This is a genomic window from Saccharothrix algeriensis, from assembly GCF_016907655.1.
In the GTDB taxonomy this organism is placed as follows: domain Bacteria; phylum Actinomycetota; class Actinomycetes; order Mycobacteriales; family Pseudonocardiaceae; genus Actinosynnema; species Actinosynnema algeriense.
Window position 1 is genome coordinate 5866278 of sequence record NZ_JAFBCL010000001.1, and the last position, 115343, is coordinate 5981620.

The window sequence follows — 115343 nt, forward strand, 5'->3', positions numbered from 1 at the left end:
GGCGTACCGGAACATGTCTGCCATCGACACCCGCAGGGAGAGCGTCTTGTGGATGTTCTGGGCGATGCGCAGCGCGGCCAGCGAGTCGACGCCGAGGGCGAAGGAGCTGTCGCGCACGTTCAGCTCGGCCAGGCCCAGCTCGGCCGCCCAGATCCGGGCCAGCGCCCGCTCGGTCGGGCGGTAGCCGCCGTCGGTCCGTCCGAACAGGACCGGCCCGTCCGTGCCGTTCGTGCCGTCCGTGCCGTCCGTGCCGCGCGCGTCCCCGCCGCCGCGCGCGTCGGCCACGGCCCGGCTCAGCGGCTCGGACAGCACGACGGGGGAGCGGCGCAGCACCTCGGCCACGGCGGGGTCGCCGAGCCGGGCCCGGTTGACCTCGCCGACGATCACCCCGGGCCTGCGGGCGGCCAGCACCTCGTCGAGGGCGGCCAGGCCGTCGGCGGTCGACACCGACCGGAAGAACCCCTGGTCGGGCCGGACGCCGTGGTCGGCGGCCATGCCGGTCCCCAGCCAGTCGGTCCAGGCGATCGAGACCGCGTCGCGCCCGCGCGCGGTCAGCTCCTCGGCGTAGGCGTCCAGGAAGGCGTTGGCTGCGGCGTAGTCGCCCTGCCCGGCCGGGCCGAAGACGGCCGCGGTCGAGCCGAAGAACACGGTGGTGGGCCGGTCGTCGGCGGTGGCCTCGGCGATCGCGACCGCGCCGAGCACCTTCGGGTCCAGCGTGCGCCGGAAGGTCGCGGTGTCCTTGCGGAACAGGAAACCGTCGCCCGCGACGCCCGCCGCGTGCAGCACGCAGCCGATCGGGCCCAGCTCGGCCCGGACCCGGCGGACCGCGCCGGCGACCGCGTCCGCGTCGGTGACGTCGACGGCGTAGGTCCTCACCTCCGCGCCCATTCCGGTCAGCTCGCGCACCGCCGCCGCCCGCGCGGCCGAGCGCGGGTCGGTGTCGCCCGGCCGCGGGACCGCCCGGCCGAACAGGGCCAGCCGGACGCCGGTGGCGGCCAGGTGCCCGGCGCAGGCCAGGCCCAGCCCGCCGAGGCCGCCGGTGATCAGGTGCACCCGGTCGGCGGGGATCGGCTCCGGCCGGGGGTGCTCGCGCAGGTCGACGGCCGCCAACTCGCGGACGTACCGCTCGCGGTCGCGCAGCGCCACGGTGACCGGGGCGCGCTCGCCGACCAGTTCGGCCCGCACGGCGGCCGGGTCCGTGCCCTCCTCGACGTCCACGCAGCGCACCTCGGTGCCCTGGCTCTCCGCGCCGATCACCGCCGCGAGCCCGAACAGGGACGCGTGCACCGCGGCCGGGACGCCCTCGCGCCCGGTCACCGCGGACACCACGGGGGCGACGACGCCCAGGCGCCGGGGCGCCACGCCGCGCTCGGCCAGCGCGCGGGCGAGGTGGAACAGGCTGAGCACACCGGTGTCGAGCCGGGCGGCGACCCCGGCGCCCGCGTGCGGCGCGGCGACGTGGACCACGAGATCGGGACGTCCGCCCAGCGCGTCCAGCAGGTCGCCGAACCCGGCGACGGTGGGCGCGACGGTGCAGCCGCGGTCGCCGTCGCGGGCCGGGGCGTCGCCGAGCACCGCGAGGTCGACCGCGGACCCCGCTGCCCGGAACTCCTCGGCCAGGGCCGGGCCCGTGCCGCCGGGTTCGGCGACGACGAGGACGCGGGCCGGGGTGTCGGCGGGGCCGGGTCCCCCGGTGGCGCGGGTCCAGCGCAGCGCGTGGTGGTGGGCGCGCGGGCGCAGCCCGGCCACCGCGCGGTCGGGGTCGGCGACCCGCTTGGTGGTGAACCCGGTGATGGTCGCCGCCGGGGCGCCCGACTCGTCGTAGACGTGCACGTCGACGCTGCGGACCTCGCCGTCGAGGCGGGTGCCGGGGTGCGCGGTGATCAGGCTGAGCGCGCGGGCCGGCAACGGCCCGTGCAGCACCAGCCGGTCGTAGCCGACGGGCAGGAAGAACCCGCGCTCCGCGTCGGCGGCTTCGCGCTCGTCGGCGGACCCGGCGACGGCGAAGCCGGTGAACCCGGTCGCCAGGTCCAGCAGCGCCGGGTGCAGGCCGAAGGCGTCGCACTCGGCCCGGTGGCGCTCGGGCAGGGTCAGCTCGCCCAGCGCGCACCGGTTCCCGACGTGGACGGTGCGCAGGCTGCGCACCCACCGCTCGCCGAACGCCATCACCCGGTGGTCGGACTGCCGCGCGGACATGTCCAGGGTCTGCTCGGCGCAGCGGGCGCGCAGCGCGGCGGGGTCGACGCGGTCCGGGGCGGGTGCGGCGGCGGTGCCCGCGACGCCCTGCGCGTGCCTGGTCCAGCGGTCCGTCGCCGGGTCGTGGGAGTCCACCGTGAACACCGCGGTCCCGTCCTCGCCGTCGCGGACGGTGGTGTGCACCGTGCGGGGGACGCCGTCCCGGACGAGGAGCGGCACCAGGAAGGCGACGTCGCGGAGCTCGGTGACCGGCCGGCCCAGGTGGTGGGCCGCGGCGGCGCGGGCCATCTCCAGGTAGGTCGTGCCGGGCACGATCGCCTCGCCGAGCAGCCGGTGTTCGGCGAGCACCCAGTGCCGCCCGGTGTCGAAGTCGGTGCGGAACACGCTCTGCCCGGCCGACCGCAGCGCGACGGCGTCCAGCAGCGGGTGCGGGCCGCGCCCCGGCGCCGGGGCGGTGGGTTCGCCGTCGGGGATGTCGAGCCAGTGCCGGGTGCGCCGGAACGGGTAGCCGGGCAGCGGCACGCGCCTGCGCTCCCCGTCGGACAGGGCTTCCCACCGCGGTTGCGCGCCCGCGGCCCACAGCCGCGCCAGCGCGTGGCGCGTCGTCTCGACCGCGCCGCGGCGATCCCTGCGGTGCGGGAGCGAGGCGATCGTGGGCGTGGCCGACCCGGTGTCGGCGAGCACCCGCTTGGCCAGCGTCGTGAGCGTGTTGCCGGGGCCGATTTCGAGGTAGGTGGTGGTGGGCGTGGTGGTGTTGGCGACGGCGTCGTTGTACTCGACGGTCGCGGTGAGCTGGTTGCTCCAGTAGCGGGGGTCGGTCGCCTGTGCCGGGGTGAGGGTGGTGGCGGTGGTGGTGCTGGTGATGGGTGTGCTGGGTGGGCGCAGGGTGGTGGTGCGCAGCAGTGCGTGGAGCTGGTCGGCGGCCGGGGCCATGGAGGGGTGGTGGTAGGCGTGCGGAGTGGCGAGGGGTTGGGTGATGACGCCGTTGGCCTGGGCTTGCTGGGCGAAGTGGTGGATGTCGTCGGTGGTGCCGGAGATGACGCAGTCTCGTGGGCTGTTGTGGGCGGCGAGTGTGGTGTGTGGTGGGAGGTGGAGGGTGTGGCGGGTGGTGATGATGTTGAGCATGGCGCCGGGTGGTTGGTGGTGCATGAGGGTGGCGCGGTGGGTGATGAGGGTGAGGGCGTCGTGGAGGGTGAAGATGTCGGCGGTGGTGGCTGCGACCCATTCGCCGAGGCTGTGGCCGATCATGGTGGTGGGGGTGATGCCCCAGTGTTGCCAGAGTCGGGTGAGTGCGTATTCGGTGGTGAACAGGGCGGGTTGGGCGTAGAGGGTGGTGTGCAGGTGTTGGTTGGGCTTGTACATGACATCGCGGATGTCGTGTTGCAGGAGTGGCTTGAGCAGGTCCGCGCAGTGGTCGACGGTGTCGCGGTAGACCGGTTCGGTTCGGTACAGCTCCTCGCCCATGCCGACGTGCTGGGAACCCTGACCCGTGAACAGGAACACCACGTCGGGGGTAGCCGACGCGCCGGTCACCGAGGTCGCGGGGTCGCGCGTGCGGAGGCTGTCGGCGGCGGTCGCCGGCTCGGTGACCACGACGGCGCGGCGGTGGGGGAAGGCGCGCCTGCCCAGGGCCAGGGTGTGGGCGGCGTCGGCCGGGTCGGGGGAGTGCCGGTCCCAGTGGTCGGCCAGCCGGTCGGTGGCCGCGTCCAGCTCCTCCGCCGTGCGGGCGGAAACGGTCAGCACCACCGGGGCCGAGGAGTCCGAAGTGGAGCGTGGCCCGCCCGCCGGGGCCTCTTCGAGGATGACGTGGGCGTTGGTGCCGCCGAACCCGAACGCGCTCACCCCGGCGCGGCGCGGGCGGCCCGGGACGCGGGGCCACGGGGCCCGCTCGGCCTGGACGCGGAAGCCGCCGGCGGCGAAGTCGATCTCCGGGTTCGGGGTGTCGTGGTTCAGCGTCGCGGGCAGGGTCTCGTGCTTGAGCGCCAGGACCGTCTTGATCAGCCCCGCCATGCCCGCGGCGGCGTCCAGGTGCCCGACGTTGCCCTTGACCGAACCCAGGGCGCACCGGCCGCGCCCCCCGAACGCGCGGTTGAGCGCCTCGACCTCGATGGCGTCGCCGACGATGGTCCCGGTGCCGTGCGCCTCCACGTAGTCGATGTCCTCGGGGTCGACCTCGGCGGCGGCCATGGCCTCGGCGACGACGGCGGCCTGCCCGGAGACCGCGGGGGCGGTGAAGCTGGCCTTGCCCGCGCCGTCGTTGTTCACCGCCGAACCGAGGATCACCGCGTGCACGGTGTCGCCGTCGGCCAGCGCGTCCTCTAGCCGCTTGAGGACCACCACGCCCGCGCCGTTGCCGAACACGGTGCCCCGGGCCGCGGCGTCGAACGGCCGCACGTGCCCGTCGGGGGACAGGAACGAACCCTCCTGGTAGCGGTAGCCGACGCCGTCGGGGACCTTGTAGGCCACCGCGCCGCAGACCGCCAAGTCGCACTCGTAGTTGAGCAGGCTCTGGCCCGCCGCGTGCACCGCGACCAGCGCGGTCGAGCAGGCCGTCTGCACCGGCAGGCTGGGCCCGCGCAGGTCGAGCTTGTACGACACCCGGCTCGCCAGGAACGCCAACTCGAACCCCAGCCCGACGTTCTCGCCGCGGATCGCGGCGCCCCGGTCCAGGTTGGCCGTGATGTTGTCCAGGTAGGCGGTCGTGCTCGCCCCGCCGAACACCCCGACCGAGCCGTCGACGCGCCCCGGCTCGCCGTACCCGGCGTCCTCCAGCGCCGCCCACGCCAGCTCCAGGAAGATCCGGTGCTGCGGGTCCATGGCCGCCGCCTCGCGCGGCGAGCAGCCGAAGAACTCCGCGTCGAACTCGGCGATCCCGGCGAACTTCGGGGCCATCCGGACGTAGTCCGGGTCGGCGAGCCGGTCGGCGCCCACCCCGGCCGCGCGCAGCTCGTCGTCGCCGATCGGCTCGATGGACTCGACGCCGTCGCGCAGGTTGGCCCAGTACCGGTCCAGGTCGACCGCGCCGGGGAAGCGGCCGGCCAGGCCGATGACGGCGATCCCGGACGGCGCCGGGCCCTCGCCCGGGGTCTGCTCGGTCATGCCTGCCCCCGTGCGGTCCGCCGGCGCTGCTGGTGGGCGCGCCGCTTGCGCGCCGACTCGGCCCGGCGCCGGGCGTCGGCCGCCGCGTCCGGGGTGTCCTCGGCGGGTGGTGGCGCGGCGACCCGGGCCAGGTGCGCCGGGGTCAGCCCCTCGTACAGGTCGCCGAGGGTGACCCGGCCGCCCAGCGCCTCGTTCACCGCGCCGACGAGCTGGATCGCCACCAGCGAGTTGCCGCCCAGCTCGAAGAAGCCGTCCTGCGGGCCGACCCGCTCCACCCCCAGCAGCTCCTGCCAGATCGCGCACACCACCTGCTCGGCCCGCGCGGGTTCGGCGGCGCGCGGCCGGGCCGCCGCCGGCCGCTCCTGCGCGCGGGCGCGCGGCGCGGCGGCCTCGGCGAGCAGGTCCGCGAGCGGCACCGGGGTGACGATCACCTGCGGCTCGGTGGCCCTGGCGAGCACGGTGTCCAGCGCGCGCAGCCCCTCGGCCACCGACATGCCGCGCTCCGCCACGTCCCGGCGCCTGGCCTGCTCCACGCCCGAGGGCAGCGCGGTGGTCACCGCCATGCCGACTCCCTTCCACGACCCCCAGTCGACGGTGATCACCCGGCCGCGCCTGCCCCGGTCCTGGGCGAAGGCGTCCAGGAAGCAGTTCGCCGCGCAGTAGTCGGCCTGGCCCGCGTTGGCGACGTTGGCCCCGTTGGACCCGAACAGCACCAGGAAGTCCAGCTCCCGGTCGGCCAGCACCCGGTCGAGAACGAGCGTGCCGCGCACCTTGGGCCGCAGCACCGCCGCCGCGTCGGCGAGGTCCTTCAGCGCGATCACCCCGCCCCCGGCGACCCCGGCGACGTGGAACGCGCCGTGCGGCCCGCCCCACCGCCGCGCGGCGGCGTCGACGGCGGCGCGCATCGCCACCGGGTCGGCGGCGTCGGCGGTCGCGAACATGACCTCCGCGCCGCCTGCCCGCAGCCGGCCCAGCTCCCGGGCCGCCGGGTTGTCCGACCCGGCCCACTCCGGCTCGGGCGGCAGCGGGGTGCGGGCGGTGACCAGGACCTTGGCCCCGGCCCCGGCCAGGTGCGCGGTCAGCGCGAGCCCGAGCCCGCCGGTGCCGCCGGTGACCAGGTAGACCCCGCCGGGGCGGATCGGCGGCGGCCCGTCGTGCGGCGCCAGCGGGTGCGGGATGTGGTGCAGCGCCCAGCGGCGCGTGCCGCGCAGCGCGACTTCCCGCGTGCCGCTGTCGGGTTCGGCGCCCAGCTCGGTGAACACGCGGTCGGCTCGCGCGGGGTCGCCCGGTTCGACGTCGACCACGCGACAGGCCAGGCCCGGCACCTCCCGGGGCAGCACCCGGGCCGGGCCGAGCACGGTGGCGGTCAGCGGGCGCATCCGCTCGGCGCCGGTCACCGCGTGCGCGCCGCTGGTCAGCACCCACAGCCGCCGCGCGCCGCCGGCGGCGCGGCTCCACGCCTGGGCGAACAGCACGAGCCCGCCGAAGCCCCGCCGGAGGGCGGTCTCCTCGGCGTCCGGGCCGTCGCCGGGGTCGTCGGCGGACCACGCGTGCACGACGTGGGTGGGCGCCTCGCCCGCGCCGTCGCGCAGCGCGGTCAGCAGCCGGTCGTAGTCGCCCGCCAGCCCGGGGTCGACGGTGCACCGCCCGCCGGGGACGACCGGCCCCGTCCCGCCCGCCGCGACCGTGGTCACCGTCGCTCCGGCCGCGCGCAGCCGCCCGGCCAGCGCGTCGCCGAGGCCGCCGCCGTCGGTGAACACCAGCCAGTGCTTCGCGGTGTCCGGCCCGGGGTTCGCCGGCAGCGGGTCCTGCCGCCAGGACGGCACCGCGAACCACTCGGCCATGTCCTCGCGCCGCTTGCCCCGCGTGTCGCCGTCGGCGACCGGCGCGCGCCGGTCGAGCCAGAAGACCTTGCGCTGGAAGGCGTAGCCGGGAAGCGCGATCCGCCGCCCCGGGCCGGTGACCCGCTCCCAACCCGGTCGAGCGCCGGTCGTCCACAGCGCGCCCAGCGCCCGCCGCGTCGTCTCGGTCGCGCCGCGCGGGTCGTCGTGGCGGGGCAGGGAGGCGATGGTCGCGTTGCCCGCGCCGCCGAGGATTCGCTTGGTGAGGGTGGCGAGCGTGTTGCCGGGGCCGATTTCGAGGTAGGCGGTGGTGGGCGTGGTGGTGTTGGCGACGGCGTCGTTGTACTCGACGGTGGTCGTGAGCTGGGTGGCCCAGTAGTCGGGGTCGGTGGCTTGTGCCGGGGTGAGGGTGGTGGCGGTGGTGGTGCTGGTGATGGGTGTGCTGGGTGGGCGCAGGGTGGTGGTGCGCAACTGCGCGCGGAGCTGGTAGGCGGCGGAGGCCATCGTGGGGTGGTGGTAGGCGTGCGGCGTGGCGAGGGGCTGGGTGGTGATCCCTTGCCGGCGGGCGGTTCGCGCGTAGGCGTCGATGTCGTCGGTGGTGCCGGAGATGACGCAGTCTCGTGGGCTGTTGTGGGCGGCGAGTGTGGTGTGTGGTGGGAGGTGGAGGGTGTGGCGGGTGGTGATGATGTTGAGCATGGCGCCGGGTGGTTGGTGGTGCATGAGGGTGGCGCGGTGGGTGATGAGGGTGAGGGCGTCGTGGAGGGTGAAGATGTCGGCGGTGGTGGCTGCGACCCATTCGCCGAGGCTGTGGCCGATCATGGTGGTGGGGGTGATGCCCCAGTGTTGCCAGAGTCGGGTGAGTGCGTATTCGGTGGTGAACAGGGCGGGTTGGGCGTAGAGGGTGGTGTGCAGGTGCTCGTTGGGCTTGTACATGACGTCGCGGATGTCGTGTTCGAGCAGTGGTCGCAGTAGGTCTGCGCAGTGGTCGACGGTGTCGCGGTAGACCGGTTCGGTGCGGTACAGCTCTTCACCCATGCCGACGTGCTGGGAACCCTGACCGGTGAACAGGAACACCACTTCCGGTGAGTCCGTCGTGGTGTGCCGCGTGGTGGTCCGGGCGGAGGAGCGTTCGCGCAGGGCGGTCGCGGCGTCGGCCGGGTCGGCGGTGGTGATCGTCAGGGCTCGGCGGTGCGGGAACTCGCGGCGGCCGGTGGCCAGGGTGTGGGCGGTGTCGGCCAGGTCCGGCGAGTGCCGGTCCAGATGGTCGGCCAGCCGGTCGGTGGCCGCTTCCAGCGCTTCCGGCGTCCTCGCCGAGAGGACCAGGGTGTGGGTCTCCTGTCCACTTCGGACAGTGGTGCGCAGGGGGGCCTCTTCGAGGATGACGTGGGCGTTGGTGCCGCCGAACCCGAACGCGCTCACCCCGGCGCGGCGCGGGCGGCCCGGGACGCGGGGCCACGGGACCCGCTCGACCTGGACGCGGAACGGCCCGCCCGCGAGGTCGACGTCGGGGTTCGGGGTGCGGTGGTTCAGGGTGGCGGGCAGGGTCTCGTGGTGCAGGGCCAGCACCGTCTTGATCAGCCCCGCCATGCCCGCGGCGGCGTCCAGGTGCCCGATGTTGCCCTTGACCGACCCCAGGGCGCACGAGCCGCGCCCCCGGTAGGCCAGGTTCAGCGCCCGCACCTCGACCGGGTCACCGAGCGCGGTGCCGGTGCCGTGCGCCTCCACGTAGTCGATGTCCTCGGGGGACAGGCCGGCGTCGTCCAGCGCCGCGCCGATCACCGCGGCCTGCCCGGTGGCGCTCGGCGCGGTGAACCCGGCCTTGACCGCGCCGTCGTTGTTGACCGCCGAACCGCGCACCACCGCGTACACCGCGTCGCCGTCGGCCAGCGCGTCCTCCAGCCGCTTGAGCGCCACCACCCCGACGCCCGAGCCGAACACCGTGCCCCTGGCGTCGGCGTCGAACGGCCGCACGTGCCCGTCCGGGGACACGAACGAGCCCTCCGGGCTCCGGTAGCCGTCCTGCTGCCCCCGGTCCAGGTACACCCCGCCGCTGAGCGCCATCTCGCACTCGCCGTCGCGCAGGCTCCGGCACGCCAGGTGCAGCGCCACCAGCGCCGTCGAGCACGCCGTCCGCAGCGACAGGCTCGGCCCGGTGAGGCCGAGCTTGTAGGACACCCGCGTGGCCAGGAACCCCAGCTCGTTGCCGAGCAGCACCTGGGTGGGGCCGACGGTCTCCACCAGGCGCGGGTGCGAGTGGACGTGGTGGGCGTAGTGGTTGGTGCCGCTGCCGCCGAACACCCCGACACGGCCGGGGAACCGGGCCGGGTCGCACCCGGCGTGCTCCAGCGCGGACCACGCCGCCTCCAGGAACAGCCGCTGCTGCGGGTCGGTGATCTCGGCCTCGCGCGCGGTGTAGCCGAAGAACTCCGCGTCGAACAGCTCGATGCCGTCGAACTCCGGCGCCCACGCGACGAGGCCCGGCCCGGCGCCGGGCACCGGCCGGATCGACTCGACGCCCGCGCTCAGGTTCGCCCAGTACCGGTCCGCGTCGGGCGCGCCGGGGAACCGGCACGCCAGCCCGACGACCGCCACCGCCGCGCTCATCGGCCGTCCCCCAGCCCGGCCACCACGGCGGCCAGGGTCCGCACGGTGGGGCCTTCGTAGACGACGGTCAGCGGCACCGCCGCGCCCAGCTCGCCGCGCAGCCGGTGCACCACCTTCAGGCCCAGCAGCGAGCTGCCGCCCAGGTCGAAGAAGTTGTCGTGCGCGCCGACCTCCGCCACACCCAGCACGTCCTGCCAGATGTCGGCGATCCGCCGCTCCACCGGCCCGCTCGGCTCGACGTACGGGTTGTGCAGCGCGGGCCGGTCGTGCCGGGCGGGAGCGGGCGAGGCCGCGGCGGGCGCTGCCCACAGCCGCTCCCGCGCCGCCAGGTCACCGGTCGAGACGGCCAGCTGCGGCCGGGGCGCGATCGCCAGCAGCCGGTCGACCACCGCCCGGCCCTCGGCGGCGGTCAGCGCCAGCTCGCCGACCGCCGAGCCCGCCCCGTGCGCGGCCCGCTCCTCGTCGGTGAACAGCCACGCCTCCCAGTTGACGCTCATCCACGGCTGCCCGGGGCGGTGGTGGGCGTGGGCGAAGGCGTCGAGCGCCGCGTTGGCGGCGGCGTAGGCGGCGAACCCCAGCCCGCCGAGCAGGGCCGCCACCGACGAGCACAGCACGGCGACCTTCAGGTCCTGGTCGGCCAGCGCCTCGCGCAGCACGTGCGGGCCGCGGACCTTGGGGTCGAAGTGCCAGGCCACCTCGGCGGCCCCGGTCCGGTCCACCGCCCGGTGCGCGTCGCGGCCGGTCGTGCCCGCGCAGTGGAACAGCCCGTCGACGCGCCCGAACCGGTCGAGCACCTCGGCCTTGAGCCGGCGGACCGCGTCGGCGTCGGCGACGTCCACGGCCGGCACCAGCACCTCCGCGCCCAGCTCGCGCAGCTCCCGCACGGCCTCGGCGACCTCGGGCGGCCCGTCCGGGCGCAGCCCGGAACGACCGACGAGCACCAGCCGCACCCGCTCGCGCTCGGCCAGCGCGCGGGCGATGACCAGGCCGATCCGGCCCAGCCCGCCGGTGATCAGGTACACCCCGCCCGGCACGACCACGGGCTCGGTGGCGGCCGGGGGCTCCTCGGCGACGAACGCGGGCGCCCAGCGGCTGCGCCCGCGCAGGGCCACGGTCCGCTCGTCCCCGTCGTGGTCGAGCCCGTCGAGCAGGGCGCCGAGCACGTGCCCGGCCGCACCCCCGGCGGGCAGGTCGTGGTGCACGCAGGTCAACGACGGGTACTCCTGACCGAGGACCCGCGCCAGGCCGCGCACCGCCGCCCTCGGCGGCGACAGCGGCTCATCGCCCAGCACCGCGCAGGCGCCGGTCGTGACGACGTCCCAGCGCCGCGGCGCGGTCATCAGCTCCGGGTGCACGGCCTTGGCCCAGTGCAGCAGCGCCCCGAAGCCCCGGGCCACCTCCGCGTCCACGTCGTTCGGGTCGCCGGTCGACCAGCAGTGCACGACCCGGTCCGGCAGCGCGCCGGCGGCCCGCAGTTCGCCGGCGAGGGCGGCCGCGGCCCGCTCGTCGCCGGGGGCGAGCACGTGGTCGCCCGCGCCGGCGGGCACCACCGTCCCGACCTCGGCGCCGAGGCCGCGCAGCGCGGCGGCCACGTCGTGGCCGATCCCGGCGCCGTCGGCGAACACCAGCCAGCGCGACCCGGCCAGCCGCGCCCGGTCGGCGGGCGGCGCCGGGGCCAGCCGGGTCCACGACGGGCCGTGCAGCCAGCCGCCCGCCGTGCGGTGGTGGGCGGCCGGCCCGGCGGCCGGCGCGGCGCCCGGCTCCAACCAGAACCGCTTGCGCTCGAAGGGGTAGGTGGGCAGCGGGACGCGGCGCACCGGCCCCGAGTCGAACGGCGCCCGCTTGCCCGCCAGCCACAGCCTGCCCGCGGCGTGCAGCAGCGCCGCCCGGTCGGTGCGGCCCGGCGCGGCGCCCGCCAGCGACGGCACCACGACCCGGTCGGTCGCGGCGGCGGCCGGGTGCTGGAGCACCGCGGAGGTCAGCGTCGGGGCCGGGCCGATCTCGACGACCACGACGCCGGGCACCGACCACAGCGCGGCCACGCCGTCGGCGAAGCGCACCGGGCACCGCAGGTGGCGCGCCCAGTAGCCGGGGTCGGTGGCCTGCTCGTCGGTGATCCAGGTCCCGGTGACGTTGGAGATGAACCGCGTGGTCGGCGGTTTCGGCCCCACCTCGGCCACCAGCCGCTCGTAGGGCTCGACGACCGGGTCCATCATCGGCGAGTGGAAGGCGTGCCGGGAGGCGAGCACCCGGTGCTGGACCCCGTCGGCGGCCAGCCGCGCGACCACCCGTTCGACGCCCGCGACGGTCCCGGACAGCACGCACGTGCCGGGCCCGTTCACCGCGGCCAGCGACACCTCGTCGCCCAGGTGCTCCGCGACCGCGTCCTCGGCCAGCGCGACGGCCACCATCGCGCCCTCGCCGCCCGCCTCGATCAGCCTCGCCCGCGCCACCACCAGCCGCAGCGCGTCGGGCAGGGTGAACACCCCGGCCAGGCAGGCGGCCACGGTCTCGCCGAGGCTGTGGCCGATCATCACCTCCGGCCGCACGCCCCACGACCGCCACAGCGCGGCCAGCGCGTACGCCACGGCGAACGTCGCCGGGTAGCCGAGCAGCGGCCGGTCCAGCGGGTGGTCGCCGCGGGCGGGACCGCCCAGCGGTGTGCTCGGGGCAGCGGCGGGCGGGGTGAGCACCAGCGGCCGGATGTCCTGGTCGAGCAGCGGCGCCAGCAGGTCGGCGCACTCGTCGAACGCGGCCCGGAAGACGGGCTCGTCGGCGTGCGGGGATCGCGCCATGCCGGGGAACTGGGAGCCGAACCCGGTGAACACGAACGCGACCGGCCGGTCGTCGGCCTCGCCCGCGTGCCCGGTCAGCAGCCTGCCGTCGTCGCGGGCGGCCAGGGCGTCGATCGCCGCGCCCCGGTCGGCGGCGACCAGCACCCTGCGGTGGGGCAGCGCCCGGCGACCCACCCGCAGCGTGGCGGCGACGTCGGCGAGCGGCAGGTCCGGGTGGGCGCGCAGGTGCGCGTGCAGGTCGTCGGTCAGCGCGTCCAGGGCCGCGGGCGTCTTCGCCGAGAGGACCAGCAGCTCCTCCCGCCCCGCGTCCCGCCGGGGCCGCCGGGGCCGGGCCTGCTCCAGGACGACGTGGGCGTTGGTGCCGCCGAGGCCGAACGAGCTGACCCCCGCCCGCCGCGGCCCGGGAACGGGCCACGGCCGGGTCTCGGTGGCCATCGCGAACGGGCTGCCCGCCAGCGCGATGCGCGGGTTGGGCTCGGTGAAGTGCAGGCTCGCGGGCACGACCCCGTGCTCGACGGCGAGCACCGCCTTGATCAGCCCCGCGACGCCCGCGGCCGAGTCCAGGTGGCCGATGTTGGTCTTGACCGACCCCAGCAGGCAGCGGCCCGGCTCGACACCGGCGAACGCCGAGCTGAGCGCGGCGAACTCGATCGGGTCGCCCAGCGGGGTCGCCGTGCCGTGCAGCTCGACGTAGCCGATGGCGCCCGGGTCCACCTCGGCCGCGGCCAGCGCCGCGGCGATCACCGCGGCCTGGGTGGCGGCGGCGGGCGCGGTGAACCCGGCCCGGCGCGACCCGTCGTTGTTGACCGCGGTGCCCTTGATCACCGCGTGCACGTGGTCGCCGTCGGCCTCGGCGTCGCGCAGCCGCTTGAGCACCACCACGCCGACTCCGTCCCCGCCGACGGTGCCCCCGGCGCGCGCGTCGAAGGTGCGGGTGAGGCCGTCGGGGGACAGGATGCCGCCGGGCTGGTGCCGGTAGCCGCGCAGCCTGCCGCGGTCCACCGCCACGCCGCCCGCCAGCGCCATGTCGCACTGGAAGGCCAGCAGCGCCTGGCACGCCTCCACGACGGCGACCAACGACGTCGAGCACGCCGACTGGACGTTGATGCTGGGGCCCTCCAGCCCGAGCTTGTAGGACACGCGCCCGCTGAGGAAGTCCGACCGGTTGCCCACCACGGTCTGCTTGTCCGCCACCAGTTCGGCGGCCCCCGGCCGGGTGGCGAGGTTCTCCAGCAGGTAGGTGTTGTGCCCGGCGCCGGCGTACACGCCGACCAGGCCGGGGTAGGCGCCCGGGGCGTGCCCCGCGCTCTCCATCGCCGACCAGGCGCACTCCAGCAGCACGCGGTGCTGCGGGTCCATCAGCTCGGCCTCGCGCGGGGAGATCCCGAAGAACGCCGCGTCGAACCCGTCGGAGTCGGCCATCGGGTAGCCGACCGGCACGAACCCCGGCTCCGCCGACCGCGCGGGGTCGACGCCGCGCGCGGCCAGCTCCTCGTCGGTGAACGTGGTCATCGCGCACGTGCCCGCGAGCAGGTTCGCCCACAGCTGCGACACCGACCCGGCGCCGGGGAAGCGGCCCGCCATCCCGATGACCGCGACGTCCAGGCCGTCGTCCTCGCGCTCGTCGCCCGGCAGTTCGCCGGTGGGCTCATGCATCGTGGTCCCGCCTCGCTCGCCGTTGCCCGGCCCGCCGCCGCAGCAGGGCCGCCTGTTGCGGGGTGCGCGGTCGCCGCACCTCGGGCTCGTCCGCCGCGGGGGCGGCGGAGAGCAGCCGCGCCTGCGCGCGCACCGTGGTGTGCGCCAGCAGGTCCAGCAGCCCCACCTCGCGGCCGGTCGCCGACAGCAGCCGCTGCCGGAGGTCGACCAACATCAGCGAGTGCCCGCCGACGTCGAAGAAGTTGGCCTCCACCCCGACCTCGTCGACCCCCAGCACCCGCCGCCACGCCTCGGCGACCACGCGCTCCAGGCCGGTCGCGGGAACGGCCACCGGCGCGTCGGCCGACGGGGCGGGCAGCGCGGCGCGGTCGACCTTCCCGTGCGCGGACAGCGGCAGCCGGTCGAGCACCACCACCGCCCTGGGCACCATGTGCGGGGCGACGCGGTCGCGCAGGTGCGCCAGCAGCTCCTCGGGGCGCGCCGGGCCGGACGCCTCGGCGTAGGACACGACCGCGCGGTCGCCGGGCCGGTCCTCGCGCACCACGGTCACCGCGGCCCGCACCGCCGGGTGCTCGCGCAGCGCCGCGGTGATCTCACCGGGCTCGACCCGGAACCCGCGCACCTTGACCTGGTCGTCGCGCCGCCCGACGAAGGCCACCGCGCCGTCGGCCAGCCGCCGCACGTGGTCGCCGGTGCGGTAGTGGTCGCGGTCGGGGCCGAACGCCGCTTCGGTCAGGTCGGGCCGGCCGTGGTAGCCGCGGGCGACCGTCGCGCCGCGCACGACCAGCTCGCCCGTCACCCCGACCGGCACCGGCAGGCCGGCGGCGTCCACCACCTCGACCCGCACGCCCGGCAGCGGTGTGCCGATCGCGGCGACGTCCCACCGGGCGTCCGGGTAGTCGGCGACGGCCAGGGTCAGCACGCCGACCGTGGTCTCGGTGGGGCCGTAGTGGTTGTGCACCCGGCACGGCGCGGTCGCCTGCAGCGCGCGCATCCAGCGCCAGTCGGCGGCCTCCCCGCCGATCACCAGCAGCTCGCGCGGCAGCAGCTCGGCGAAGCACGGCGCGGCCTGCAACGCCTGCAGGTGCGACGGGGCGATCTTGAGGACGTCCACCCGGTGCTCGGTGTTCCACTCGGCCAGCCCGCGCGCGTCCAGCGCCCGCTCGCGCGAGATCAGGTGCACCTCGCCGCCGGTGCGCAGCGGCAGGAAGAACGCGGTCACGCTGGAGTCGACCGCCAGCGGCTGCACCATGGCGTAGCGCAGCGGCCGGTCGATGCCGAACCGGGCGATGGCCCCGTCCACGTACGCCATCAGGTTGCGGTGCTCGACCACCACGCCCTTGGGCTTGCCGGTGGAGCCGGAGGTGTAGAGGACGTAGGCGGCGTGCGAGGGCAGCGGTCGCCCGGCGGGCGGCCGGTCGGCGGGCTGCGCGGCCAGCTCGGCCCGGACGGCGCCCAGGTCGAGCACCGCGGTGCCGGGCAGGTCCACCGGCCGCTCGGCGACGACGACCACCGCGCCGGAGTCGGCCACCACGGCGGCGCGGCGGTGCGGCGGGTCCCGCGGGTCGAGCGGGACGTACGCGCCGCCCGCCTTGAGCACGGCCAGCACCGCGACGGCCAGGCCGAGGCCGCGGTCCAGGCACAGGCCCACGGCGACCTCGGGGCCGACCCCCGCCGCGCGCAGCAGGTGGGCCAACCGGTTGGCGGCGCGGTCCAGCTCGGCGTAGGTGAGCGCCCCGTCCTCCGCGCGCACCGCGACCGCGTCCGGGGTGCGCCGGGCCACGTCCTGGAAGTGCACGGGGAACGGCTCGGCCGCGGGGAGGTCCTCGCCGTCGGCGGCGGCGAACACCGCTTCCTCGTGCGCGGTCGGCAGGGGCAGCTCGGCGACCGGGCGGTCCGGGTCCTCCGCCGCGCCGGCGAGCAGGCGGCGCAGGTGGCCCGCGACGCGCTCCGCCGTGTCCGCGCCCGCCACGTCGGCGGCCAGGACCACCACGCCCACCGCGTCGCCGGCGGCGGGGTCGCCGTCCAGGCGCAGCGCCAGGTCGGTCGCGGCGCCGGTGATCGCGGTCGGCAACGGCGTGACGCCGACGCCCGGCCAGGCGAGCGTCGCCTGCGTGCGCCAGGTGAGCGCCGGGAGGTCGGCCGGCTCGGCGGTGCGGTGCCGCACCGCCTCCCCGACGCGGCGGACCGCCTCGGTGAACGTCGTGCCCCGGTCGAAGGAGGCGGTGACCGCGGCAGCGGCTTCGGGTGAGTCGCCCGCCGGCGCCGGTGCGACGAACGAGACGGCTTCGCCGCCGTCGTACCGGTGGAGCAGCACGGCGAACAGCGCGAGCGCCACCGCGCGGTGGTCCGCCGACGCCCGTCGCGCGATGGCGCTCAACTGATCGGCGGGCAGGGTGATCGGCGCGGTGACCGCCGTGCGGTCGCGGTCCCCGGTGCGGGGCCGGTCCAGCGGCAGCGCGGGCTTGACGGTCGCGGCGCGCTCGTGCGGGGCGTGCCGGTCGGGCGAACCCCCGTACTGCAAGGCCACCGAGCGCACGATGGCGTCGGCCCTGTCCACAGTGGTCACGGCGAACGCGAACACCAGCACGTGCTCGTGCGGGTTCGCGCTCAGCAGGAGGACCCGCAGCGGCGCGCCGAGGCCGGGGTCGAAGTCGTTGCGGGCCAAGCGGTCGGCGACCGGGTCGAGGTCGACGGCGGTGTCGTGGCCGAACAGCTCGGCGTCGGCGCGTGCGGGCACGCCGTGCGCGAGGGCGGCGGCGAGCACCGCCGAGCGCAACCGGTCGACGTCGATCCCGCCCGTCAGGCGGAAGGCGATCACGGGGCGGCCTTCGCGCACGGGCGCACGTGGTCCGCCGGGCGGCGGTCGAGCGAGGCGCGACCGCGCCCCGTTCGCCGGTGCGGCGGCACTCCCGGCGACCCGGCCGCCCGGGACAGGCCCGCCGCCGCGTGTTCGCGCGCCGCGTACCCGACCTCCGCGTACCCGACCTCCGCGGTCCGCGCCCACAGGGACTGGACGTTCATCGACGTGGTCCCCCAGGAGCTCGGAAAGCCTTCACCAGAGCGTCTTCGTCGGACATGGTGCTCCCTGTCGGCAGGCGCGTCATGGCGAATCCGGTGGCCCCGGCGCCCTTTCCAGCACGGCGCCCGTCCACGAGGTGTAGGAACCCCACATCGCCAGGGGGCGGGCGGGCCGGTCCCCCGGGGGGTCGGCGAGCATCCGCTGGAGGGCGATGAAGATGTCCGCCGCGAAGCAGTGGCCCAGTTCCGGGGCGAACTCCGCGCGCAGCCTCGCCCGGGGCAGGGCGCATGTCCGGTGCTGCAACTCCATCACGGACGGGGCCAGGTTGTTGGTCAGGAAGTCCGTGATGTCGTCGGCCCCCGCGCCCGCGGCGGCCCGCGCGGCGCGCGCCGTGGCGCCGATGGCGCGCAGTTGCGCGCGCAGGCGGTAACCCTTGCGCTCCGGGGGTTCGGGCAGCGACAGGGCCAGCCGGTTGGTCTGGGCGCAGCCGAGCAGCCGGTAGCCGTCCCCGGCGGGGTGCCGGCTGACCAGGCAGCTGGCGGCGGCGTCGCTCGACACGGCCCGGCCGTTGCGGTGCACCCGCTCCCGGTCCGACTCCACGAGGTCCGCGGTCACCACCAGGACGCTGCCGCCGGGGAACAGGTTCAGCAGCGCGGAGGCGACGGTGACGGCGCTGCCCCCGCCCGCGCAGGCGTTGAGGCTGACACCGAACAGCGGCAGGTCGACCAGGCGCGGGTCCGCCATGAGCACTCCCTCGAACCCCTGGGAGATGTGCCAGTCGAACCGCCCGCCGGCGATGACGACCGCCTGCGGCCCGCTGCCGTCCGGCGCCGCCCGCAAGGTCTCCTCGATGGCCGCGGCAGCCAGTGACCAGACCGGTCCGGTGGCCTTGTGGACGGTGCGCAGGCCCTCGGCGAGCAGCCGGTCCCGCTCCCCGTCCGCCAACCACGGCGCCTCCGCGACGGCGACCGGCTCGCCCAGGGCGTGGCCGAAGGACGTGAGGTGGACCGGTGGGTCGGACCGGTTGTGCAGGGTGACGGTCATCGGGGCGGATCACCTCTCCACCGGGGTGCGCGTGCTGCCGAGGTGGACGGCGCCCGCCGCGCCGTCCACGGTGACGATCTGGCCGTCCTTGAGCAGCTCGGTGCCCTGGCCGGTGCTGACGACGGCGGGTATCCCGTGCTCGCGGGCGATGATGGCCGGGTGCGAGAGCAACCCGCCCTTGTCGGTCACCAGGGCCCCGATCACCGGGAAGAGGACCGACCAGACCGGTGAGGTGACCGAGCAGACGAGCACGTCACCGGGCAGCAACCGGCCGAAGTCCTTCTCGTCCAGGACGATCCTGGCCGGTCCGGTGTAGGTGCCGCGGGAGGCGGCCACACCGGTGAGCGTGTCGCCGTCGCCGTCGCCGCCGCCCGTCGGGTCGCCGAACTGCCTGCTGTTGGCCCACAGGAACGCGTTGGTGACCGTCCGGGTGTGCCACGGGGCCGCGTCCACCCGCGGCGGCGGCTCCCCGCCCAGGACCGGCGGGCCGGGGTGGGCCAGCACCCAGGCGCGCTCCCCCTTGGCGCGCAACACCTCCGCCTGCCGCTTCTCCCGCCCGGTCAACGCCGCGCAGGCCAGGGCCGGTTCGAGGAAGAACACGTCGTCGCGCTCGTCGATCAGCCCCTGCGCGGCCAGCCGCAGGCCCAGTTCGAGCGCCGCCCGCCGCGCGACGCCCAGCGGTGCGTGGATGGTGGGGAGCACGTTGTCCTCGCGCAGCGGGTACGCGCGGGCGGCCCGCTCGAAGTCCTTGTCGAACCGGGCCCGGTCCTTCGGGTCGCGCAGCAGGGAACGCGCCTCCTCCAGCGTCCGCTCGCGCAGCGCGGTCAGCTCCTCGGCGGTGGACACCGGTTCGTAGACCATCTCCACCTGCCGGGCGACCAGGGCGTCCAGCAGGTGCGGCAGCTCCTCCAGGTTGGGCTTGGCCACCTCGTGGCTCAGGCTCCGGCAGCCGTACCCGCGCAGGAACTCCGCGAACGCCGTCGCGTAGGCGGCGTCGTCCGGCGCCGCGGCGAGGGCGGCGAGTTCCCGCACCGGCTCGGTCGACATCGGCGACAGGCCCGACAGCAGCTCGAAGACCTTGCTGTCCGGCCAGCCGAGCAGTTGCTCGCAGGTGCCGGACAGCTCGGCCAGCGAGACCGCGATCGCGCCGTGCAGGTTGAGGTGCCGCCTGATGCCCTCGGCGGTGAGCGCCACCGTGGCGGCGACGTGGGCGGCCAGTTCGGCGTCGGTGAGCCCGGTCAGCTCGACCTCGCGCAGCGCGGCGATCCGCCGCTGCAGGTCGGCGCGCCACTCGCCGTGCCAGCGGTCCAGCAGCCTGCCCGCCAGGTCGGAGCCGACCGCTCGGGCGCTGCTGCGGACCCGGCGGCGCAGCCTCGGCAGCACGCGGAAGGCGATCCGCATCGCCCAGGTGGGCAGGGCCAGGGTCCGCCTGCCGCCGGGCGGCAGCAGGCGCAGGTACTCCCACCCGCCGAACTCGCGGATGTCGATGCCCTCGAAGAACGTGCCGAAGTCGTCGCACACCTGGCGCAGCACCGGCACCCGGCACGTCCACAGCGCGCGGCTGTACGGGGTCCACGGGAACGGGCCCAGGTGGCTGTCCTCCCGGAACCAGGCGCCGGGCGGCGGGTCGGCGGGGGGCGGGGGCACGGGCTCGACCGCGGGCGCGGCCGGGCCGGTGATCCGGCGGGCCTGCAGCAGCGCCACCCCGTCCGCGGACAGCGCCCACTCGATGTCCTGGGGCGCCCCGCTCCACCGGGCGACCCGCCGGGCCAGCTCGGCGACCTGGGCGGCCTGCCCGTCGGTGAGCACCTGCTTGTCGACCGTGCGGCCGGGGGCGCCGTCGGGGCGCGCGCGCCACTCCTCCGGCGAGACCGTCCCGCTGACCAGGCTGTCGGCCAACCCGCGGACCGCCTCGATCACGACGGCGTCCCGTTCCCCGGTCACCGGGTCGGTGGTGAACGCGACGCCCGCGGCGAGCGCCGGGACCATCGGCTGCACCAGCACCGCCATCGGGCTGGCGGCGTCCCCGGCGCCCGCCGAGGCCCAGCACCGCTCGACGGCCTCCAGCACGGACTCCACGTCGGTGACGTTGAGGACGGTGGTGTAGGCCCCGGCCCGGGACTCGGTGTCCAGGTCCTCGTCGACGCTGGAACTCCGCACGGCCAGCGACGCGGCGCCCAGGGCCGCGACGGCCCGGCGCACCGCGTCCGCGACGGCGGAGGTCGGGGTCGGGAGCCCGGTTCCCGCCCGGGACGCGCGGAACGCTTCGGTGGTGATCACGACGCCGTCCGGCACCGGGAACCCCGCCCGCACCAGTTCGGCCAACCGCGCGGCCTTCCGCCCGGCATCGCGCTGTTCGGTCGCGTCGCGCAGCGCACTGACGTATTCGGTCATCCAGCCTCCGCCACCCAGGTGCGCCTGCTCGTGCCCGGCTGCCGACAAGGGCTCTCGATTCCGGGCCCCGGAAGGCGATGGGGGACGATCCTCACCGAGGCCCTGCTTAATGTCAACAGTCGTAGACGCAGCGATCGGTTCGGTTGTCCGAACGGTGTGGACAGTCCTTGGCAACAAATGGACATAGCCGGCCACGTCGTCCTGTTGTACGGTGATCGTCAACCACTGTAGATCCAGCGACGCTCAAGACGCTCTGCGGCAAGGGGTCCGATCGACAACCTTGGCCGACGGGCGGTGGACCACCCGGCTCGTTCGACGTGGCGGTAGCGGATGGCACAGGCGGCGCGGCCGGTGGGGCCTCGCGGATCGCGAACGGGACTCCCCGCGGGAACGGCCGCTCCCGCGGGTCGACCGGGGTGGCCCGCGGCGGGAACCGCCCGTCCCACCCGCACACTGCCCACGCGGGACATGCCCGACACCACTGCTCCGGCCCCGGTGCCAGGACGTCTCAGCGCTCCTCGCGGGGCAGTGCCGCGGAACAGGTCCGTCGTCCGGTGGCGCGCGACTCCACCGCCACGGGCCGGACCCGCCGAACGGGCCCGACCCGAACGCGGTCAGAATCCGCAGCAGACTCCTCGGGACGTGCGCACAGCCGATCTCCCTTCCTCCGGAAGCGACCCCGATCATAGGGCGGGACGACCGGCGGCGCAGGGCTCCGATCCCGTTATGGTGGCGGCAATCCGTCGGAGGGGGTGGACATGGCCGATGACGCGGGCGCGGTTGCCGATGCGGCGCTGGACCTCATCGCGGGCTCGATGGGCCTGCCGGGCGTGCGGCCCGAGCAGCCGGTGGCCGGGTTGCACGTGGACTCGGTGACCCTGCTGCGGGTGGTGGAGGCACTGCAGGAGCGCTTCGACATCACCGTCGACGTGGTCGACGTCTTCTCCGCCGAGGTGGTCGGGGACCTGGTGCGGCTGGTCGAGGAGGCCGTCGCCGCCCGCTGACGGCGGTCGTGGCCGTCAGGCCCGGTAACCCAGCAGCGCCGCCGACATGGTGGTGTCGCTCGACATCAGCGCCAGCACGGTGTCGCCGTCGGCGAGGTCGGGGCGGCGCGCGAGGTGGTCGAGGTTGAGCAGGGCGTCCGCGGCGAAGCAGTGGCCGACCTCTCCGGCGACACCGGGGTCGAGCCGCCGCACCGGGAACGAGGCTGCCATCGCCAACAGGTTCCGGGTGGCGCTGCCGAAGTTCGGGGTGAGCAGGTGGGTCGTGCCGCCCGGGCGGATCAGCTCGGCGACGACGGAGCGGGTGGTGGTCAGGATCGCCCTGGCGTGGGCCATCCCGCCGGCCTCGGCGCCCGCCTGCCAGGAGCGGGTCGCGGTGCCCAGCAGGACGAACGCCGGGCCGCTCGGCTCGGCGGTGACCAAGCAGGACGCCGCGCCGTCGCTGAGGACGGTCGTGCTCAGCGCCGGGACGCGGGTCCCCGACGGCACGCGGTCGGCGGTGACCACGAGCACGGCCTTCGCCGCCCTCGCGCGCACGAGCGCCGAGGCCAGGTCCCAGCCCGCGGCCAGGTTCGCGCACGCCGATCCGCCCGCGAACAACGTCCTGGTGCCGTGCCGGCCGGTCCGCGCCCGGTAGGCCAGCAACCACTCGGTCGGCGTCGGGGCCTCCACGGTGTCGGTGCACACCACGATGGCGTCGAGGTCCAGGTCCGCCGGGGTGACGGCGGCGGCCAGCGCGACGGTGTCCTCTTCCGACACCCGGGCGGTGGTGATGCCCTGCTCGGTCAGCGCCGCCAGGTTCTCGCGCACGCGCGGGTCGTCCAACTCGGTGAGGGGCACCGGCGCGCCCAGGCGCTGTGCCATCGGCACGACGGATACCGGTCGGGGGTCGTCACCCATGTCGCTTCCCGTCCTCCTTCTCGACTTCGTGGGCGCGGGCCCGGTCGACCGGGTCGGGTCCGCCACCACCCGTTCCCGTCCGCAGGGGCCCGCTGAGCGGGGCTACGGCCACCGCGCGGGCTCGACGGCGGCGGGCCCGTAGTGGTCGACCACCCACTGGTCGTCGTAGACGGTGTCCAGGTAGCGGTCGCCCAGGTCCGGGGAGATGGCGATCGACGACAGGGCGCGGTCGGGATCGTTGCGGGCGAGCCAGGTCAGGGCGCCGTGGACGACCGTGCCGGTGGAGCCGCCCAGCAGGAACCCGCGCGCGGCCAAGGCCCGGCAGGTGCGGACGGTGTCGGCCTCGCTGATGTGGACCGCGTCGTGCACCGCGGACAGGTCGAGGGCGGGGGCCTGCTGGTGCGCGCCGAGCCCGGGGATCAGGCGGGGCGCGGGTGGGCCGCCGAAGTTGGCCGAGCCCACGGCGTCCACCGCGACCACGCGGACCGAATCACCGTTGTCGCGGAACCAGCGGGCGCAGCCCATCAAGGTGCCGCCGGTGCCCGCGCCGACGAACAGCACGTCCAGGCCGGGGAAGCGCTTCCCGATGCCGGGTGCGGTGCCCTCGTAGTGGGCGATCCAGTTGGCCGGGTTCTCGTACTGGTTGAGCCACAGGTAGTGCGGGTTGTCCCGGCAGAGCCTGCGCACCCGCTCCTTGCGCGCGCCGAGCAGACCGCCGTCGGGGTGGGGGTCGGCGACGACCTCGACCTCGGCGCCCATGGCCCGCATCGCGCGGATGGTCGCCGGGTTGCAGCGGGTGTCGGTGACGCAGACGAACGGTATGCCGCGGCCGGCCGCCACCGCGCTGAGCGCGACCCCGAGGTTGCCCGACGACGACTCGACGAGCACGGTGCCCTCGCGCAGGTCGCCGCTGCGCTCGGCGGCCGCGACGAGCGCCGCCGCCGTGCGCGTCTTCACCGAGCCGCCGAAGTTGAAGCCCTCGCAGCGCAGCAGCAGCCGCCTGCCGAGCGGGACGGCGAGGTCGATGTACACATCGGTGCCGGGCAACTCGTGCGGCCGGGACACGATGGACATCAGGACTCCTGCGCCTTCCCACCGCCTGCGCGCAGCGCGCGGTGGTCGACCTTGCCGTTGCCGGTCAGCGGGAGTTCGGCGCACTCGTCCCACCGCCTGGGCACCAGCGCCTCCGGGAGGCGGGAGCGCAGGTAGGACTCCAGGTCCGCGGCGGGCACCGCCGCCCGGACGACGTAGTGCGCGGTCAGCCGCCGCCGTCCGCCCTCGTCGAGGGTCACCGCGCACTGGGCGACGTCCGGGTGCCTGCTGAGCACGGACTCGATCTCGTCCAGCTCCATCCGCACGCCGTCGAGCTTGACCTGGCGGTCGGCGCGGCCGTGGTAGTGGACCACGCCGTCGACCACGCGGCCGAGGTCCCCGGTGCGGTACAGGCGCCCGGTGGGCGACGCCGGGTCGAACGGGTCGCGGTGGAACGCCGCCGAAGTCGCCCGGGGATCACCGAGGTAGCCCAGGCCGACGGGCACGCCGCCGACGAAGACCTCGCCGATCGCTCCGGGCTCGGCCTGCGCCCACCCCTCGTCGGTGGGGACGAGGCAGTAGAGCGCGCAGTTCGCGATCGGGCGGCCGACCGGCAGCCGGGGCAGCCGGGTGTCGTCCGCGGTGACCTCGTGGTGGGTCACGTCGTCGGAGCACTCCGTGGGGCCGTACGCGTTGAGCAGCCTGGCCTCGGGCAGCGCGGTGATCGCGCGCTCGGCGAGCACCGGCTTCAGCTCCTCGCCGGTCGAGATCAGCCAGCGCAGCCCCGGCAGGCCGGGACCGCGGCCCAGCTCGTCGAGCAGCAGGCCGATGGCGGTGGGCACCAGTTCGACCACGGTGACACCGGAGTCGGCGAGCACCGCGCGCAGCTTCCGGGGGAAGCGGACCTCCGCGTCGGTGACCACGCGCAGGCTGCCGCCCACGACGAGGGGCGCGAGCATCTGCCAGATCGAGATGTCGAAGACCGGCGGAGCGGTGAACGCCACCCGGTCGCGCTCGGTCAGGCCGAGGTCGGCGACCTTGGCCCACAGGTGGTTCGCCATGCCCGGCCACGCCACGACAGCCCCCTTGGGGCGGCCGGTCGTGCCGGAGGTGAAGATGACGTAGCGCGGATCGGCGTGCGCCACGTCCGCAAGCCCCCCGGTCCCGGCGCCATGGGCGCGCACGACCAGTTCGGTGTCCGTGTAGTCCACCCGCAGCGCGCACCGCCCGTGGTCGAGCACATCCTCGACGCGCGCGTCCGGCCACTTCGGATCGATCGGCAGGTAGACGGCGCCGATCCGCTCGATCGTCAGGAAGAGCACGACGGTGGTGGCCGAGCGCGGACCGCTGCACCCCACCACCGCACCGGGCGCGCAGCCCTGCGCGCGCAGGCGTTCGGCGGTCGTGTCGACGGCTGCCACCAGCGCCGCGTAGCCGAGGGTCGTGTCGCCGGAGAGCACGGCCGGTCGGTCGGGATCGTTCGCGGCGACGAGGTCGACGGCGTCGACCACCCGGTGCAGGGGCGGGAAGTCGACCGGGTTGAGCAGGGCCACGACCGCACCGGGGTCACCCGCCACGGGCAGCTCGGCCAGCGGCGCGCCATCGAGTCGACGGCCCTGTTCACCGGACTCGTCGGTGCGCGCCCCGCCCCCTGTCCGACCCGGAACCGTCGGCGGTGCGTCCAAGGTTCCTCCCACGGGAGTGTCGTTGCCGCGGCACCACTTTCGGCACCTCTCGCGCACACTACTCAAGGAGCCGCCCTCTCCAACACCACTCGGGTTGGAATTTCCCAAGGTGTGGCGTCGCAGGTGGAGGTCGGCGGCAGCAGCCGGGCGCGTGCGGCGAGCTTGTCGCAGCGGGCGACCGCTGCGCGGTGCTGGTCGAGCAGGCCGATGCCGCGCTCGACGGCGCGGTGCTCTTCGCAGTCGGGCAGGTCGCGCGCCGACCTGCGCAGGACCGGTGGTCACTCCGACGGATACGTCCGCCGGTCGAACACGAGGTGGATCGGACCACCGGTGCGGAAGAGGTGGGGGAGGATCTCCGGAGGCTTGAACCCGTGGTCCGGGAGCTCGTCGATCGGCACCCAGTCGAAGCGCTCCCCCTCGTGAGGAACCTGCCGGACCAGTCCCGGAGGCAGGTCGCGAGGCCAGTCGAGCCTGAAGTAGAAGCCGACCTCCTGGTGGAGCACGCCACCGTCCTCGTAGACCGCCTCGGATATCAGCGCGGGGTCCCCCACCGCCAAGGAAACCCCGATCTCCTCGACGAGTTCGCGGTGCACCGCAGCGGCGGCGGACTCCCCGAACCGGACTTTGCCGCCGGGTGGGAAGCACCCGTCGACCACGTCCGCGTAGCAGACCAGCAGTCGCCCGTCGTGGACGACGATGCCCGCCGCGCGCAACTTGTAGCTGTTCCCGGAGCCCCACCAGGCGATGTCCGGCCCGGCGGACGGACTTTCCGCGACGAGCTTCTCGAAGAAGAACTGGTGCTTCGGGAACGGCTCGTCGCGCTCGTGCCCGCCCCGGGGCGGGCACGAGCGCGACACCTGGAACAACCGCCACCCGTCACGCAGCGCCCCGATTCCCGTTCCATAGGGCGGTTCCCCGTCTTCCACGGTGGTGGGAGACGCGGTTCCGGTCCCGTCGTACCGGGACCACGCGATCACCTTCGAGTCGAGCGCGGGCGCGGACAGGTACAACACCAGGACCTGCTGCCGGAGTGTGCTCGCCATGTGCTTCAGACCCGCTCCCGATCGCTTGTGCCGATGTCGGAACACCTGCGTCGATGTTCGTGGCGGCCTCTCGCCGCTCAGGGCCTCCCTCGTGCGGCTCAGGTCGTCGGCGTCGCGACCACGGCGACCGCCAGCGCGCAGAGGATCGCGCCGCCGACGCCCCGGACCCTGCGCAGCCACCGGGTGTCGCCGTCCACCGCGCGCTGGGCGATCCGACCGCTCAGCAGGCCGATCGTGGCGTCGGTCAGGAAGCCCATGAGGGCGAAGAGCGCCCCCAGGAACGCCAGCTGGAACCCGACGTCGCCCGCCGCCTGGTCGGTGAACTGCGGCAGGAAGGTCAGGTAGAAGACGAGGATCTTCGGGTTGGTGACGTTGACCAGCGTCGAGCTGCCGACGATCCTGCCGTAGGAGAACCGCGAGCCCCCGGTGGCCACCGCCAGCCCGGATCGGTCCCGGATCATCTGCACGCCCAGGTAGAGCAGGTACGCCGCCCCCGCGAACCGCAGCACGACCAACGGCCACTCGGCGAGTCGCAGGACGAGCGAGACCCCGACCGCCGCGAGCACCGTGTGGAAGATCATCCCGAGGGCGATGCCGGTGGCCGCCGACAGGCCACCGCGCCATCCCCGGGTGAGGCCGAACGTCACCACGTACATCATGTCGGGACCGGGCGTCACGCAGATGACGAAAGCAGCCAGCAGGAACGCGCCGAACACGTCGGCCGGAATCGACATCCGGTGGTGCCCCTCCCCGTCAGACGGCTTCCCGGACGGCCGCGCTTCCGGTCGATCGCTTCGCGGAGTGGTACTCGGCCAGCCGCCGGACGATGTCGGACAACGCGCTCGGCTGCGCCTGCGGCCCCCTGGTGAACAGCCCGCCGAACGACCGGTCCACCTCGGCGTACCGCGGGTCCGCCAGCCGGATCCGGTGCGCGGCCTCGAGGTTCCAGTACGGAGTGCGGGGGTCGAGGTGGTGGTCGAGGTGGTGGTGGTCGGCGTAGGTGCCCGTCAGGAACCGCTCCAGGCCGCGGCTCTTGCGGTTCCTGGTCATGTAGAGGTCGACGTTGGTGAACTTCACCGCGGGTGTGTGCTCGGAGAGCTCGATGTACCAACCGATGATCTGGAAGGCGGTGAGGTAGGGGACCAGCCAGAACAGCACGAACTCGGCCACCGTGCCGGTGGTGGTCACCACGCCGGCCACCGCCGCCCAGAACACGAGGAACGCCCGCTTGTCCCGGCGCGTCCGGACGCTCCAGTACTCGTTCAGCACCTCCTGCTCCGCGCCGGTGGACCCCAGTCGCCGGATCCGGTCCCGGAACAGGAAGTAGAGGTGGGACACGACCTTCGAGCCGATCGCGGGCAGGATGATCATCCGCAGGACGAGTTGCCGCTTGGTGCCCGGGCGGTAGACGCCCTCCTCGATGAAGTACTTCAGGTCGGGGTCCTGTTCGGGATCGCCGAGCTTCGGGTGGTGCGTGGCGACGTGCGCCCTCTTGTAGCCGTAGTGCGTTTGGAAGATCGGGTACGCCGAGAGCACCGTGCCCAGCACGAGGTTCAGCCTGCGGTTCGCCGCGAGCATTCCGTGCGCGCTCTCGTGGAGGAGGTTGGAGAAGGCTCGCTGGCGCGAGCCGATCAGCACCAGTGCGACCGGGTACGACCACCAGCTCAACCGGACGCACAGGACCACGGCGGCGGCGATGACGGCGACGTCCCGGAGGTACCCGAGCGGCGCGTGCCAGTTGTCCAGCCTGTTCAGCGCTTTGATTTTCTCGTCGATCTCCTTGGCGAAGCGGATCGTCCGGAACTTCCGCCCGTCATGGGCCCAGGAGTCCGAAGTGGTCGAATCCATGAATCCCCCCGCGAAGCCCTGCCCGCTGGGCGCGCGACGCGGACCGCGGTCGCGCGCGGCCGGGTTCCCGGCGAATCCGTGTCGACATCGGCCGGCGAACGGCTGCGGCGGCGCCCTGCCGATCCGAGGCGGTGAACGCCCAGCGAGAGAATGATCGTGCCCCCTTGCCCCCGGAATGGACTTTAACGCCGGGGTGTCTTTCCCACAACGGCCTGTGATCCGGGGCACACGATTTGCCGTCGGGTGGAATATCCATTTCGGGTGGATGTCGCGGCCCGGTCGCCGCTCCGCGATCCGGCGGGGGTCCACGCCGATCACGGCCCGGCGGTCGCCGCGGCGGGACGGCGGCCGTTCCCCTGCGCCGTAGCATGCCACCGGGTGCTCGCGCCAACTGCGGCCGCGTGTCCCACGATGCGGAAAGCCGTCGATTCCCGTGTCCGTGACGACGACGGGAAAAGGGCGGTCGCGTGCACCGGGGCGAGGGCTCTGCGCGGCTCGGACACCGGTGGAGCCCACGGCTTCGCGGACCCGTTGCCGGGGTGGAGTTGGGCTCGGTATAATTTCCCGCTCCTTAATGGGTTGCCCTGTGAAACCCTCGCATTCGGCCGCCGGAAGCCGCCGGCGGGCGCTTCACCGGAGTGGGACCGGGCGGCCTCGTCGCGCGCGTCGGCCTTTCACGCTGGTCCCCTGAGCTGCGATAACGTGGCGAATCTGCATTATCGCTCACCTTTGCCGGCGGCGTTTCCACATTCCCCGGAGGTCTCCGCGCGCTTCGGGGCACGTTGCGAACGCGAAGTGATCAAGATCACAATGAGTGTTCTCCGGGGAAAGCGGTGGTCCACAATTGGAAATGGTGGAAGTGGGGGGAAACGGTTTCACCGCGGTGCCGATCGACGGTGCGCGAGCACGTCGGGGGCCGCGGGTGGCAGCCCGTCCGGATTGACCGGCGTGGTGTCGTGACCACCCCCTCGGCCACACTCGGCACCCGGCGGGTGCCATCGCGCGGACATCGGTTTGCCCTGCACAGTGCAGTGCAAACGGGCGGCCCGGGGCTCGCGCGTGCTTCAGGCGAACGACCATGGGGGGGCTGGTGGTTCAGCGGGTCTTCCGGCTCCATGACCGACGAGGGGCCGGCAATGCGCATTCTTGTGATCGAGAACGACCGGGCCGATGCGGCGTCCTTGGCGAGCGGGATGTCGCGGCACGGGTACGAGGTGTCCGTGGTGAGCACCGGGGCCGCGGCGCTCAAGGCTTTTCACCAAGCGGAGTTCGTCCTGCTGGCCCTGGAACTGCCCGACATCGACGGGCTGGAGGTGTGCCGCTGCATCCGCGCGGCCGGCGACCTGCCGATCATCGCGGTGACCCGGCGCGACACCGAGTTGGACCGGGTGCTCGGCCTGCAGGCGGGCGCTGACGACTACCTGGCCAAGCCGTACGGCTTCCGCGAGCTGTTGGCCAGGATGGACGCGGTGCTGCGCCGGGCGCGGCCCACCCCGTCGGCGCCGAAGCAGGTCTCGCGCGGGCGGCTGCGCATCGACGGCCACACCAGGGAGGTGCGCCTGGGCGACAAGCGGGTGGTGGTGACCCGCAAGGAGTTCGACCTGCTGTTCCTGCTGGCGTCCCAACCGGACACCGTGGTCTCCCGCAAGCAGCTGATGTCGCGGGTCTGGGCGGAGACGTGGATGGAATCCGCGCGCACCATAGACACCCACGTCAGCAGCCTGCGCAGCAAGCTCGGGTCGCGGGACTGGATCATCACCGTGCGCGGCGTCGGGTTCCGGATGGGCTGCGCCGATCACGCGACCGCCGGGTTTGAGGAGTCGTGACGGGAGTTGACACAGCTCTGTACCGCGGTGCCTTGACCGGTCGGAGCCCCGCGGCCGACGATGAGAACAGGTCCACCGGATGCCTTGTGAGCGGGGAACGAGCGGTTGCCCCCGCGTTCCCGGTGGAAGTCGCCGACAGCGTCGTCGACACCGGATTCGTGTGCGATGTAAGGGGGATGCACGGATGCACAGCACCTTGATAGTGGCCAGGATGGACCCGGGGTCCAGCACGGACGTGGCCAGGCTGTTCAGCGATTTCGACGCCACCGACGTGCCGCACCGCATGGGCACCCGCAGGCGCCAGCTGTTCTCCTACCGGGGTTTGTACTTCCACCTGCAGGACTTCGACTCCGACAACGGCGGCGAGCTGATCGAGAGGGCCAAGTCCGACCCGAGGTTCGTCGGCATCAGCGAGGACCTCAAGCCGTTCATCGAAGCCTACGACCCCACCACCTGGCGCTCGCCCAAGGACGCCATGGCGCAGCGCTTCTACGCCTGGGAAGGGGGCAGGTGAGCGGCAGGCGGGTGGCGATCACCGGCATCGGCGTGACCGCGCCGGGCGGGATCGGCGCCAAGGCGTTCTGGGACCTGCTCGCCGCCGGCCGCACCGCCACCCGGCTGATCAGCACCTTCGACGCGGCCGGCTTCCGCTCCCGGGTCGCCGCCGAGATCGACTTCGACGCCGAGCGCAGCGGCCTGTCGCCGCAGCAGGTCCGGCGGATGGACCGGGCCGCCCAACTGGCCGTGGTCTCGGCGCGGGAGGCGGTGTCGGACTCCGGGCTGGGCTTCGCCGACCTCGACCCGCACCGGATCGGGGTCACCATCGGCAGCGCGGTCGGCGCGACCATGGGTCTGGACCAGGAGTACCGGGTGGTCTCCGACGGCGGCAGGTTGGAGCTGGTCGACCACCGGTACGCGGTCAAGCACCTCTACGACCACTTCGTGCCCAGCTCGTTCGCCGTCGAGGTGGCCTGGGAGGTCGGCGCGGAGGGCCCCGCCTCGGTCGTCTCCACCGGCTGCACCTCGGGCATCGACGCGGTGGGGCACGCGGTCGAGCTGATCCGCGAGGGCAGCGCCGACGTGGTGGTGGCCGGCGCGACCGACGCGCCGATCTCGCCGATCACCCTGGCCTGCTTCGACGCGATCAAGGCCACCACCCCGCGCGACGACGACCCGGCCGCCGCGTCGCGGCCGTTCGACCGGTCCCGCAACGGTTTCGTCCTCGGCGAGGGCTCGGCGGTGTTCGTGCTGGAGGAGCTGGGCGCGGCGCGGCGCCGGGGCGCGCACGTCTACGCCGAGGTCGCCGGCTACGCCACGCGCTGCAACGCCTTCCACATGACCGGCCTGCGCCCCGACGGGACGGAGATGGCCGAGGCGATCCGGGTCGCCCTGGACGAGGCCCGGGTGGACCCGACGGAGGTCGACTACATCAACGCGCACGGCTCCGGCACCAAGCAGAACGACCGGCACGAGACCGCCGCGTTCAAGCGCGCCCTCGGCGAGCACGCCCGGCGCACCCCGATCAGCTCCATCAAGTCGATGGTGGGCCACTCCCTGGGCGCCATCGGCTCCATCGAGATCGCCGCCTCGGCGCTGGCGATGGAGCACGGCGTGGTCCCGCCCACGGCCAACCTGCGCACCCCGGACCCGGAGTGCGACCTGGACTACGTCCCGATCACCGCCCGGGAGCACCGCACCGACACCGTGCTGAGCGTCGGCAGCGGCTTCGGCGGCTTCCAGAGCGCCATCGTGCTCGCCCGGCCCGACCGGAGGGCGGCATGACCACCGCCACGACCACCGCGGGGAAGCCGAAGGTCGTCGTCACCGGCATCGGCGCCGCGGCGCCCAACGGCGTCGGCACCCACGAGTACTGGTCGGCCACCAGGGTCGGCCGCAACGCCATCGGCCGGGTCACCCGGTTCGACCCGACGCCCTACCCGGCGCGGCTGGCCGGGGAGATCACCGACTTCACCGCGGCCGACCACCTGCCCGGCAGGCTGCTGCCGCAGACCGACCGGATGACCAGGATCGCCCTGGCCGCCGCCGACTGGGCGCTCACCGACGCCAAGGTCGACCCGTCCTCCTTCGACGCCTACGAGATGGGCGTGATCACCGCCAGCTCCTCGGGCGGGTTCGAGTTCGGCGAGAACGAGCTGCGCAAGCTGTGGAGCATGGGCAGCCAGCACGTCAGCGCCTACCAAGCCTTCGCCTGGTTCTACGCGGTCAACAGCGGGCAGATCTCCATCCGCAACGGCATGAAGGGCCCCAGCGGGGTGGTGGTCAGCGACCAGGCCGGCGGGCTGGACGCCCTGGCCCAGGCGCGCAGGCAGATCCGCAAGGGCACCCCGCTGGTCCTCTCCGGCAGCATCGACGCGCCCATCTGCCCGTGGGGCTGGGTGGCGCAGCTCGCGGGCGGCAGGCTCAGCACCGTCGAGGACCCCGAGCGCGCGTTCGTGCCGTTCGACCGGTCCGCCACCGGGCACGTGCCGGGTGAGGGCGGGGCGATGCTGGTGCTGGAGGACGCCGATCGGGCCGCCGAGCGCGGCGCCCGCGCCTACGGCGAGCTGGCGGGCTACGGGGCCACCTTCGACCCCGCGCCCGGCTCCGGTCGGGAACCGGGGCTGCGCCGCGCGGCGGAGCTGGCGATGGCCGACGCGGGGGTGACCGCCGACGAGGTGGACGCGGTGTTCGCCGACGCGGCCGGGGTGCCCGAGCTCGACCGGGTCGAGGCGGGGGTCATCGTCGACCTGTTCGGTCCGCGCGGGGTGCCGGTCACCGCGCCCAAGACCATGATCGGCAGGCTCTGTTCGGGAGCGGCCCCGCTCGACGTGGCCACCGCGCTGCTGGCCATCGAGGAGGGCATGATCCCGCCCACCACCAACACCAAGCCCGACCTGAGGCTGGGCCTCGACCTGGTGCTGCACCGGCCCAGGCCCGCCTCGGTGCACACCGCCCTGGTGCTGGCCAGGGGCTACGGCGGGTTCAACTCGGCCGTGGTCGTGCGCGCCGCCCGCTGACCCCGCGCCGCGGAACCGCACCGCGGCGGGGTTCGCGACTTCACCATCCTCTGTAGACAGTCCTTGATAGACGCATCGACTTCGAAACGCAAGGGAAGAGCCATGTCCGAGAAGAAGTTCACCGTGGACGACCTGACCCGCATCCTGGCCGCCGGGGCGGGCACGGATGAGACCGTCGACCTCGGCGGCGACATCCTGGACTCCGACTTCGAGGAGCTGGGCTACGAGTCGCTGGCGCTGCTGGAGACCTGCGGCCTGATCGAGCGGGAGTTCGGCATCACCCTCGACGACGACACCGTCACCGAGCACCGGACGCCGCGCGCCATGGTCGACGCGGTCAACGCCAAGCTGGCCGCCGCCGCCTGACGATCGCCGCGGGCAACCGGTGACAACACGAGGAGGACGGGACATGACGCAGGACAAGCCGGTCGCGCTGGTCACCGGCGCCACCAGTGGCATCGGCTTGGCCGTCGCGCGGCAGCTGGGCGCCACCGGGCACGCGGTCTTCATCGGCGCCCGCGGCGCCGACGCCGTGGCGGCCACCGTGGCAGAGTTGCGCGCCGAGGGCCTCGACGTCGACGGGACCACAGTGGACGTGCGGTCGGGGACCGCGGTGAAGGACTTCGTCCGGGCCGCGGTCGACCGCTACGGGCCGGTCGACGTGCTGGTCAACAACGCGGGCCGCAGCGGGGGCGGGGTCACCGCCGAGATCGCCGACGAGCTGTGGGACGACGTGATCGAGACCAACCTCGGCAGCGTCTTCCGGATGACCAGGGAGGTGCTGACCGCGGGCGGCATGAGGCGCAAGGCGCGCGGCCGGATCGTCAACATCGCCTCCACCGCGGGCAAGCAGGGCGTGGTGCTCGGCGCGCCGTACTCGGCGTCCAAGCACGGCGTCGTCGGCTTCACCAAGGCGCTGGGCAACGAGTTGGCGCCCACCGGGATCACCGTCAACGCGGTGTGCCCCGGGTACGTGGAGACCCCGATGGCGGCCAGGGTGCGCGCCGGCTACGCCGAGGCTTACGGCGTCAGCGAGGACGCCATCCTGGAGAAGTTCCAGGCGAAGATCCCGCTGGGCCGCTACTCCACCCCCGACGAGGTGGCGGGCCTGGTCGGCTACCTGGTGTCCGACACCGCCGCCTCCATCACCGCGCAGGCCATGAACGTCTGCGGCGGCCTGGGCAACTTCTGACCGACTCCAAGACAGGAGGGACTCCCATGTCCACCCGGGCCAAGTCGACCGGCCTCACCGAGGTCGAGCACGAGATCACCGTCGCCGCACCCGCCGAGGAGGTCTACCGGCTGCTGGCCGACGTCGAGAACTGGCCGCGGCTGTTCCCGCCGACGATCTTCGTCGAGCGGGAGGGGCTGGACGGGCAGGCCGAGCTCATCCGGATCTGGGCCACCGCCAACGGCGAGCCCAAGCACTGGACCTCGCGGCGCACCCTGGACCCGGCGGCCCTGCGCATCGAATTCCGCCAGCAGGTCTCGACACCGCCGGTGGCCCGGATGGGCGGCGCCTGGATCGTCGAGCGGCACCCCGACGGCGCCCGGGTCCGGCTGCGGCACGACTACCGCGCGGTCGACGACGACCCGGCGGGCCTGGCCTGGATCGACGAGGCGGTCGACCGCAACTCGCGCACCGAACTGGCGGCGCTGAAGTCCACCGTGGAGTCGCTGCACGCGGCCAGGGAGTGGACGTTCTCGTTCGAGGACAGCGTCGAGGTGGACGGTTCGGCCCGCGACGTCTACGACTTCGTCGACCGGGCCGACCTGTGGGCGCTGAGGCTGCCGCACGTGGCCGAGGTGCGGCTGCGGGAACCCGCGCCCGGCCTGCAGAACCTGCGGATGGACACCCGCGCCAAGGACGGGTCGACGCACACCACCGAGTCCTACCGGGTGTGCCTGCCGCACCACCGGATCGCCTACAAGCAGGTGACCCTGCCCGCGCTGATGGACCTGCACACCGGGGTGTGGACGTTCACCGAGCGGGACGGGGTCACCACCGCCACCTCCCAGCACACCGTGGTGCTGCGCACGGAGAACATCGCGGCGGTGCTCGGCCCGGACGCGACCGTGGCGCAGGCCAGGGAGTACGTGACCACGGCGCTGAGCACCAACAGCCTGGCGACCCTGGGCCACGCCAAGGCCCACGCCGAGCAGCTGCGGCGGGGGTGAGCGCCGTGGCGACGACCGGTGGGCACGACACGCAGGTGGTCGTCGTCGGGGCGGGTCCGGTCGGGCTGCTGCTCGCCGGTGAGCTGCGCCTGGGCGGGGCGGAGGTGGTCGTGCTGGAGCGGCTGGCCGAGCCGACCACCGAGTCCCGCGCCTCCACGCTGCACGCCAGGACCGTGGACGTGCTCGACAGCCGGGGCCTGCTCGAGGCGCTGGGCGACCCGCCGAAGGAGCCGAGGGGCCACTTCGGCGGCATCCCGCTCGACCTCACCCTGCCCGGTGCGCACCCCGGTCAGTGGAAGGTGCCGCAGACCACCACCGAGCGGGTGCTGCGGGACTGGGCGGTCGGCCTCGGCGCCGACCTGCGCCGGGGGCACGCGCTGCGCGGGTTGGCCGTCGGCGCCGACCACGTCGAGGTCGACGTCGACGGCCCGCGCGGGCGGGTCCGGCTGCGGGCGCTGTGCGTGGTCGGCTGCGACGGCCAGGACAGCACCGTCCGCGCGCTGGCGGGCATCCCCTTCCCCGGCACCGGGGCGGTGCGGGGGCTGGTGCGCGCGGACATCGCGGGCATCGACATCCCCGACCGGCGGTTCCAGCGGCTGGCGAAGGGGTTCGCCGTCGCCGCCCGGCGCGGTGACGGCGTCACCCGGGTCATGGTCCACGAGTTCGGCCGGGCGCCCGCCCCCGACCGCGGCGAGCCGGCCTTCGCCGAGGTGGTCGACACCTGGCGGCGGGTCACCGGCGAGGACATCGGGCACGGCCGACCGCTGTGGCTCAACAGGTTCGACGACACCAACCGCCAGGCCGAGCGCTACCGCGACGGCCGGGTGCTGCTCGCGGGCGACGCCGCCCACCGGCAGCTCCCGGTGGGCGGGCAGGCGCTCAACCTGGGCCTGCAGGACGCGGTGAACCTCGGCTGGAAGCTGGCCGCCCAGGTCCGCGGGCTCGCCGGACCGGGGCTGCTCGACAGCTACCACGCCGAGCGGCACGCGGTGGGCGCGCGCACCCTGGGCAACATCGCCGCGCAGGCGCTGCTGCTGTTCGGCGGCCCGGAGGTCGAGCCGCTGCGCGACGTCGTCGCCGAACTCGCGGCCCACCGGGAGGCGCGCGAGCACCTGGCCGGGGCGATCAGCGGCCTCGGCACGCGCTACGACGTCGGCCCCGGCGACCACCCGCTGCTCGGCGCGCCGGTCCCGCCCCTCCGGCTCGCGGTCACCGGTCGGCCCGGCGGGAGCACCGTAGCCGAGCTGCTGCGCGGCGGCCACGGGCTGCTGCTGGCGCCGACCGGTGGGGCGGGGGCCGCCGAGCGGCTGCGCGCCGCCGCGCGCCCGTGGGCGGACCGGGTCACCACCGTGGCGGGCCTGGCCCGGGACGCACCGGCCCCCGCGCTGCTGGTGCGACCCGACGGGCACGTCGCGTGGGCGGGTGAGGGCGACCCGGAGCCGGCGCTCCGCCGCTGGTTCGGCGTGCCCGCCGCGGAGCGCGGCGGGCCCGGGACCGAGTGGCCCGGAACCACCCGACCGAGCACCACCCACGGCCGCGCGACCTCCGGGGGCGCGCGGCACACCGATGACAGGGAGCGGCAGACGATGGGCAGGTTCACCGGCAAGACGGCACTGGTCACCGGTTCCAGCCGGGGCATGGGGCGGGCGACCGCCCTCCGGCTGGCCAGGGAGGGCGCGCTGGTCGCCGTCCACTACACCAGGGACGACGTGGCCGCCAAGGACACCGTGGAGACCGTCGAGCGCGAGGGCGGGCGGGCCTTCGCCGTGCGGGCGGAACTGGGCGTGCCCGGCGACGTGCACGAGCTGTTCCTCGGCGTCGAGCGGGGGCTCAAGGAGCGCACCGGGGCGGCCGTGCTCGACATCCTGGTCAACAACGCGGGCACCATGGGCGGGGTGGAACCGGAGGCCACCACCCCCGAGCAGTTCGACCGGATCTTCGCCGTCAACGCCAAGGCGCCGTTCTTCACCATCCAGCGCGCGCTGCGGATCATGCCCGACGGCGGCCGGATCGTGAACATCTCCTCCGGCCTGACCAGGGTCGCCAACCCGCAGGAGATCGCCTACGCGATGAGCAAGGGCGCGGTCGAGCAGCTGGCCAGGCACTTCGCCAAGCACCTCGGCCCGCGCGGCATCACGGTGAACTCGGTGGCCCCGGGCATCACCCGCAACAGCAACCCGGTGTTCGGCATGCCGCAGGTGGTGGAGCAGATGGCGCAGCTGTCGGCGCTGGGCCGGGTCGGCGAGCCCGAGGACGTCGCCGACGTGGTGGCGTTCCTGGTGTCGGAGGAGGCCCGCTGGATCACCGGGGCCTTCGTCGACGCCTCCGGCGGCAGCCTCCTCGGCTGACCGGTCCGACCAGCCACCGACCAGGGGAGGGGACGCAGTGACCACACCGGACCGGGTCGACCGGCGGCCGGGCGTGCCGCCCTCGGCGGGGTGGGGGCTGCTGCTGGTGCTGGCGGCCAACATGCTCATCGACGCGATCGAGGTCTCGGCGCTGGTCGTGGCCGCGCCCCCGGCCGCGGCGGGGGTGGGCCTGGCGCCCGCCGCGGCGCACTGGCCGGTCACCGGCTTCGCCCTCGGCTTCGGCGGCCTGCTGCTGGCGGGCGGCCGGGCGGTGGCGCTGCTGGGCAGGCGCCGGGTCTACCTGGGCGCGCTGGTCGTGTTCGCCGCCGCCTCGGTGGTGGCCGGGCTGGCCGGCGACCCGGTGACCCTGGTCGCGGCCCGGGTGGTCAAGGGGGCTTGCGCCGCGCTCACCGCGCCCACCGGCCTGGCCATCATCGGCGCGGCCTTCCCGGCGGGCCCCGCCCGGGACCGCGCGGTCTCGGTCTACGCGCTCTGCGGCGGCGCGGGCTTCGCCGCGGGGCTGCTGCTCTCCGGCGCCCTGTCCACTGTGGACTGGCGGTGGGCGCTCGCCGCCCCGGCCCCGGTGGTGCTGGTGCTGGCCGTCGCGGGCGCCCGGCTGATCCCGGCGGACGAGCCCGCCGACGGCCGGTCCGACCTGCCGGGGTCGCTGCTGCTGGCCGGCGCGCTGACCGCGCTCGCGGTGGGCGTCGGGTCGGCGCTGCCGCTGCCCTGGTCGCCCGCCGCGGCGGTGCTCGCCGCCGGGTTCGTCGCCGCGTTCGTCGTCGTCGAGCGCCGCGCGGCGCACCCGCTGGTCCCGCTCGCCGTGCTGCGCGATCGGGCCCTGGCCCGGGCAGCGGTGACCGCCGCGGCGATGAACGGCGTCAACGTCGGGCTCCTGCTGCTGCTGTCCCTGCGCTGGCAGGGCGGGGGCTGGTCACCGCTGACCACCGCGCTGGCCCTGCTGCCGGCCAGCCTGCCGCTCGCCGCCGCCGCGCCGTTCTCCGGCGGCCTGGTCCGCCGGGTCGGCGCCCGGCGGCTGATCGCCGTCGGCGCGCTCGCGCCCGCCGCGGGCTGCGCCCTGCTGCTGCGCCCCGGCGCCGCGGCGGACTACCCGTTCGGCGTGCTGCCCGCGCTGCTGCTGGTGGCGGCGGGCTTCGTGCTCGCCTTCGCCCCGCTCAACGCCACCGCCCTGGCCGGGGCCGGCGCCGCCGAGCGGGCCGCGGCCGGGGGGACCTACCAGACCGCGGTGCAGTCCGGGGCGGTCGTCGTCCCCGCCCTGGTCGTCACCGCCGGGGACGCCGCGGTCGCCGTGCTCACCGCCGTCGCGGCGGTGGGCGCCGCGGCCGGCCTGGCCGGGCTGCTCCCGCGGCGATGACCAGCCGCCCCGCTGCTCCCCGGCTGAGGAGCGCACCACGCCGCCGACACCGCGCCGGCCGACCAGGGCCGCGCCGGCGACGTGCGGCCGGTCGTCGTGGAGGCGTCCCGGTGCTCTTCCGCGCACCGGTGGCGCTGCGTGCCGACCCGCGCGGGGGAGGCGACCGCCGCCGCGGCAGCGGCGCGACGCGGCAGCGACCGCGCACAGCTGTGAACAGGCACCACCACCGCACGAGGAGAGGCAGAACCGTGTCCGACCAGCCCACCGTCCTGATCACCGCCGCCACCGGCAACGTCGGCCCGCACGCCGCGGCCGAGCTGCTGGCCAGGGGAGCGCGGGTGCGCGCGCTCGTGCTGCCCGACGACCCGGCCGTCGGGCGGCTGCCCGCCGCGGTCGAGGTGTTCCGCGGCGACCTCGGCGACCCCGACAGCGTCGAGCCCGCCCTGGACGGCGTCGACGGGGTGTTCCTGATGTGGCCGTTCTTCACCCTGGACACCTCCACCGCCCCCGCCGTGGTGGCCAGGATCGCCTCGGCGCCCCGGCGGGTGGCACTGGTGTCCTCCGTAGGCGTCCACATCGGGCTCGAACCGGTGGACAACAACTGCCACGCCTACCTGGAGTCGCTGCTGAGCCCCACCGACCTGGAATGGACCTTCCTGCGCACCACCGGGTTCTTCGCCAACGCGATGGGCTTCGCCGACCAGGTCCGCGGCGGCGACGTCGTCCGCTTCCCCTACGGCGCGGCCACCCGCACCTCCGTGCACGAGCGCGACCTCGCCGCGGTGGGGGCCGAGGCGCTGGTCTCCGGTGGCCTCGGCGGGCGGGCGCTGCTGGTGTCCGGCCCCGAGCGGATGTCGCAGGCCCGCCAGGTGGAGGTCATCGGCGAGGTCCTCGGCAGGCCCGTCGGGTGGGTCGACGTCGAGCACGACGCCGCCCGCCGCGCCATGGTCGACGCGGGGTGGCCGCCCTCCTACGCCGACGGCGCGCTGGAGTACTTCGCCACCCTGACCGAGGAGCCGGAAGTCGGGTCCGACGTCGTGGCCGAGGTGACCGGCCGCCCCGCCGCCACCTTCCGGGAGTGGGTCCACGAGCGGGTGGACGCCTTCCGCTGACCACCGAGAGGACACGACACCGATGGCACCGAGCAGCCCGGACGGGCACACCACCTTCGGCGTCCTGCGCACCGACGGCAGGGCCACCGCCGACCGCCTGGTCCGCACCTGGACCGAGGAGGTCCGCGCGCACCTGCGGCGCGCGCCCGGTTTCCTGGCCGCCCACCTGCACCTCGCCGACGACGGCACCACCCTGGTCGACCAGGGCGAGTGGGCGAGCGAGGCGGACTACCGGAAGTCCTTCCGGGACAACCCCGACTGCGCGCGGCTGCGCGGCATCGGGGACTGGCCGGGGGTGGCGGTCGGCACCGCGTTCGCCGGTCGCGCCGCGCCCGGCATCGAGGGCCCCGCCGCGGGCGCGGACCCCGCGGTGGTGGTCGTGGCCATCCGCCACCTCACCGAGGGCGCGGCGGACCGGGTGCTCGACCTGCTGCGCGAGAGCGCGGGGTGGAAGAGGTCCTTCCCGGGTTTCATCTCGGCCACACCGTTCGTCAACCGCGATGGCACACTGTTCGTGAACCACCCCAAGTGGGACAGCGAGACCGCCTACGCCGCCTGGGTGCGCGACCCGCGGATCACCGAGGGGCAGGGGGCGATAGCCCACTGGGAGACCGCGCCACCGGAATACCTGCGCTGCACCGTCGTCTCCGGCATCACCGCGGAGCCGACCGGGTAGCGGCGGGCCGGATGCGGTCGCGCCCGCGGGCGGCCTCGACCCGAAGGGCCAACGACATGTCAGAGACCACGACGGTGCCGGTCGACTTCACCCTCGACCTCACCTGCGTCCACTCCTACCTGGGCTTCACCAGGTTCGAGCGGGCCGCGGCCACCCTGCGCGAGCGCGGGGTGGTCGTGGCGGTGCGGTTCCACCCGTTCCAGGTCAGCCCGGACGCCCCGGTGGAGGGCGAGCCGCTGCGCGCCGTGCACGAGCGGTTCTTCGGCAGCCGCTGGAAGGTCGCCGAGGCCACCGGCTCCATGGCCGAGGTGGGCGCCAGGGACGGGCTGGAGTTCGACTTCGACCGCGCCGTGCACGCCAACACCTTCCGCGCCCACCGCCTCGTGGCCGCGGCCTCGGCGCAGGGCGCGGGCGAGGCCGCCGTCGAGCGGCTGTTCCGCGCCTACCTCACCGACGGGATCAACATCGGCGACCCCGGCGCGCTCGCCGGGATCGCCGCCGAGATCGGCGTCACCCCGCCGGAGGGCGGTGACGACGACCTGCGCGCGGCGCTGCGGCGGGTCCGCGCGCAGGGCGTGCACGCCGTGCCGCAGGTCCGCGTCGCGGGCGGGCGGGCGATGGTCGGCGCGCAGACCGAGCAGACCTACACCGAAGCACTGGAGCAGCAGGTCGCCGCCTCGCGGTGACCCGAGTCGGACGGGGACACCGTGGCGCACACCGGAACGCGACCCACCACCCGGGAGGTCGAACTGGACGCGGGCGGTGTCCCCGTCTCGGCGCTGCTGGCCGAGCCCGCGGACCACCCGCCGCGCGGGGTGGTGCTCGCCCTGCACGGCACCGGGATGCGCGCCGGGTACTTCGCGGGCGTCGGCGACGGGGCCGACGCGCTGACCACCCTCGGCCCGGCCCTGGGCTGGACGGTGCTGGCCGTGGACCGCCCCGGCTACGGGCGCTCCGCCGAGGCGTTCCCGGCCGGCCTGGGCCTGGACGGGCAGGCCGCCGTGGTCCGCTCCGCCGTCGCCGACTTCGCCGCCCGCCACGACACCGGCGGCGGGATCGGCGTCGTCGCCCACTCCTACGGCGGCAAGCTCGCCCTGGTGCTGGCCGCCGGCGGCCTCGACCCGGTCGGCCTGGACATCTCCGGCTGCGGGCACCGCTACGCCGTCGTGCCGGGCGCGGACGCCGCCGCGCGCGGCGGCTGGCGGCTCAACTGGGGGCTGCTCGGCCTCTACCCGCCGGGCACCCTGCGCCGCAGCGCCGCCCTGGTCGCGCCGCCGCCCGCCGAGGAGCGGGCCGAGGCGCTGCGCTGGCCGCACCGCTTCGCCGAGGTGGCGGCCCGGGTCCGGGCGCCGGTCCGGCTGACCTTCGCCGAGCACGAGCACTGGTGGCGCCACGACGAGGACACCCTGGCCGACCTGACGGCCGGGCTGGGCTCGGCCAGGGTGGTGGTGGACCGGCTGGCCGGCGCGGGCCACAACATCGGCCTCGGGTGGGCCGCGCGCGCCTACCACCTGCGCGCGCTGGCGTTCCTGGAGGAGTGCCTGGCGGGCGTCGCCGGTCAGGGCCGGTAGAGGCGCAGGAAGGTGCGCACGCCCGAGCGGACCAGGCGGTCGAGGTCGGCGGCGGGCAGCGGGATGGCGTGGTGGAACGACTGCTCCAGCACCTCGGTGTTGACCAGCAGCACGAAGTGGCGCACGGTCTCGTCGAGGTCGTCGGTGACGAGCAGGCCCCGGTCGACCAGTTCGCCGATGGCCTTGGTCAGCCCGGCGGTGACCGGGCGCGGACCCGCCTCCAGCCAGCCCTGCAGGACCGCCTCCGGCAGCCTGGCCGCCTCGGCGATGATCACGCGGACGAGGGCGAAGTGGTCCTCGAAGTCGGGCTGGGGCACCACCCAGGCCCGGCCGAAGGCGACGAGGCCCCCTTCCAGGTCTTCGAGGTCGCACAGCCCGTGCTGGATCAGGTCCAGGTGCGCGGCGGCCACGGACACCGCGCTCTCCTGGATCGTGAGCAGGAACAACTGCTCCTTGTCCCGGTAGTGGTTGTAGATCGTGCGCTTGGAGACGCCCGCCTCGGCGGCGATGGCGTCGACGCTGGCGCGGGTGTAGCCCTCCCTGGCGAACACGGCGCGCGCCGCCGCGGCGATGGCCTTGCGCTTCTCCGGCAGGCCGCCGCGCTGCCGCGACGTGCCGGAAGGCTCAGGTGACATGGCTGTTCCCTTCGACTTGCACTAACCGGTTTACCTATTGCCCTACCCCGTGTAGTGTACCTGGCGGGCGGGGGAGAACGGACCCGGCGGCGCAACCGCGGGCCATCCACCCGATCGCCTGGTGCACAAGCACCCATCTTCCCCTGTCGAAAGGACCACACGATGTTCGGGAACCTGACCGTGACGCTCATCGACTGCAAGGACGTCGCGGTGATGACCGAGTTCTACCGCGACCGCCTGGGCCTGAAGGTGCTGGACCAGGGCGAGAACCACACCGTCTTCGACACCGGCAACGGCGGCGAGCTGGTCGTGGAGTCGCACGGTTACAAGGCGCCGCTGAGCATGGCCTTCACGGCCGTCGACATCCCGGCGGCGCACGAGGCCCTGGCGGACGTGGCGACCACGGACCTCATGCCGCACAAGACCGGCGAGCGCTTCGAGATCGTCGACCCCGAGGGCAACCGGATCATCTTCGTCAACGCCTGAGCCGCGCCCCACAGCCCCGCGCGGGGCGGGCCACCCCCTGCCCGCTCCGCGCGGCCCCCCGGGCAAAGCCACCAGCGCAAAGGAAACCACCGTGTCCGACACCTTCGCGGCGCGCCCCGCGGGAGCCCTCCGGGAGAAGCTGCCGCGCTACGCCATCTACCTCCTGGGATGCCTGGTCTTCTCGGCGGGGGCGACCCTGTTCATCCACTCCGGGCTCGGCGTCGACCCGCTCGACGTGCTCTCGCTCGGCCTGCTGGAACACCTGCCCATCACCATCGGCATCGCGCAAGCCTCGATCGCGGTGGTGTGCATCGCGATCTGGTCGCTGTGGAACCGGCGCAGGCCGGTGCTCGCGCCGTTCGTCACCTTCTTCCTGTGCGGCAGCCTGATCGACCTGCTGCGCCTGCTGGACCTGTCCGTGCTGCCCGGCGTCGTGTCGCTGGTGCTGGGCGTGCTGCTGTGCGCCTACGGCTCGTCGCTGATCATCATGAGCGGCACCGGCATCCGGGCGATGGACCTCATCGTGATCAGCATGACCCAGCGCTGGCGGTGGCCGTTCTGGGCGGCCAAGGTCTCGGTGGAGGCCGTGCTGCTCGCCGCGGGCTTCCTGCTGGGCGGCCCGGTCGGCATCGGGACCCTGGCCTTCCTCGTCTTCGTCGACGGGCTGATCCAGCCGTTCATGGCCGCCAACGGCAAGCTCCTGCGCATCCCCAACCGGGGCCTCGGGACGCTCGCGCCGGCGCCGGCCGGGGTGGCGGCGTGAGCGCCACCCCGAAGACCAGCGCCGCGGGCGGGGGCACCCGGCCCGGCGCCGGGCCGGGCGCGCTGTGGGTGCTGCTGCTGGCCTCCACCCTGACTGTCATGGCCGGTTCGATCATCACCCCGGTGCTGGAGGTGATCCGGGGCGACCTGGGGGTCACCGGCACCGCGGCCGGGCTCATCATCACCGCCCACGGGCTGGCCATCGCGCTGTCGAGCCCGGTGGTCGGCTGGATGATCGACCGCTGGGGCGTGCGCGTCCCGCTCGGCGCGGGGCTGGTCCTCTACGGCGCGGCGGGCGGGCTGGGGCTGGTGCTCGACAGCTACCCCGCGCTGATCGCCAGCCGGTTCCTCTTCGGCATCGGGGCCGCCGCGGTGTTCAGCGGCACGACCGTGGCCATGCTGGAGCTGTACCGCCAAGGCGCCGAGCGCGACCGGGTCATGGGCTACCGGGGCACCGCGACCAGCCTCGGCGGGGTCGTGTGGCCGCTGGTCGGCGGCGTGCTCGGCGGGCTGTCGTGGCACGGCCCGTTCGGCGTCTACCTGCTCGGCATCCCGCTGGGCATCGCCACGCTGCTGGTCCTGCCGCGCACCGGCGGCGCGGGCGCGACCCCCGGCCGCCCGCGCAAGGGCGTGCTGCGCCTGCTCCGGGACCACCCGGCCCTGCTGGGCTACTACGCGCTGCAGGCCCTGGGCTCGGTCCTCATGTACGCCCTGGTCGTGTTCCTGCCGCAGCGGCTGGCCCAGCTCGGGGTGGAGCACCCGATCCTGGTCTCGCTCTACACCGTGGTCATGGCCGCGGCGATGAGCCTGGTCGGGGTGTTCTACGCCCGCATCCGCCGGGGCCGCACCTACCAGCGGCTCCTGGTGGTCGCGCTGAGCTGCTGGGTGGCCTCCTTCGTGCTGCTCGCCGGGATCTCCCAGCCGTTCGTGCTGCTGATCGCCCCGTTGCTGCTGGGCCTGGGACAGGGCGTCGCGCTGCCCGCGCTGACGGTCCTGGTGGGGGAAGGGGCGCCCGCCGACCTGCGCGGCCAGGCCACGTCGCTGTCGGGCACCACCACGTTCCTGGGCCAGTTCCTGTCCCCGCTGCTGCTGGGCCCGCTGATCGCGGCCACGTCGATCCCGACCGGCTTCGGGATCTCCGCGGGCCTGGCCGCCCTGGCGGTGGCGGCGCTGCTGTTCTTCCCGCTGTCGGTGGACCGGGTGGGCGCGCCCGGCGCCGAGCCCGGGAAGACCTGACGCGATTTGACACAGGTCTGCAAGTCGGAGCCTTGAATACGCGGTCGGGATCGAACAGGTTGGAGGTGGAGAACCCGGTGGCACAACCGTTCCACGACTCGGTGCCAGGTCCGTCCACTCCGGAGCGACCTGCCCGTTCCCCCGACCACGGCAAGGAGAGGCACATGGACGCCGCAGTGATCGTCGTCGGCGCCGGCCCGGCGGGCTTGGCGCTGGCCGCCGAGCTCCGGCTCGCCGGGGCCGACGTCATCGTCCTGGAGAGGCTGCGGGCCAGGACGGGCGAGTCCCGCGGGCTGGGCTTCACCGCCCGCACCATGGAGGTGTTCGACCAGCGCGGGCTGCTGCCCCGCTTCGGCGACATCACCTTCAGCGACCAGGGCCACTTCGGCGGCCTGCCGGTGGACTTCGGCGTGCTCGACGGCGCCCACCAGGCCGCCAAGACCGTCCCGCAGTCGGTCACCGAGGCGGTGCTGGAGCAGTGGGCGGTGGAGCTGGGGGCGGACCTGCGCCGCGGCCACGCGCTCACCGCCCTCACCGACCACGGCGACCGGGTCGAGGTGCGCGTCGACACCGGGGCGGGCGAGGAGGTGCTGACCTGCTCGTGGCTCGTCGGCTGCGACGGCGGGCGCAGCCTGGTCCGCAAGGCCGCCGGCTTCGACTTCCCCGGCACCGCCGCCACCCTGGAGATGTTCCTGGCCGACGTGCGCGGCCTCGACCTGGCCCCGCGCATGATCGGCGAGACCTTCCCCGGCGGCATGGTGATGGTCGGCCCGCTCGGCGACGGGACCACCCGGCTGATCCTGTGCGAGCGCGGCGTCCCGCCGAGGAGGCGCACCAGCCCGCCGGAGTTCGCCGAGGTCGCCGCGGGGTGGCGGCGGGTCACCGGTGAGGACATCGGGCACGCCGAGCCGGTGTGGGTCAGCTCGTTCGGCGACGCCACCCGCCAGGTCACCGAGTACCGCCGGGGCCGGGTGCTGCTGTCCGGCGACGCCGCCCACACCCACCTGCCCGCGGGCGGGCAGGGCATGAACACCAGCATCCAGGACTCGGTCAACCTCGGCTGGAAGCTCGGCGCGGTGGTCACCGGCCGCGCCCCCGCCGCGCTGCTGGACACCTACCACGACGAGCGCCACCCGGTCGGGCAGCGGCTGCTGATGAACACCCGGGCCCAGGGCCTGCTGTTCCTCAGCGGCGACGAGGTGCAGCCGCTGCGCGACGTGCTCACCGAGCTGATCGGCTACGAGGACGTCGCCAAGCACCTGGCCGGCATGGTCAGCGGCCTGGAGATCCGCTACCCGGTCGACACCGGCTCGCACCCGCTGCTGGGCCGGAGGGCGCCGCACCTGGACCTCGTCGGCGAGCACCGCAAGACCACGGTGACCGAGCTGCTGCACCCGGCCAGGGGAGTGCTGCTCGACCTGACCGACAACGCGGTCCTGCGCTCGCGGGCGACCGGGTGGACCGACCGGGTCGACGTGATCACCGCCGAGCCGCACGCGGTGGCCGCCGACAGCCCGCTCGCGGGCACCTCGGCCCTGCTGGTCCGGCCGGACGGGTACGTGGCCTGGGCCGCCCCCGGCAGCCACGCCGACCTGCCCATGGCGCTCACCCGCTGGTTCGGACCGAGCCGATGAGCGCCCCGCCGCCGCCGGTCGCGCACGGCCGCCCCGACCCCGCGGAGCCGGCGGCGCCCACCGCCGCCCCGGTCCCCGGGACCGCCCCCGCACCCCCGCCCGCCCCTCGCCGCGCCGGACCGGACCGGGTCACCGGTCTCCGCGTCCCCCGGTCGTGGAGGGGCTCGGCAGGCGGCCATCCGCCAGGCTGAGCACCAGGCGGGTGGCCACCGCCCGGACCGGTCCCACCGGCCGCCCGGGCAGCACCACAACCCATCGAAGAAGCACCCGCCAACCCGGAACAGAGAAAAGGGCACACCATGTCGAACACCCCCCTCAAGCTCGCGGTCATCATCGGCAGCGTCCGGACCGGCCGCTTCGGCCCCACCGTGGCGTCCTGGTTCACCAAGCAGGCCATCGCCCACGGAGGCGTCGAGGTCGACGTCATCGACCTGGTCGACTACCCGCTGCCGCTGCAGCTGCCCGCCTACGGCCAGCCGGCCGAGCCCGAGGTCGAGGCGGTCCGCACCGCGCTCGGCAAGCGGATCGGCGACGCCGAGGCGTACGCGGTGATCACCCCGGAGTACAACCACGCCGTCCCGGCGTCGCTGAAGAACGCCATCGACTGGTTCCTCAACGAGTGGAAGGCCAAGCCGGTCGGCCTGATCTCCTACGGCGGCATGGGTGGCGGCCTGCGCGCGGCCGGGCACCTCCGCCAGGTGTTCTCCGAGCTGCACGCCACCACGGTGCGCAACATGATCAGCTTCCACAACGCCTGGAACGACTTCGACGCCGACGGTTCCGAGGCCGGCCCCGCGGGCAGCGACCAGGCCGCCAAGGACCTCATCGACCAGCTCGTCTGGTGGGGCGAGGCGCTGCGCGAGGCGCGGGCGAAGAACCCGTACGCATTCTGACCGGGAAGGGTCATATGTCCACAGTGGAACAAAGCGGCACCGCGCTGCTGACGAGCATCTGGGAGCGCAACTACCTCCCGCACACCGGTGGGATCATCTCCGGTTTCGCCCTCGCCGACGACGCGCGCTGCCTGGACCTGGGCGCGGGCGGCGGTGGCATGTCCCACTGGCTGGCCGAGCGCGTCCCGCGCGGGTCGGTCACCGCCCTGGACACCGACGTGTCGCAGATCGACCCCACCCGGTCGCCGAACCTGACCGTCGTGCAGGGCGACCTCACCGAGGCCGACTTCGCACCCGGCTCGTTCGACCTGGTGCTCGCCAGGGCGGTGCTGTCGTCGGTGCCGGACCCGGACGCCGCGGTCGCCGCGGCGGCGCGCTGGCTGGCCCCGGGCGGCACGCTGCTCGTCGAGGACTTCTACTACCTGCCCGTGGAGGACGCCCCGTCGGAGGCCGCCAGAGCGGTCCTGCGGGCCTACCTCGAGGAATTCCGGACCGGCGGGGTCGACGTGCGGTGGGCGCGTCGGCTCACCGCCACCCTGGCCAGGGTCGGGTTGGCGGACATCGGTGCCCGGGTCACGCCGCTCGGCCCTGGCCAGTCCCCGCAGGAGAACGAACTCATCGCGACCCGGCTGCGGCTCCAGGGCCGACCGCTGGTCGACAACGGCTTGGCAACCGAAGAGGACATCGCCGAGTTCACCGCCAACCTCGACCGGCCGGAGGGCCGTGACGTGGCTGTGCTGATGTTCTCGGCGTGGGGGAGGAAACGATGAAGATCACCGAGAACCCGGCCCGGCTGCTGGTGGGCCTGGCCGTCACGGCCGCGGCGACGTTAGGCGTCGTCGCACCCGCCACCGCGGCGCCTGCCGCGGTGTCCGCCGCGACGTCCGCGGAGGAGGACGTCGCCCACTGGCGCACCGTGCCCGTGCGGTCGATCCCGGGCGACCTGATCGTCCAGCCGTCGGTGCGGGCGGGGGCGGTCACGTTCCAGGTGTCCACCACCGACGCCCGGTCCGGCTGGGTCGGCCTGGTCAAGCTGCACCGCGGGGTGACCTGGGAGTCGTTCCGGGACAACTACCGCAAGCTGGCCTCCACCGACCCGGCCGCCATCCTCGACGGCAGCAGGCGGGTGCAGGACGACGTGACCCTGCTGGGCGGGGTGCAGACCAAGGTGGGTCAGCCGGGCACGTTCGTCCAGTCGCTCGCCCCGGGCGAGTACGTCCTGTTCGACCACATGGACTTCCGCTACGGCGTGGCCCAGCCCCGGCACAAGGTGCTGACGGTCTCGGGCCTGCAGTTCGGGGTCGTCCCGGCCGCGGCGGGCACGCTGACCGCCAAGGACGTCAGCGGCGAGGGCCCGCGCTTCGTGGTGACCGGCACCCCGACGGCGGGGCAACCGCTCAAGTTCGTCAACACCATGGCGGGCCAGGCCAACGAGGCCATCCTGTTCTCGCTGGCCCCCGAGGTCACCGACGCCGACCTGGCCGCCTGGGTCGCCAAGTTCGGCGACCACGGCGAGTGGCCCACCGACCCGCCGCCGTTCGCCGACCCGGAGCCCGCCGGCCTGCTGCCGATCTCCCCGGGCCAGTCGGTCACCGCCACGCCCCCGCTGCACCCCGGCCGCTACATCGTGATCTGCTGGATGAAGGACGCCGACGACGCGATCATGCTGCTGAAGAAGGGCATGTACGCGGTGTTCGAGGTCCACTGAGCACCACGGGCCCGGACCGAGGCCCCGCTCCCCGCGTCGGGAGCGGGGCCTCGGCCGTCTCGTCCGGCCGGGGTGCGCGGGGACGGGTGCGGTCGCGCGCCGCCGCGAGCGCCGGGCGGGGAAGGGCCTCCGCATTTCACGCACGATTTGTGCGGGCAGGTTGCCCGGTGTTCGTCGCATTCCGTTTCACCGCATGGCGGAGCGCCGGTTTCCCGGCGGGCGCGGACCGAACGGCCGTCACTCGGCGAGCGCATTTACAGCGTGATCGGGGGGTGGCTAGCTTGAGTGCTCCGAGAATCCGCTTGAACCCCCCGAAGTCGAGGACGCACATGAGAACACGTGAATGGCAGTCGGGCTCCCGACTGGGCAGGCTCGCCGCCGTCGTGATCGCGGCAGTCGCGCTCGTGGCAGCCGGTCCGAGCGCACATGCCGGCACCGAGGCGCCCGGCATCGACAGACCCGCGCTGTCCGCGCACACCCCGGACACCTCCGTCCGGACCACGGCCACGGTGTCCAAGGGCAGCTGGTCCTGCACGTTGAGCGCCAACCTCCCCAACCGCTGGTACGGAGGCTCGGGCGGCGGTGAGCAGGCGTTCGGCGACCTGAACTGCAGCCACGTCATGCCCGAGATCTACATCGCGGTCGGCCTCTACCGCAACGGCGCCCTGATCGCCTCGACGGACAGCCACAAGTTCTCCGCGGCGTTGGCCAACGCCTTCCCCTCCAAGTCGCCGCACGTGTCGGCGACCTACGAGAGCGGCGCCATTGCCGCCGTCCTCTGGCCCGACAACACCACCGCCGAAATCCCGCAGATCTACAGCCCCGCCATCTCCCTCTGACACAGGCGGTCGAACAGGGGGGCTTGTCCGGTCGACGAGGTCCTGAAACCCATTCCGCGCTTCCGGCCTTGCGGCTGTCGGGCAGAACCGACCGGTCGACGGAAACGACTCCCCGCGACCGGAGCCGCGAACGCACACCGGTCGTCGCCTGCGGAGCAGGACGCCCCGGCCGGACGGGGGTTGCGGTGGCAGGACATCTCCGCGTCCTGCCACCGCACAGCTCGGATGCCTCACCGGTCCGCCCCGGGGGAACCGACCTCCACCGCCCGTCGACGCGGCGTCCGCCGCGCGTTTGTCCGATGTGGACGATGCCGGGCCCTGTCGCGCTGCCGGCCGCGCCGCCCGGGGAACCGGGCCGCGCCGGCCGCGATCCCGCCGGGCACTCCGCCGTGGTCGGGCACTGCGCCACCGAGGTCGCGCAGGCGATCGCCAACGCCGACGTGCAGGTCTCTCGGACCCGCGGGCCCGGTGCAGGGTCGCCCGACGGAGCGGCTCCGCCGCCGGATCCGGGTCCTGCGCGCCCACGAGGGCGCCTCTGCGGTACAAAGGTCGTCATCACCGGCGCGATCACCCCGCAGGGTCGAGTGAGGAGCACCATGACGACGTCGAGCCAGCCGACCCCGGCGACCGCCGCGTCGCACCTCGACCCGTACCCGCACGCCTTCCGGCCGGGCCGGGGCGACCCGGCCGTCCCCACCTTCGGCGGCGCGCACCGTTGCTCCGGCCAGGCGATCAGCGTCGGTGCGGCGTCCGTCGTGCGCGGTTGGGAGCCGCCCGTGCGGCGGGGGTACCGCCCGTCGCCCAACACCCGCACCCCCGTCCTGGAAGGACCGGCACGATGACCCGGTTGTGGATCCGGCACGAGACCCGGTCGACCGAGCGGCGCGCGCCCGTGTCGCCCGCCGACGCCCGGGCGCTGGTCGCCGCCGGGGTCGGGATCACCGTGGAGGACTCGCCCCAGCGGGTGTTCGCCACCTCCGACTACCGGGCCGCGGGTTGTGCCGTCGCCGAGGCGGGCAGCTGGGTCGACGCCCCGGACGACGTGGTCGTCGTCGGTCTCAAGGAGTTGCCCGACGGCGGCCCGCTGCGCCACCGCCACATCTACTTCGGGCACGCCTACAAGGGGCAGGCGGGGGCGGGTGAGCTGCTGGCCCGGTTCGCCGAGGGCGGTGGCGTGCTCATGGACCTGGAGTACCTGACCGACGACGCCGGCCGCAGGCTCGCCGCCTTCGGGTACTGGGCGGGTTACGTCGGCGCCGCGCTGGCCGTGCTGCACCTGCGCGGCGCCCTGACCACCCCGCTCGCCCCGACCAGCCGCGAGGCTTTGGACGCCGCGCTCGCCGAGCCCGGCGCGCCGATGACCGCGCTGGTCGTCGGCGCGCTCGGCCGCTGCGGGCGAGGGGCCCGCGACGCCCTGGTCCGCGCGGGCGTCACCCCCACCGAGTGGGACGTCGCGGAGACGGCCGACCTCGACAGGCCGGCGCTGCTGCGCCACGACGTCCTGGTGAACGCGGTGCTCAGCACCGCCCCGATCCCGCCGTTCGTCACCTCGGCCGACCTGGACAACCCCGACCGCCTGCTGCGGGTGCTCTCCGACGTCACCTGCGACGTCACCTCCGAGTGCAACGTGCTGCCCGTCAACGACGCCCTGACCTCGTGGGAGGCCCCCACCCGCGAACTGCGCGGCGGGGCGCGCCCGGTGGACGTGATCGCCATCGACAACCTGCCGTCGCTGCTGCCGGTCGAGGCCGGCCTGAGCTTCTCGGCGGACCTCGCGCCGCACCTCGTCGACCTCGACAGCGCCCCTTGGCGGCGCGCCACCGCCCTCTTCCGCAGCGCCGTGAAGGAGAACGCCCATGCCTAGGGTCCACTGGGTCGGCACCGGCCTGTCCACCGGCTCGGGCCTGCGCCTGCTCGCCGACGGCGCCGAGGTCGTCCTCTACGGGCGGACCGCGGCGAAGGCCGACGCCTGCGCGGACCGGCTGGGCCTGTCCGGGCGGGTGTCCACGGCGGCGCTGGCCGACCTGGCGCCCGCCGCCGGCGACGTGGTGGCATCGATGCTGCCCGCCACCGAGCACGTCCGGGTCCTGCGGCTGTGCCTGGGGTCCGGGGCGCACTTCGCCGACACCAGCTACGTCTCACCGCAGATCGCGGAGCTGGCCGCGGGCGCCGGGGTCGTCGTGCTCACCGAGGCGGGTCTCGACCCGGGCATCGACCACCTGCTCGCCCACGACCTCGTGGCCAGGGCGCGCGAGGCCGTCGACGGGCCGGCCCGGGTCCGGTTCACCTCCTACTGCGGCGGTGTCCCCGCGGTGCCCAACGACTTCCGCTACCGCTTCAGCTGGGCGCCCCGCGGCGTGCTGACCGCGCTGCTCTCCCCGGCCCGCTACATCGAGGACGGCCGCGAGCGGGTCGCCGAGCGGCCCTGGGAGGCGACCCGCCCGCACACCGCGGCGGGCGAGGAGTTCGAGGCGTACCCCAACCGGGACAGCCTGCCCTTCCTCGAGCAGTACGGGTTCGGCGCGGACTGGGCGCCGGAGACGTTCGTGCGCGGCACCCTGCGGCTCAAGGGGTGGCACGAGGCGTGGCAGCCGGTGTTCGCCGAGCTCCGCGAGCCCGACCCCGACCGCATCACCGAACTGGCCGCCGACCTCGCCCGGCGCCACCCCACGACCGAGACCGACAGGGACCGCGTCGTCCTCGCCGTCGCCCTGCACGTCCAGGGCGCCGCGTCCTGGTCCGGCGAGTACACCCTCGACGTGGTCGGTGACGACGACGACAGCGCGATGGCCCGCCTGGTGTCCGTCCCGCTGGCGGTGGGGATCGGCGACATCCTCGCCGGCCGCCTCGACCCCGGCCTGCACCGCGCCGCCGAAGACCGCGCCACCACCCGCCGCTGGCTGGACGCCCTGCGGCACAACGGCATCACCGCACACCTGACCCAGCGGTGAGAACCCACCCACCCGCAAAACCCCGCCACGCACCCCGCGCGACGGGACCACTTGCCGGGCGACTGCTCCAGCGCCACCCGGCTCATCCGCTCTCACGGCTTGCTCCCGCCTGCCGCCCAGGCCGGCTCGTAACGTGGCTTCAGGCCGTCACGGGCGGGTTGGCCGGTGTCGCACCCATCCGGTCCAGGAGGCCGAGGACGACGTCGACCCGGGCCAGGAGGCGGTCGGGGTCGATCCGTTTGGGCGCCGTGGCGTAGACCAGGTCCGCTTCGAAGGTCAGCACGAGGGGCATCGCGCTCAGGAACGGGTTGGGGCCGGTCTGGTCGAGCAGCCACTCGACGGCCTGGGGGGTGAACGCCCGTGCTGCGGCGGCGGGGTCGGCGGTGAACACGGTGAACTCGCGGTTCACCGGTTCCGGCAGCCCGGCCCGCAGCCACTGCCGTTGTTCGCGCGCCACCGTGAGCGGTGCTTCGCCGGCGGGGCCGGCGGCCCGGGCGTGTTCGGGGGAGAGGGGGCGGCCCCTGAAGTCCACGTGGGTTCGTCGGCTGATCTTCATCGGCGCCGGGACCGAGGCGGCCACCTCGATCCTGTGCTGGTGGATGGTGGTGGCGCCGGCCGTGGCGACGTGCTTCCTGATCGACGCCTCGCTGACGCGGATCGACCACCCACCCCGCCGGAAGTCCAGCGCGGTCTCGACGCGGGCGCGCCGCACCGTGCCCATCCGGTTGACGAAGCCTTCGGTCTCGTCCCGCAGCGGTGGTAGGAGCTCGGCTGACCACGCACGGGCCTCGCCGGGGTCGGCCACCTCTCCGCCGAGCGCGTTCGCCAGCGCGGCCAGCGCGGCGGCGTGCTCCCGCTCCTCCTTTCGCTCGCCGTGCCACTTCCACCAGACCAGGAGGCCGAACAGGCCGAGAAGGACGGCGATGAGCGGTGCGAGGTCGAGGACGTGTTCCATCAGATGTCCAGGTACCCCTCGGTCTGCTGCTTCGACTGGTCGGCGCCGGTGTCGCCGTAGTCGGCGGCCTTCTGGCCGGCGCCGTAGTTCCGGATCGGCTTGTCCACCCCGGCGTTCGCGCCACCGCCGACACCCGGCTGCGAACGCACCGCGTCGACGGCGGCGGTCCTCATGGACTTGCCGAACCCGTCCTGCACCCGCTCGCCGAGCATGCCCTTCTCACCCCAGATCTTCACCATCGGCGAGTTGCTGCCCGGGAGCTTGGCCTCTCTCATGCCGACCGCGGCGGCGTGGCTGATCTGCTTGTCGGCCATGGAGCGCTGGAAGGCGGTCTTCACGTTGCCGACCCGCTTGGCCAGGTTGCGCAGGAAGTCGAGGATCCTGGCCAGGAACTGCTTGAGCCTGGCCACGACCCGGGCGACCCGGCTGCCGGTGGAGGCGACCCGCACGCCGGTCGCGGCGCCCGCGGCGGCGGTCGAGGCGCCGAAGCTGGGCACGGCGGCGGCCGGCGCCGGGATCCAGATCATGACCAGCCAGGTGATCAGCTCGGTGAGGATCGCCTTGATGAAGTCCTCGACGATCGTCATGATCATGCTGGAGATCTGGAGCATCTGCGCCAGCTCACCGGCCTGGCCGGCGACGCCGTCGATGCCGTTGGCGAACTCGCCGAGCTTCGTGCCCGCCGCCTCCGACGCGGGGCCGCCCCAGCTCGTCACCGAGTTCTGCAGGTCCTCGTCGAACTTCTTGCGCAGTTCGGCCACGCCCTTGCCGATGGCGTTGAAGTTCTCCGCCGCCTGGGCCGGCGCCGGGCCGTCGCCGCTGACGAAGTGGATCGCGTCCTCCAGCGGCTGCACCACGCTGATCAGGAAGTTCAGCCCCTGCCCGACCAGCCAGCCGATCGGGTCGGTGGCGATGCCGTACGCCGAGGTGCCGAGCGCGCCGATCAGGCCGGTGGCCTCGGAGGCCAGGCCGGTGACCTCCGCGCCGCCGTCCTTCTGCGCCTTGCCCAGCGCTTCCGCGGTCTTGAGGTAGTTGCCGTAGAAGGGGACCGCCTCGGCCACCTTCCGGCCGGTGTCCTTCTCGCCGACGGTGATCTCGACGCCGCCGGCCGTGGTCTTGACTTCCGCCATCGTGGATGCCCCTACCGGTCGTCCAGTTCGACCCGCAGGCCGTTCAAGAGTTGCTTGACCGCTTCCTCCTGGTCGGCGTAGTCTCGCGCCGCGCCGCGGAACTTGTCCGCACCGGACTGCAGTCCGTCCTGCATGGCGGTGAACAGCTCGTTCAGGTCGTTCAGCATCTGCGTGTAGTCGTCCTTGACGAACAGGCCGACCACGCCCCAGGACTTGTTCGACACGTCCGCCTTGGCCACCAGGCCGGAGATCTCCCCCGCGGTGCCGCGGTGCCCGTCGAGCTTGCCGGCGAAGGTCCGGAGCTCGTCCGGGCTGACGTCGAAGCCGCTCATCGCGGGTTCACCGGTCCTCGTCGTCGTAGAGGTCGAGGAAGCGGCCGTCGTCGCGCGCAGGGCCTGGCCGCGGAGGCGGGGGCGGCTGGTCGCCCCGGAGGAACCGGTGCTGCGAGAAGTCGTCCGGTTCCCCGACCGGCGCGGGCCGGCGGGGCGGGGCCGGCTGGGCGGACGGAATCCGGGGCGAACCCGGGCCCGTCACGGGCGGTCCGTGCGGCGGCGGGCTCACCGGTGGCGGACCGCCGTGGGACGGGCCGCCGTGGGACGGGCCGGCGGGCGTCGGGCCCTGCTCGGTCATGGCGCGCAGTTCCTGCGGTGTGACGCCGAACAGCTGGGCCTGGGTCTCCAGCACCTGGTCGGTGAGGCGCATGTCGTCACCGAGCGCGTTCTCCACGATGCCCGCCTGGCGGCGCGCCGCCTCGGCCACGGCCTGGCGCAGGGTCGCCATCAGCGCTGCGGCCAGCGCCTGCGGCGGGCGGCGCACGGCGTGGTCGGCCAGCCGGATGTCCTTGATCGACCCGGACGGACCGGCCACGACGGTCACCGCGCGGTCCGGTGAAGAGGCCACCACCTCCATCGCGGCCAGCTCCCGCTGCATCCCCCGATGTCGGCGGCCTGCTGGTCGACCCGGTGCAGCCCGGCCTGGAACTGCTCGAACCGGGCGACGAGCTGGTCGAACTCGGCCGACACGACAAGACCTCCAAGGGATTCCGACTCGACGGCACGCGCGGCGTCGACGTGCGGGAACCATAGTGGCAAGTGACGGGCACGCTGTGTGCCCGAACGGGTGAAAAAGGCAGAGGCCGCTCAGAGGTGAACCCGAGGGACGTCCGGAGGGATGCCGATTCCGCGGCGGTGCCACAAGTCGACGCGGTGGCCCTGACCCGTGCGTTGATCCTTTGCGGACGGGCACTTGTCGGCGCACACCTGCTCGATGGCCGCAACGGTCGACATGGGCTCGTTGTGGGAGGGGCAGGGGAATCCGAGGTGGATGAACGGAAGCCGGTGGCTTGTCACGCAAGCCGTGGCCGGGTGGTGGGTCCGGGTGTGAATGGGTGAGCCGGTCCTGGGCCGGGCCTGGATGTTGCGCCAACGGGTGAATGCGGCAGTGGCGGCGTCCTGCTCGGTGCACCGACGCGGCGAGTGCAGCGCGATCGACTCGCTCCGGCCGCGGCCGATCGGGGTGCCGAGCGGGTCGGCGCCGCCCTCGACCTGTTCACCCCGCCCGCCACACCTCGGGCGCGTCGAGGTCGCCGCGGCTGCGATGATCTGTGGTGATCACGCTGTGCAGTGTATTGTGCGCGGTGTGCAGTTTTTACTCGCGTTTCTTTTCACCGCGTTCGCCGCGACCGGCGGGTGGATCGTGTGGGGGGTCCAGCGCGCGCTGAAGACCCGCCTCCAGCGCAAGCACGAGCTGGCCCTGGCGAGGGAACGGGAGATCACCGAGCGGGCGCGGGTCGAGTTGGAGCGGGAAGCGCTGGCCGACCGCGTCTACCGGGACTTCGCCGACCGCAAGCTGCCCGGGAGCCCGCCGATCGCCCCGCGCCCCGCGGAACTCCGCGACGAGTCGTGACGCGTCGCGCGAAGCGGTGGCCGCCTCGCCCGCGGGGCGAGGCGGCGCGGGCCGCCAGGGGACCGCGCGCGGTCCGCGCGTGTCAGGCGGAGACCTTGCGCCGCCGGGCGAACCGGCGCGCGAGCGCGACCAGCACCACGGCTTCGACGACCAGCACCGCCGTCGCCCCGAGCGGGCCGAACCACGGGCGCATGGTCAGGAACCACACCACCGCCAGGGTGCCCGCGACACCGAGCCCGAACAACACCGATGCCGCGCCGTAGACCCCGTACGCCCACCGGTCCCCGGCCGGGTACTCCCGCGCGGCCGACCGGTCGCGCAGCAGCAGGCCCCAGTAGCGGTAGCTCTCACCGCGCAGGTCCAGGGTGCCCAGGGCGTTGTTGAGCATGTGGTAGCCGTCCAGTTCCAGGAACGGCACCAGGTTCACCAGTCCCGACACCGCGCCGAACAGGACGACCGCCGCGGTGAAGCCGCGCCAGAAGCCGCCCGGTTCGGAGAGCTGGTGCACCAGCACGAAAGGCGCCAGCGCCACCAGGTTCGAGTAGATCCCCGCGAACGCCACCGCCACCCCGCGCCCGCGCGGCATCAGCACGACGTCGTCGGTCTTGCAGTACGGGGCGAGGACCGGGAAGCGCCACATCACCCCCAGTTCGCCGACCGTGCCGCCGAACCGGGTGCACGCCAGGCCGTGCGCGCTCTCGTGCAGCACCAGCAGGCCCCAGGTGACCAGCAGCGACGGGCCGAGGTACACCAGCAGGCCGGGGCCGGCGGCGATGTCGGCGCGCAGCGAGCCGAACCCCGCCAGCGCGTACACCACCACCGCCAGCGCGACCAGCAGCCCCGGCACCACCGTCCACGGGCTGAACAGCGGACCCAGCCGGGGCGCCACCCGCTCGAACAGCGGCGCCGGGTGGACCAGCGGCACCCTGCGCCGCAGCAACGACCTGCCCGCCTTCTCCGAGGCGTCCCGCCGCTCGCGCGACGCGGCCAGCGCCGCCGGGTCGGTGGCGCCTGCCAGCAGGTGCCGGTTGCCGAGCATGGTGAAGACCTGCTGCCACTGCGCCGGGCCGAGCAGCCGGCCGAACCGGGCGGCGTACGCGGCGCTGATGTCGGAGACGGTGTGCGCACCGTCCATCAGCGACAGCACGGCGTGCTCCCGCGCCCCGACCCGGTAGAACCAGCCGGTGGCCGGGTCCTTCACGTGGTGCACGACGGTGGTCCCGCGTCGGTGCGCCCGGCCCAGCTCCACCTCCGGGCGCAGCGCGGGGCGGGCCTCGGCCAACGCCCGGGGCAGCTCCGCCGGGTCCTGCGTCGCCGTCACCGCAGGGCTCCCGATCCGGCCAGGTCGAGCACGGCGCGCCGCAGCACGTAGGACAGGTAGATCTCGTCGAGGATGCTGACCCCGAGCCGGTTGTTGGTCATGTGCAGGTAGGAGCTGAGCAGGATCGCCGACGCGCCGTCGACGTCGGCCACCGGCCCGCGCGAGAACTCCAGCGCCCCGGCCCGCGCCAGCTCCGCGACCCGGTCCCGCAGGTCGGCGCAGTGCGAAGCCCAGCCCCGGCGCGCGTCGGAGTCGGCCGCCGACGCGTGGTCCAGGGCCACCTCCGCGGCCGCCGCCACCCGCTCGGCCAGCTTGTCGGCCATGCGGGCGTAGCTCTTGTCGAACGACTCGTGGTACTCGTCGCTGTTCTCCTGGTAGGTGGTCTCCCAGAAGGTCCGGTAGTCGTCGAGGAACTTCGCGACCCGTTCGGCGGTGCCCAGGAACGAGAAGCACATCGTGGCGGAGAGCTGCGCCGCGAGGCCGAGCAGCACCGTCCGCACGTGCACGTTGGTCGTCCGCAGCAGGCCCGCCACCAGGTCGCTGGAGACCTCGAAGTGCCACTCGGCCAGTTCGACGCCGGCCACCCCGCCGTAACGGCCGTACTCGCGCTCGTAGGGCATCTCGTGGCAGGAGTTGTTGGCGCGGAGCGGCATCCCGGACTCGCCGTAGGTCTCGTCCCACCGCTCCTGGCCGTACTCGGCGAGGAACATCCTGTGGTAGAGGTCGGCGAGCCCGTCGGCGTCGGCCTCGTACAGGGCCGGCCTGCGGCGCAGGAAGGCGGTCAGCGCGGCCCGCGTCTCCGACCGCACCAGCTCCGGGTCGACCCCGGCGGCGGGCAGCAGCCGCAGCCGCACGTGCGGGCCCTCCAACCAGTACTTGATGAAGAACCAGCGCTCGACCAACCCGCGCTCCCGCAGGTCGCGGACCAGCGGCGCGATCCCGTGGACGATCATCGGGTCGGCGTTGCCGGCGTAGTGGACGTGCGTCGCCTGCCACCGGGCCGCGGCGGCGGTCGGCCCACCGGCCGGCGCCCCCTGCCCGTCCCGCACGATCGTGGTCATGACCGCCTCCGCACACCGTCGAGTTCCAGGACCAGTTCGGTGACGAACCGGTCGTCGCCGTCGCGCAGCCACAGGTCGTCGGGACCGGGCAGCATCTCCGTCATCGCCAGCCGCCCGCCGGCCGACTTGGCCAGGCCGTCGAGCAGGCCCAGGGAGAACGCGCTCTCGAAGTCGACGAACAGCGGCTTGCGCTCCACACCGGCCGAGCCCGCGCCGTCGGGGGTGGCGAAGACGAACCGGGGCAGCCCGTTGTCGCGCTGCCAGCGCCGCCACCGCAGGAACCAGGCCGCCGCGTCGTCACCGGGCTCGCGGCGCGGCAGGTAGCCCGGGTGCAGCTTCCACATCCGCCGCTGCAGCACGACGTCGCCGAAGCGGACCCGCGGGTACTCCTCGATGGTGCCGTCGGGCAGCGGCACGGACGTCCCGGCCCACAGGTCGAGCTGCGCCATCCCGGTGTAGGAGAAGTTGAGCAGCACCTGCTGCACCTCCGGCAGGGCCATGGGCAGCAGGTACCCCAGGTACACGGGGATCACCTCCACCCCCAGCCGGGCCGAGCGCAGCACCAGCCGGTCCTCGTCGGGGTCGTCGACGATGACCAGGTCGTCCACCGCGATCCGCTCGGCCGCGGGCCGCTGCCCGACCTCGCCGGGGCAGACGATCTCGTAGGCGGTCACCGCGGGGTGCAGGTTGAGGTTGGTCGCGTCGTACCCGCCGCGCAGCTCGGCGAACACCGCGCCGGGCGGGGTGAGGTCGAGCAGCGCCGCCCGCAGCCGCTCCACCACGTCGCTCCCGTCGCCGGTCCCGCCGGCGAACAGGTGCGCGAACCGGGAGAACAGCAGCGTCAGCCCCGAGTACACCCGGTTGACCACGGCCGTGGGCCGCCCGTCCCCGCGGTCGGCGACCTGGAGGAAGAACGACCGCGGGTCGAGCACGCCCAGCGTGTCGGGCACGTGGGCGGCCACCGCGTCGACGAACGACCGGTCGAGCACCAGTTCGGTCGCCCCGGCGGTCAGCGCGGCGTTCATCCGGTCCGCGGCGGCGCACCGGGCGTCGTCGAGGGCGTCGACCTCGGGGAGCTTGAACCAGTTCTCCTGGCGGACGTAGCCGTTGTCGTCGTCGAACGGGCGCCGGCGCAGCTGCCGCATCGCGTACTGCTCGAAGAAGTCCTGCTGGAACTCGTGGGCGAACGACAGCACGTCCCGGCAGGTCCCGCCCGCGCCGAAGCGGGCGCGGAAGAACCCCTTGGTCACCAGCCGCCGGCCGACGTTGAGGTCGAACGCGGGCAGGACCCGGCACAGCTCGCGCAGCTGCGGCAGCAGCCGCCGCTCCCACACGTCCAGGTCGCCGACCACGGAGGCCGCGGGCAGCGCGGTGTCCTCGTAGACCAGCGTCCGCGGCACCGGGACGTCGGCGCGGCCGAGGTCGGCGTGCGCGGCGTCCAGCTCCTCGCGCACGCCGGCCAGCAGCGCCCTGCGCCCGTCCACCGCGGCGGCCGGGTACGCGGCCACCGCGGCCCGCACCCGGTCCAGCCGGTCGGCCAGCGCGACCGCCCACGCGGCGCCCAGGCGGCGCAGGCCGTCCAGGTAGGTGGCCAGCGGGTCGGGGTCGTGGATGTCGAGGCGCAGGTCGGGCACCACCAGCAGGCCCAGCCGCAGCAGGTGCGCCAAGTACCCCTCGACGTCGCCCGGGTCGCGGTCGACCCTGGCCAGCCGTGCCGCCAGCGCGCGCATCGTCAACGCGGAACCGGGCGGCAGCGCGGCGAGCACGTCGGTCAGCACGTCCCCCGCGGGCAGGTAGAACAGCGACTCGCTGACCGGTTCGACGGTGACCGCGGCCTCGCCGTCGTCCTCGCCCAGCGCGGTGTCGCGGCGCAGGTAGCGGATCCGGTCGCCCTCCACCCGCCACCCGGCGGCGGCCTCCACCGGCAGGTCGCCGCGCACCCCGGCGTCGGCGCACAGGATCGCCGACAGCCTGGCCAGCACCGCCACGTTCAGCCGGGCCGCCGAGCGGGGCGCGCCGCCGGCCGGCTCGACGCGCACCGCGCCGCCCCCGCCGCCCGCGGGGGCGAACGTGCCGAGGCCGACGCTGGTCAGCGTGCTGAAGGGGCTGGTCTTGCACGCCGTGCGGTACAGGTACTCCAGGACCGACCGCTCGATCCGCCGGGCGCGCTTGCCCAGCGGCGCGCCGGCGGCCGACGCCAGGTAGGGGTCGAGGTGGCGGTCGAGCGAGGGCGAGGACAGCAGCACCCCGGCGCGCAGCACCGGCGAGTCGGCCAGGGCGCGCAGCCGGTCGCGGCGGGCGGCGATCTCGGCCGCCAGCACGGACGGGCCCCCGGCCGCGGCGGCGTCGCGCCGGTCGAGGGCGTCGAGCCACCGGCGCAGCATCCCGGCGGTGGTCCCGTCGAGCAGGTCGAGGGCCGCCCGCGCGCCGCGCGGGCGCCTGCCGTTGAACACGGCGCGGCGGACGTTGATCAGCAGTTGCCGGTGCGCCGGCTCCTCGCGGTGCGCGCCCATCGCCTCGGCGAGCGCGTCGGCCAGCGGGACGGCGCCCGCGGCGATCACGGCCTCGGCGTCGAGCACCGCGTCGGCCCAGCCCACCGCTTCGGCGCAGCGCAGGTGCTCGACCACGTCGAAGGGCAGTCCGCCGACGCGCAGCAGGAACAGCGGCGGCAGGACGAAGTCCAGGGCCGGTGGTGCGGGGCGTGCGGTGGTGGTCATCGGGTGGTTCTCCCTGGGGCGGTCACGCGGAGTCCAGCGTCAGCACGATGTCGGCGGGGTCGGTGCGCTCGGGGCCCACCAGCAGGAACAGCAGGGTGCGCTCGTCGCTGCCGTGCTCCGGGCCCACCCCCAGCAGGTCGTCGAGCGCGATGTTGTCCAGGCCCAGCACGGCGCCGCAGCCGACGCCGAGCGCGGCGGCGGCCAGGTAGCAGGTCTGGGAGACCGCGCCGACCTCGCTGTTGAGCACCCGGTAGCCCCGGTTGCCGAACGCGGCGAGCATCGGCGCGAGCCGCCCGGTGATCGCCACCACCGCGGCGGCCTGCTCGGTGTTGTAGTTGGTCAGCAGGTAGTGCCGCTGCAGCAGTTCGCCCAGCGGCTCCGCGGGGGTGGGCCGCCGGCGCAGGGCGTGGCCGTCGGGGTCGTAGGCGTAGCCGCCCGGCTCCAGCCCGTCGACGCGGTTGGCCAGGACGAAGAGCCGGGTCAGCCGCTCGCCGGCGGGTTTGACGTCGCTGCCGGTGGCGCCGCCGGTCGAGGCCGCGGCCAGCAGGGTGGCGAGGCGGTCCAGCGCCAGCGGGGTGGCGGTGAAGCCGCCGAAGCTCGACCGGCGGGAGGCCAGCACCCCGGCCAGGTCGCCGGCGAACGGCCCGGTCGACGGCGCGGGCAGGGCGACCTCCGCGCCCAGTTCCGCGGCCGGCCGCGGGCGGGCCGCGCGGTGCGTCCCCGCCGGCGGGCGCGGGGTGTCGCCGACGAGCGCGGCGGCGTGCACGAGGTCGACGGTGGGGAAGCGGAGCAGCCGCTCGGAGCGCTCGTGCGCCACGGCCACCGGGCGCGGGCCGGGGTCCGCCGCCGCGGCCGGGGCCGGCGCGGAGCAGGTCAGCGGCAGGACCGCCAGGACGCTCTCGGTCATCCCGTCGAGGCCCAGCAGGTCGTCCAGCGCTCGTTCGTCGAACCACAGCGCGCGGGAGGTCCGCTCACCCAGCGACCGCGTCAGCACGTCCCACGAACCGGCCAGCGCACCCGCGTCCTGGGTGACCACGTGGTAGCAGAAGCTGTTGTACTTGAAGGAGTTCTTCCAGAACCGGACCGCCGCGAGCACGTAGAGCCCGGTGTCGTCCGCGCCCAGCGCCGACGCGACCCGGCCGGTCACGTCACCGGTGAGCAGCCGCTCCAGCTCGTGGTGGGCGGTCGCGTAGTGGTAGACCCCGGGCAGCAGGGGACCGCCCGCGCCGCTGACCACGTACAGCTCCAGCGGGTACATCCCGCCGCCGGAGGCCGTGCCCCGGCTCCAGGCCGCCGCCGGGTAGTGCGCCCGCTTCTCGGCGTCCTGGTTCCAGTTCACCGCCATCCGCCTGCCCAGCACCCCGTACGACAGGCGCAGCAGCGACGCGAGCCGCCCCCGGTCCCAGCCGCCGCCGGGCCCGGTCGCGCCCGCGTCGAGCAGGACCGCCGCCGGCCCCGCGGCCAGGCCGCGGGGCAGCGGCAGGCGGGTCGCGCCCGGGTAGGTCTTGTGCCGGGACGGCTGGTCGTCCCAGTCGACCTCGAACCCGAGGGGCGGCATGGGTTCCCGGCTGCGCCGGAACACCGCCTCGGTGTAGTCGGCGACCACGGCGGTGTCGCCGTTGCCGACCGTGCCGCGCGGGTCGGGGGCCTCGGCCGCGGGCAGGACGCCGTCGGGGAGGCGGGGGGAGGGGTGCATCGCCGGTGTCCGCTCAGGGGAAGGGGTGCGGGTGGGTGTTGAGGCCGGTGGCGCCGAAGCCCTCGCCCCGCGGCCAGACCTGCGGCAGCTCGCCGGCCAGGAACGCCCGCAGCCGGTCGCTGGTGAGCACCCGCTGCCGGCGCCGGCCGAAGTCGATCGGCACCAGCCCGGGAGCCACCACGGCCACCGTGGTCAGACCGACCTCGCGCTGCTCCGGGCAGGTCTGGTCGACCACGACGACGTCGCCGCCGGGCCCGGCCGCGACCAGGTCCACCAGCCCGCGCACGTCCTCGGCCAGGTCGTGCACCTCGCCGCGGAGGGCCGACCAGCCCGCGTACAACTCGTCCATCGACCGCGGCGGCGCGCCCCCGAACAGGAAGTCCGCCCGGTGCGCCACCTCGGGCAGCCCGTAGAGCAGGGCGTGGTGCGACAGCTCGGTGACCCGGTCGGGGTCCTCGACCATGTGCCGCAGCTCCGGCAGCTTCGCCTCGACCCGCTCCGCGAACCCGGGCACGTACGAGGCGGCCTCGCACAGCGCGGCGTGCACCGCGCCCTCCGGCTCCAGCCCCGCCCCGGCCGAGAAGCACAGCGTGCCCGGCGCGCCGTCACGCCTCTCCGCCACCGCCATCACCAGCGGCACCGGCAGGTCGACGCGCATGTCGAACAGCCGCACCCGGTAGCCCAGGGCCGCCACCCGGTCGGCCATGAACCGGGTCGCCGGGTCGCGCACGGTGGCGAGGTCGATCTCCGGGATGCGCGCGGAGCCGAACCAGCACAGCAGGAAGGCGTCGCGCTCCAGCAGTTCCAGCAGCCCGTGGAGCACCGCCTCCTCCGGGCAGCTGCCGCTGGCGCAACCGTTGGAGCACTCCTGCACGAACTTCCGCTCCGCGCGCCAGTCCAGGTAGAAGACCAGCTGCTCGGGCACGAGCACCGGCCGGTCGTCGCGCACCGAGGCGCCCCACACCCAGCTCAGCACCCGGTCCTCGGTGAAGGGTTCGTAGAACACCGAGTGGTGCCGGTAGAAGTCCGGCGTGTAGGCGCCGCACAGCCTGGGGTCGAGGGCGGGCAGCCCCCGGTCGCGCAGCTGGGCCAGCGAGGCGAGTTCGGTGCGCCGCCGCGCGCGCGGGAACTGGCCCGCGTAGCGCTCCAGCCCCTCCAACACCCCCAGCAGCTCGGAACGCGCGTAGGAGTCGCCGTGGCCGCTCCACCACATGTCGTGCAGGTCGTACTTGCTGCGCACCCGGAAGTAGCCGCTCACCGGGGCGGTCGCGGTGCAGTGGTAGGCGCGCAGCCCGGCAGGGCCCAGCGCGCCGCACACCGGGTTGACGTAGCCGGACACCGGCAGCCCGATGTCCTCCGGCTCGCGCAACCGGTACGTCGTCGGGGTCGGCTTGGGCGTCGGGGTCAGCCGCACCACCGCGTCGGGGCCGTCGTCGAGCGGGACCGAGCAGTCCGGGCAGGCCGAGTCGGCGATCAGCCGGTGCTTCGTGACGCCCAGGTCGGTGGTGCGCACCTCGTACACGTGATCGGCGCGATCCGGGCGCCCGACCGCCGCCACCGCCACCGCCACCGCGGTCGCCACGGCGAACGGCGTGAGGCCGGGATCGCGGCCCGCGACGAACGCCGCGGCGTCGTCGTGCTCCAGCGCGCGCCGCTCCTCCAGGGTGCGCAGAGCCAGCCACCGCCGGTCCAGGCAGGTCCCGCAGGGCGCCGACCCGGCCCGCACCGGGCCGACCAGCACCGCCCCCGGCGCCCACCGCACGGTCAGGCCGTGCGCGGGCGCCGCGTCGTCCGGGCCGGGCTCGCCCGCGGCCACCGGCAACCCCAGCGGCCGCACGTCCAGCACCGTGCCCGGCAGCGCCTCGGCGAGCGCCGACCGCAGCGTGCCCAACGCCCACTCGACCGGTCGCGGCCACCCGCCGGCGGGCACCGCGGGGAGCAGCGGCCCGCCCCGCACCGCGACCCGGTGCGGGTCGGCAGCGCCCGCGGTCGCCCCCGGCGTCGTCAGCTCGACGCTCATTCGCCCTCCCTCGCCCGCGGCCGGGCCTCGCACCCGGCCGCCATCCGTCGCCCCGCTCGACCCACACCCGCCCGGCCCGGCCCGTGCCGCGCCGGGCGGGCTGGGCTCCGGCTCAGCCGCCGCCGCAACCGGTGCTCGTGCTCGTGCTGCAGCAGCTCGACGTCGAGCAGGAGCAGCAGCTCGAGCAGGAGCAGCTGGAGCTGCACCAGTCGAACGCGACGCTGTCCACGTCGCCGATGTCCTGGATCTCGAAGGTCTCGGTCTCCAGGGCGTGCAGTTCGTCCCTGAGGTTCGCCATGTCTGTCACCTCCACCCGGCGCTCGTCGGTGATCCGCCCGGGACCGTGTTCAGCAGGTTCCGCGTGCCGGTGCTGCTGCGGGGGTCCGCGGCGGTGGTGTCGGGTCCGCGGTCCCGCAGGTACCGCACGCCGGTGTGCCCGCCCCCCTCGCGGGGGCCGTGCACGCCCGGCTCAGCCGCAGCTGGAGGTGGAGGTGGAGGTGGAGCAGCAGCTCGACGTCGAGCAGGAGCAGCAGCTGGAGCAGGAGCAGCTGGAGCTGGTCGCCGCCAGGTCGACGCCGGTGTCCGCCAGCTCCTCCAGTTCGAAGGTCTCGATCTCCAAGCGGTGCAGCTCGTCCTTGAGCAGGGTCATTCGGGTCTCCTCGTGTCAGTCCGCGTGCAGGGTGCCCACGGCCACCGTGGCCGGTGGTCTCTCGGAGTCGCCGGGGCGGGACAGCAGCACCACGCCGGAGACCAGCGGGCCCGCGGCCCGGAGGTCGGCGGTCGTCGTCCGCACCAGCAGCGCGTCGCCCACCGGGTCGGCCAGGGCCGCGGCGGGGTCGGCGTCCGGTCGTCGCGCGCCCGCGGGCCCCACGACCAGCGCCCGCGGGTCCAGGTCGGGCGCGAGGCCGTCGCCGAGGTCGGCGGCGCGGCCGTCGCCGTGCAGCTGGAGGGTCCCCAGGAGGTCCCGCAGCGCGTGCTCCAGCGCCGCCGCCCGCCCCCAGCCGTACCCGATCGTCCACAGTGGACGCTCTTCGACCGGCCCGGCCAGGTGGGCGACGACCGCGTGGGCGGGCGCGGCGGCGGGCAGGTCGAGCACGCGCACCGCGCGCCCCAGGTGCCGGAAACCCTTGAGCAGCGCGGTCACCGCGTCGCCCGCCGGTTCGGCCTCGGGGTCGAGCAGCCCCGCCGCCCGGCCGCGCAGGGTCGCGACGAGCCCGCGGTGGGCGAGCGCGCCGGCCAGCCCCCTGGCGACCACCGCGTCCGCGTCCGGCCCGGCGGCCGCGCCGACCGGCACGGCCTCGACCACGCGCGCGGCGTTGGCGGCCGACATCGGGTACACCGCCGCCAGCGGCACCAGCGCGGTCCCGCCGGACTTCAGCGACGTCGCCCGGACCCACCGGTCGATGTCGTCGGACACCCCGGTGGCGGTGTCCAGGCAGGACGGCCGGAGCACCCGGTGCCCGGCCGCGGCGAGCGCGTCGGCCGTCCCGGTGAGCACGTCCGGGCGGTCGGGCAGGGCGCCTGCGTAGTGGACGGCCGCCGCCTCCAGCACCGCGATCCGCGCCAGCAGCACCGACGTGCCGTCCACGGCCACCAGCTCCCGCGTCCCGGCCGTCAACCCGTTCGGCGACGGCGCCCGGAGGCCCGCGACCTTCAGCGGCACCTGGGTGAGGTCGTCGTCGGTGAACCACTCGAACACCCCGAAGCGGTTGCCCACCAGCGCGGACAGGCTCTCATAGCGCGCCTCGTCGTCCACGGCCGCGGCGGGCTCGGCGGCGTCGACGGTCCGGACCGCGTCGCCGCAGCGCGGGCAACCGGGGTGCGGGAACACCCGCTGCCGGGTCGACTCCAGGGTCTCCAGGTCCTGCACCACCGCGCCCGCGGTGTCCGCGGGCAGGCCCGCCAGCAGGCGGAACGCCTCGAACGCCGCCGCGGTGCCGAGCATGTCGGCCACCACCGCCGAGGTCGGCGCACCGGGCCGCACCGGCACGCCCAGGGCCAGCTCCCGCCACAGGTCGGCCGCCTCCGCCGGGTGGCTGGTCGACGCCAGCCGCAGCTGCGCGCAGACCCAGCAGGGGCCCTCCGCGCCCGCCGCGACCGGGCCGAGCACCGCCGTCCCGGCCCGCACCACGACCGGCACCAGCGGCGTCGGGTCCGCGGCGGACACCGGCAGGCCCGTCAGGGAACCCGGCTCCGCGAAGTGGACCACGACGTCCGCGCGGGCGGGCGCGGCGCCGGGGGGCAGCACCCGCGCGGTCGCCTCGACACCGCCCGCCGCGACGGCGGCGACCTCGGCCGCCAGCGCCCGCTCGTCCACGCCCGAACCGGCGACCTCCACCGCGCCGACCCCGTTGCGCAGCAGGGCGACCGCGGCCGCGGTCGCCCAGGTCCCCGAGCCGACGACGCGCACCCGGGCGGCGCGCACCGCGGCGAAGCCGGTGGCGTCGCCCGAGGTGGCGTGCTGGAGGTAGGCGACCTGGCGGGCGAACCGGGCGAGGACGGCCTGGTCGAGGCCCGCTTCCCCGGCCGGCCGGGCGTCCACGGCGAAACCCCTGTCCAGCAGCGCCCCGATCACGTCGACGACCGCCGCGCGGTGCGCCTCGCCGAGGCCGTCGCACAGCTCGGCGACGGTGTGGCCGCCGTCGAGGTACGGGCACAGGGTCGAGACCCAGCGGTAGGCCGTGCGGCCGCGCAGGAAGAACGCGGTCTCGCCGCCGCGCAGGTAGACCCCGCCGTCGGAGCGCAGGAACACCGCGTCCTGGCGCAGCCTCGGCCGGACCGCACGGATTTCTTCGGGCACCGCCACCTGAGACCTCCGGCTCGTGGGAACACCCGCGATGAGCAGGTTTGAACGCGCTGCCTGAATTATCCGGCCAGCATCGACAAATACGTGGAAAACCGATGGTGAAGAGGGGGGAAAATTGTGTGCGGCGGGGTCCGGCCTGGTCGAGCAGGGTATATCAGGGGGTTTGTCCGGCGGGCAACACGGCGACCGCGCCTGTCACCCGTTCGGCGGCATCGTCACCTGCGGAAGCGCGCATACGCAGGTAGCGGCGTCGCCGAGGGTGCGCGCTTCCGCGGGTGGCAGGCCGTCCCCCTGGTCCGACCGGGCCGGGCAGGGCGGCGTTCGGCGGAGCGCGGTGACCGTTCGGACCGGTGGCCGAAGAACTCGCTTCGGTCGCCGGCGGACCCGTACTTGGCAATCCCGACCCCCTGTGGGAAAGTGCTCCGGAATTCGGTGCATTCGATCGGTGGATCCCGAGTCGTGCTCAGCTTCAACGGAGGATGGTGCGCCGAATGCCGGACGCGGGCGCAGTGCGCGCCAGGGGCCTGGGCAAGCGCTACCCCGGCGGGGTGGTCGCCGTGGACGGGCTCGACCTCGACATCGCCGACGGCGAGGTCTACGGCCTGCTCGGCCGCAACGGCGCGGGCAAGACCACCGCCATGCGCATGGTGACCGGGCTCGTGCGCCCCACCGCGGGCACGGCGACCGTGTTCGGCGCCCCGGCGGGCCACCCGGAGGCCATCGCCGCCACCGGCGCGCTGATCGAGTCGCCCACCCTCTACCCGCACCTGTCCGGCCGCGACAACCTGCGCCTGCTCGCCCGCTACGCGGGAACCGGCGACGGGGCGGTCGAGGAGGTGCTCGCGGAGGTCGGCCTCGGCGACCGCGCCCGGCACCGGTTCCGCAGCTACTCCCTGGGCATGAAGCAGCGCCTCGGCGTCGCCGCGGCGCTGCTCAAGCGGCCCCGCCTGCTGGTCCTCGACGAGCCCGCCAACGGCCTCGACCCCGCGGGCATGGCCGAGCTGCGCGACCTCGTCCGCGCCATCGCGGCGGCGGGGCGCACGGTCCTGCTCTCCAGCCACCTGCTCGGGGAGGTGGAGCAGGTCTGCGACCGCGTCGGGATCATCCACCGCGGTCGCCTGGTGGCCGAGGGCGAGGTCGAGGCGCTGCGCTCGGCCGCCGCCCCGACCGTCGCGGTCGTCGCCACCCCGCTCGGCCTCGCCCGCCGGACCGCCGAGGCCCTGCCCTGGGTCGAGTCGGTCACCGAGGACCCGCCCGCCCTCCGCGTCACCGCCCCGGTCGACCGCGTGGGCGAGCTGAACGCGGCCCTGGTCCGCGCGGGGGTGTCGGTGACCGGGCTGCGGATCACCGAGTCGACGCTGGAGCAGGTGTTCCTGACCCTGACCGACGAACCGACCGGGGCCACCGCCCCGGAACCCGCCCCCGCGTCATGACCCGGTGTCGTGGCCCCGTACCGCCAGGAGCTGCATGTACCCGACCCCGCTGGTGATCGCCCCGTGAGCGCGGTGCGCGCGGAGCTGTTCGCCGCCAAGCGCCGCCCGGCCCTGTGGGTCGTCGGCGGGGTGTGGCTCGCGCTGGCCGCCGGCTTCGGCATCGCCGTGCCCTACATCGTCTACCTCGCGGTCTCCGGCAGCGGGCCGACCGGGGGCGGCGACCCCGAGGCGCTGCTGGCGAGCCTGCTGCCCGACCGGCTGGTGCCGACCACGCTGTCGCTGTTCCCGCTGTTCGGCTCCGCGATCATGCTCATCCTCGGCGCCGTGCTCGCGGGCGGCGAGTTCCGCTGGGGCGTGTGGGGGACGCTGTTCACCCAGGGGCCCGGCCGGCCGGCGGTGGTGCTGGCCAAGATCACCGCGATGGCCGTCGCCCTCGTCGGCGTCATCGTCGCGACGTTCGCGCTGGTGGCACTGGCCGGCGCGGGGATCGCGGCCGTGGAGGGCCGGTCCACGGGCTGGCCCGGTCCCGGGGCGGTCGCGGCCGGGCTCGGCGCGGCCTGGCTGGTCGCCCTCGCGGCGGCGAGCCTGGGCTTCTTCCTCGCCATCGCCTTCCGCGGGACCGGCACCGCCCTGGGCGTCGGCCTGGTCTGGTTGCTGGCGCTGGAGAGCGCCGTCAACGGCCTCTCCTCCCTGCTCGACGTCCGACCGGTGCAGCTCGTCCTGCTGGGCCCCAACGCGGGTTCGCTCGCCGCGGCCCTCGGCGCGCAAACCCAGCAGCAGGGCGGGACCCCCGGCGTCGTCGCCACCGCCTCACCGCTCGTCGCCTGCCTCGTCCTCGCCGGCTACACCGCGCTCTTCTCGTACCTCTCCGTGCGCGTCACCGTCCGCCGCGACCAGACCTGACAGCCCGCTGCCCCGACCTCGTCGGCAGGGCTCACCGACCCTCTGCCGAGGCGGAGCAACCGCGCCGGACCGCTCGGACCCACACCCCGAACGCCGTCGCGACGGCGGCGAGAGCGGCGAGCGCCACGGCGCCCGCGCAGCCGACCAGGACGGCGGTCGGGACGGTGCTCCAGCCCATGCGGTCGACGGGCACGGGTCCCAACCAGCCGTGGGGGTCCACGGAGACCTCGATCCGGTCGCCCTCCGCCGTCTCGTCCGACGGGTGGACCGCCAACTGCCCGAGGCTTTCCCGCGTGGTGCTGTCGGCGACGTGGTACCACCTGTCCGCCAGGCTGCCGTACTCGTTGCGGACCTCGTGGATGCCCGAGACGACGGCCTCGACCCGTTCACCGAAGTGCACGTGGTAGACCTGCGCGCCGGAGAAGTGGACGGCGCTGCCCGCGGCGGCCAGGGCGCCGAACGCGATGTAGAAGAACGCGATGAGCACGTTGCCCGTCAGCCCTCCGTCATGCGGTTCCGCCGCCTCCTCGAACGGGATCGCCAGCCCGAACCCGAACAGCAGCAGCACCGCCACGAGCGGAATGCCGAGCAACACCCACAAGGCGCCGCGGGGCTGGAGGATCAGGCCGGCGAGTGTCGCGAACGCCAGCAGCCAGCACACGACCAGCACGACCACGCCCGCGCACAGCAGCCCGAACAGCCTCAGCCCGCGCATACGACCGTTCTAGCGCACCGGCCGGCACCCGTCCCCGGACATCCGGCGACATCCACCGAACAGCCGACGGAAGCGATGACAGGCCGATGCCACCGCGGTTCAGCGGGCAGGGTGGTGGTGATCGGGCATGTCGCCGGGGAGGGGCGGTGGCGGGGGAGGAAGAGCGGCAACTGCGCGCGTGGCTCGGCAACGCGTCGAACGGCGTGGGCCACCACCGGCTCGGCTACGACTCCACCCCGTCGACAACCCCTCCGCACGGCCCTGTTGACCGCTGCCGACGGCGGGCGCCGGCGCCTCCGCGTCCGGGCGCGAGGCGCCCGGTGACGGGCGGACCTGCCCCCACGCCGCCCGCGTGATCACCGACGCGGTGACGAGCACGACGACCAAGACCAGCGCGCCGATGTCGGTGACCAGCGACGGCAGCACCCCGGCGACGCCGAACCGCTCCCGGGCGGCGGTGAACACCTCCGGCGGCACCAGTCGCACCCCGGCCGCCTGGGTGGCGTTGACCACCAGCACGACCCGGAACAGCCACCGGCTCGGCCGACGGCGCAACGCGAGCACGCCCAGCGCGTTGCCCACCAGGTACAGGCACCCGACCACGCGGAACCCGACCAGGAACACCGGCGCCTGCCCGGGATCGGCCCCGGCCAGGACCATCATCCGCGTCAGCGTCCGCTCGTCCACGACGACGAACGCGTGCACGGCCGTCCCGACCGCGAAAACCACCGACGCCCACCCGGTCAGGACGAGCAGCGGCGTGGTCCAGCGGCCCAGGCGCACCGCGGGCCGATCACGTGACGACATCGGTCCTCCCCTTGTCCGGCACAGCCCGATCATCGGCCGTGGGCGACCGGGAGGGAATCCGGGAACGTCCCTGGGATCGAGCCCATTGGCCCGGGGTGGGGACGTCGGGGGCGATGACCACCGATCCCGGGCCGGTGGTCGGCCTACCGGCACACCACCCTCGCGTCCGGCCGTGCGGATCGACGGTCGTAGGACGTGCACTTCCACCACCTGCGCCACGTCCACAAGAACCCGGCTCGTCGAAGACGGGGTCCTCGAAGCCCCGCGGCGCCGGCGCGGCTCCGATCTTCAGCGGCGGGCTCCCGGGCGGGCCGGCCGGCTGGCGGCAGTGCTGTCGAGGGGAGATCCCGGGGAGGGTGCTCCCGGGCTCGGGGGAGTGGCGAGGTGGTGCCGGAGCCGAGCGTGGCGAAACTCGTAGACGGCGCCGCTCTGCTTCAGGACACCCCGTCGACAGGCGTCGTCGAGGAAACCCAGGAGGTTCCGGGGAAGTCGTCCGGCCAACGGCTGCCACCCCCTGGTAAGGACCAGCCACCGCCCCCAGGAGCTGGTGCCGATGCCGACCAGCAGGCCCAGGGCGGCGCCGGCGAAGGAGGGGGCGAGCACCATGAGCACGGCAAGGCCGGCGGAGAGCGAGGCACCCGGCATCATCCACGACGCGATCCCGGAGGCCAGTCCTAGGACGGCGCCGAAGAGCGGCATCTTGGTGAACGTGTTCCTGCGGTCGGTGGACAGCAACTCCGCCGGGCTGGTGACGGTCCGCACGTCCAGGACGTCGTAGGAGGTCTGGTTGAGGATGCGGGGCAGACCACCCGTCAACAGCCAGCCGGCGACCGTGATCGCGAGCCCGTTGCCGCTGAAGCCCGGTCCGGTCGCCGACAGCCGATCCAGGGCGAGGTCGAGCGCGAGGCCGACGGCCACCCAGACACCCAGGTCCCCCAGCACGGTCTTCAGGAAGGCTCGGACGTCCAGGCGCCTGCGTTCGGGCTGGTGCCCGCCGGTCGCGAAGACCAGGCCGCACAGCGCGGCGACCGCCAGGCTGACGAGCAGCGCGATCGGCGCGTCCCACCACAACACGGCTGCGAACCCGCCCGCGGCCATGACCAGCAACCACGAGGAGGCGGCGCCCGCCAGCGCTCGAACAGGACCGGGAACGAGATCGGCCAGCCGCCACCAGGCGATTTCGGGTGCGTCGAGTCGGGCGAGGTGCCCCAGCCACCGCTGGGCCTGTTCGGGGGACACCGGCCGCGGCGACGATCCGACCGAGGGCTGTTCCGGTGGTGGGTGCCGGTACGCCGCCGGCACGAAAGCCGTCAGCAGGTGGTCCTCCACCGCCTGTGGTGCGGGGAACCGGTCCCCGTCCAGCAGTTCCACCGGGTCGCGGCCGGGAACGTCGCTGTAGGCGGTGCGGGCGAGCGCGACCATCAGCGGGGATGACAACACCGCGGCGAGCACGACGACCGCCGGGTCGTCGCGCTTGCCGCGGAGCCGGGCCAGCACCGGGTCCCACGCGGTCCTGGTCTTGTCCGGGTCGCCGGCCGGAAGTCGCCGGGCTGTGCGGAACAGGTAATCCGCCACGTCAGCCGGTGCCAGGCCGACCAGTTCGACACCCGCCGCCGCGCTGAGCACACCGCGTTCCGCGGCGGCGGTGTACTCGGCGGTGCGACTGGTGAGGACCAAGGGGAGCGAAGTGGCGTTCATCGCCTTCAACGCCGTGTCCCGGAGCCCTTCGGCGATCTCGTCGAAGCCGTCCAGCACCGGTAGCACCCTGCCGCCGTCGACCAAGGCCGTCGCCGTCGTCCCGCCGCCCGGCTGCACCGCCGCCAACCCGGGGTGGTCGTGGATCAACTGCTCGACGAGCCAGTCCCGGAGCGAGGTGGCGCCGGCGGCCCAGGAGCCCAGTCGGAAGATCACCGCGACGGGATCGCGGTCGCTGCGGGCGTCGAGCCAGTCGAGGGCGAATCGGATGGCCAGGACCGTCTTGCCCGACCCGGCCTCACCCAGGACCACGAGCCGCCCCGATGGCACGCGCCGATAAACCTCGACCACCTTCTCCACGCCGCCGGCGAGGCGGAGCGGCTTGGACTTCGCACCGGCCGGAGCTTTGCGGATGTTGGCCCAGTGGTCGAGCAGGTGCCCGGGTGCCGCTCGCCACCGCACCGGCAGCGGAACCGGGTCGTGCACCCGTTGCCGGCGCTCTTCCCGCTTCCAGTGCGCGTCGACGGCGGCGGCCAATCGTCGGACCGCCACGTCCGGTTCGAGGGGTCCACCGCCCGGGGCGTCGGTGAACCCGCTGCGGTGACGAAGCTCGAGGACCAGCAAGGCGACGATCAGCAGCGCGACGGCCGTCCACACCACCGACGGCCACCAGGGCTGATGCACTTCCACGGTGTTGGTCGCCATGTTGGCGACCAGTGCGAAGACCGCGCCGACCAGAGCCGGCACGATCGGCCGTCGTCGGCGCACTGGGTCCTCCTCGAGCGATCGCGTCAACGGTACCCAGCCCGGCAACCGGTACGACCGGGACTGCATCATCCAGGGCGACGCCTTCCGGGCGAACCCGATCCGGTTGAACGGTGACCGACCATGACCATGATCGACCGGCGCAGCCGCGTCGTGGAAGCCTCCCGCGGGTGCTTCCTGTTCCAGGCCGACGAGTTGCCGCAACAGGGGGAGCGGGCCGAGTACGGCTTCCTCCTGGTGGACTCGGGTTGGGGGCAGCTCGAACTGCTCACCGACGACGAGGACGGTCTCGTGGACCTCACCGTCGAGGTTCACGATGAGCCTCCGCCCGCCTCGCCGGAGACCTGGCAGGAGTCGGTCACCGCGGTCGTGCGCTGGGAACGCGTGACGACGGCGCGGATCCGGCAGCTCGACGTCGACCTGGCCGAGGAGTGGGAGGTCGTGCTCCCGGCGCCGCACTTCGTCTTCCGCGCCCACCGCCTCCCGGACGGCGAGCGGGAGCGGTGGCTGCTGCGCCTGTGGCCGGCGACCGACTGGACGCAGGCGTATTCGAGCGCTGCGTGGCCGGCGACGTGACCGGCGCGGGCACGACCGCCGGCGCCTGCGGGAACGCCTGACGAGCGCGGAGCGAGACTGCGGCCCACCGCGTTCAGCGGCTCGGGCGCTCCCGCCGGCCGTGATCACCCGATCCGGCGGAGTCCCGGGATCGCAGGCAGCACACCGCGAGCACCGCCGGCCCGGCCACGACGTACCAGCGGTGGTCGATGAGGACTTGTTCGGTCCCGGCCGGCGGGTTGTCGGCGACGCCGATGCGCTCGAACGCCCAACCGGCAGCGGCCACCAGGGGCGCGACCGCACCGCGTGCGGCACCGCCACCCCCGCCGGCGCGGCGATGAGCGCCTCCACGGGCGCGCCCGGCAGGGACACCCACCCGAGCGCCGACGCGGGTCGATTCCGCGAGCACCGAGGAGGACCTGGTCGCACTGGTGCAGGGCGCCACCCCCACCTTCTCCGGGCTCGACACCTGACCACCGACCGGCGCGGGCACCGCGTGGTCGTGAAAGCCCGGGCTGTCGGGGTGAAGCCCGGCTCCACGCGCGCCCCTGCGAAGTGCCCGACACCGGCAGTCCCGCCTACGACGCGGACCGGTCCGGAACACCCCCCGCGTGCGCGGAGGCGGTCACGACGGGTGCACCGGCGAACCTCGGCCATCTCCGGTGGTGGGCCCCGGACGTGCGGGTCAGGGGTGCAGCCCTCGCGCGTACTCGGCGATGAACCCGTCGGGGGCCTCGAAGGGCGTGCCGAGCATCCCGTCCGGGATGCCGAAGGCGTCGATCAGGGCCGGCCAGTGGCCTGCCAGGCGGTCGTGCAGCCGGTCGACCACCGCGGGCAACGGCCGGCGCAGCGCCGGGAACGGCCCGTCCGGCAGCAGTTCGGCGCCGTGGGCCCGGCACTCGCGGACCGCCAGCAGGGTCGCCAGGTCGCGCGTGCGGTCCAGGCCGTGCCCGGCCAGCGTCCGGGCGGCCCGGTGGGGCACCTGCGCCTCGGCCGCGGCCAAGGCGGCCCGCCACGTCCGGTCCCGGTGCTGCTGCGCGTCGCCGGCGTCGCCCGCGCGCAGTTCGAGCGCCCGGTGGCGCAGGAACGACTCGCGCGCGGCCATCCACCGCAGCCAGGCGTCGGGTGTGTCCACGTCGCAGGGGGGCGCGCTGCCCCCCGGCCCGGTCCAGTCGTCCGCCTGCAGGTCCAGCTGCCGGTGGGCGGCCTGCAGCGCGATCACGTGGCTGTCGCCCTCGGCGGTGGCGGCGGCGTCCCGCAGCGCCCGGTACTCGACGATCCTGTTGTGGGTGAACACGCCCTGCGCGCCGAGCCGGTCGCGCACCTCGTGGCAGACCCGCGCCGCCACCGCGGTGGCGTAGTTCTTGGTCAGCGCGACCAGGTCGGTGATCGACGCGCCCTGCTCGTCGGCGGCCCGCCCGAACGCCGCGGTGGCGGTCCGCACGGCCGCGGTGGCGGCGTAGGTCTCCGCCACCGCGTCCAGCAGGCCGCTGCGGTGCTCGGGGAGCGCGGACAGCGCCAGGCGCGCCCCGCCCGCGCCGGCGACGTCGCGCTGGGCGGCGTGGCGGGCGGCGATCCACAGCGCGGCGCGGGAGACCGAGGCGGCCATCGCCGCCAGGCACAGCCGCCCCCACCGGACCCGGCCGATGGCCCGCCAGACGCGGCTGTCGGCGGGCAGCGGGGAGACCAGCCGCCCGCCCTCGTCGACGGCCGTGCCGGCGTGCGACAGCAGGCAACCCCGGCCGACCCGCACGCCGTCGAAGCGGGTCAGCGCGGTTTCCAGGCCGAGGCCGGGTTGCTCGGGCAGCCGGCGGACGGTGACGCCGGGCCGCACGGCCCCGTCGGCGTCGACCAGGCGGACCAGGAACAGGTAGGGGCCGTGGTCGGCGCCGTCCAGCAGCAGTCGCGCCAGCACCAGGCCGACCCGGGCCACCCCCGGCAGGGGCGGCTGCGCGGTCGAGGACATGAACTTGACCGCACCCGCCGTCGGGGTCCGCAGCACGAACCCGTCCGTCGACCGGTCGAACTCCGCGACCGTTTCGAGGTGGGGCAGGTCGCTGCCGTGCCCCAGCTCGGTCAGGGCGTAGGCGCCGGCGGTCCGCCCGGCCAGGATTTCCCGGATCACCTCCTCCACCTCGCCGCCGCGCGGGCGGTGGTCGAGCAGCGTGCCCAGCACCAGGTTGAGCTGCACCGTCAGCAGGGCGCCCAGGTGCGGGTCGACGGTGACCGCCCACTCGTGCAGGTGCACGAGCTGGTCGAGGTCGGTCGCGACCTCGGTGACGGGCAGCTCGCGCAGCAGCAGGGCGTACCGCTCGTGCGCCCGCCGCCGGGGGTCCGGGACGGCCTCGCGCCAGTCCTGCCGGAAGGCCGGGTCCAGGAACAGGTCCCGGTAGCGGCGGGCGGTAGGCCGGTCCCCGAACAGGACCGGGTCGAGCTCACCGGCGTTCGTGGCCATCCACCCACCCAAACAGCCGCCCTGCGCCGCGGGAAGACGCCGGACGAGTGGCGACGCGCCGGCCGGACCCCCGACACCTGGCCGACCCGGGCGGGCACGCACCCACCACCGGGTCGACCCCGTGCCGGTGTGCGACTTGCCCGGGAATCACGGGCGGCACACCTGTGCTCTCGTTTCTCGACCGCGAAAACACGTCCTAGTCTATAGTGGACAGTGAGCGGGTTCGGCGTCGGGAAACACTGTCTATTAAGGACTATGAGGTACCCGGCAACGCGGCCACTTCTCCGTTGGAATGCCGGTACCGGCAGGTGTCGGGGGCTGCTCTCACGCCCATGGGCACGACAGCGCCGAAGCGCCCGTTCGGAGTCTTGCCGGTGGGTGTTCGGTCGGCAACGGTGGGTGTTGACTGCTTCTGGGTCGTGTGGTGTCGGGGCACGCGCTGGCCTTGTTCGGAGGTCGTCGACGATGCGTCGCGCCGTGGTGCTGTTGTCCTGCCTTGCCCTGGCGACGTGGCCGGGGGTGCCGACCGTCGCCGCGGGGAGCGTGGTCCCGCGGGATGTGGCGGTGTCGGGCACCGACCACGTGTTGTTCTGGAACCAGGTCCTCCTCGACGTCTTCCGGAGCCGGACGGGCGGGAGCGCGTCGCCGACCCGGTTGTCCAGGGCGGCGGCGATGGTGCACGGCGCCGGCTACGACGGGGCGAACTCGGCGCGGTGCGCGACTGCGAGTGGCTGCCTGGGGCAGCCGTACCTGACCCGGGTCCCGGTGCCGGCCGGCACGGCCCCGGATCCGAGCAGCGCCGTCGACCACGCCGCCCACCGGGTCCTCACCAGCCTCTACCCGGGCAGTCCGGTCGACTTCGACGCGAAGCTGGCCGAGGCTCAGGCGACCATCCCGGGCAGCGTCACCCGGGAGCAGCGGGACCAGGGCGCCGCGATCGGTGACAGGGCCGCGCAGGTGATGATCGTGACCCGGGCGAACGACCGCTCGGACGACATCACCGCCTACCCGCCGGGCGCCCGGCCGGGTGACTGGCGGCCGACCGGCTCCGGTGACGCGCTCGACCCGAACTGGGGGAGGGTGCGGCCGTTCACCATGGACACGCCGAACCACTTCCGCCCCTCGCACCCGATGGGGGCGCAGGACATCGGCGAGCTCCTCGCGTCCCCGACCTACCAGGCGCACCTGGCGGAGGTGCGCGACGTCGGCCGGATGGGCTCGACCTCGCGCAGCGCCGACAAGACGCAGGCGGCGCACTTCTGGGCCAATGACCTCGACGGCACCTACAAGCCGCCGGGGCAGCTGCTGGAGCACACCGCGATCATCGCGCGGCTCCTGCCGGGGCAGGACCAGTTCGACAACGCCAAGCTGTTCGCGTGGATGTCACTCGCCCTCGCCGACGCCGCGATCGCCGCGTGGGACGCCAAGTACCGGACCGACATCGACCTGTGGCGCCCGGAAACCGCGATCCACCTGGACCCGGTCGCCCCGGACCCGGGCTGGCGGCCCGAGTCGCGCCGTACCGACGGCACGCCCTCCTCACCGCCGTTCCCGGCGTTCATCTCCGGGCACGCGGCCTTCGCCGGGGCCTGGGCCGGGGTCATGAAGCGCTACGTCGGCACCGACGACTTCGCCTGGACCGCGACCACGGAGGACCCGTTCTCCCAGGGGGTCACCCGCTCGTTCGGCACGTTCAGCGACGCGGCCCGGGAGAACCAGCTCTCCCGGGTCTGGCTGGGGGTCCACTACCGGTTCGACGGCGAGTACTCGCTGGTCACCGGGGACAGGATCGCCGAATGGGCGACCGGGAACCTCCTCGGCGCCGACGCGGTGCTCGGCCTCGACTCGTTCGCGCGCTCGGTCACCGACGGGTTCGGCACGGCCGAAGCCGGCGGTGACTGGTGGGTCGGCGACCCGGCCGCCGACTACGCCGTGCGCGGCGGCGCGGGCCGGATCACCCTGCCCGCCGCGGGCGCGGGCCGCAGCGCGCAGCTGAACCGGATCCGCTCGACCGACACCGACCTCACCGTCAAGATCAGCACCGACAAGACCGCCACCGGCAACGGCGTCTACGTCACGGCGGTGGGCCGGAGGGTCGCCGACGCCGGCACTTACCGGGCGACAGCCGTCCTGCGCCCCGACGGGAGCGTCCGGCTCGGGCTCCGCCGCACCGACGCCGCCGGGGCGGAGACGGCGCTCACGACCGACCAGCCGATCAGCGGGCTGACCCACCAGCCGGGTGGCGTGCTGCGGTTCAGGCTCCAGGTCACCGGCACGGCGCCCACCACCCTGCGCGCCAAGGTGTGGGCCGACGGCGCCGCCGAACCCGGCTGGCAGGCCACCGCGACCGACCCGACCGGCGCGCTCCAGGGCGCCGGGAGCGCCGGTCTGCTGGCCTACCTGTCCGCCTCGGTCACCAACGCCCCGGTGACCGTCACCGCCGACGACGTCGCCATCTTCCGCGTGGCCGGGTGAGGGCGGAGACCACGTGGGTGGCCGGGGCCCGCTCCCCGGCGCCCGAGCTGTTGCGCCGGGCGGGGCAGCCCGGCGCCACCGGGCGGTGACACCCACCGCGAAGGCGGTACCCGACTCGACTGCTGGTACGACTGGGACCGCATCGTCCAAGACGACGTTTTCCCGATGAGCCCAACGGACTGAGCGGTGACCACCATGACTCTGATCGACCGGCGCAGCCGCGTCGTGGAAGCCTCCCGCGGGTGCTTCCTCTTCGAAGCCGACGAGTTGCCGCAACAGGGGGAGCGGGCGGAGTACGGCTTCTTCCTCATCGACCCGGGCTCGGGTCAGCTCGAGATGCTCACCCACCGCGAGGTCGGCCCGGTGGACCTCACCGTCGAGGTCCACGGCGCACCGCCGCCCGCACCGTCGGATACCTGGCAGGAGTCGGTCACCACAACCGTGCGCTGGGAGCGCGTGGCGACGGCGCGGATCAGCCAGCTCGACATCGACATGGCCGAGGAGTGGGAGGTCGTGCTCCCGGCACCGCACTTCGTCCTTCAGGCCCACCGCCGCGTGAACGGCGAGCAGGAGGAGCGGTGGCTGCTGCGCCTGTGGCCGGCGACCGGCTGAACGCGGGCCCGGTGTCCACCCGGGGCTCCGCGCCGCGCTCGACCGCCGGGGCACCGGGGGAGGCCGGGGGGTTGTTCGACGGCTCCCGCCCCCGCGGCCCGGCCGCCTCGCTCAGCCGGAGGTCGGGACGCAGGACTGGTCGCAGGTCGCGCGAAGCGCGGGAGGGTCGCCCTGCAGGACGCGGAGGACCGAGATCCGCTTGTCGTGCGGCACCTGCCCGCCCCGGAAGTTGATCTTCCCGCTCTTGCCGTCCAGCACCGGCCGGCTGCTCGGGTCGGGGGCGGCGCCGGGGTTCACCGGGGGGCGGCCGATGTCGCTGATCGTCTTCCACAGGTCCCCGGACGACGGCCTGACGACGGGGAACAGCTCCTTCATGGCGTGCGCGTAGAGGTCGAGGGCGTCGTAGGCCAGCGTCGCCTGGCCGTCGACGAAGGAGCGCGGGTCGGCGTCGCACTCGGCCTCGAAGATCTGCTGCATCTTCCGGTAGATGTCCTCCTTCGCGTCGCAGTACTCGGCCCCGACCGCGAAGGACAGCACGTCGTACGTGACGCTCGGGTGCTTTTCGCGCAGGGCCGCGTCGGCGGCGTGCCGCATGACGTCGTCGCCGGCCAGCAGGGCCGGCTGCCCGGAGCACGTGCCGGCGATGCCGTCCAGGAGGTCGGAGAACTCGCCAGGGCGCCCCGCGTAGACGACCAGCGTGTCCGCCGTGCGCTTGCAGAGCTCCTGCCCGATCGCGCGGGCGTCGGTGTGGTCCTTCGCGGTGGTGGGCCGGTAGACCAGGTCGGGCAGCACCTCTCGCACCCTCCCCGTGCTCCCGTCGGTGAACCGGGTGCGGAGGCTCCGGGCGAGATCGGTGGAGTAGAGGTCGTTGTCGTCGGCTGAACGCACGATCTGGACCTTGTCCCGGTCCGCGTACGCCGTGTCCGCGTACTCGGCGGCGACGAGGGCCTCCCGGTCGTTGTTCGGCGAGATCTGGAAGTACCTCGAGGACGCCTCGGGGAACTCGTTCGCCGACAGCGTGGCGACCACGGTCGGCAGCCCCTGCCTGCCCAGCTTGACGATCGTCTCGCGGGTCGTCCGGCGGCTCTGCGCCAGGCCGAGCACGCCCACGATGGTCGGGTCGCGGCGCATCCAGGTCTTCAGGTGCTCGACCAGTTCGTCGCCGTGCTGCATGGTCCGGCCGGCGTTGCCCAGCAGCACCTTGATCAGCGGGTGCCCGTTGCCGTGGTCGTCCAGCAGCCGGGCCTGCATCGCGGCCACGCCCATGAGCCGGGCGGTGTTCGTGGCCAGCAACTCGGGCTGGCCGCTCATCGCCGACACGTACACGACCGTCGCGTACGGTCGGTTCGGGTTGTCCGCGTTGGCCTGTTCCACCTGCTCGTTCTGCAGGGCGATCCGGTCCTGCACGCGCATGAAGCGGTTCCTGAGCTCGCCGTTCCCGCTGTCGAGCAGGGGGATCGCCCTGCTGCTCACCCCGACGCAGTCGGCGGGGTCGAGCCTGGCCAGCGTCTCGAAGTTCGAATCCCCCGGCGACAGCCCGCAGTGCCGGTCGCGCTCCTCGGCGGCGGCCGTGATCCGCCAGTACCCGCTCGCCGCGACGGCGCCGAGCAGCAGCACGACCACCACCGCGAGGACCGGCGTGCGCGACCAGACCGGGGCCGGCCGCACGGTCAGCGTCGCCAGCGGCGGCACCTCGCCGGGCTCGATCTCGACCGGCGGCACCCGCAGCGGCAGGAACCACGCCGTGGGTCGGCGCGCGCGGCTGTTCGTGGCGAGCTTGCGCGTCCAGGTCTCGTAGGCGCGCCCGGCGTTCTCCACCCACGCCGGGGCCCGCTCGTCGGCCGCCGCCGCGTCGGGCGGCACCTTCTCGCTGCCGCTGATGATGATCAGCGGGTCGAACGAGCCGGTGTCGTTGCGCACGTCGTTGATCAGCTTCAGCAGGGCGTAGCCGCCGTTGTCGCGGCGGATGCCGTCGAGCAGCACCACCGGGTAGACGGTGCGCCGGGCCGAGCGGACCCGCCACGGCGTCCGCCGGTACCCCCGGCGGACGTCCTCCAGGAACGCGTTGACCAGGAGCTTGGCGAGCTGCCCGGCGTCCTCGTGCGGCTCCGAGCCCCGGCCGGGCGCGAGCGTGCCGGTGAGCCGTTCGGCGAAGCCGAGGAACGTGCCGGGGTCGTGCGGCGCGAGGTAGGGCTGGCGCAGCAGCCACCGGTACTCCCGGCCCGGGACCAGACCGCGCAGCTTCGCCCGGAACAGGAAGGAGGGCAACAACTTCAGCGCCACGCGCGCCCACCACGGCACGGCGTCCGCGGCGGTGTCGAACGCTTCCCGGGGGATCAGGTCGTCCTCGCTGCGGCCCCGCAGGTCGCGCTCGCGCAGCCGGGTGAGCAGGCTCGCGGTCGACTCGTGCTCGCTGCCCCCGGCGGGCTGGTTCATCAACCAGTAGACGAGCCGGAAACGCGGGAACGCGTGCCGCCCGTAGCGCCCGTTGGCCGCGCCGGACAGGTCGCGGGCCACCTCCGCCAGCACCGCGCCCACCTCCGCGACCTGGTTCGGCGACGGGTTCTCCTCCTCGGCGTCGGGGAACTGGTGGTAGGCGTGCGGGATCCGGCCCGGGTAGGCGCCGCGCAGGTGCGCGCGCAGGACCTTGAGGAGCCCGGCCGACCCGTGCTCGCGGACCAGGCAGACCAGCGGGATGCCCCGGTCGTCGCCGGCGCGGGCGCCCGGCCGCCCGCCGGGCAGTTCGCCGAACCTGGGGCGCTCGGTCAGGTCCTGCACCAGCTTCAGGAGTTCGTCCATGACCTCGACGGACGACGACGGCTCGGCGGCGTGCATTTCGATCACCGTTCTCCTCCGGCGTGGGATCGACTCCCGAATGGGGGGAATCCGACTGTAACCCGCGCCCCGCACCTGCGTTCGCGAAAGGGAAATGCGACTTCCGAATTCCGCAGAACTGCGGAAATGGCTTTCCCGTGTCGAGCCCGGCGCCCGGCTTCCGCCGGTGTTCCCCGACTCGGGCCGGTGATGGCGGGACGGGTCGGCCCGGCGGGTCACCCGGGCCGTGGGGGAGGCGATACCCGGAGCCGGGGGGACGGGCTCGGGACGCGCCGTGGTCCACCGCGCCGCGATCCGAGCGGTAGCACCCCTTCGGATCAGGGCCGCCTGCCGCCTGCCGCCACCGCCCTCCCGCACCGCAAGGGCCGCGCCGAGGACGTCGACGCCTGCACCAGGAAATCACGGGGCAACTGCGCGGTCGAATGTTACTCCTTGTGGGTGGCGGCGATAGCGATTTGAGGAGTCGCGGGCGGATCTTCTCGTAACATGCTGTAGGCGACACCTGCGACAGGCAAGGTGGACACCACTTATGGCCGAAGACGATCTCGATGACGATGTCGGCGATGTCGCGGACGGAAATGCCGGTAACAGGGTGTCCGGTTCCGCGGTCAGCGGCGGGGTGGTCCAGGTGGGCGGTTCGGTCGGCACCCTCACCATATGCGGCCACCCCTTCCCCGGCACCGGCTCAGGGGACGCCGGAGGAAGCCTCGGCGGCGACGCGCAGGCGGCTCGGTACCCCGTGTCGCGCGGTCGGTCGCGTCGGGCGCACGTGCTTCGCCGGTACGGCGGCACGGCGGACCGGCGGCTGGACGACGCCGCGGCGGCACTGGCCTTCGCGGTGGAATCGTTGTGGCAGCGCGAAGAGGAGCAGAGGGGGTTGCTCGACCCGCTGCCCGTCCGGTGGCGGGTGGTGGACGACGGGGGCGTGGCGCCCCCGGCGCCTGTCGCCGAGTTCGAGGAGTTCGCCGATCTGCACGAGAAGACCCCGGGCGGGCGGCTGGTGGTCCTGGGGTCCGCGGGGACGGGGAAGACCGCGCTGGCGTTGCGCTTCGTGCTCGACGCGGTGAACGGACGGGCCGGCGGTGCGGCCGTTCCCGTGCTGTTCGGCGCGGGGGGCTGGGACCCGTCGCTGCCCCTGCGCGACTGGTTGATCTCCGAACTGCTCCGCGACCACCCGTTCCTGCGGTCGAGCGGCGCGGGCGGAGCCACCACGGCCGCGGGCTTGGTGGACTCCGGCCGGGTCCTGCCCGTGCTGGACGGGTTCGACGAAACCGCCGAGGGACGGCACCGGCAGGTGCTCAAACGGCTTGCCCGGTCCGCTGTGCCGTGGATCCTCACCAGCAGGCCCGAGGAATTCGCCCATGCCCTGACCAGCACCTCCGCCGCCCTGTCCGCAACGGTGATCCGACTGGAGAGGTTGCGGTTCACCGACGTGCGGGCCTACCTGCCCCGGACGGCGGCCGACCCCGGCCCGTGGGAGGACGTCCTCGGCAAAGCGCCCGAGGCGTTGCGGTCCGCCCTGCTCACCCCCCTCATGGTCGGTCTCGCTCGCGATGTCTACAGCGACGACCCGGCACGCGAGCCCGCCCACCTGCTCGACGACACCCGGTTCCCGACCCGGCAGGCGATCGAGGACCACCTCCTCGACGCGTCGATCACCGCGGCCTACGGGGACGGTTCGGACGACCTGCCGGCTCGGCGCCGGCTGGCCGAGCTCGCAAGCCACCTGCGTCGTTCGCGGACCTACAACCTCGCCTGGTGGGAACTGGGCAAGCCGATGGCGCTGGGTGCTCGAGCGCTGTTGGCCGGCTCGGCCGTGGCAGTCGTGGGGTGGGCGCTCGCGGTTGCCGTCCACCTCGCCTTCGGGTTCGACCTCTCGACTTCAGTCCAGGGTGGACTGATGTCGGGCGGACTGGCCGGTGCGGCCTTCGCCGCCGCCCACGCCTGGCTGGCCGTCAAGTTCCCCCAGGTGCTGCGGCCCACCTCGATGCGACTCCGGCTGCGGCCGGGGAAGCGGCGCGAAACGGGCAGGCGCCTCACGGTGGGACTGCTCTGCGGGGCCGCCTTGGGAGCCGCGCTCAACCTGATCAACTCCATCCTGGCGGGTAGTCCGCTGGACAGGGCCTTTTTCTTCTTCGACACCGCCATCCTGGCCATCGGGTACGGTTCCGGTGCCGCCCTGGCGTTTGCCCTCCTGTCCCTGCTGGAAACGCCGTTCGACCTCCAGCGGGCAGGCGCGCCTGCCGAACTCCTGGCCTCGAACAGGCGCACGGTCGCGATCCAGGTACTGGTGTCGACGATCACGGCGTCGATCGGCGCGCCGGTCCTGATGTGGGGCGTGGTGCTGCTGCTGCGCTGGTCGCCCCTGACCGGCTGGTTCGGCCTCAGCCCGAACTTCGATCCGCTCTACGGGCTCTTCGTCTGGGCCAACACGGCGGCGATAGCCGGCGCCGGGTACGCGCTGGCCCTCACCGCCTGGGGCCAGTGGCTCCTCTTCGCCTGGGTCTGGCTCCCGGTGACCGGAGCCCTTCCCTGGAACCTGCCCCGATTCCTCGAAGACGCCTACGCGCGACGGGTGCTGCGCCGGTTCGGCCCGTACTACCAGTTCCGCCACAGTCGGATGCAGGACTACCTGGCAGGGGGCGGTTTGGACCCGGCCGGGACGGGCCCCGACCGCGCGTGAACCCGACGAGTCGGCCGACAGGCGGCCGGCGCCCGCCCCCACCGGCGGGCGAACACCATGGAGGCAGGGCACATGACCCGCATTCCCGCCGCAGCCCGCACGAGCGCCGTCATCACCGCGGCCGGGGTGGTGATCGGCGCGCTGGTGGCGCCGGTCGCGGCTTCGGCCGAGACCGCACCACCGAGCTTCGCCGACGGCTTCGGCCTCACCGTGGTCGACCAGCCCGTGTGGGTGGACGACGACCACCGCACCTTCGTGCTCACCGTGGCCTCGAAGCAGGTCCCGAACCCCACCCTGCTGCCCGGCCAACCCGCCGGGCGGCACGCCGTCATGATCACCCTCCCCGAGGGCTACGACCACGCGTCGACCACCCGCTACCCGGTGCTGTACTCGCTGCACGGCAACCCCGACCGCGCGAACACAGCGGCCAACCAGCAGATCACCGAGAACGCCACCCGGGGCAAGCCGCTGATCACGGTGTGGCCCAACGGCGCCGGCCGGAGCTGGTACTCCAACTGGATCAACCCCGGCGCGGTCGGCCCGCAGAACTGGGAGACCTTCCACCTCGACGAGGTGATCCCGTTCATCGACGCCAACCTGCGCACCGTCCCCGCCCGGGACGGCCGGGCGATCACCGGCCACTCCATGGGCGGCTTCGGGGCGTTCCACTACGCCGAGCACCGGCCCGAGCTGTTCTCCTACGTCGGCAGCTTCTCCGGCGGCCTGGACCTGCTCGACGCCGGGGTGCGCTTCGCCGTGACGGAGACGACCCTGGACCCGGCCGCCGGGGTGCCGACCGTGGCCGCCGACGCGATCTTCGGCGCGCCGGTCTGGCCGTTCGACGAGGTGTGGAACGCGCAGAGCCCCGCCCAGCACGTCGGTTCGCTGCGCGGCATGGGGGTCGCCCTCTACACCGGCAGCGGCGGCGACCTGGCCGTCGACCCGATCCAGGCCATCGCGGAGAACGTGGTCCAGCGGTCCAGCCGGGTCACCTCGGCGAACCTGACCGCCGCCGGCATCCCCCACCGCTTCGTCGACTACGGCGACGGCAGCGGCTGGGCGCCGGGCTGCACCGGCAAGCACGCCCAGCTTCCGTGCCTGCAAGCGGACATGAACGACTTCGTCGCGCTGGCCCTGCAACGGCTCCAGCACCCCTGATCCCCGGACTTCGGAACCACAAGCGCATCGCCAGGAGTTCCACGGCGTCATGGGCGTCTGCCCCCACACCACCCGATCGGTAGCGCAGGCGCTACCACGAGCGGTCGAGCAGGCGTCCCGCCAATGGGCGGGTTGTCCGCATGGCTCCGTCCACGGTGAACGGAAAGGATTGCTCTCGTTCGTCGTTCCCAGTGCGAAGGAAGAGCATGTCAAGACTGAAGTCCGTGCGCCGTGGAGTGGTCCGGGCAGCCGGCGTCCTGCTGATGGGTGCGTTCGCCGCCACGGCGATGACCGGCAGCGCCGGCGCCATCGTCAACGGGGAGGACTCCACCGAGCGCTACGAGTTCATGGCCTCGATCCCGTTGACCGTGCCCAGCATGGACAACTTCAAGGCCGTCTGCGGGGCATCGCTGATCCACCCGCGGTGGGTGGTGACGGCGGGGCACTGCGTCGAACAGGGGGAGGGCGGGGCGGTGATGGACGGGACCGTGCGCATCGGCAGCGACCGGCGGACCTCCGGCGGCACCGTCCGGAAGATCGACCGCGTGGTGCGCCACCCCGGCTACCGGGTGGGGGAGGGGGCGCAGCCCAACCGCAACGACATCGCGCTGATCCGCCTGGACCGCCCGGTCGCCGAGCAGCCGATCCGGATCGCCGGTCGGGCCGGCGCGCCCGGCGCCCCGACCCGGCTGCTGGGGTTCGGCACCACGACCGAGGGCAACGGTCCGGACGGCTGGAAGTTCCCCGAGCGGCTCCAGCAGCTCGACGCCCGGCGCGGCGCGGAGTCCGAGTGCGCGCCCGGCTTCGCGGACCGGACCCGGCTGTGCACGGTCAGCCGGAAGGCCGGCGCCATGGCGTGCTCCGGCGACTCCGGCGGGCCGCAGGTCCAGCGCGGCAAGTGGGGCCGCTGGGAGCTGATCGGCGTCACCCTCGGCCCCGGTGACGAGGACGTGCCCTGCGCGAACGGCCCGGGCCTGTACACCAACGCGACCGCGTACACCGGCTGGATCCACAAGACGGTCAACACCAACCGCTGATCCCACGTCGGGGCGCCCCGACGTGACCGGCTGCACCCCCGGCCGACCCGCCACACCGCGCGGGCGACGCGCATCCGCGTGCGCCCGTCCGGGGCGGGCCGCCGGCGGATGGCCGGGACGGTCCGCACGGGCCAGGTTCCGCGGCGGGGTCCGGCGACCCCGGCGCGGGCCTGGCGGGTGCACGCTGCAGGGGCTGTGCCGTGGTGGCGTGCCGGACCGGTCATCCGCCGATCACCGCACTGCCCGCCGACGGCTCACCGCCGACGGGGGACCACCCCGCTCGCGCGGGGAGGGTCGGCGGCGGCCGGTTCAGAGCCAGTCCGCCTCGATCCCGCGGGCGCGCAGCGCCTCCAGCGCCTCCTCGTTGCCCGTGTAGAACAGCGTCATCGACTTCAGGTTGGGGAAGTGCCGCAGGTCGGCGAACTCGTCGACGTCGAACAGGCCGTCCTCGCCGTCCCAGTTCGGCGCGATCTGGAGGTAGATCTCGTTGCCGCCGTCCATCTCGATCCCGGTGACCTTCTCCGCGAGCTCGACGGGGACCTCGAGCGCCTCGAAGTAGGCCAGGGCCTCGGGCACCGCCTCGACGCTCCCGCCGTCGTAGGTGAAGCCCCGCTCGGCGGCGTGCTCGGCCAACTCGAACTTCGGCAGGAGGCCCTGCTCGTACATCAGCTCCTGGACGACGGCGAGCTTGAAGTTGGTGTCGGCGAACGGAATCGACTGGCTCATACCCGAACCATATAGGCGGCGGCACCGCCATCCGGGTAGTCGTCGCGGATGTCACGCAGGTGGGCGGGTACGGGCAGCGCCCGCCACTCGCGAAGCCTGCGCGGTGGTCGCCGGGTCCGGCTATCGGCAGGCACGGTGTCGGGCGGCCCGGTGAAAGGCGGTACGTCAGGGCAGGATGGAGGCTCCTTCGGGCCGGAGTCGGATGCGACGGGTGTCGACGTTGACACGGTGTACCCCATGAGAAACAGACGTTCCGCGATCCGCTCCCCACTCGCCTCGGTCGGTGTGAGACCCGTGCGACGGCCCGCAGCCGTCGTCGCCGTCGTCGCTGCGCTCCTGGCGGGGTTGCTGGTGGGTCCCGGTGCCGGGGCCGCCGCAGCGGCGGAGGACGCCGGCTGCGCGTCGTTCGGCTCGTCCTTCGCCATGCGCGAGATCCCGCTCCATTCCTCCGGGTTGCGCGTCGGGTGCGCGCGGGACGCCGGGGTGCTGGACGAGCACGCGAGGAGCGGGGATGACCTCGTGGCGGCCATCGACTTCCGGTTCCCGGAGTCGTCGGACCTGCTGCGGCAGGTGATGGAGCAGGCGGTCACGAGCGTCCGCGCCGACATCGCGGAGGGGCACCCCCTGAGCGAGGCCATGATGCTGCGGATCCAGCGGGACAGCGTCGGGTTCTCCACGCCGGGCTCCGACGTCAGGTTCGGCGGCGACATCCACGTCGTCGGCGACAGCGTGGTGCTCACGGTGCCCGCCGGCGACATCGGGACCGCCGGGTTCTGGGACGGGTTCTGGAAGAAGTTCTTGGCCGGCGTGGCCGGCATCGCGGCAGGAGCGGCGTCCACCGCGCTGTGCCTGCTCGCGTTCAACGTCGGGGCGCCGGCGGCCGGGCCGGTCTGCGGTGCCGTGGGCGGTGCCATGATCTCGGGGGTCGCCGAGCTGGTCGGTGTCGCCTTGGACGGCAAACCCATCGACAAGCAGGCGTGGGGACAGGCGGTCGGCGCCGCGGTCGGCGGCGCCGTCGGTGGTGCGTTCCTCGGCGCGGCGGCGAACTTCCTGGCCACCGGCTCCCGCGGGCTGATCACCAGCGCGCAGGAGGCCGTCCGCCGGTACGCGACGATCTTCACCAACTGGGCCCGGCCGCTCGAGTTCATCGCGAACCTGCTCGACGACGGCGTTGCCCGGGTGGTCCTGGAAACGGTGGAGCGCCTCGCGCGCGGTATCGGCGGCCAGTTGAGGGTCATGCCGCTGGGTGATTCGATCACGTACGGTTTCGCGAGTTCGGATGGTTCCGGTTACCTGGCGGACTTCCGCGGCCTCGCCGGCGCCGGCGGGCAGGTCGACCTCGTCGGCTCGCAACGCTCCGGTCCGGAGCGGTTGCCCAACGAGGGGCACAGCGGCTGGACGATCGGGCAGGTCGCCGGCATCACCGGCGCGGCGCTGGCCGTCAACCGGCCCAACGTCGTGCTGCTGCACGTCGGCACCAACGACATGAACAACAACGTCGACCCCGCCGGCGCCCCGGCGCGGCTCGGCAGCCTGATCGACGAGATCCTCCGCGTCGAACCCGGGGTGACGCTGGTCGTCTCGACCATCGTCCCGGCCGCCGACCCGGCGACCCAGCGGCGGATCGAGGCGTACAACCGGGCCGTTCCCGGCGTGGTGGCGGCCCGGCGGCAAGCGGGCGAGCACGTCCTGCTGGTCGAGCCGAACGCGGTGACGACCGCCAACCTGGCCGACGGGCTGCACCCCGACGACCGCGGCTACCGGAAACTGGCCGTCAGCTTCCACCTCGGCGTGGTCAGGGCGGCCGAAGCCGGCTGGATCGGTCAGCCGGGCTCGGGCGACCCGGACTGCACCGACGGCGCCGGTCGCTGGATCGATCGCGGTCAGGTGGCCTCCGGAGTCGGCGCGACCGGCTTCGAGGTCACCTTCGCCGACATCGACGGCGACCGGCGTGACGACTACCTGTGGGTGCACGCGGACGGCGCGGTGGACGCGTGGATCAACACCGGTGGTGACAGCGGTGGGGCGCCGGGCTGGATCTCCCGCGGCCGGATCGCGTCCGGCGTGGGCGCACCGGCCAGCGAGGTCCGCTTCGCCGACATCAACGGCGACCGGCGTGACGACTACCTGTGGGTGCACGCGAGCGGTGCGGTGGACGCGTGGATCAACACCGGTGGTGACAGCGGTGGGGCGCCGGGTTGGATCTCCCGCGGGCGGATCGCCAGTGGCGCCGGCGCCGGCGAGCTGGTGTTCGCCGACGTCAGCGGGGACGACCGGGACGATTACCTGCGGGTGGACGACGACGGCTCGGTGGACGCGTGGATCAACACCGGTGGTGACAGCGGTGGGGCGCCGGGCTGGGTGCCCCGCGGGCAGATCGCCAGTGGCGCCGGCGCCGGCGAGCTGGTGTTCGCCGACATGGACTGCGACCCGCGTGACGACTACCTGAAGGTCGATCGCCGGTCCGGCTCGGTGGACGCCTGGCTCAACACCGGCGGCGACTCCGGCTCGACCCCCGGGTGGGCGCCGCGCGGGCGGGTCGCTTCCGGAGTGCCGGAGGCGATCCTCAACCGCATCGAGTTCGCCGACCTCAACGGCGACGGGCGCGACGACTACCTGCTGGTGAACCCGGACGACGGCGCGGTGCGGGCCTACCTCAACAACGGTGGCGACCCCGCCTGACCCGCCGCTGCGCCGTGAGTGGGGAACCGACCCGTTCCCCACTCACGACCGGCGACCCGGCGAGGTTCGGCGCAACGGTCGACGGCCCGCGGGTCAGCGCCTGGGGCTGATCGCGAAGCGGAACCGCCCGTCGACGTCCATGCGCACGTCGAGCAGCTTGTCGCGCAGGTAGCGGGCGGCGTCCGGGGCCAGGAAGACCCGGCCGCCGCTCGGCACCGCGACCACCTCGTCCCGCTCCACGGGGTGCGCGGCGACGGCCAGGGTGATCGCCCGCGCCCCGTCGCGGTCCGACCAGCCGATCCGCAGGCCACTGCCGCCTCCGCCCGCGTCACGGGCCAGGTCGCCGATCACGGCGCCGGCCGCGTGGGTGATGTCCAGCACCGTCGATCACCTCCGTCGTCCGGGAGTTCGCGTCACCGCCGAGGCTATGTTCCCGCCGGTGTTCCCGGGCCTGGCGGCCCTGCACCGCAAGGTGATCGTCAGGAGCGGTTCGGCGACCGTGATCGCAAGGTTCTCGTCAGGTGCGCCCGGGGCGAGCGGTGGGAGGCTGGGAGGTGTTTCGGCAGAACCCCACCTCCGCACCGCCGTGTCGTCCCGAGGGCGTGGGCGGTGAGCGGTGAGCGGGGGTGACAAGGTCATGCTGGTGCTGCACGACGACGCCTTGTCCCTCGGTGATGTCGCGGTCTGGCTGCGCGGCTGCCTGGACGGCTGGCCGCGCGCGGACGTGGTGCTGGTCGGCGTCGTGGTCGGGGAGTTGTACGACAACGCGCGTCTGCACGGTGCGCCGCCCTATGTCATCGAGTTGGTCCTGGACCGCGCGCACGACGTGGTGACCGCCAGCGTGGGCAACCGGGTCTCGCGCGTGACCTCGGCGTGGCGGCGGCGGTCGGGGCTGCTGCTGGTCGAGGCGCTCAGCGAGCAGTGGGGCGCCCTGGTCCGGGACGGCACCACGACCACGTGGGCCGAGATCCTGCTGGACCAGGACTGAACGGCGGCAGCCGCCCCCGCGGGCATCAGTCGTGCGGCACGTCGCCGAGCGCGTCGAGGTTCCCGGCCGAGTTCTCGGGGATGACGCTGAAGGAGCCGTCGGTCTCCAGGACGACCGCGGCGACCTGGTCGAGGGCGCCCTGCCCCTGGGCGCGGACCGCCTGGAGCACCTCGGCGCGGCTGACGCGCTGGTCGCGCAGCGCCTGCTCGCGCAGCCGCCCCCGCCACACCAGCAGGGTGGGGGTGGACTTCACCGCCCGGCGGACCAGCCCCAGCCGCACCGAGGTCCAGGCGACGGCGAACTGGGCGCCGATCAGCAGCGCCAGCGCCAGCACGCCCTCGACCAGCGCCACGTCGGAGGTGAGCAGCACGGTGGCCAGGGTGGAGCCGAGCGCGACCGTCACCACCAGGTCGAAGGCGTTCATCTTCGCCAGGGTCCGCTTGCCGGACAGGCGCAGCAGCACCACGAGCGCCGCGTAGGCGCACACGCCCACGACCACCACGCGCAGCAACCCGCTCCAAGAGTCGAAGAACATGCCTCACGCCTACCCCGTGCGCTCGGCGGCACACGTCCGGTGCGGCGTCACGGCGTGTCCGCGTGTCCGGGTTCCGGCTCCGGCTCGGTTTCGGGCTCCGGTTCGGGTTCGGGTTCGGTGAGGAACGACTTGGCCACGAGCACCGCCGGCACCGCGAACAGGGCTCCGGTGATACCCGCGAGCACGCCGCCGACGGCCACGGCGAGCACGACGGTGAGCGGGTGCAGGCGCACGGCCTTGCCCAGCAGCAGCGGTTGGAGGACGTTGCCCTCCAGCTGCTGGACCACGATCACCACGGCGGCGATGATCAGCGCGGCGACCGGTCCGTTGGTGAACAGGGCGATCAGGACGGCGGCGGCGCCGGAGACGAACGCGCCGACGAAGGGGATGAACCCGCCGAGGAACACCAGCGAGGTCAGCGGCAGCGCGAACGGCACGCCGACCAGCAGCAGGCCGATGCCGATGCCCACCGCGTCGAGCAGGGCCACCGCGACGGTGGCCCTGGTGTAGCCGGACAGCCGGGCGAAGGCGTGCCGCCCGCTCGCGTCGACCCGTGCGCCCAGGTCGCGCGGTACCCGGCGCACCAGGCCGGACCAGATCCGGTGGCCGTCGTGCAGGAGGAAGATCAGCACGAACAGCGCCAGGACGGATCCGGCGAGGAACCGGCCGGCGGCCGAGGCCGTCGTCCCCGCACCGGAGGCCAGGGACTCCGCGTTCCCCCGGAGCCAGTCGGTGAGGTCGTCCACCCCCTGCTCGAGCTGGCGGCGGCTGAGCTGCAGCGGCCCGTTGACCAGCCAGTCGCGGACGCCCGCGACGCTGGACTCGATGGCGTCCTGCAACGCGGGCAGCTCGCGCAGCAGGGAGTTGACCGCGAAGGTCAGCAGCCCGCCCAGCAGGGCCAGGGCGCCGACCACGACCAGCGCGACGGCGGACCACTGCGGCAGGCCCGCGCGGTGCAGCCGGACCACCAGCGGGTGCAGCAGCGCCGCGAGCAGCAGGGCCACCGCGAGGGGGATCACCACCGCGCTGAGCAGCGCCACCAGCCGGAGCGCCAGCCAGCCGAGCGCCACCAGCACCAGCACCGCCGCCCCGGTCAGGCCGGCCGACCTGAGCCTGCGCGCCACGCGGTCGGAGTCGGGCGGTTTCGGGTCGTCGCTCATCACCGTCCAGGATCGGTCCGGACCCGGGCGGCCAAACCGCCGGAACGGGTGAGCGGCGCGGCCCCCGACCTCGACGCGGGCTTCCGGTCCGCTGCCGACCGACCGGCGCGGTGAGGCCGGTCGACCCGAGCGGGAGGCGCGGCGCAAGGTGATCGTCAGGTTCGGCGGAACGCGCCGGTGGCAGACTCGGGGCGTGCTCCGAGACCCCGTCACCGCGTGCCCCGGCCACCCCGGGGCGAGCCGGAGCCGACGATGAGCGCCGGTGACGACACCGCCGGCTTCGACGCCGGCTGTGACACGGCCCTCCTGGTGATCCGGGACGACAGGGCACTCTCGCGGGAGCGGATCCGGCTGTGGCTGCGTGAGAGCATGGCCGGCCGGCCCGATCACGACGTGCTGCGGGTCGAGCTGGTCGTCGGCGAGCTGCTGGACAACGCGCGGCGCTACGGTCAGCCGCGCTACGTGGTGGAGCTGGTGCTGGACCGCCATACCGGGATCTCCACGATCAGGGTCCGCAACCGCGCCCCGCGCAGCACCGCCGGTTGGGTGCCGGCGGCTGGGCTGTCGATAGTCGAGGCGCTGAGCGAGCAGTGGGGCGTCGTCTCGATGGAGGACCGCACGACCGTGTGGGTCAAGGTGCGATTCGCCGCGGTGTGACTGCGGTCCGCGGATGGGGTCCGCCACGCGCAGCCCTTGGCTGCGGTCGCGCGGTCGGTCGTACCGGTGACCGGGCCGTCGACCCCGCGCTGCCCGACGGTCTGCCGGACACGCGCCCGCCCACGCCGCCTGGGGTGACGGTGCTGGTCGACTCCGGTAGAGACGACGCGGTGGCGGCCACCACGGGGCGTGCCGCGAGCGCCCGGGTCGTCACCGCGCGGGGGAGCGCCCCGCGGGCCGACCCGGTCGCGGCTGGAGGCGGCCCGCCGCGCACGACACGGAGGGAGGGGCCCGCGGACCCTGCGGCCCGCGGGCCCCTCCCGTTGCGCGCAGCGGCTCCGAGCGCTACGGGACGCCAGGCGGTGCCCCGCCTGTTGTCGCCAGGCTGAACTTGTCCTGGTCTACGACGCGTTCCTCGCCGTAGAACTTGCCCAGCAGGCTGCCGCTGTGCGTGTTCTGCTTCGCGTCGATCATGCAGACGCTGTACCCGTCAGGGCCGGTGGTGATTGGCAGATCCTTGACGTTGCAGTTGGCGTGAACGGTGCGGCCCAGGTCGGGATGGGCGGTTGCGCCCTCGTAGCTGGACGCGAACGGGTACTCGTCGCATTGTCGGCCGGACAGGCGTCGGGCGTCGGCGACCGTGCCCTTGCGGGGGCAGGAGTGCTGACGGTTGATGTCCCGCTTGACTTTGTCGGCCTGTCGGTGAAGAGGTCTGCCGGCAGAGCCGGGAAGACCGGATGCGATCGCCTCGGCGACGTGCCAGGTCTGCTCGGAGGTGACGGACGTCAGCTTGAACTCGGGTGTCACACCGGGGAACACGCACCCCTGGCGGAATTTCCCGTTGGACAGCTTCATCGTGGAATCGCACCGCACGTTGGCGACCCGGATGTTGCCCCGCTGCCGGCCGGGGGTGACCCCGGGATCCAGGTTCCCGAAGCTCCACGCGATGTTGACGACCGGGTACTCCAGCGACTGGTCGGCCATCGCCTGTTGCTTCCACTTCACGACGATGACCTTCGACTGGCCCGACTTGATCAGTGACCCGTTGTCGGCCCCGTCGACGCTGTACGACCCGGCAGGCGCGTTGTTGTAGGTCAGCTCGTACCGGAACGTCGGCTTGCCCGTCTTACCCGTCAGGCCGTGGAAGTCGACGCGGAACTCCTGCTGGAACTCGCCCGACTTGTGCGATGTCAGAACGCCGGTCTTCACGGTGAAGGGGATCGACCCGATGTCAACGCCCTTGGGGTCGATCACATCGACGTCCAGGCCCTTCCAGATCATGCACGCGTGCTTGCGCACCGTGCGCCACTGCCCGTCCCACGGCTGGTCGAGGCACAGCGGGGAGATGAACGTCGCCTGCGTGTCGGGGCCGTCGATGATCGGGTCGTCCGACGGGTCGTCGTTGGTGACCGCCGTCGCGCCGTCGTGCATGCAGGACTCGCCCGGGGTGCAGGGCTCCAGCACACCGGGCCCGTCCTGGACCACGGGTCTGCCGGCGCCCTCGGTGCCGGCGTCGGCGGCGAAGTCCGCCCACGTCACCGGGATCCGGTCGTCCACGGTCGGGTCCGCGTCCCCGTCGTCGGGGTCGACGGCCGCGACCGGATCGGTCGGGAACCCCATCGTCCCGAACTGGAAGTCCTGGTCCCAGGACGACCCACGCGGCTGCCGGTCGGCGACCGGGTACCCGTAGGGGCCCTTCTCGTAGCCGGACAGCTCCCACTTGGCCAGCAGCCCGCCACTGACCGGATGCGCCCCGTACGCGGCGGTCCAGTAGATCATTCCGTGCTCGAACCTGGCGCCCCTGCCGATCCCGTCCGGCGTGGCGAACTCGTCGGATGCGGGGTAGCCCAGGTAGCCGGCCTCCCATCCGCCTTCGGCCCACTTGTCGCGGATCGCGCCGCGCACGGCGTACGCCTCGTTCAGCTTCCAGTAGATGTCACCGGATTCGAAGTGCTGGCGGCGGCCGACACCGTCGGGGTTCACGATCTCGTCCGACGTGGGGTAGCCGATCGGTCCGGCCTCCCAGCCGTTGCGGGCCCACGCCGCGAAGAAGTGGTTGACCACCGGGTGCGCGCCGCCCTGCGGGGACCAGTAGATCGGCCCGTTGACGAACTCGGTGCGCTTGCCGACCCCGTCGGGGTTTGTCAGCTCGTGGGAGTTCGGGAACGACAGGAAGCTGGCCGGGCCGCCGAGCTCGTTGTACTTGTCCCGGATCGCACCGCACACCGGGTAGGGCGACGGCCAGTACACCTGGCACTCGGCATCGGCCCGCGCGGGCCGGCCGGGGGCGCGCGATGCCGCCTCCAAGGTCTCCGCCAGGTCCGCCTCCTCGTCGCTGAACCCGGCCGGGACCGCCTCCCGGTCCGAGCGCATCCCGCCCGGCACCACGGTGGCGTTCGGCTGATCGGTCGGTGTCCACGCATACGGCGTCGAGCCCGCTTGCGCGGTCGCGACGCCACAGGTTCCCACCAGAACCGCCACCGCCATGACGAGCGCGGTCCGGGACCGCCGAGCGACCCGCCGTGCCGAGCTTCGCTGATCGGAGATCATGGATCACTCCTGTGGATCCGAATGCGACCGGGTGACGCCGCAAATCCTGATCGTAGTCGTGCGAGCACTCTGCGTCGCAGCAAAAGTGCGGAGGTGACGCGGCGCGAGGAGCACCCCCATTCGGCTTCGGACCTGGACGGGCGATCCATGATTCAGGCCAGTGGTGGGCTTGGGGGAGTCGTCCGTGGCACCACCGAAGAAGTACCCCGACGGGCTGGGGGTGCGCGCGGCCCGGCTGTGCCGAACGCGGTCCGGTGATCACGCACCCGGCCCGCCGGCTCGGCGCCTGCACAGCCGTCGTGGAACTCATCTCGCAGGTGAAAATCGGTGGAATGGTCGACCGCTGATCGCAGAAGGAGCCGGATCGGAACATGACGAGCACGACTTTTTCGGGAATCAACCGACGGACAGGGCACGAATTCGACGTGTGCATGACGCTGACGCCTGGGCTATGGTGGCCGGGCCGTGCTCGGCGGCAAGCGGGCCGAACAGCCCATGTGGCCGCATTTATGCGGAAATGATGCGGTGAAGCAGTCGGAGGGGGAGCGGTGCGCGAGCCGCGGCGGTGGTGGCAGGAGGTCGAGGCGAGCGACTGGACGGCGTTCGCCATGCCCGACGACCTGGTGCGCGAGCGGTACACCGCCCTGTTGGCCGCGCTGGAGGAGTTGTCCACTCGCGGCCCCATGTCCACTCTGGCCGAAATCGCCGATCAGGCCAAGGATGTCGGCTACCACGACCCCCTGCCCGAGGGTGAGTTGCGTTCGGCGCTCGACCAACTCGCCAGATGGGGATTCGCCGAGCCCTTCCGGGACTACGCGGCGCCGGTCCGCAGTTTCCAAGGGGTGGTCGTCCGACAGGAATCGTGGGCGCTCACCCGCAAGGGCAGGGGGATCGTCGCCGCGGTGCGACTCGCGATCGTCGACGCGCGGCGAGCACTGCAACTGCCCAGCAGGCTCCTCGACGGGGTCGAGAGCACGATCCGCGGATTGCTGGCGCACGCGGACAGCGATCCGGGCTTGCTCCCGGTGGACTTGGACGACGCGCGGACACGGGTCGACGAACTGCAGAAGGTGACCGCCGACTTCTACGCGGCACTCGCCCAGATGGTGCAGTCCGACGTCACCGATGACGATGTGTTCGGTGAGAATCGGGACCGGGTCGTCGAGGCGTTGCGGCAGTTCCCTCGCGAGTACGAACGGGCGCTGCAGCGAGTGAAAGCGGCTCTGGGGGATTTGCGGGCAGCGGGCCATCACGCCCTGGTGGAGGCCGCGGTCGGCCACGCCGGTCTGATCGACGCCGCCGATCAGCAGAGCTGGGTGGAGGACAGGGTGCGGCGGCTCGCCGACCTGGAGTCGTGGTTCCACCCCGACGGCACAGTGCACCGGTTGATCGCCTCGGCGACGGGAGCCGTGCACACGCTGCTCGTGGCGATCGACCGCCGCTACACGGCCCGCCGGAGGGGATCCGACCTCGGGCACGACTTCCGGGTCCTGGCACGGAGCCTCCACGGGCAGCCGACCGACGTCGAGGCCCGGCGTGTGCACGCCGCCGCGTTCGGGGACTGGCCCGCGTGGCACGCCGTGGCGCGAGCGACCGAGGAGGACGTGGCGCACGGGACGTTGGCGGCGGGCAGCCGCACCAGGCACCTCGTCGAGGTGACGCTGCGGGAGCACGAGCGCCACGGACCACCCAGTGGATGACCGCGCAAGGTGGCGGACACGAGCAAGGAGCGCGAGGCCGCGCTGAAGGACGCCGCGGAGCAAGCCGTGCGTCGGCAACGGTTGACCGCCTTGTTGGAGACCGGTGGTGAGGTCGGGCTGGACCACTTCGCCGGGCTCGCCGCCGACGCGGTCTCGGTCCTGATGCGCACCATCGAGGTCGCGCTGACCCGGTTGGACCCCGTCACCGGCCTCGGACGAGCCTATGCGGACAGCGCGAACCTGCAGGTTCTGGTGAGGATCGGGGTCCCGGGGAGGGTGGTCCGCGTCCGATTCTCCGACGGGGTGCTGACCACCCCCGATGTTCGCGTGCGCGTCATCCCGTCCGCCGACGTCGGGACCGGTCCCGATACCGAGCGCAAGGGCGGTGCGGCATGAGCAGCGCTCGTGCCCTGGCTCCCGAACTCGGGGAGCCCGCGCGCAAGTTGATCGCCACCGGTCGCATCCTGGCCGAGCGCGACGTGGAGCTCTACCGGGCCGCCGTGCGGGGGCGCCGCGACCTGACCGAATTCTTCCGCACCGAGCTCGGCTGGACCCTGGAGGTCGTCGAGTCCGCTGAACTGGTCCGCCTCCACAAACGTCGCACCGACGTGCCGGCCGACCGGGGACCGTGGTTGCGCCGTGACGGCCGTGATGCGCACCTGGCTTCGAAGGACGTGCTCGTACTGGTCGCGCTCGTGTGCGAACAGCTGTGGCGCAGGCCGCGGATGAGCCTGCGCGAGTTGATGCAGGCCATTGCCCAGGTGTGCGCCGCTGAAGCGCCGACCGGGCAGCTGCCCCACTTCAAGATCGTCGCCTCCGACGGCACGGGGAAGAAGGAGGCGCGGACCAGCCGGATCAACCTCGTCGACGCCCTCAAGCTCCTGGAGAACGAGGGGTCGATCTCCGTGGACGCGGATCTCGACCGCGTGATCGGCGAGGACGAGAGCGATCTGGTGGTCACCGCGTCACGGGAGAGGTTGGCGCAGAAGTTCTCGGCGCTGTCCCCCGCCCTCCTCGGCTTGGAGGAACTGCTGGTGGCCCGGCATGCCGATGCCCTGTCGTCGAGCGTCCTGGTCGACGACTCCGCCCCCGTGGACGAACCGACCGTCGACGACCGGCGATTGCTGGCCATCCGCCGCCTGGTCGACGATCCCGCCACCGACCCGCTCGACGACCGGGCCGCGATGCCGTACCTGCACACACCTGCCGGCCGCGACCGGGCTCTCGAGGTCACCGCGTCCCTGGGGTTCACCACAACGGCTCGGCGCGACTGGTGGGAGGTCACCGATGCCACCGGCATCGGCACGTCGATCGACTTCCCCAACGGGCGGCGGAACGAGCGACAGGCGGCGCTCGCCCTGCTGGAAGCGGTGAACCGGCGTGCCGAACCACAACGCGAGCTGCACATCTCCGAGGTGGTCGAGTTGTTCGAGCGGGTGAGGACGACCTTGCCGCGCTGGGCAGCCGCCTACGACCACCGCCTGCGCGTGCTGGCGAGGGCGGCGGCCGCGGAACTCGTCGCCGTCGGGTTGCTCGTACCGGTGCGGCAGGACACCTGGCAGCCCACACCCGGTGTCCACTTCTGGCGGGTCGTGGTCCGGCGCGCCACTACACCGAACACCGAGGAGCACAGCGATCGATGAGCACCACGGAGTACCCGGCGACGCGGTTGGGAGCTGTGCGCGACCTGCCCTCCGTCGGTGTGCCGGGCGTTGACGGCCGTTGGCAACCGTCCCGTGCCGGTGTGGTCAACTCCTGGGCCTGGTCCAACGAAGTCCTGGTGTTCGCCGACGGCTGGATGACCCTGACCGGCCCGAACGGGTCCGGCAAGTCGCTGACGGCGTCCATGCTGGTCACGCTCCTCCTGGACGCCGACACCTCGCAGACCGCCCTGTCCGTGTCCGGCAAGGCGGCAGGCACGCTGACCAGCAGGCACACCGACCGCAACGAACGTGAGGACCGCACGGGCACGTGGTGGCTCGAATACGGAATGCGGGATGCGGACAGCTCGGAGACGACCTACCTGACCACCGGGCTGTGGCTGCGTTCGGTCGGTGGGAACCTGCAACGGGCCTTCTTCATCGCGCCTGCTCGTGTCGGCCCACAACTCGTGCTGGAGCGGGAGGGGAACCCCGTCCGCATCGAGGACCTGGCTGCCCAACTCGCCACGGCCGGTGGCGAGTTGTTCACGTCGGCCGCCCCGCTGAGGTCGAAGGCTTCGGGACACTTGGCGGCGGTCGGTGACGAACCCGGTTATCGCCACGCGGTGCGCACCCGCCTGTTCGCCCCGCTGGACGAAGTCCGGTTCGAAGCGCTCATGGGCGTCCTGCGCAGCCTGCGGAGCCTGCGCACCGCGGAAGCCATCCCCCCGGCCCAGATGCGCGCCGTCCTCACCGAAGCCTTGCCCGCCTTGGACCCGGACCGCCTGACCGTCATCGGCGAAGCCATGGAACGCATCTCCGAACTGGAGACGCAATTGGTCGACATGCGCGACGAGGCCAAGCAGCTGACCGCCACCGACAGGCGGTACCAGCGGTACGTCTCGGCGCTGGTCGCGGTGGAGGCGGCGCAGCTCGCGGCGGCCAACACGGACTTCGACGCCCAGACGCGCCGGACCCGGGAGGCCACCGCGAAGCTCGACGCGGCCCGCCGCGAGCAGGACGAGGCCGCGGAGCGGCTCAAGGACCTGAACGCCCACATCTCCGCGCTCGAAGGTCGGCGGGATGCGGCGGACACCGCGCTGCGCGATCACGCCGGGGCCGAACTCCCGCACATGGAACGCAGGGCGACGGAACTGGCACAGGAGGCCGTTCGAGCTGAAGGCCGAGCCGACGAAGCCGAGCGCGACGCCCGGAGCGCAGCCGAGCAGTCCAGCGTGGCCGCGTCGAGCGCCGCGGAAGGGGCGGTCCACCTCGCAGAGCTGTCCGACGAAATGCGCTCCGCATCCCGCGAGGTGGGAGCCGGCGCCGCGCTCGACAGGCTCTTCGAGGTCGCTGACCTGCTGACGTCGGCCGGCGAGCACGAACCGTCGGCGGTCGAGCTCCAGCAGACGTGCGCCACTCCACTGGCGTGGGCGGCCGCGCGCACCGAGCAGGTCGCTCGCGCTGACGGAGCGCTCCAAGTGCACGCGGACGCCCAACGTGACGAGCGCTCGGCCGCCCAGGACCTCCGTCGGCTCGAACAGGACGAGACCGAGGCCCGGCACCGCGCGGAGGACTCGACCCTGGTGCGCCAGGCGGCCGAGGAACGCCTGGTCGAGGAGGTCGCCGCCTGGGAAGCACGGGTCACGCACTTCGACGACGTGCCCGCCGACCTGGTCGAGTCACGCGATTCGGTTGGCGAGCGCCTGGCACCGGACCGCGTTGAAGCCTGGCTCTCGTCGACTGCGAGCCTGGTCCGCAGCCGGATCGACGTGGCGGGACGGCACCGCGCCGCCGACACCGCCGCGGCTCTGCGGGATCAGGCCGAGCAGTCGCTCGGCGTCGCGCGCGAGGAGCAGCGGAGGGCCGAGGAAGCAGTCGGGGAGACCACGGCGGCGCTCTTGGCGGTGCACGAGGAAAACCAGGCCGAGGAGGCGGAGGACGGGCGCCGACGCGACTCGGCGGCCGAGAGGTGCACGCAGGAGACGGCCGCCGCACGACACCAGCTGGACATCGCCGAGCAAGCCGCTCGCGAAGCCGACGCAGCCGCCGGGTGGGCCGCAACGAGTTGGGTGGAGGAGATCCACCGGTGGCGCCGTGCCGCGCGCTTCCTGACCACCATCCCCCTCCCCGAACCCGCCGTGGACGTCGACCCGGCCTCCGTCCGGATCGCGGTGGTGCAAGCGCACGCGCAGGTGAAGACAGAGCTGGAGCTCCTCGTCGACGCCGCTCGGCGGGCAGTCACGAGCGCCCGGGACGCGGTTGACGAGGTCGAGGGCGCACTCGCCGATGCCCGGAGGGCGGCTCCGGTTCCGACGGCGCCCCCGTGGCGTGGTCGCCGGACGGACCAAGGCGTACCGCTGTGGGCCCTGGTGGACTTCGCCGAGGATTTGTCACCCGACGAGGCGGACCGGCTGGAGGGTGCACTCCTGGTCTCCGGCCTGCTGGACGCGCTCGTGGCGCAGGACGGTTCGGCACTGGCAGGCGACCTGGTCCTCACCGCCGGCGTACCGGCGTCGGGACGCACGCTGGCCGACCTGTTGCGCCTTGAACCCTCCCCCGGCGTTCCCCCGGACCGGGTCACCGCGCTGCTCCGGTCGATACCGGCTCCCCAGGCGGTCGAGCACGGCATCATCGCCGCAGGTGCCCTGACCGCCGCCGCACCTGCGGGGTACCGCGCGGAATTCATCGGCCGCACGACCCGCGAGCGCAGGCGCCTGAGGCTGGTCGCCGACCTGGAAGCAGAACTGGCCCGCGCCGCGGCGGTGGTTGGCGCGGCCGAGGAGGAGGTGTCGGAGCGGGAGGCGGACGTCCTCGCGGCGACGGTGGAACGCGACGCGTTCCCCGAACCGACCGCGCTCTTGAATGCGCGCCGGGAAGCAGAACGGCTCCGTGCCGAAGCGGACGAGGCACGGCACCGGGCAGCGGAACGCACCACCGAGGCGGAGCGGGAGCGGGACCGGGTGCTCGCCCTGCTGGACGCGGCGGCGACGAAGCGGGTCTCCCGCGTCGCCAGTGCCGAGCAGCAGTTCCGTCATGCCGAGGAGATCGCCGTCCGGGCACGTTCCAAATCCGACGAGGCGGCACGGGTAGCGGAGGAACGCCGAGCGGCAGCAGCCGAGACGGCCACAGCACTGAGCGAGGCGACCGAAGCACAGCGGGAGGCGGATGCCGAACGCGCGTCGTTCCCCGATTCGGAAGACGTCCGGCGTGCGCACACCGATGAGGACCGCCGCGAGGAGGAGTTGCGTCGCGCGACCGCACTGGTCATTCCAGCCGCGGAACGCCACCGAGAAGCCGGGGAGGCGGTGCGGAAGGCCCTGCGTTGGCTGAACCATGCGGCCACGCTGCCTGACGGGACGTTGCTGCCCACTGAACGAACGCTTCTCCGGGAGCACGGCACCACCGTCACCCGCCTGGGGCACCAGGTGGAGCTGTGGCGACAGGCCGCCAAACGCGCCGCCGACCTGTCCCGTCAAGCACGTGCCTTGGCCGACGTGGCTCGTCAACGCGCCGGCATCGCCGCCAGGTCACGGGCCGAGGCGGAGGAGGCCAGGCTCACCGCGATCCGCGAAGCCTCCGCCGTCGCCGAGGCGCGGGAACTGCACGGCGCCGAATACGAGCAATTGCGGTCTGCCAGGGAACAGGTCGTTACCGAGCTGACCGGAGCGAAGGAGGAGCACTCCAGGGTGCTCAAGCACGGCCAGGAGGCCGGGGAAGTCGCCGCTGCAGCACAGGCGACCCTCGATGGCATCGCGCCCCAACGCGAGGCCGCCGAGAGACGACGCGATGGGTGCGTGCGACAACTCGGTCGGCTCGTCGAGGAGCGCTTCGCCTCCGTGCCGGACGACCTCAGGGACGCCTCGGGCAAGCCCGCACACCTCACCGCGGCTCTCACCTGGGCACGACGGCTGCTGACCGACCACACCGGAGGAGCCGACCGGTTGGAGGCGCTTCGCCGGGCACGCGCCCAGGCGCTCTCCCAGCTGGAGACGAGTGCCCGCACGACCAGCAGCGCGTTGGCGCGGTTCGACCGCCAAGTCGTGCTCGAGAGCGTCGAGGGCACCGAGTGGCGCCGTGCCGTGGTGGCCGCCCCCGGAGCTGACCGGGGTGAAGACCTCCACGCTGCCGTCGGGAAACTGGAAGCGACGGCGACGCAGCTGGAGGATGACCTGCGGGACGACGTGAAGCGCACCTTGAAGACGGGTCTGTTCACGCAACTCCGGCGCGACATCCTGGTTCGCCGGGAGGCGGCCCAGGAGCTGGTTCGCCACATCCGCGGCACTCTGGCCGAGGTGCGCACCGGTGTGGCCGAGGTCGGCGTGCAGGTCGACTGGATCGTCCGGGAGGACGAGGACGCCCGGCGCATGGTCGAGTTGATCTCGCAGCCGCAGTCGGATGAGATCTTCGAGGACATGTACACCGTGTTGCGCCAACGGATGAACGAGAAGGCGGGCGACTCGTGGAAGGACCGCGTCGCGCACACCTTCGACTACCGCTCGTGGCACGACTGGAAGATCTTCGTCACGCACTCCTCCTTCAGCGACCAGGACCGAGGGAGGTTCCGCGAGGTGACCGCGCGCTCCAACCCGCTGGAGACCTTGTCCACCGGCGAGCGGCGGTTGGCGACCATGTTGCCCCTCCTCGCGGCGGCGTGGTCCATGTACTCCGGAGCGGACTACCGGGGACCGCGGTGGGTGTCGATCGACGAGATCGACGCCGCGTTCGACGAGCCGAACCTCCGGCAGGTGCTCGCCCTCCTCCGGTCCTGGGGGTTCGACGTGCTGGCGACCGCACCGTTCATCACCCCCATGATCAAGAAGGAAACGGGTCGGGTCGTGGTCCACCAGGTCGTCACCGCGGGCAAGCGCCGCGTCACCGTGCCGTGGCTGTGGGAGGGACAGGGCGAGCCGGAAGTGCTGACCCTCGACTTGGCCCTCGACGGGAGCGACGACTGATGCCCGTACGACTGGACGACCTGGCACGCGACCAGGACCTTGCTCCGCTGTGGGAGGCCGTGCACAGGAGGCTGTGCTCGGGCTCTCAACCCGCAGCCATCGCAGGGGTTCGCGTGGAAAGTCTGTCGACCAACGGGATAGCGCTGCTCAGGGCGTGGTTGGACACCACCACGCGCCGTCGACGCGACAAATCGGCGGTGGAACTCCGGGACGGCGTGGCAGTGGTGCCGTTACGCCAGGTGTTGACCGTTCTCGGGGTGGGGACCGACCAGTTGGTCGCCCTGGTCGAGTTGGCCGTGGGGCGTCCGGTGATCGACTCGGCGGCCCTGCGACGGGAAAACCTCGCCCAACGGCGTGACCTCTGGGCCGAAGTCGAGGCGAAGCTGCCCACCCTGCCCGGTCTGGCCGCGCGGATGCGCGCCGCGGGGACCGACGACGAAGCGTCAGTCCGGCGCTTCGCCGACGCGCTGGCGAAGACCGTCTCCGCACTGCCGTGCGATCCGCCGATCAGCCTGGCCAAGTTGTCCCATGACCATGCGGGTGACCCCCACTACTTCGACCTCGACCGTCTCGCCGGCGCACGGCTCGTGAGCGCGGTCGCGGAGTGGACCGGCAAGCCCGAACCGACACGTCCCGATTCGATCCGAGCTCTGCTGACCGAGGTGGGCATCCTCGCCGACCGGTTGTCCTCAACGGTCCTGTTGCACCAAGTTCGAGTGATCGGCGACGGCCCGGTGGACCGCCGCCTGCGCGACGCGACCACGCCGGTGGCAATCACGCTGCTGGACCTGACCGTGCACCCACCTGCGCTGGCTCCCCAGGTGCTCACCGTTGTGGAGAACCCTTCCGTCCTCGAAGCCGCGATGCGCCACCGAAGCCCGCTCGCCTTCGCATGCACCAGCGGCCACCTCGGCAGCGTTGACCACGCTTTGCTCCAACTCGCCGTCGACCAGGGCGTTGCCTTGCGCTACGCGGGAGACCTGGACGGCCCTGGCCTGCGCATCGCCGGGCAGGTCGCGGCGACGTACGGAGCCGCGCTGGTCGCCATGTCGGCGGACGTCGTCCGGCACGCCGGGGCGAAGCCGTCCGCCGTACCGTTCGGTGAACCTGCCGACTGGCTCGCCCCCGAACTCCGGGATGCCATCGCCGTCTCAGGACGCGTCGTGTACCAGGAACACGACGCCGTGCTGGGAGAGCTGCTTACGGATCAGTCCGATCCACGTGCGCACTCGACTTGAGTGCGCCCGACCCGTTTTGTCGGACATCCGTGATCAGGGGACGCGGACCTCCGGAGGGATGTCCCGTCATGCAGCCCATGGGCAGGAGGAAACGGGGCCTCGGCGGTCGCCCGCCCCGGAGTCAAGGCGAATCGTGGAGCTGGGCGGGCGGGACCGGTCGGTGGGTCGGGCCGGAGGCTGCCGATCGGGCCTGCGGCCCGGTCGGCGGTTCAGCAGCAGTGTTCGCCGCGCCAGGCTTCGCGGCCTTCCTTGACGGCGACGGCGGCGATGAGCAGGGCGACGGCCGGGTCGGCCCAGGACCAGCCGAGCAGGGAGTTGAGCACCAGGCCGATCAGGAGCGCGCCGGACAGGTAGGTGCACAGCAGGGTCTGCTTGGAGTCGGCGACGGCGCTGGCCGAGCCCAGTTCGCGTCCGGCGCGGCGCTGCGCGGCCGACAGGAACGGCATGACCGCCAGCGACACCGCGGCCAGGGCGATGCCGACCGCCGAGTGGTCGGCTTCGGCGGCGCCGAACAGGGCGCGCGCGGACTCGACGGTGACGTAGGCGGCCAGCGCGAAGAACGACACCGCGATGACCTTCAACGCCACTCGCTCGCGCCTTTCGGGGTCGGCGCCGGAGAACTGCCAGGCCACCGCGGCGGCCGAGGCGACCTCGATGACCGAGTCCAGGCCGAAGCCGATCAGCGCGGTGGAGGAGGCGATCGTCCCGGCGGTGATCGCCACGACCGCCTCGACGACGTTGTAGGTGATCGTCGCGGCGACCAGCAGCCGCACCCGCCGGGTGAGCGCCGCCCGTCGCTGCGGTTCCAGCCTCGGGTTCTCGACGGCGGCGGGCGCGCGGCAGTGGTCCGCGCACCCGTCTCCGGTCGCTGTCGGGACGGGGGCGAGCGGTGGCTCGATGCGGCCGTGGTCGGTGCTCATCTGCTCGCCTTCACCGCGCTCGCGGGCCGCTCGTCGTCGTTGAGGCACGGTTCGGCGGTGTCCACGGCCAGCACGACCTTGACCAGCTCGCCCAACGCGCGGGCCAGATGGGCGTCGGCCAAGGCGTAGCGGACCTGGCGGCCCTCGTGGGCGGCGACCACGAGACCGCAGCCGCGCAGGCAGGACAGGTGGTTGGACACGTTCGAGCGGGTCAGGCCCAGGTGGTCGGCGAGCTGGGCGGGGTAGCTGATCCCGTCCAGCAGGCCGACGAGGATGCGGCAGCGGGTCGGGTCGGCCAGTGCCTTGCCCAACCGGGCCAGCGCGTCCTCCCGCGTCTCACACTTCAGCATGACCGAAACCATACAGTCAACGCTGTACTACAGTCACGACTGAACCATCGAGGTTGCTCGGGAGAGGTCGTCGTCGCGTCGGCGCTGTACCTGCTGCCGGCCTTCGGCGTGCGCACCGTGCTGCGTCGCCGGCGTCGATCCACCGCATGTTCCGCGCGCAGTAAGTGATCCGCTGGTTCGGACATGGGTCCGGTGTCCTATCGCGACGGACGTGGCACGTCCGTCCCGGGTGGTCACGCCGTGTGCTCCCACCGGTCGAGGAGCGCGCTGATCACCGTGGTGGTCGCGTCGGGGGCGTCGAGGGTGACGTTGTGCCCGGCGCCGGCGATGACATGTTCGCCCACGGCTTCGGCGGCGGCCCAGCGGGGCATGGCGGTGGCGATGTTGCCGGTGCGGTCGTGTTCGCCGCGGACGAGGCCGAGCGGGATCGGCGTGCGGTAGCCGGGATCGGGGTCGACCAGGGACGCGGTCGCCCGCCACACGTCCAGGAAGACCCGCTTCGGGATGCGCGCGAACGCGGCCTCCGATTCCGCGATGCCCCGGGGCGTGATCGCCGAGGCGCGGGCCATGAGCCGGGGCAGCCGGGACGCCGGCACGAGCGCCAGCGACGGTGCGGCGAGCCTGAGCAGGAACCGCTCGGCCGTGCTCAGCGGGCCGGTGTTCCAGGTCGCGTCCAGGACGATCAGGCCGTGCGCGCGGTCGGGCAGCCGGCGGACCAGCGCCTGGGCGAGGTTGCCGCCCAACGAGTGCCCGACCAGGACCGGGCGCCGCACGGCGAGGTGGTCGAGCAGCGCGACGAGGTCGGCGAAGGCGGCGGTGGCGGTGAACCGCACCCCCGTGCCGAGGTCGGACCCGCTGTGACCGCGCAGGTCCCAGAGGATCACCCGGTGCCCGGCCCGGTGCAGCGCGAGCGCGGGCGCGTCGAACATCCGGTGGTCCATCCCGGCGCCGTGGACGAACACGACCGGACGCCGTGGACCCGGGAGATCGCGGTACCGCAGCACCGCGCCGTCCCTGCGCAGTGCTCTCTCAGTGTTCATAACATTCAGAATATCGTGAACCCTGAGGTGGCGTGCACACGCGGTCGAGCGCATGACCTCGTGGCTTCCCGACCACCGCCGAGTCGCCCGTTGCGAGCGCCACGTCGTCGGCCACTGCGCCTTCGCCGCCCCGGCCCGCGGCGGTGGTCGGGTCCTGAACCGCGGAAGGGCGCGAGCCCGGAGTGGACCGTCCACGATGTGCCGAATCGGTCGCCCGCGAACTTTCCGATGTCCATTTGCGACGATTCCGCTGTGCGGCGGCCCGGCGCGGGAAAGGGGCGGGTTGCAAGCAATCGTCACATTCGCCTGCATCCGGACGTGCATCATGAACGCCTGTTCGCGGGCTGTCCATGCTGCTCAACGGGTGAAATCGCCGGGGGAGTGCGATGACTGTAAGTAAATGTAGACACGCCTGTGCGTCACTACTAGTATTCCAATGATCGTTTGAATATTGGAACATCTTCCCGGGCAAGGCACGGCGTGACGCCGATCCGGTCCCCGGATCCGGTTCCCGATCCCTGACGAGGTGGTGCCCCAGTGTCGTCCGATGCTTTGAGCGCAGTGACTTCCGTGGTGGACGAGGTCGTCGCTCCCGGAGCCGCCCAGGTCGATCGCGCGGGGGAGTTCCCCCGGGAGAGCATCGCCGCGCTGGGCAAAGCGGGCCTGCTGGGCCTGCTGTCCGCCACCGAGGTCGGCGGGGCGGGCGGGTCCCTGGCGGACGCGGCGCAGGTGGTCGAAGCCCTCGCCGGAGCCTGCGGGTCCACCGCCATGATCGTGCTGATGCACTACTCGGCGACCGCCGCCCTGGAGGCCCACGGCGACGAGGCGACCCGCCGGTCCATCGCGGCGGGCGAGCACCTGAGCACGCTGGCGTTCTCGGAAGCCGGGTCGCGCAGCCACTTCTGGGCCCCGCTGAGCACGGCGACCGACGCCGGTGACGGGACCGTCCGGCTGGACGCGCAGAAGAGCTGGGTCACGGCGGCGGGCCACGTCGACAGCTACGTGTGGTCCAGCACGCCGGTGGCCGGGACGGGTCCGATGACGCTGTGGTCCGTCCCCGCGGCTTCGCCCGGGGTGGCGGTGCGGGGCGGTTTCGACGGGCTCGGCCTGCGGGGCAACGCGTCCTGCCCGGTCCGCGGCGAAGCGGTCGCGATCCCGAGGAGCGCCATGCTCGGCGACGACGGAGCCGGCCTGGACATCGCGCTGCAGACGATCCTGCCGCGCTTCCTCGTGCTCAACGCGGCCTTTTCGCTCGGGCTCATGCAGGCGCTGGTGACCGAAGCCGGCGAACACCTCAAGCGCACGGAGCTGCGCCACCTCGGCCAGACCCTGGCCGACCAGCACCACCAGCGCACCGCCTACGCCCGCCTGCTCACCCGGGCCGACGAGGTCCGCGCCTTCCTCGACGACACCCTCCGGGCCCTCGGGGCCGGGCGGCCGGACGCCACCCTCCGGGTGCTCCAGGTCAAGGCCGTCGCCGGTGAAGCCGCCGCCGAGGTCGCCGACGGGGTCCTGAAGCTGTGCGGCGGCGCCGCGTTCCGGAAGGAACTCGGGGTGGAGCGCCACTTCCGCGACGCCTTGGCCGCCCGGGTCATGGCGCCGACCACCGAGGCGCTGCGCGACTTCGTCGGGCGCGCCGCCCTCGGCTTACCGCTGTTCTAGCCGGACGAGGAGACACCAGCGATGACGTTCATTCTCGGCGCAGTGGCCTACGACCCGAAGGTCGTCACCATCTGGGGAGGGTTCCGGTCCTGGCTCCAGGCGCGCGGCCTGCCGTTCGACTTCGTCCTCTACTCCCACTACGAGCGCCAGGTCGAAGACCTCGTCGCCGGCCGGATCCACGGGGCGTGGAACTCGCCGCTGGCCTGGATCCGCGCCGAGCGGCTCGCCAAGGCCGCGGGCCGGAGCCTGCGCCCGCTGGTCATGCGCGACACCGACCGCGACCTGCACTCGCTGATCCTGGTTCGAGCGGACTCCTCCTGGGAGAAGGTCTCCGACCTCGAGGGCGGCACCGTGGCGCTGGGCGCCGTCGACTCCCCGCAGGCCACCCTCGTGCCGCGCTCCTTCGTGCGCGAGGCCGGGTTGACGCCCGGCCGGAACGTCACCGTCCGGCGCTTCGACGTCGGGGTCGGCCTGCACGGCGACCACATCGGCGGCGAGCGCGACGCGGCGCGCGCCCTGCTCGCGGGCGAAGTCGACGCAGCCGCCATCATCGACGTCAACCACCTGCTCTTCAGCCGCGAAGGCACGCTGCCGCCGGGGAGCACCCGCATCCTCGCCCAGACGCCCCCCTACGACCACTGCAACCTCAGCGTCGTCGACACCGCGCCGGCGGAACTCGCCGACAAGCTCGGCGAACTGCTGCTGTCCATGTCCTACACCGAACCCGAGGTGCGGCCGCTGTTCGACCTGGAGGGGTTGACGGCGTGGCACGAAGGGCGCAGCACCGGCTACGCCCTGCTGGACGCCGCCGTCGACGAGGAGGGCTTCTACAGCGCCGAGGGAGAGGTCACCGCGCGGGAGTACAAGCCATGAGCAACGGCATCCTGGACCTGGAGGAGCTCGGCTTCGAACGGGGCGCGCACCTGCTCGTCCAGCAGGCCCTCAAGAACGTGCGCCCCGGCGGGGAACTCGGTGTCACGGGCGCGGACCCGGCGCTCGTGGTGCACCTGGAAGCCTGGTGCCGCCAGAACGGCCACCGCGTGCGCCAAGCGCTCGACACCGACTTCGGCGTCCGCGCCTGGGTCGTCCGCGGCCGAGCGGACCTGGACCGCTGGGCGGACGCCCGGCGCGCCGGTGGGGCGGGCGTCGACGGGATCGTGGCGCAGCCGCCGTCGGACTGGGGCGTGGCCGCGCGCGGCGCCCTGATCGAGAGCGGCGGGCCGCGGACCCCGTTCGACATCACCCACCGCGACGTGGTGTGGGCCGAGATCGCCCCGGCCCTGTACGCCAACGCCACCGCGAGCCAGTGGGACCCCGCCAAGGAAGTGCGGTGGGACGCCGAGTTCACGCTGCCCGACGAGATCGAGAGCGCCGTCGTCCAGGTGATGACCTACCTCATCGAGAACGAGCAGGCCGCCCTCGTCATCCCCGCCCAGCTGCTCGCCCGCGTCCACCCGCACTTCCGCGAGGTGCTGCAGCTGCTCGCCGTGCAGGCGGCCGACGAGGCGCGCCACATGGAGGTCTTCACCCGCAGGGCGCTGCTGCGCCGCGACGAGATGGGGACCTCGGCGGTCAGCGGCCGGGAGTCCCTGGCCACGCTGCTGACCGAGGCCGACTTCTCCATGGCCTCCTTCCTGCTGTCCGTCCTGGGCGAGGGGAGCTTCCTGAACCTGCTGGACTTCCTGGACAAGAACGCGCCCGACCCCGTCACCAGGCAGGTCACCCGCCTGGCCCGCCGGGACGAGGCGCGCCACGTCGCCTTCGGGGTGGCCCACCTGCAGCACCAGGCCGAACTCGACCCCACCGTGCGCCACCGCCTGCGCGCCGCGGTCGAACGCCGCTACAGCGCGCTGGTGGACACCGCCGGCCTCAACCAGGACGTCTTCGACTCCCTGGTCGTCCTGGCGGCGGGCCGCTGGACCCCGGAAGCGGTCGGCAAGGGGTACGACGCCGTCATGAAGCTCCAGTCCGAAATGGACGACGGCAGGCAGCGGCGCCTGGTCCACCTCGGTTTCCCGTCCGACGAAGCCGCCGACCTCTCGGCGCTGCACACCCGCAACTTCATGTGACCGCGGTGGGCGCCGCACCCCACGACGCGCCGCGCCCAGGGAGCCCGCTCCGACCGGGCCCGAGCGGATCGGCCCGGGGTCGGGTGGGGGCGGCCCCGTCGGCCGCCGGGTGACGACGCGGGTCGCCCGTGGCTCAACAGCGCCACGGGCGACCCGCGTCGACGGCGACCGCCACCGCGGCGGACGGGGCCGCGGCCCCGGTCCGCCCGGTGGCGCGGCCCGCCGCCGGGAAATCGGCGTCGGTCGCGAAACCCCCGGCTCGGGAATGCCCGGGGCCGCCTCGCCCCCCGCAGACGAGAGCCGCGCCGGTTCCCGGATCTTGGAGCCGATGTGGCGGGGTGATCCATTTCCACGGCATATCCACGTGCCCGTTGTCGTATGTCGGCGCGCCGCGCGGCATTCCCATTATTCCAGCGTCAATGGCATCCCTTGACACCGCACAGGAGCTTCGCTAGGAAGGTCTGGTGTCCGCGGTGAAATCGGGCACAGGGGACTGGGGTTGATGTGACGGGCGGTTGACGCTCTTTTTCGACGTGCTCGTCGCCGGCCGGCCGAGCGGTGCCCGAGGCCGGCGCCCCGATCGCCGCCCCCTCTCCTGCCGCGCCGTGTTCGCGGTGTGCTCCCGAGCCGGTGGAGGAGGTGAAGACGATGACCATCACCATCAAGAAGGTGGAGAAGCCCGAGGTCAGCAAGGTGCGTGGCGCCGTGCTGTGCGGCTGACCGCTCGCGGTGCTGAGTTGTAGCAGCACGGCCGGCGTCTCCGGGGCGCCGGCCGTGCCCACCCCGCCATTCGGCGCTCCCACCGGCACGGAGAACACCATGACAGTCCGGCAAGAGGATATTTCCTACAAACCGCAGCTGCGGCACTGCACGTTCTTCGTGCCCCACCGCGGCGGCACCACCCTGATGATCGTCGGGGACCAGCACTTCGAGATCGAGCAGCAGGGGTCCGACTTCAAGGCGTTCCTCAACTTCAAGCGCTACCTGGACGGGCGGCACACCATCGCCGAGATCTCGGCCATCACCGGGGTGAGCGTCCAGGACGCCCTCGGGATCGTGAACAGCTTCGCCGAGCAGGGGTTGCTGCGCGACGAGAACCCCGCTCTCGACCGGATTCCGGTGGACGCGTTCATCAAGCAGGTGGACAAGTCCACCGCGATGTGGGCCGAGCAGATCGGCTACCACCGCCTGTGGTCCGGGCTGGAGAACCACGACTACCGCAAAGAGGTCTTCCTGGGGTTGATCCTGGAGACCTACCACTACATCAACTCGGCGAGCCGGCACATCTCCACGGCCATCGCGCACTGCACCGACCCCGGGTG

At 73.8% G+C, this 115343-nt stretch carries 85 protein-coding genes and 1 pseudogene (2 of these 86 cut by a window edge); 46 read left to right on the forward strand and 40 right to left on the reverse strand.

The window, feature by feature from the left end; translation table 11 throughout:
- From JOE68_RS26715 to JOE68_RS26745, 7 genes are all read right to left on the reverse strand, one after another.
- Window positions 1–5295, reverse strand: the 5' portion of a protein-coding gene (locus tag JOE68_RS26715; RefSeq protein WP_204845106.1) for a type I polyketide synthase. It extends 78 nt beyond the left edge of the window; the window shows 5295 of its 5373 coding nt (coding positions 1–5295); the start codon lies at window positions 5293–5295; the stop codon falls past the left edge of the window.
- Window positions 5292–9740: an SDR family NAD(P)-dependent oxidoreductase gene (locus tag JOE68_RS26720; RefSeq protein ID WP_204845107.1), complete on the reverse strand. Its 4449-nt coding sequence runs from the start codon at window positions 9738–9740 to the stop codon at window positions 5292–5294. The genes JOE68_RS26715 and JOE68_RS26720 overlap by 4 nt, the downstream gene beginning before the upstream one ends.
- Window positions 9737–14191 carry a type I polyketide synthase gene (locus JOE68_RS26725; protein WP_204845110.1) on the reverse strand — a complete coding sequence of 1485 codons (4455 nt, stop codon included), beginning with the start codon at window positions 14189–14191 and terminating at the stop codon, window positions 9737–9739. Before JOE68_RS26725 ends, JOE68_RS26720 begins: the two co-directional genes overlap by 4 nt.
- Window positions 14184–17012, reverse strand: coding sequence for a non-ribosomal peptide synthetase (locus tag JOE68_RS26730; RefSeq protein WP_204845112.1), 2829 nt, complete (start codon window positions 17010–17012; stop codon window positions 14184–14186). Before JOE68_RS26730 ends, JOE68_RS26725 begins: the two co-directional genes overlap by 8 nt.
- Window positions 17009–17215, reverse strand: a complete 207-nt coding sequence (locus JOE68_RS26735; RefSeq protein WP_204845113.1) for a hypothetical protein — start codon at window positions 17213–17215, stop codon at window positions 17009–17011. The genes JOE68_RS26730 and JOE68_RS26735 overlap by 4 nt, the downstream gene beginning before the upstream one ends.
- A 79-nt stretch (window positions 17216–17294) precedes the next feature.
- The gene (locus JOE68_RS26740; protein ID WP_204845115.1) at window positions 17295–18257 is read right to left on the reverse strand and encodes a beta-ketoacyl-[acyl-carrier-protein] synthase family protein; all 963 of its coding nucleotides are present in this window, start codon (window positions 18255–18257) and stop codon (window positions 17295–17297) included.
- A gap of 9 nt (window positions 18258–18266) precedes the next feature.
- Entirely contained in the window at window positions 18267–20651 is a 2385-nt protein-coding gene (locus tag JOE68_RS26745) for a PEP/pyruvate-binding domain-containing protein (protein ID WP_204845117.1), read from the reverse strand.
- A 758-nt stretch (window positions 20652–21409) separates the two neighbouring features.
- On the opposite strand from JOE68_RS26745, the gene JOE68_RS26750 reads away from it, so the two are divergent.
- Window positions 21410–21655, forward strand: coding sequence for an acyl carrier protein (locus JOE68_RS26750; protein WP_204845119.1), 246 nt, complete (start codon window positions 21410–21412; stop codon window positions 21653–21655).
- Window positions 21656–21670: 15 nt separating this feature from the next.
- On the opposite strand, the gene JOE68_RS26755 is transcribed toward JOE68_RS26750, so the two are convergent.
- The 6 genes from JOE68_RS26755 to JOE68_RS26780 form a co-directional block, all read right to left on the reverse strand.
- A complete protein-coding gene (locus tag JOE68_RS26755) occupies window positions 21671–22516 on the reverse strand; it encodes a beta-ketoacyl-[acyl-carrier-protein] synthase family protein (protein WP_204845121.1) in 846 nt (281 codons plus the stop codon).
- 138 nt (window positions 22517–22654) lie between these two features.
- On the reverse strand, window positions 22655–23626 hold the full coding sequence (locus tag JOE68_RS26760) for a pyridoxal-phosphate dependent enzyme (RefSeq protein WP_204845123.1): 972 nt from the start codon (window positions 23624–23626) through the stop codon (window positions 22655–22657).
- Entirely contained in the window at window positions 23626–25269 is a 1644-nt protein-coding gene (locus JOE68_RS26765; RefSeq protein ID WP_204845125.1) for an amino acid adenylation domain-containing protein, read from the reverse strand. Before JOE68_RS26765 ends, JOE68_RS26760 begins: the two co-directional genes overlap by 1 nt.
- Before the next feature lie 278 nt (window positions 25270–25547).
- A complete protein-coding gene (locus JOE68_RS26770; RefSeq protein ID WP_204845127.1) occupies window positions 25548–26312 on the reverse strand; it encodes an NUDIX hydrolase in 765 nt (254 codons plus the stop codon).
- A 98-nt stretch (window positions 26313–26410) separates the two neighbouring features.
- Complete coding sequence (locus JOE68_RS26775; protein WP_204845129.1) at window positions 26411–27046, reverse strand: LysE family translocator; 636 nt, start codon at window positions 27044–27046, stop codon at window positions 26411–26413.
- Window positions 27047–27065: 19 nt separating this feature from the next.
- Window positions 27066–28160, reverse strand: coding sequence for a fatty acid desaturase family protein (locus tag JOE68_RS26780; RefSeq protein WP_204845131.1), 1095 nt, complete (start codon window positions 28158–28160; stop codon window positions 27066–27068).
- Window positions 28161–29296: 1136 nt separating this feature from the next.
- Here JOE68_RS26780 and JOE68_RS26785 point away from each other — a divergent pair.
- From JOE68_RS26785 to JOE68_RS26850, 13 genes are all read left to right on the forward strand, one after another.
- On the forward strand, window positions 29297–29986 hold the full coding sequence (locus JOE68_RS26785; protein WP_204845133.1) for a response regulator transcription factor: 690 nt from the start codon (window positions 29297–29299) through the stop codon (window positions 29984–29986).
- A 184-nt stretch (window positions 29987–30170) separates the two neighbouring features.
- Window positions 30171–30500 carry a TcmI family type II polyketide cyclase gene (locus JOE68_RS26790; protein WP_204845134.1) on the forward strand — a complete coding sequence of 110 codons (330 nt, stop codon included), beginning with the start codon at window positions 30171–30173 and terminating at the stop codon, window positions 30498–30500.
- A complete protein-coding gene (locus JOE68_RS26795) occupies window positions 30497–31768 on the forward strand; it encodes a beta-ketoacyl-[acyl-carrier-protein] synthase family protein (protein ID WP_204845136.1) in 1272 nt (423 codons plus the stop codon). Before JOE68_RS26790 ends, JOE68_RS26795 begins: the two co-directional genes overlap by 4 nt.
- Entirely contained in the window at window positions 31765–33003 is a 1239-nt protein-coding gene (locus tag JOE68_RS26800; RefSeq protein ID WP_204845138.1) for a ketosynthase chain-length factor, read from the forward strand. Before JOE68_RS26795 ends, JOE68_RS26800 begins: the two co-directional genes overlap by 4 nt.
- A gap of 102 nt (window positions 33004–33105) precedes the next feature.
- Window positions 33106–33369 (forward strand): acyl carrier protein, encoded by a 264-nt coding sequence (locus tag JOE68_RS26805; RefSeq protein ID WP_204845139.1) that lies wholly within the window; start codon window positions 33106–33108, stop codon window positions 33367–33369.
- Window positions 33370–33412: 43 nt separating this feature from the next.
- Window positions 33413–34195 carry an SDR family NAD(P)-dependent oxidoreductase gene (locus JOE68_RS26810; protein WP_204845141.1) on the forward strand — a complete coding sequence of 261 codons (783 nt, stop codon included), beginning with the start codon at window positions 33413–33415 and terminating at the stop codon, window positions 34193–34195.
- A 26-nt stretch (window positions 34196–34221) separates the two neighbouring features.
- Window positions 34222–35181, forward strand: coding sequence for an aromatase/cyclase (locus JOE68_RS26815; protein WP_204845144.1), 960 nt, complete (start codon window positions 34222–34224; stop codon window positions 35179–35181).
- A gap of 5 nt (window positions 35182–35186) precedes the next feature.
- Window positions 35187–37529 carry an SDR family oxidoreductase gene (locus JOE68_RS32305; RefSeq protein WP_307819917.1) on the forward strand — a complete coding sequence of 781 codons (2343 nt, stop codon included), beginning with the start codon at window positions 35187–35189 and terminating at the stop codon, window positions 37527–37529.
- Window positions 37530–37566: 37 nt separating this feature from the next.
- The gene (locus JOE68_RS26830) at window positions 37567–38904 is read left to right on the forward strand and encodes an MFS transporter (protein WP_204845146.1); all 1338 of its coding nucleotides are present in this window, start codon (window positions 37567–37569) and stop codon (window positions 38902–38904) included.
- Between the two features lie 248 nt (window positions 38905–39152).
- Window positions 39153–40016 carry an NAD(P)H-binding protein gene (locus JOE68_RS26835; RefSeq protein ID WP_204845148.1) on the forward strand — a complete coding sequence of 288 codons (864 nt, stop codon included), beginning with the start codon at window positions 39153–39155 and terminating at the stop codon, window positions 40014–40016.
- Between the two features lie 22 nt (window positions 40017–40038).
- Window positions 40039–40692, forward strand: coding sequence for an antibiotic biosynthesis monooxygenase family protein (locus JOE68_RS26840; RefSeq protein WP_204845149.1), 654 nt, complete (start codon window positions 40039–40041; stop codon window positions 40690–40692).
- 56 nt (window positions 40693–40748) lie between these two features.
- Complete coding sequence (locus JOE68_RS26845; RefSeq protein ID WP_204845151.1) at window positions 40749–41378, forward strand: DsbA family oxidoreductase; 630 nt, start codon at window positions 40749–40751, stop codon at window positions 41376–41378.
- A gap of 21 nt (window positions 41379–41399) precedes the next feature.
- Window positions 41400–42263 carry an alpha/beta fold hydrolase gene (locus JOE68_RS26850; protein ID WP_204845153.1) on the forward strand — a complete coding sequence of 288 codons (864 nt, stop codon included), beginning with the start codon at window positions 41400–41402 and terminating at the stop codon, window positions 42261–42263.
- Here the strand turns inward: JOE68_RS26850 and JOE68_RS26855 are convergent.
- The gene (locus JOE68_RS26855) at window positions 42251–42898 is read right to left on the reverse strand and encodes a TetR/AcrR family transcriptional regulator (protein WP_204845155.1); all 648 of its coding nucleotides are present in this window, start codon (window positions 42896–42898) and stop codon (window positions 42251–42253) included. The two genes, JOE68_RS26850 and JOE68_RS26855, sit on opposite strands and share 13 nt — an antisense overlap.
- Before the next feature lie 162 nt (window positions 42899–43060).
- Here JOE68_RS26855 and JOE68_RS26860 point away from each other — a divergent pair, with 162 nt between their 5' ends.
- The 11 genes from JOE68_RS26860 to JOE68_RS26910 all read left to right on the forward strand — a co-directional run bounded on the left by JOE68_RS26860 (window position 43061) and on the right by JOE68_RS26910 (window position 53407).
- The gene (locus tag JOE68_RS26860; protein ID WP_204845158.1) at window positions 43061–43384 is read left to right on the forward strand and encodes a VOC family protein; all 324 of its coding nucleotides are present in this window, start codon (window positions 43061–43063) and stop codon (window positions 43382–43384) included.
- A gap of 91 nt (window positions 43385–43475) precedes the next feature.
- The gene (locus tag JOE68_RS32310) at window positions 43476–44147 is read left to right on the forward strand and encodes a YczE/YyaS/YitT family protein (RefSeq protein WP_204845159.1); all 672 of its coding nucleotides are present in this window, start codon (window positions 43476–43478) and stop codon (window positions 44145–44147) included.
- A complete protein-coding gene (locus JOE68_RS31980; RefSeq protein WP_204845161.1) occupies window positions 44144–45382 on the forward strand; it encodes an MFS transporter in 1239 nt (412 codons plus the stop codon). The genes JOE68_RS32310 and JOE68_RS31980 overlap by 4 nt, the downstream gene beginning before the upstream one ends.
- A 164-nt stretch (window positions 45383–45546) precedes the next feature.
- On the forward strand, window positions 45547–47016 hold the full coding sequence (locus tag JOE68_RS26875; RefSeq protein WP_204845163.1) for an FAD-dependent monooxygenase: 1470 nt from the start codon (window positions 45547–45549) through the stop codon (window positions 47014–47016).
- 299 nt (window positions 47017–47315) lie between these two features.
- The gene (locus JOE68_RS26880) at window positions 47316–47909 is read left to right on the forward strand and encodes an NADPH-dependent FMN reductase (protein ID WP_204845165.1); all 594 of its coding nucleotides are present in this window, start codon (window positions 47316–47318) and stop codon (window positions 47907–47909) included.
- Between the two features lie 14 nt (window positions 47910–47923).
- Entirely contained in the window at window positions 47924–48679 is a 756-nt protein-coding gene (locus JOE68_RS26885) for a class I SAM-dependent methyltransferase (RefSeq protein ID WP_204845167.1), read from the forward strand.
- The gene (locus tag JOE68_RS26890; protein ID WP_204845168.1) at window positions 48676–49617 is read left to right on the forward strand and encodes a hypothetical protein; all 942 of its coding nucleotides are present in this window, start codon (window positions 48676–48678) and stop codon (window positions 49615–49617) included. Before JOE68_RS26885 ends, JOE68_RS26890 begins: the two co-directional genes overlap by 4 nt.
- A gap of 329 nt (window positions 49618–49946) precedes the next feature.
- Entirely contained in the window at window positions 49947–50456 is a 510-nt protein-coding gene (locus JOE68_RS26895) for a hypothetical protein (RefSeq protein ID WP_204845170.1), read from the forward strand.
- 596 nt (window positions 50457–51052) lie between these two features.
- Entirely contained in the window at window positions 51053–51298 is a 246-nt protein-coding gene (locus JOE68_RS26900) for a hypothetical protein (protein ID WP_204845171.1), read from the forward strand.
- The gene (locus JOE68_RS26905) at window positions 51295–52320 is read left to right on the forward strand and encodes a saccharopine dehydrogenase (RefSeq protein ID WP_204845172.1); all 1026 of its coding nucleotides are present in this window, start codon (window positions 51295–51297) and stop codon (window positions 52318–52320) included. The genes JOE68_RS26900 and JOE68_RS26905 overlap by 4 nt, the downstream gene beginning before the upstream one ends.
- Entirely contained in the window at window positions 52313–53407 is a 1095-nt protein-coding gene (locus tag JOE68_RS26910) for a saccharopine dehydrogenase C-terminal domain-containing protein (protein WP_204845173.1), read from the forward strand. The genes JOE68_RS26905 and JOE68_RS26910 overlap by 8 nt, the downstream gene beginning before the upstream one ends.
- 139 nt (window positions 53408–53546) lie before the next feature.
- Here the strand turns inward: JOE68_RS26910 and JOE68_RS26915 are convergent, their stop codons facing one another.
- Genes JOE68_RS26915 through JOE68_RS26930 form a run of 4 tightly spaced genes read right to left on the reverse strand, consistent with a single transcriptional unit; the run spans window position 53547 to window position 56422 of the window.
- On the reverse strand, window positions 53547–54362 hold the full coding sequence (locus tag JOE68_RS26915) for a hypothetical protein (protein WP_204845174.1): 816 nt from the start codon (window positions 54360–54362) through the stop codon (window positions 53547–53549).
- A complete protein-coding gene (locus JOE68_RS26920; protein ID WP_204845175.1) occupies window positions 54362–55492 on the reverse strand; it encodes a hypothetical protein in 1131 nt (376 codons plus the stop codon). The genes JOE68_RS26915 and JOE68_RS26920 overlap by 1 nt, the downstream gene beginning before the upstream one ends.
- A gap of 11 nt (window positions 55493–55503) precedes the next feature.
- A complete protein-coding gene (locus JOE68_RS26925; protein ID WP_204845176.1) occupies window positions 55504–55824 on the reverse strand; it encodes a WXG100 family type VII secretion target in 321 nt (106 codons plus the stop codon).
- A 7-nt stretch (window positions 55825–55831) separates the two neighbouring features.
- Complete coding sequence (locus JOE68_RS26930; RefSeq protein WP_307819919.1) at window positions 55832–56422, reverse strand: YbaB/EbfC family nucleoid-associated protein; 591 nt, start codon at window positions 56420–56422, stop codon at window positions 55832–55834.
- A gap of 32 nt (window positions 56423–56454) precedes the next feature.
- Between JOE68_RS26930 and JOE68_RS31985 the strand changes: the two genes are divergently transcribed.
- Window positions 56455–56577 (forward strand): hypothetical protein, encoded by a 123-nt coding sequence (locus tag JOE68_RS31985; RefSeq protein WP_275585009.1) that lies wholly within the window; start codon window positions 56455–56457, stop codon window positions 56575–56577.
- 553 nt (window positions 56578–57130) lie between these two features.
- Window positions 57131–57397 carry a hypothetical protein gene (locus tag JOE68_RS26935; protein WP_204845177.1) on the forward strand — a complete coding sequence of 89 codons (267 nt, stop codon included), beginning with the start codon at window positions 57131–57133 and terminating at the stop codon, window positions 57395–57397.
- Window positions 57398–57479: 82 nt separating this feature from the next.
- Here JOE68_RS26935 and JOE68_RS26940 read toward each other — a convergent pair whose 3' ends face one another.
- The 8 genes from JOE68_RS26940 to JOE68_RS26975 form a co-directional block, all read right to left on the reverse strand.
- Window positions 57480–58718: a M50 family metallopeptidase gene (locus JOE68_RS26940; protein ID WP_204845178.1), complete on the reverse strand. Its 1239-nt coding sequence runs from the start codon at window positions 58716–58718 to the stop codon at window positions 57480–57482.
- Window positions 58715–59779: a thiopeptide-type bacteriocin biosynthesis protein gene (locus JOE68_RS26945; RefSeq protein ID WP_204845179.1), complete on the reverse strand. Its 1065-nt coding sequence runs from the start codon at window positions 59777–59779 to the stop codon at window positions 58715–58717. The genes JOE68_RS26940 and JOE68_RS26945 overlap by 4 nt, the downstream gene beginning before the upstream one ends.
- Window positions 59776–62496 (reverse strand): lantibiotic dehydratase, encoded by a 2721-nt coding sequence (locus JOE68_RS26950; protein WP_204845180.1) that lies wholly within the window; start codon window positions 62494–62496, stop codon window positions 59776–59778. The genes JOE68_RS26945 and JOE68_RS26950 overlap by 4 nt, the downstream gene beginning before the upstream one ends.
- A gap of 22 nt (window positions 62497–62518) precedes the next feature.
- Window positions 62519–64192, reverse strand: a complete 1674-nt coding sequence (locus tag JOE68_RS26955; protein ID WP_204845181.1) for a SagB family peptide dehydrogenase — start codon at window positions 64190–64192, stop codon at window positions 62519–62521.
- Window positions 64193–64205: 13 nt separating this feature from the next.
- Window positions 64206–66212 carry a TOMM precursor leader peptide-binding protein gene (locus tag JOE68_RS26960; RefSeq protein WP_204845182.1) on the reverse strand — a complete coding sequence of 669 codons (2007 nt, stop codon included), beginning with the start codon at window positions 66210–66212 and terminating at the stop codon, window positions 64206–64208.
- 112 nt (window positions 66213–66324) lie between these two features.
- Window positions 66325–66510: a thiazolylpeptide-type bacteriocin gene (locus tag JOE68_RS26965; RefSeq protein ID WP_204845183.1), complete on the reverse strand. Its 186-nt coding sequence runs from the start codon at window positions 66508–66510 to the stop codon at window positions 66325–66327.
- A 171-nt stretch (window positions 66511–66681) separates the two neighbouring features.
- Entirely contained in the window at window positions 66682–66861 is a 180-nt protein-coding gene (locus JOE68_RS26970; RefSeq protein ID WP_204845184.1) for a hypothetical protein, read from the reverse strand.
- 15 nt (window positions 66862–66876) lie between these two features.
- The gene (locus tag JOE68_RS26975; RefSeq protein WP_204845185.1) at window positions 66877–69012 is read right to left on the reverse strand and encodes a TOMM precursor leader peptide-binding protein; all 2136 of its coding nucleotides are present in this window, start codon (window positions 69010–69012) and stop codon (window positions 66877–66879) included.
- A gap of 497 nt (window positions 69013–69509) precedes the next feature.
- Here JOE68_RS26975 and JOE68_RS26980 point away from each other — a divergent pair, with 497 nt between their 5' ends.
- Window positions 69510–70451, forward strand: coding sequence for an ABC transporter ATP-binding protein (locus tag JOE68_RS26980; RefSeq protein ID WP_204845186.1), 942 nt, complete (start codon window positions 69510–69512; stop codon window positions 70449–70451).
- 63 nt (window positions 70452–70514) lie between these two features.
- On the forward strand, window positions 70515–71354 hold the full coding sequence (locus tag JOE68_RS26985; RefSeq protein WP_204845187.1) for a DUF2705 family protein: 840 nt from the start codon (window positions 70515–70517) through the stop codon (window positions 71352–71354).
- Between the two features lie 31 nt (window positions 71355–71385).
- On the opposite strand, the gene JOE68_RS26990 is transcribed toward JOE68_RS26985, so the two are convergent.
- The 3 genes from JOE68_RS26990 to JOE68_RS27000 all read right to left on the reverse strand — a co-directional run bounded on the left by JOE68_RS26990 (window position 71386) and on the right by JOE68_RS27000 (window position 75540).
- Window positions 71386–72069 carry a hypothetical protein gene (locus tag JOE68_RS26990; RefSeq protein WP_204845188.1) on the reverse strand — a complete coding sequence of 228 codons (684 nt, stop codon included), beginning with the start codon at window positions 72067–72069 and terminating at the stop codon, window positions 71386–71388.
- A 99-nt stretch (window positions 72070–72168) separates the two neighbouring features.
- Window positions 72169–72876: a hypothetical protein gene (locus tag JOE68_RS26995; RefSeq protein WP_204845189.1), complete on the reverse strand. Its 708-nt coding sequence runs from the start codon at window positions 72874–72876 to the stop codon at window positions 72169–72171.
- A 288-nt stretch (window positions 72877–73164) separates the two neighbouring features.
- Window positions 73165–75540: an NACHT domain-containing protein gene (locus tag JOE68_RS27000; protein ID WP_204845190.1), complete on the reverse strand. Its 2376-nt coding sequence runs from the start codon at window positions 75538–75540 to the stop codon at window positions 73165–73167.
- Here JOE68_RS27000 and JOE68_RS27005 point away from each other — a divergent pair.
- Window positions 75532–75912 (forward strand): hypothetical protein, encoded by a 381-nt coding sequence (locus JOE68_RS27005; protein ID WP_204845191.1) that lies wholly within the window; start codon window positions 75532–75534, stop codon window positions 75910–75912. The genes JOE68_RS27000 and JOE68_RS27005 overlap by 9 nt on opposite strands.
- A gap of 73 nt (window positions 75913–75985) precedes the next feature.
- Here JOE68_RS27005 and JOE68_RS27010 read toward each other — a convergent pair whose 3' ends face one another.
- Together JOE68_RS27010 and JOE68_RS27015 are read right to left on the reverse strand one after the other, a co-directional pair.
- The gene (locus JOE68_RS27010; protein ID WP_204845192.1) at window positions 75986–76177 is read right to left on the reverse strand and encodes a hypothetical protein; all 192 of its coding nucleotides are present in this window, start codon (window positions 76175–76177) and stop codon (window positions 75986–75988) included.
- A gap of 399 nt (window positions 76178–76576) precedes the next feature.
- Window positions 76577–78346 carry an acyl-CoA dehydrogenase family protein gene (locus tag JOE68_RS27015; RefSeq protein WP_204845193.1) on the reverse strand — a complete coding sequence of 590 codons (1770 nt, stop codon included), beginning with the start codon at window positions 78344–78346 and terminating at the stop codon, window positions 76577–76579.
- Window positions 78347–78811: 465 nt separating this feature from the next.
- On the opposite strand from JOE68_RS27015, the gene JOE68_RS27020 reads away from it, so the two are divergent.
- Together JOE68_RS27020 and JOE68_RS27025 are read left to right on the forward strand one after the other, a co-directional pair.
- A complete protein-coding gene (locus JOE68_RS27020; RefSeq protein ID WP_204845194.1) occupies window positions 78812–80821 on the forward strand; it encodes a vanadium-dependent haloperoxidase in 2010 nt (669 codons plus the stop codon).
- Window positions 80822–81007: 186 nt separating this feature from the next.
- The gene (locus JOE68_RS27025; RefSeq protein ID WP_204845195.1) at window positions 81008–81433 is read left to right on the forward strand and encodes a hypothetical protein; all 426 of its coding nucleotides are present in this window, start codon (window positions 81008–81010) and stop codon (window positions 81431–81433) included.
- Window positions 81434–81544: 111 nt separating this feature from the next.
- Here JOE68_RS27025 and JOE68_RS27030 read toward each other — a convergent pair whose 3' ends face one another.
- A complete protein-coding gene (locus tag JOE68_RS27030) occupies window positions 81545–84277 on the reverse strand; it encodes a type 1 periplasmic-binding domain-containing protein (protein WP_204845196.1) in 2733 nt (910 codons plus the stop codon).
- 520 nt (window positions 84278–84797) lie between these two features.
- Between JOE68_RS27030 and JOE68_RS27035 the strand changes: the two genes are divergently transcribed.
- The 3 genes from JOE68_RS27035 (at window position 84798) to JOE68_RS27045 (ending at window position 89146) form a co-directional block, all read left to right on the forward strand.
- Window positions 84798–86951 carry an NACHT domain-containing protein gene (locus tag JOE68_RS27035; protein ID WP_204845197.1) on the forward strand — a complete coding sequence of 718 codons (2154 nt, stop codon included), beginning with the start codon at window positions 84798–84800 and terminating at the stop codon, window positions 86949–86951.
- A gap of 72 nt (window positions 86952–87023) precedes the next feature.
- Window positions 87024–88109: an alpha/beta hydrolase gene (locus tag JOE68_RS27040; RefSeq protein WP_204845198.1), complete on the forward strand. Its 1086-nt coding sequence runs from the start codon at window positions 87024–87026 to the stop codon at window positions 88107–88109.
- A gap of 206 nt (window positions 88110–88315) precedes the next feature.
- A complete protein-coding gene (locus JOE68_RS27045) occupies window positions 88316–89146 on the forward strand; it encodes a S1 family peptidase (protein ID WP_204845199.1) in 831 nt (276 codons plus the stop codon).
- Between the two features lie 309 nt (window positions 89147–89455).
- On the opposite strand, the gene JOE68_RS27050 is transcribed toward JOE68_RS27045, so the two are convergent.
- Window positions 89456–89872: a DUF6892 domain-containing protein gene (locus tag JOE68_RS27050; RefSeq protein WP_204845200.1), complete on the reverse strand. Its 417-nt coding sequence runs from the start codon at window positions 89870–89872 to the stop codon at window positions 89456–89458.
- A gap of 294 nt (window positions 89873–90166) precedes the next feature.
- On the opposite strand from JOE68_RS27050, the gene JOE68_RS32315 reads away from it, so the two are divergent.
- The gene (locus JOE68_RS32315; RefSeq protein ID WP_204845201.1) at window positions 90167–92554 is read left to right on the forward strand and encodes a GDSL-type esterase/lipase family protein; all 2388 of its coding nucleotides are present in this window, start codon (window positions 90167–90169) and stop codon (window positions 92552–92554) included.
- A 93-nt stretch (window positions 92555–92647) separates the two neighbouring features.
- Here JOE68_RS32315 and JOE68_RS27060 read toward each other — a convergent pair whose 3' ends face one another.
- Window positions 92648–92935, reverse strand: a complete 288-nt coding sequence (locus tag JOE68_RS27060; protein ID WP_204845202.1) for an iron-sulfur cluster biosynthesis protein — start codon at window positions 92933–92935, stop codon at window positions 92648–92650.
- 235 nt (window positions 92936–93170) lie between these two features.
- Here JOE68_RS27060 and JOE68_RS27065 point away from each other — a divergent pair, with 235 nt between their 5' ends.
- The gene (locus tag JOE68_RS27065) at window positions 93171–93542 is read left to right on the forward strand and encodes a hypothetical protein (RefSeq protein ID WP_204845203.1); all 372 of its coding nucleotides are present in this window, start codon (window positions 93171–93173) and stop codon (window positions 93540–93542) included.
- A gap of 25 nt (window positions 93543–93567) precedes the next feature.
- Here the strand turns inward: JOE68_RS27065 and JOE68_RS27070 are convergent, their stop codons facing one another.
- Both JOE68_RS27070 and JOE68_RS27075 read right to left on the reverse strand, forming a co-directional pair.
- Window positions 93568–94077 (reverse strand): DUF421 domain-containing protein, encoded by a 510-nt coding sequence (locus JOE68_RS27070; protein WP_204845204.1) that lies wholly within the window; start codon window positions 94075–94077, stop codon window positions 93568–93570.
- 47 nt (window positions 94078–94124) lie between these two features.
- Window positions 94125–95237, reverse strand: a complete 1113-nt coding sequence (locus tag JOE68_RS27075) for an AI-2E family transporter (RefSeq protein WP_204845205.1) — start codon at window positions 95235–95237, stop codon at window positions 94125–94127.
- Between the two features lie 252 nt (window positions 95238–95489).
- Here JOE68_RS27075 and JOE68_RS27080 point away from each other — a divergent pair, with 252 nt between their 5' ends.
- Window positions 95490–95894, forward strand: coding sequence for an ATP-binding protein (locus JOE68_RS27080; protein ID WP_204845206.1), 405 nt, complete (start codon window positions 95490–95492; stop codon window positions 95892–95894).
- Between the two features lie 345 nt (window positions 95895–96239).
- Here JOE68_RS27080 and JOE68_RS27085 read toward each other — a convergent pair whose 3' ends face one another.
- The gene (locus JOE68_RS27085) at window positions 96240–98267 is read right to left on the reverse strand and encodes a NucA/NucB deoxyribonuclease domain-containing protein (protein WP_204845207.1); all 2028 of its coding nucleotides are present in this window, start codon (window positions 98265–98267) and stop codon (window positions 96240–96242) included.
- Between the two features lie 785 nt (window positions 98268–99052).
- Between JOE68_RS27085 and JOE68_RS27090 the strand changes: the two are divergent.
- The 4 genes and pseudogenes from JOE68_RS27090 to JOE68_RS27110 all read left to right on the forward strand — a co-directional run bounded on the left by JOE68_RS27090 (window position 99053) and on the right by JOE68_RS27110 (window position 107980).
- Window positions 99053–100540: pseudogene (locus tag JOE68_RS27090) on the forward strand (DUF2397 family protein).
- Complete coding sequence (locus JOE68_RS27100) at window positions 100537–101787, forward strand: DUF2398 family protein (protein ID WP_204845210.1); 1251 nt, start codon at window positions 100537–100539, stop codon at window positions 101785–101787. The pseudogene JOE68_RS27090 and the gene JOE68_RS27100 overlap by 4 nt, the downstream one beginning before the upstream one ends.
- Window positions 101784–106742: an SbcC/MukB-like Walker B domain-containing protein gene (locus JOE68_RS27105; protein ID WP_204845211.1), complete on the forward strand. Its 4959-nt coding sequence runs from the start codon at window positions 101784–101786 to the stop codon at window positions 106740–106742. The genes JOE68_RS27100 and JOE68_RS27105 overlap by 4 nt, the downstream gene beginning before the upstream one ends.
- Before the next feature lie 113 nt (window positions 106743–106855).
- Window positions 106856–107980, forward strand: coding sequence for a TIGR02679 domain-containing protein (locus tag JOE68_RS27110; RefSeq protein WP_204845212.1), 1125 nt, complete (start codon window positions 106856–106858; stop codon window positions 107978–107980).
- A gap of 209 nt (window positions 107981–108189) precedes the next feature.
- On the opposite strand, the gene JOE68_RS27115 is transcribed toward JOE68_RS27110, so the two are convergent.
- From JOE68_RS27115 to JOE68_RS27125, 3 genes are all read right to left on the reverse strand, one after another.
- On the reverse strand, window positions 108190–108900 hold the full coding sequence (locus tag JOE68_RS27115) for a cation efflux transmembrane domain-containing protein (protein ID WP_204845213.1): 711 nt from the start codon (window positions 108898–108900) through the stop codon (window positions 108190–108192).
- Entirely contained in the window at window positions 108897–109250 is a 354-nt protein-coding gene (cmtR, locus tag JOE68_RS27120; protein ID WP_204845214.1) for a Cd(II)/Pb(II)-sensing metalloregulatory transcriptional regulator CmtR, read from the reverse strand. Before cmtR ends, JOE68_RS27115 begins: the two co-directional genes overlap by 4 nt.
- A 233-nt stretch (window positions 109251–109483) precedes the next feature.
- The gene (locus tag JOE68_RS27125) at window positions 109484–110290 is read right to left on the reverse strand and encodes an alpha/beta fold hydrolase (RefSeq protein WP_204845215.1); all 807 of its coding nucleotides are present in this window, start codon (window positions 110288–110290) and stop codon (window positions 109484–109486) included.
- Between the two features lie 561 nt (window positions 110291–110851).
- Here JOE68_RS27125 and JOE68_RS27130 point away from each other — a divergent pair.
- From JOE68_RS27130 to JOE68_RS27145, 4 genes are all read left to right on the forward strand, one after another.
- Entirely contained in the window at window positions 110852–111952 is a 1101-nt protein-coding gene (locus tag JOE68_RS27130) for an acyl-CoA dehydrogenase family protein (protein ID WP_307819922.1), read from the forward strand.
- Window positions 111953–111973: 21 nt separating this feature from the next.
- Window positions 111974–112825, forward strand: a complete 852-nt coding sequence (locus tag JOE68_RS27135; protein ID WP_204845217.1) for a phosphate/phosphite/phosphonate ABC transporter substrate-binding protein — start codon at window positions 111974–111976, stop codon at window positions 112823–112825.
- Window positions 112822–114021, forward strand: a complete 1200-nt coding sequence (locus JOE68_RS27140) for a ferritin-like domain-containing protein (protein ID WP_204845218.1) — start codon at window positions 112822–112824, stop codon at window positions 114019–114021. The genes JOE68_RS27135 and JOE68_RS27140 overlap by 4 nt, the downstream gene beginning before the upstream one ends.
- Window positions 114022–114840: 819 nt before the next feature.
- Window positions 114841–115343 carry the beginning of an iron-containing redox enzyme family protein gene (locus JOE68_RS27145; protein WP_204845219.1) on the forward strand. 514 nt of this gene lie beyond the right edge of the window, so the window shows 503 of its 1017 coding nt (coding positions 1–503); it begins with the start codon at window positions 114841–114843; the stop codon falls past the right edge of the window.

Coding starts and splice junctions, on each gene's coding strand:
- JOE68_RS26720 (WP_204845107.1), bottom strand. CDS start 9,740: ATGAGCGCGGCGGTGGCGGTCGTCGGGCTGGCGTGCCGGTTCCCCGGC.
- JOE68_RS26725 (WP_204845110.1), bottom strand. CDS start 14,191: ATGCATGAGCCCACCGGCGAACTGCCGGGCGACGAGCGCGAGGACGAC.
- JOE68_RS26735 (WP_204845113.1), bottom strand. CDS start 17,215: ATGAACGTCCAGTCCCTGTGGGCGCGGACCGCGGAGGTCGGGTACGCG.
- JOE68_RS26740 (WP_204845115.1), bottom strand. CDS start 18,257: ATGACCGTCACCCTGCACAACCGGTCCGACCCACCGGTCCACCTCACG.
- JOE68_RS26745 (WP_204845117.1), bottom strand. CDS start 20,651: ATGACCGAATACGTCAGTGCGCTGCGCGACGCGACCGAACAGCGCGAT.
- JOE68_RS26750 (WP_204845119.1), top strand. CDS start 21,410: ATGGCCGATGACGCGGGCGCGGTTGCCGATGCGGCGCTGGACCTCATC.
- JOE68_RS26755 (WP_204845121.1), bottom strand. CDS start 22,516: ATGGCACAGCGCCTGGGCGCGCCGGTGCCCCTCACCGAGTTGGACGAC.
- JOE68_RS26760 (WP_204845123.1), bottom strand. CDS start 23,626: ATGTCCATCGTGTCCCGGCCGCACGAGTTGCCCGGCACCGATGTGTAC.
- JOE68_RS26770 (WP_204845127.1), bottom strand. CDS start 26,312: ATGGCGAGCACACTCCGGCAGCAGGTCCTGGTGTTGTACCTGTCCGCG.
- JOE68_RS26775 (WP_204845129.1), bottom strand. CDS start 27,046: ATGTCGATTCCGGCCGACGTGTTCGGCGCGTTCCTGCTGGCTGCTTTC.
- JOE68_RS26780 (WP_204845131.1), bottom strand. CDS start 28,160: ATGGATTCGACCACTTCGGACTCCTGGGCCCATGACGGGCGGAAGTTC.
- JOE68_RS26785 (WP_204845133.1), top strand. CDS start 29,297: ATGCGCATTCTTGTGATCGAGAACGACCGGGCCGATGCGGCGTCCTTG.
- JOE68_RS26790 (WP_204845134.1), top strand. CDS start 30,171: ATGCACAGCACCTTGATAGTGGCCAGGATGGACCCGGGGTCCAGCACG.
- JOE68_RS26800 (WP_204845138.1), top strand. CDS start 31,765: ATGACCACCGCCACGACCACCGCGGGGAAGCCGAAGGTCGTCGTCACC.
- JOE68_RS26805 (WP_204845139.1), top strand. CDS start 33,106: ATGTCCGAGAAGAAGTTCACCGTGGACGACCTGACCCGCATCCTGGCC.
- JOE68_RS26810 (WP_204845141.1), top strand. CDS start 33,413: ATGACGCAGGACAAGCCGGTCGCGCTGGTCACCGGCGCCACCAGTGGC.
- JOE68_RS26815 (WP_204845144.1), top strand. CDS start 34,222: ATGTCCACCCGGGCCAAGTCGACCGGCCTCACCGAGGTCGAGCACGAG.
- JOE68_RS26840 (WP_204845149.1), top strand. CDS start 40,039: ATGGCACCGAGCAGCCCGGACGGGCACACCACCTTCGGCGTCCTGCGC.
- JOE68_RS26845 (WP_204845151.1), top strand. CDS start 40,749: ATGTCAGAGACCACGACGGTGCCGGTCGACTTCACCCTCGACCTCACC.
- JOE68_RS26855 (WP_204845155.1), bottom strand. CDS start 42,898: ATGTCACCTGAGCCTTCCGGCACGTCGCGGCAGCGCGGCGGCCTGCCG.
- JOE68_RS26860 (WP_204845158.1), top strand. CDS start 43,061: ATGTTCGGGAACCTGACCGTGACGCTCATCGACTGCAAGGACGTCGCG.
- JOE68_RS26875 (WP_204845163.1), top strand. CDS start 45,547: ATGGACGCCGCAGTGATCGTCGTCGGCGCCGGCCCGGCGGGCTTGGCG.
- JOE68_RS26880 (WP_204845165.1), top strand. CDS start 47,316: ATGTCGAACACCCCCCTCAAGCTCGCGGTCATCATCGGCAGCGTCCGG.
- JOE68_RS26885 (WP_204845167.1), top strand. CDS start 47,924: ATGTCCACAGTGGAACAAAGCGGCACCGCGCTGCTGACGAGCATCTGG.
- JOE68_RS26890 (WP_204845168.1), top strand. CDS start 48,676: ATGAAGATCACCGAGAACCCGGCCCGGCTGCTGGTGGGCCTGGCCGTC.
- JOE68_RS26895 (WP_204845170.1), top strand. CDS start 49,947: ATGAGAACACGTGAATGGCAGTCGGGCTCCCGACTGGGCAGGCTCGCC.
- JOE68_RS26900 (WP_204845171.1), top strand. CDS start 51,053: ATGACGACGTCGAGCCAGCCGACCCCGGCGACCGCCGCGTCGCACCTC.
- JOE68_RS26905 (WP_204845172.1), top strand. CDS start 51,295: ATGACCCGGTTGTGGATCCGGCACGAGACCCGGTCGACCGAGCGGCGC.
- JOE68_RS26910 (WP_204845173.1), top strand. CDS start 52,313: ATGCCTAGGGTCCACTGGGTCGGCACCGGCCTGTCCACCGGCTCGGGC.
- JOE68_RS26915 (WP_204845174.1), bottom strand. CDS start 54,362: ATGGAACACGTCCTCGACCTCGCACCGCTCATCGCCGTCCTTCTCGGC.
- JOE68_RS26920 (WP_204845175.1), bottom strand. CDS start 55,492: ATGGCGGAAGTCAAGACCACGGCCGGCGGCGTCGAGATCACCGTCGGC.
- JOE68_RS26925 (WP_204845176.1), bottom strand. CDS start 55,824: ATGAGCGGCTTCGACGTCAGCCCGGACGAGCTCCGGACCTTCGCCGGC.
- JOE68_RS26930 (WP_307819919.1), bottom strand. CDS start 56,422: ATGCAGCGGGAGCTGGCCGCGATGGAGGTGGTGGCCTCTTCACCGGAC.
- JOE68_RS26945 (WP_204845179.1), bottom strand. CDS start 59,779: ATGACCACGATCGTGCGGGACGGGCAGGGGGCGCCGGCCGGTGGGCCG.
- JOE68_RS26950 (WP_204845180.1), bottom strand. CDS start 62,496: ATGACCACCACCGCACGCCCCGCACCACCGGCCCTGGACTTCGTCCTG.
- JOE68_RS26955 (WP_204845181.1), bottom strand. CDS start 64,192: ATGCACCCCTCCCCCCGCCTCCCCGACGGCGTCCTGCCCGCGGCCGAG.
- JOE68_RS26960 (WP_204845182.1), bottom strand. CDS start 66,212: ATGAGCGTCGAGCTGACGACGCCGGGGGCGACCGCGGGCGCTGCCGAC.
- JOE68_RS26965 (WP_204845183.1), bottom strand. CDS start 66,510: ATGGCGAACCTCAGGGACGAACTGCACGCCCTGGAGACCGAGACCTTC.
- JOE68_RS26970 (WP_204845184.1), bottom strand. CDS start 66,861: ATGACCCTGCTCAAGGACGAGCTGCACCGCTTGGAGATCGAGACCTTC.
- JOE68_RS26980 (WP_204845186.1), top strand. CDS start 69,510: ATGCCGGACGCGGGCGCAGTGCGCGCCAGGGGCCTGGGCAAGCGCTAC.
- JOE68_RS26990 (WP_204845188.1), bottom strand. CDS start 72,069: ATGCGCGGGCTGAGGCTGTTCGGGCTGCTGTGCGCGGGCGTGGTCGTG.
- JOE68_RS26995 (WP_204845189.1), bottom strand. CDS start 72,876: ATGTCGTCACGTGATCGGCCCGCGGTGCGCCTGGGCCGCTGGACCACG.
- JOE68_RS27015 (WP_204845193.1), bottom strand. CDS start 78,346: ATGGCCACGAACGCCGGTGAGCTCGACCCGGTCCTGTTCGGGGACCGG.
- JOE68_RS27020 (WP_204845194.1), top strand. CDS start 78,812: ATGCGTCGCGCCGTGGTGCTGTTGTCCTGCCTTGCCCTGGCGACGTGG.
- JOE68_RS27035 (WP_204845197.1), top strand. CDS start 84,798: ATGGCCGAAGACGATCTCGATGACGATGTCGGCGATGTCGCGGACGGA.
- JOE68_RS27040 (WP_204845198.1), top strand. CDS start 87,024: ATGACCCGCATTCCCGCCGCAGCCCGCACGAGCGCCGTCATCACCGCG.
- JOE68_RS27045 (WP_204845199.1), top strand. CDS start 88,316: ATGTCAAGACTGAAGTCCGTGCGCCGTGGAGTGGTCCGGGCAGCCGGC.
- JOE68_RS27050 (WP_204845200.1), bottom strand. CDS start 89,872: ATGAGCCAGTCGATTCCGTTCGCCGACACCAACTTCAAGCTCGCCGTC.
- JOE68_RS27070 (WP_204845204.1), bottom strand. CDS start 94,077: ATGTTCTTCGACTCTTGGAGCGGGTTGCTGCGCGTGGTGGTCGTGGGC.
- JOE68_RS27075 (WP_204845205.1), bottom strand. CDS start 95,237: ATGAGCGACGACCCGAAACCGCCCGACTCCGACCGCGTGGCGCGCAGG.
- JOE68_RS27080 (WP_204845206.1), top strand. CDS start 95,490: ATGAGCGCCGGTGACGACACCGCCGGCTTCGACGCCGGCTGTGACACG.
- JOE68_RS27085 (WP_204845207.1), bottom strand. CDS start 98,267: ATGCGCTCGGACCGGGAGGCGGTCCCGGCCGGGTTCAGCGACGAGGAG.
- JOE68_RS27100 (WP_204845210.1), top strand. CDS start 100,537: ATGAGCAGCGCTCGTGCCCTGGCTCCCGAACTCGGGGAGCCCGCGCGC.
- JOE68_RS27105 (WP_204845211.1), top strand. CDS start 101,784: ATGAGCACCACGGAGTACCCGGCGACGCGGTTGGGAGCTGTGCGCGAC.
- JOE68_RS27115 (WP_204845213.1), bottom strand. CDS start 108,900: ATGAGCACCGACCACGGCCGCATCGAGCCACCGCTCGCCCCCGTCCCG.
- cmtR (WP_204845214.1), bottom strand. CDS start 109,250: ATGCTGAAGTGTGAGACGCGGGAGGACGCGCTGGCCCGGTTGGGCAAG.
- JOE68_RS27125 (WP_204845215.1), bottom strand. CDS start 110,290: ATGAACACTGAGAGAGCACTGCGCAGGGACGGCGCGGTGCTGCGGTAC.
- JOE68_RS27135 (WP_204845217.1), top strand. CDS start 111,974: ATGACGTTCATTCTCGGCGCAGTGGCCTACGACCCGAAGGTCGTCACC.
- JOE68_RS27140 (WP_204845218.1), top strand. CDS start 112,822: ATGAGCAACGGCATCCTGGACCTGGAGGAGCTCGGCTTCGAACGGGGC.